General features: G+C 66.9%; 113 protein-coding genes and 1 pseudogene (1 of these 114 running past the window's edge). 73 read left to right on the top strand and 41 right to left on the bottom strand.

Annotated elements, in window-relative coordinates:
* The 8 genes from ILP92_RS15340 to ILP92_RS15305 form a co-directional block, all read left to right on the top strand.
* Nucleotides 1-750, top strand: the 3' portion of a protein-coding gene (locus ILP92_RS15340) for a M16 family metallopeptidase (protein WP_198917292.1). The gene continues 636 nt to the left of window position 1, outside the view; the window shows 750 of its 1386 coding nt (coding positions 637-1386); the start codon falls outside the window, past its left edge; it ends in the stop codon at nt 748-750.
* The gene (locus ILP92_RS15335; protein ID WP_198917291.1) at nt 747-2054 is read left to right on the top strand and encodes a M16 family metallopeptidase; all 1308 of its coding nucleotides are present in this window, start codon (nt 747-749) and stop codon (nt 2052-2054) included. Before ILP92_RS15340 ends, ILP92_RS15335 begins: the two co-directional genes overlap by 4 nt.
* 71 nt (nt 2055-2125) lie before the next feature.
* Nucleotides 2126-3943 (top strand): DNA mismatch repair endonuclease MutL, encoded by a 1818-nt coding sequence (mutL, locus tag ILP92_RS15330; protein WP_198917290.1) that lies wholly within the window; start codon nt 2126-2128, stop codon nt 3941-3943.
* A complete protein-coding gene (locus tag ILP92_RS15325) occupies nt 3940-5160 on the top strand; it encodes a DNA recombination protein RmuC (RefSeq protein WP_198917289.1) in 1221 nt (406 codons plus the stop codon). The genes mutL and ILP92_RS15325 overlap by 4 nt, the downstream gene beginning before the upstream one ends.
* Nucleotides 5161-5283: 123 nt before the next feature.
* Nucleotides 5284-6579: an NAD(P)/FAD-dependent oxidoreductase gene (locus ILP92_RS15320; RefSeq protein WP_198917288.1), complete on the top strand. Its 1296-nt coding sequence runs from the start codon at nt 5284-5286 to the stop codon at nt 6577-6579.
* Nucleotides 6576-7334 carry a DUF1365 domain-containing protein gene (locus ILP92_RS15315; protein ID WP_198917287.1) on the top strand — a complete coding sequence of 253 codons (759 nt, stop codon included), beginning with the start codon at nt 6576-6578 and terminating at the stop codon, nt 7332-7334. Before ILP92_RS15320 ends, ILP92_RS15315 begins: the two co-directional genes overlap by 4 nt.
* A 137-nt stretch (nt 7335-7471) precedes the next feature.
* Nucleotides 7472-8035, top strand: coding sequence for a DUF3833 family protein (locus ILP92_RS15310; RefSeq protein ID WP_198917286.1), 564 nt, complete (start codon nt 7472-7474; stop codon nt 8033-8035).
* On the top strand, nt 8032-8763 hold the full coding sequence (locus ILP92_RS15305) for an SDR family NAD(P)-dependent oxidoreductase (protein WP_198917285.1): 732 nt from the start codon (nt 8032-8034) through the stop codon (nt 8761-8763). The genes ILP92_RS15310 and ILP92_RS15305 overlap by 4 nt, the downstream gene beginning before the upstream one ends.
* Nucleotides 8764-8767: 4 nt before the next feature.
* Here the strand turns inward: ILP92_RS15305 and ILP92_RS15300 are convergent, their stop codons facing one another.
* The 3 genes from ILP92_RS15300 to ILP92_RS15290 are packed head-to-tail and all read right to left on the bottom strand — an operon-like array spanning nt 8768 to nt 11654.
* The gene (locus tag ILP92_RS15300) at nt 8768-9907 is read right to left on the bottom strand and encodes a saccharopine dehydrogenase family protein (protein WP_198917284.1); all 1140 of its coding nucleotides are present in this window, start codon (nt 9905-9907) and stop codon (nt 8768-8770) included.
* A gap of 43 nt (nt 9908-9950) precedes the next feature.
* Nucleotides 9951-11000, bottom strand: coding sequence for a saccharopine dehydrogenase (locus ILP92_RS15295; RefSeq protein ID WP_198917283.1), 1050 nt, complete (start codon nt 10998-11000; stop codon nt 9951-9953).
* Nucleotides 11001-11012: 12 nt separating this feature from the next.
* On the bottom strand, nt 11013-11654 hold the full coding sequence (locus ILP92_RS15290) for a histidine phosphatase family protein (RefSeq protein ID WP_198917282.1): 642 nt from the start codon (nt 11652-11654) through the stop codon (nt 11013-11015).
* Between the two features lie 140 nt (nt 11655-11794).
* Between ILP92_RS15290 and fdhF the strand changes: the two genes are divergently transcribed.
* From fdhF to ILP92_RS15220, 14 genes are all read left to right on the top strand, one after another.
* Nucleotides 11795-14569 (top strand): formate dehydrogenase subunit alpha, encoded by a 2775-nt coding sequence (gene fdhF, locus ILP92_RS15285; protein ID WP_198917281.1) that lies wholly within the window; start codon nt 11795-11797, stop codon nt 14567-14569.
* 261 nt (nt 14570-14830) lie between these two features.
* Entirely contained in the window at nt 14831-15739 is a 909-nt protein-coding gene (locus tag ILP92_RS15280; protein WP_198917280.1) for a DUF481 domain-containing protein, read from the top strand.
* A 180-nt stretch (nt 15740-15919) separates the two neighbouring features.
* Entirely contained in the window at nt 15920-17878 is a 1959-nt protein-coding gene (locus ILP92_RS15275; RefSeq protein ID WP_198917279.1) for an AMP-binding protein, read from the top strand.
* Nucleotides 17879-17933: 55 nt separating this feature from the next.
* Nucleotides 17934-18752, top strand: a complete 819-nt coding sequence (locus ILP92_RS15270) for an ABC transporter ATP-binding protein (protein WP_198917278.1) — start codon at nt 17934-17936, stop codon at nt 18750-18752.
* Nucleotides 18753-18812: 60 nt separating this feature from the next.
* Nucleotides 18813-19217, top strand: a complete 405-nt coding sequence (locus ILP92_RS15265) for a hypothetical protein (protein ID WP_198917277.1) — start codon at nt 18813-18815, stop codon at nt 19215-19217.
* A gap of 96 nt (nt 19218-19313) precedes the next feature.
* Nucleotides 19314-20300 carry a branched-chain amino acid ABC transporter permease gene (locus ILP92_RS15260; RefSeq protein WP_198917276.1) on the top strand — a complete coding sequence of 329 codons (987 nt, stop codon included), beginning with the start codon at nt 19314-19316 and terminating at the stop codon, nt 20298-20300.
* Between the two features lie 201 nt (nt 20301-20501).
* Nucleotides 20502-21578, top strand: coding sequence for a branched-chain amino acid ABC transporter permease (locus tag ILP92_RS15255; RefSeq protein WP_198917275.1), 1077 nt, complete (start codon nt 20502-20504; stop codon nt 21576-21578).
* A 78-nt stretch (nt 21579-21656) separates the two neighbouring features.
* Nucleotides 21657-22940 (top strand): ABC transporter substrate-binding protein, encoded by a 1284-nt coding sequence (locus ILP92_RS15250; protein WP_198917274.1) that lies wholly within the window; start codon nt 21657-21659, stop codon nt 22938-22940.
* 69 nt (nt 22941-23009) lie between these two features.
* Entirely contained in the window at nt 23010-23855 is an 846-nt protein-coding gene (locus ILP92_RS15245; RefSeq protein WP_198917322.1) for an ABC transporter ATP-binding protein, read from the top strand.
* Nucleotides 23856-23990: 135 nt separating this feature from the next.
* Nucleotides 23991-25202, top strand: a complete 1212-nt coding sequence (locus ILP92_RS15240; protein ID WP_198917273.1) for a phenylacetate--CoA ligase family protein — start codon at nt 23991-23993, stop codon at nt 25200-25202.
* A 5-nt stretch (nt 25203-25207) separates the two neighbouring features.
* A complete protein-coding gene (locus tag ILP92_RS15235) occupies nt 25208-26857 on the top strand; it encodes a peptidoglycan-binding domain-containing protein (RefSeq protein WP_198917272.1) in 1650 nt (549 codons plus the stop codon).
* Nucleotides 26854-27348, top strand: a complete 495-nt coding sequence (locus ILP92_RS15230; protein ID WP_198917271.1) for a DUF6173 family protein — start codon at nt 26854-26856, stop codon at nt 27346-27348. Before ILP92_RS15235 ends, ILP92_RS15230 begins: the two co-directional genes overlap by 4 nt.
* Nucleotides 27349-27404: 56 nt before the next feature.
* Nucleotides 27405-27539, top strand: a complete 135-nt coding sequence (locus ILP92_RS15225; protein WP_198917270.1) for an aa3-type cytochrome c oxidase subunit IV — start codon at nt 27405-27407, stop codon at nt 27537-27539.
* A 28-nt stretch (nt 27540-27567) separates the two neighbouring features.
* Nucleotides 27568-28158 carry a hypothetical protein gene (locus ILP92_RS15220; RefSeq protein ID WP_235971473.1) on the top strand — a complete coding sequence of 197 codons (591 nt, stop codon included), beginning with the start codon at nt 27568-27570 and terminating at the stop codon, nt 28156-28158.
* A gap of 7 nt (nt 28159-28165) precedes the next feature.
* Here the strand turns inward: ILP92_RS15220 and ILP92_RS15215 are convergent, their stop codons facing one another.
* Both ILP92_RS15215 and ILP92_RS15210 read right to left on the bottom strand, forming a co-directional pair.
* Nucleotides 28166-28489, bottom strand: coding sequence for an AzlD domain-containing protein (locus ILP92_RS15215; RefSeq protein WP_198917268.1), 324 nt, complete (start codon nt 28487-28489; stop codon nt 28166-28168).
* Nucleotides 28486-29193: an AzlC family ABC transporter permease gene (locus ILP92_RS15210; protein ID WP_198917267.1), complete on the bottom strand. Its 708-nt coding sequence runs from the start codon at nt 29191-29193 to the stop codon at nt 28486-28488. Before ILP92_RS15210 ends, ILP92_RS15215 begins: the two co-directional genes overlap by 4 nt.
* Before the next feature lie 60 nt (nt 29194-29253).
* Between ILP92_RS15210 and fdhD the strand changes: the two genes are divergently transcribed.
* The 5 genes from fdhD to ILP92_RS15185 all read left to right on the top strand — a co-directional run bounded on the left by fdhD (nt 29254) and on the right by ILP92_RS15185 (nt 33715).
* Complete coding sequence (fdhD, locus tag ILP92_RS15205; protein WP_235971471.1) at nt 29254-30093, top strand: formate dehydrogenase accessory sulfurtransferase FdhD; 840 nt, start codon at nt 29254-29256, stop codon at nt 30091-30093.
* Nucleotides 30094-30184: 91 nt separating this feature from the next.
* Nucleotides 30185-30787, top strand: coding sequence for a molybdenum cofactor guanylyltransferase MobA (gene mobA, locus ILP92_RS15200; protein WP_198917265.1), 603 nt, complete (start codon nt 30185-30187; stop codon nt 30785-30787).
* On the top strand, nt 30784-31278 hold the full coding sequence (gene mobB, locus ILP92_RS15195; RefSeq protein ID WP_198917264.1) for a molybdopterin-guanine dinucleotide biosynthesis protein B: 495 nt from the start codon (nt 30784-30786) through the stop codon (nt 31276-31278). Before mobA ends, mobB begins: the two co-directional genes overlap by 4 nt.
* Nucleotides 31275-33389: a molybdopterin-binding protein gene (locus ILP92_RS15190; protein WP_198917263.1), complete on the top strand. Its 2115-nt coding sequence runs from the start codon at nt 31275-31277 to the stop codon at nt 33387-33389. Before mobB ends, ILP92_RS15190 begins: the two co-directional genes overlap by 4 nt.
* A 131-nt stretch (nt 33390-33520) precedes the next feature.
* On the top strand, nt 33521-33715 hold the full coding sequence (locus tag ILP92_RS15185) for a hypothetical protein (RefSeq protein ID WP_198917262.1): 195 nt from the start codon (nt 33521-33523) through the stop codon (nt 33713-33715).
* Between the two features lie 10 nt (nt 33716-33725).
* Here ILP92_RS15185 and ILP92_RS15180 read toward each other — a convergent pair whose 3' ends face one another.
* The gene (locus ILP92_RS15180; RefSeq protein ID WP_198917261.1) at nt 33726-34595 is read right to left on the bottom strand and encodes a branched-chain amino acid aminotransferase; all 870 of its coding nucleotides are present in this window, start codon (nt 34593-34595) and stop codon (nt 33726-33728) included.
* A gap of 150 nt (nt 34596-34745) precedes the next feature.
* Between ILP92_RS15180 and ILP92_RS15175 the strand changes: the two genes are divergently transcribed.
* From ILP92_RS15175 to dxs, 6 genes are all read left to right on the top strand, one after another.
* A complete protein-coding gene (locus tag ILP92_RS15175; protein ID WP_198917260.1) occupies nt 34746-35246 on the top strand; it encodes a MarR family winged helix-turn-helix transcriptional regulator in 501 nt (166 codons plus the stop codon).
* Nucleotides 35246-35956 (top strand): response regulator, encoded by a 711-nt coding sequence (locus ILP92_RS15170; protein WP_198917321.1) that lies wholly within the window; start codon nt 35246-35248, stop codon nt 35954-35956. The genes ILP92_RS15175 and ILP92_RS15170 overlap by 1 nt, the downstream gene beginning before the upstream one ends.
* A 68-nt stretch (nt 35957-36024) precedes the next feature.
* Entirely contained in the window at nt 36025-36948 is a 924-nt protein-coding gene (locus tag ILP92_RS15165) for a histone deacetylase family protein (RefSeq protein ID WP_438361559.1), read from the top strand.
* Nucleotides 36945-37190, top strand: a complete 246-nt coding sequence (locus tag ILP92_RS15160; protein ID WP_198917258.1) for an exodeoxyribonuclease VII small subunit — start codon at nt 36945-36947, stop codon at nt 37188-37190. Before ILP92_RS15165 ends, ILP92_RS15160 begins: the two co-directional genes overlap by 4 nt.
* The gene (locus tag ILP92_RS15155; protein ID WP_198917257.1) at nt 37187-38047 is read left to right on the top strand and encodes a polyprenyl synthetase family protein; all 861 of its coding nucleotides are present in this window, start codon (nt 37187-37189) and stop codon (nt 38045-38047) included. Before ILP92_RS15160 ends, ILP92_RS15155 begins: the two co-directional genes overlap by 4 nt.
* A 141-nt stretch (nt 38048-38188) precedes the next feature.
* Entirely contained in the window at nt 38189-40111 is a 1923-nt protein-coding gene (dxs, locus tag ILP92_RS15150; protein ID WP_214650064.1) for a 1-deoxy-D-xylulose-5-phosphate synthase, read from the top strand.
* Here dxs and ILP92_RS15145 read toward each other — a convergent pair.
* The 6 genes from ILP92_RS15145 to ILP92_RS15120 form a co-directional block, all read right to left on the bottom strand.
* On the bottom strand, nt 40108-40905 hold the full coding sequence (locus tag ILP92_RS15145) for an ion transporter (RefSeq protein ID WP_198917256.1): 798 nt from the start codon (nt 40903-40905) through the stop codon (nt 40108-40110). The two genes, dxs and ILP92_RS15145, sit on opposite strands and share 4 nt — an antisense overlap.
* 39 nt (nt 40906-40944) lie before the next feature.
* Entirely contained in the window at nt 40945-42279 is a 1335-nt protein-coding gene (locus ILP92_RS15140; protein ID WP_368667904.1) for a TrkH family potassium uptake protein, read from the bottom strand.
* Entirely contained in the window at nt 42276-42935 is a 660-nt protein-coding gene (locus ILP92_RS15135) for a potassium channel family protein (protein WP_198917255.1), read from the bottom strand. The genes ILP92_RS15140 and ILP92_RS15135 overlap by 4 nt, the downstream gene beginning before the upstream one ends.
* 92 nt (nt 42936-43027) lie before the next feature.
* Nucleotides 43028-43882 carry an SDR family oxidoreductase gene (locus ILP92_RS15130; RefSeq protein ID WP_368667903.1) on the bottom strand — a complete coding sequence of 285 codons (855 nt, stop codon included), beginning with the start codon at nt 43880-43882 and terminating at the stop codon, nt 43028-43030.
* Nucleotides 43879-44298: a DUF1810 domain-containing protein gene (locus ILP92_RS15125; protein WP_198917254.1), complete on the bottom strand. Its 420-nt coding sequence runs from the start codon at nt 44296-44298 to the stop codon at nt 43879-43881. The genes ILP92_RS15130 and ILP92_RS15125 overlap by 4 nt, the downstream gene beginning before the upstream one ends.
* 41 nt (nt 44299-44339) lie before the next feature.
* On the bottom strand, nt 44340-45323 hold the full coding sequence (locus ILP92_RS15120) for a DNA topoisomerase IB (RefSeq protein WP_198917253.1): 984 nt from the start codon (nt 45321-45323) through the stop codon (nt 44340-44342).
* A gap of 103 nt (nt 45324-45426) precedes the next feature.
* Between ILP92_RS15120 and ILP92_RS15115 the strand changes: the two genes are divergently transcribed.
* The 7 genes from ILP92_RS15115 to ILP92_RS15085 all read left to right on the top strand — a co-directional run bounded on the left by ILP92_RS15115 (nt 45427) and on the right by ILP92_RS15085 (nt 51938).
* Nucleotides 45427-46908, top strand: a complete 1482-nt coding sequence (locus ILP92_RS15115) for an AMP nucleosidase (RefSeq protein WP_198917252.1) — start codon at nt 45427-45429, stop codon at nt 46906-46908.
* Complete coding sequence (locus ILP92_RS15110; RefSeq protein WP_198917251.1) at nt 46905-47768, top strand: DMT family transporter; 864 nt, start codon at nt 46905-46907, stop codon at nt 47766-47768. Before ILP92_RS15115 ends, ILP92_RS15110 begins: the two co-directional genes overlap by 4 nt.
* A 138-nt stretch (nt 47769-47906) precedes the next feature.
* Entirely contained in the window at nt 47907-48197 is a 291-nt protein-coding gene (locus tag ILP92_RS15105; protein ID WP_198917250.1) for an HU family DNA-binding protein, read from the top strand.
* Between the two features lie 136 nt (nt 48198-48333).
* Nucleotides 48334-49074: a monofunctional biosynthetic peptidoglycan transglycosylase gene (gene mtgA / locus ILP92_RS15100; protein ID WP_198917249.1), complete on the top strand. Its 741-nt coding sequence runs from the start codon at nt 48334-48336 to the stop codon at nt 49072-49074.
* A gap of 82 nt (nt 49075-49156) precedes the next feature.
* The gene (gene fzlA / locus ILP92_RS15095) at nt 49157-49822 is read left to right on the top strand and encodes an FtsZ-binding protein FzlA (protein ID WP_198917317.1); all 666 of its coding nucleotides are present in this window, start codon (nt 49157-49159) and stop codon (nt 49820-49822) included.
* Nucleotides 49822-50901, top strand: coding sequence for a tRNA epoxyqueuosine(34) reductase QueG (gene queG, locus ILP92_RS15090; RefSeq protein ID WP_198917248.1), 1080 nt, complete (start codon nt 49822-49824; stop codon nt 50899-50901). The genes fzlA and queG overlap by 1 nt, the downstream gene beginning before the upstream one ends.
* Nucleotides 50902-50930: 29 nt before the next feature.
* Complete coding sequence (locus ILP92_RS15085; RefSeq protein ID WP_198917247.1) at nt 50931-51938, top strand: App1 family protein phosphatidate phosphatase; 1008 nt, start codon at nt 50931-50933, stop codon at nt 51936-51938.
* Here the strand turns inward: ILP92_RS15085 and ILP92_RS15080 are convergent.
* Nucleotides 51935-52789, bottom strand: coding sequence for a zinc-ribbon domain-containing protein (locus ILP92_RS15080; protein ID WP_198917246.1), 855 nt, complete (start codon nt 52787-52789; stop codon nt 51935-51937). The genes ILP92_RS15085 and ILP92_RS15080 overlap by 4 nt on opposite strands.
* Before the next feature lie 151 nt (nt 52790-52940).
* Here ILP92_RS15080 and ILP92_RS15075 point away from each other — a divergent pair, with 151 nt between their 5' ends.
* From ILP92_RS15075 to ILP92_RS15060, 4 genes are all read left to right on the top strand, one after another.
* Nucleotides 52941-53618 carry a cell division ATP-binding protein FtsE gene (locus tag ILP92_RS15075; RefSeq protein WP_198917245.1) on the top strand — a complete coding sequence of 226 codons (678 nt, stop codon included), beginning with the start codon at nt 52941-52943 and terminating at the stop codon, nt 53616-53618.
* The gene (locus ILP92_RS15070) at nt 53615-54517 is read left to right on the top strand and encodes a cell division protein FtsX (protein WP_438361558.1); all 903 of its coding nucleotides are present in this window, start codon (nt 53615-53617) and stop codon (nt 54515-54517) included. Before ILP92_RS15075 ends, ILP92_RS15070 begins: the two co-directional genes overlap by 4 nt.
* Entirely contained in the window at nt 54514-55248 is a 735-nt protein-coding gene (locus tag ILP92_RS15065; protein WP_198917244.1) for a lysophospholipid acyltransferase family protein, read from the top strand. The genes ILP92_RS15070 and ILP92_RS15065 overlap by 4 nt, the downstream gene beginning before the upstream one ends.
* A 166-nt stretch (nt 55249-55414) precedes the next feature.
* Nucleotides 55415-56353: a 2-hydroxyacid dehydrogenase gene (locus tag ILP92_RS15060; RefSeq protein WP_198917243.1), complete on the top strand. Its 939-nt coding sequence runs from the start codon at nt 55415-55417 to the stop codon at nt 56351-56353.
* Here ILP92_RS15060 and ILP92_RS15055 read toward each other — a convergent pair.
* From ILP92_RS15055 to ILP92_RS15030, 6 genes are all read right to left on the bottom strand, one after another.
* Nucleotides 56350-57267: a DMT family transporter gene (locus ILP92_RS15055; RefSeq protein WP_198917242.1), complete on the bottom strand. Its 918-nt coding sequence runs from the start codon at nt 57265-57267 to the stop codon at nt 56350-56352. The two genes, ILP92_RS15060 and ILP92_RS15055, sit on opposite strands and share 4 nt — an antisense overlap.
* Entirely contained in the window at nt 57267-57992 is a 726-nt protein-coding gene (locus tag ILP92_RS15050) for an SDR family oxidoreductase (RefSeq protein WP_198917241.1), read from the bottom strand. Before ILP92_RS15050 ends, ILP92_RS15055 begins: the two co-directional genes overlap by 1 nt.
* A gap of 1 nt (nt 57993) precedes the next feature.
* Nucleotides 57994-58881: an NAD(P)-dependent oxidoreductase gene (locus ILP92_RS15045; RefSeq protein ID WP_198917240.1), complete on the bottom strand. Its 888-nt coding sequence runs from the start codon at nt 58879-58881 to the stop codon at nt 57994-57996.
* Nucleotides 58882-58893: 12 nt separating this feature from the next.
* Nucleotides 58894-60489, bottom strand: a complete 1596-nt coding sequence (locus ILP92_RS15040; RefSeq protein ID WP_198917239.1) for a TRAP transporter large permease — start codon at nt 60487-60489, stop codon at nt 58894-58896.
* Nucleotides 60489-61295, bottom strand: a complete 807-nt coding sequence (locus ILP92_RS15035) for a TRAP transporter small permease subunit (protein ID WP_198917238.1) — start codon at nt 61293-61295, stop codon at nt 60489-60491. Before ILP92_RS15035 ends, ILP92_RS15040 begins: the two co-directional genes overlap by 1 nt.
* A gap of 98 nt (nt 61296-61393) precedes the next feature.
* Nucleotides 61394-62413: a TRAP transporter substrate-binding protein gene (locus ILP92_RS15030; protein WP_198917237.1), complete on the bottom strand. Its 1020-nt coding sequence runs from the start codon at nt 62411-62413 to the stop codon at nt 61394-61396.
* Between the two features lie 202 nt (nt 62414-62615).
* Here ILP92_RS15030 and ILP92_RS15025 point away from each other — a divergent pair, with 202 nt between their 5' ends.
* Nucleotides 62616-63266, top strand: coding sequence for a GntR family transcriptional regulator (locus ILP92_RS15025; protein WP_198917236.1), 651 nt, complete (start codon nt 62616-62618; stop codon nt 63264-63266).
* Nucleotides 63267-63299: 33 nt separating this feature from the next.
* Nucleotides 63300-64142, top strand: coding sequence for a fumarylacetoacetate hydrolase family protein (locus tag ILP92_RS15020; protein ID WP_198917235.1), 843 nt, complete (start codon nt 63300-63302; stop codon nt 64140-64142).
* Nucleotides 64143-64176: 34 nt separating this feature from the next.
* On the opposite strand, the gene ILP92_RS15015 is transcribed toward ILP92_RS15020, so the two are convergent.
* The 11 genes from ILP92_RS15015 to ILP92_RS14965 all read right to left on the bottom strand — a co-directional run bounded on the left by ILP92_RS15015 (nt 64177) and on the right by ILP92_RS14965 (nt 74482).
* Entirely contained in the window at nt 64177-64716 is a 540-nt protein-coding gene (locus tag ILP92_RS15015) for a flavodoxin domain-containing protein (RefSeq protein WP_198917234.1), read from the bottom strand.
* A 72-nt stretch (nt 64717-64788) separates the two neighbouring features.
* Nucleotides 64789-65844 (bottom strand): transketolase family protein, encoded by a 1056-nt coding sequence (locus ILP92_RS15010; protein ID WP_198917233.1) that lies wholly within the window; start codon nt 65842-65844, stop codon nt 64789-64791.
* Nucleotides 65841-66680: a transketolase gene (locus ILP92_RS15005; RefSeq protein ID WP_198917232.1), complete on the bottom strand. Its 840-nt coding sequence runs from the start codon at nt 66678-66680 to the stop codon at nt 65841-65843. The genes ILP92_RS15010 and ILP92_RS15005 overlap by 4 nt, the downstream gene beginning before the upstream one ends.
* Nucleotides 66681-66736: 56 nt before the next feature.
* Nucleotides 66737-67495: a hydroxypyruvate isomerase family protein gene (locus ILP92_RS15000; protein WP_198917231.1), complete on the bottom strand. Its 759-nt coding sequence runs from the start codon at nt 67493-67495 to the stop codon at nt 66737-66739.
* Between the two features lie 106 nt (nt 67496-67601).
* Nucleotides 67602-69092, bottom strand: a complete 1491-nt coding sequence (locus ILP92_RS14995) for a UxaA family hydrolase (RefSeq protein ID WP_198917230.1) — start codon at nt 69090-69092, stop codon at nt 67602-67604.
* Complete coding sequence (gene otnC, locus ILP92_RS14990; RefSeq protein ID WP_198917229.1) at nt 69093-69737, bottom strand: 3-oxo-tetronate 4-phosphate decarboxylase; 645 nt, start codon at nt 69735-69737, stop codon at nt 69093-69095. It lies immediately after the preceding gene.
* The gene (gene otnK, locus ILP92_RS14985; protein ID WP_198917228.1) at nt 69734-70972 is read right to left on the bottom strand and encodes a 3-oxo-tetronate kinase; all 1239 of its coding nucleotides are present in this window, start codon (nt 70970-70972) and stop codon (nt 69734-69736) included. Before otnK ends, otnC begins: the two co-directional genes overlap by 4 nt.
* Nucleotides 70969-71868: an L-threonate dehydrogenase gene (gene ltnD, locus ILP92_RS14980; RefSeq protein ID WP_198917227.1), complete on the bottom strand. Its 900-nt coding sequence runs from the start codon at nt 71866-71868 to the stop codon at nt 70969-70971. The genes otnK and ltnD overlap by 4 nt, the downstream gene beginning before the upstream one ends.
* Nucleotides 71869-72006: 138 nt before the next feature.
* Nucleotides 72007-72975, bottom strand: a complete 969-nt coding sequence (gene denD / locus ILP92_RS14975; RefSeq protein ID WP_198917226.1) for a D-erythronate dehydrogenase — start codon at nt 72973-72975, stop codon at nt 72007-72009.
* Nucleotides 72972-73886: a sugar kinase gene (locus tag ILP92_RS14970; RefSeq protein WP_198917225.1), complete on the bottom strand. Its 915-nt coding sequence runs from the start codon at nt 73884-73886 to the stop codon at nt 72972-72974. Before ILP92_RS14970 ends, denD begins: the two co-directional genes overlap by 4 nt.
* The gene (locus ILP92_RS14965; protein ID WP_198917224.1) at nt 73883-74482 is read right to left on the bottom strand and encodes a LysE family translocator; all 600 of its coding nucleotides are present in this window, start codon (nt 74480-74482) and stop codon (nt 73883-73885) included. The genes ILP92_RS14970 and ILP92_RS14965 overlap by 4 nt, the downstream gene beginning before the upstream one ends.
* A 425-nt stretch (nt 74483-74907) precedes the next feature.
* On the opposite strand from ILP92_RS14965, the gene ILP92_RS14960 reads away from it, so the two are divergent.
* The 3 genes from ILP92_RS14960 to ILP92_RS14950 all read left to right on the top strand — a co-directional run bounded on the left by ILP92_RS14960 (nt 74908) and on the right by ILP92_RS14950 (nt 78216).
* Nucleotides 74908-76689, top strand: a complete 1782-nt coding sequence (locus ILP92_RS14960; protein ID WP_198917223.1) for an IlvD/Edd family dehydratase — start codon at nt 74908-74910, stop codon at nt 76687-76689.
* A gap of 10 nt (nt 76690-76699) precedes the next feature.
* Nucleotides 76700-77440 (top strand): SDR family oxidoreductase, encoded by a 741-nt coding sequence (locus tag ILP92_RS14955; RefSeq protein ID WP_198917222.1) that lies wholly within the window; start codon nt 76700-76702, stop codon nt 77438-77440.
* A gap of 191 nt (nt 77441-77631) precedes the next feature.
* On the top strand, nt 77632-78216 hold the full coding sequence (locus ILP92_RS14950; RefSeq protein WP_368667902.1) for a LysE family translocator: 585 nt from the start codon (nt 77632-77634) through the stop codon (nt 78214-78216).
* Here the strand turns inward: ILP92_RS14950 and pheT are convergent.
* A complete protein-coding gene (gene pheT, locus ILP92_RS14945) occupies nt 78213-80609 on the bottom strand; it encodes a phenylalanine--tRNA ligase subunit beta (protein WP_198917220.1) in 2397 nt (798 codons plus the stop codon). The two genes, ILP92_RS14950 and pheT, sit on opposite strands and share 4 nt — an antisense overlap.
* Before the next feature lie 202 nt (nt 80610-80811).
* On the opposite strand from pheT, the gene ILP92_RS14940 reads away from it, so the two are divergent.
* Entirely contained in the window at nt 80812-80985 is a 174-nt protein-coding gene (locus ILP92_RS14940) for a hypothetical protein (protein ID WP_198917219.1), read from the top strand.
* Here ILP92_RS14940 and ILP92_RS14935 read toward each other — a convergent pair.
* The 3 genes from ILP92_RS14935 to pheS all read right to left on the bottom strand — a co-directional run bounded on the left by ILP92_RS14935 (nt 80982) and on the right by pheS (nt 82813).
* Nucleotides 80982-81191, bottom strand: a complete 210-nt coding sequence (locus tag ILP92_RS14935) for a phenylalanyl-tRNA synthetase subunit beta (RefSeq protein ID WP_198917218.1) — start codon at nt 81189-81191, stop codon at nt 80982-80984. The genes ILP92_RS14940 and ILP92_RS14935 overlap by 4 nt on opposite strands.
* 98 nt (nt 81192-81289) lie before the next feature.
* A complete protein-coding gene (locus tag ILP92_RS14930) occupies nt 81290-81592 on the bottom strand; it encodes a hypothetical protein (protein ID WP_198917217.1) in 303 nt (100 codons plus the stop codon).
* Between the two features lie 144 nt (nt 81593-81736).
* Nucleotides 81737-82813 carry a phenylalanine--tRNA ligase subunit alpha gene (pheS, locus tag ILP92_RS14925; protein WP_198917216.1) on the bottom strand — a complete coding sequence of 359 codons (1077 nt, stop codon included), beginning with the start codon at nt 82811-82813 and terminating at the stop codon, nt 81737-81739.
* Between the two features lie 120 nt (nt 82814-82933).
* On the opposite strand from pheS, the gene ILP92_RS14920 reads away from it, so the two are divergent.
* On the top strand, nt 82934-83671 hold the full coding sequence (locus ILP92_RS14920; protein ID WP_198917215.1) for a dienelactone hydrolase family protein: 738 nt from the start codon (nt 82934-82936) through the stop codon (nt 83669-83671).
* A gap of 191 nt (nt 83672-83862) precedes the next feature.
* Entirely contained in the window at nt 83863-84132 is a 270-nt protein-coding gene (locus ILP92_RS14915) for a hypothetical protein (protein ID WP_198917214.1), read from the top strand.
* A 155-nt stretch (nt 84133-84287) separates the two neighbouring features.
* Here ILP92_RS14915 and rplT read toward each other — a convergent pair whose 3' ends face one another.
* The 4 genes from rplT to pyk all read right to left on the bottom strand — a co-directional run bounded on the left by rplT (nt 84288) and on the right by pyk (nt 86681).
* Nucleotides 84288-84653, bottom strand: a complete 366-nt coding sequence (rplT, locus tag ILP92_RS14910; RefSeq protein WP_198917213.1) for a 50S ribosomal protein L20 — start codon at nt 84651-84653, stop codon at nt 84288-84290.
* A gap of 14 nt (nt 84654-84667) precedes the next feature.
* Nucleotides 84668-84868, bottom strand: coding sequence for a 50S ribosomal protein L35 (gene rpmI / locus ILP92_RS14905; protein WP_198917212.1), 201 nt, complete (start codon nt 84866-84868; stop codon nt 84668-84670).
* Between the two features lie 117 nt (nt 84869-84985).
* On the bottom strand, nt 84986-85213 hold the full coding sequence (locus ILP92_RS14900) for a hypothetical protein (protein WP_198917211.1): 228 nt from the start codon (nt 85211-85213) through the stop codon (nt 84986-84988).
* Between the two features lie 16 nt (nt 85214-85229).
* On the bottom strand, nt 85230-86681 hold the full coding sequence (gene pyk / locus ILP92_RS14895; RefSeq protein WP_198917210.1) for a pyruvate kinase: 1452 nt from the start codon (nt 86679-86681) through the stop codon (nt 85230-85232).
* Between the two features lie 135 nt (nt 86682-86816).
* On the opposite strand from pyk, the gene ILP92_RS14890 reads away from it, so the two are divergent.
* Both ILP92_RS14890 and ILP92_RS14885 read left to right on the top strand, forming a co-directional pair.
* Nucleotides 86817-87113 (top strand): DUF1244 domain-containing protein, encoded by a 297-nt coding sequence (locus ILP92_RS14890; protein WP_198917209.1) that lies wholly within the window; start codon nt 86817-86819, stop codon nt 87111-87113.
* On the top strand, nt 87113-87703 hold the full coding sequence (locus ILP92_RS14885) for a DUF5671 domain-containing protein (RefSeq protein WP_198917208.1): 591 nt from the start codon (nt 87113-87115) through the stop codon (nt 87701-87703). The genes ILP92_RS14890 and ILP92_RS14885 overlap by 1 nt, the downstream gene beginning before the upstream one ends.
* A gap of 3 nt (nt 87704-87706) precedes the next feature.
* Here ILP92_RS14885 and ILP92_RS14880 read toward each other — a convergent pair whose 3' ends face one another.
* On the bottom strand, nt 87707-88564 hold the full coding sequence (locus ILP92_RS14880) for a D-amino-acid transaminase (protein WP_198917207.1): 858 nt from the start codon (nt 88562-88564) through the stop codon (nt 87707-87709).
* A gap of 141 nt (nt 88565-88705) precedes the next feature.
* Here ILP92_RS14880 and ILP92_RS14875 point away from each other — a divergent pair, with 141 nt between their 5' ends.
* The 3 genes from ILP92_RS14875 to ILP92_RS14865 all read left to right on the top strand — a co-directional run bounded on the left by ILP92_RS14875 (nt 88706) and on the right by ILP92_RS14865 (nt 91179).
* A complete protein-coding gene (locus ILP92_RS14875) occupies nt 88706-89662 on the top strand; it encodes an L-malyl-CoA/beta-methylmalyl-CoA lyase (protein WP_198917206.1) in 957 nt (318 codons plus the stop codon).
* Nucleotides 89663-89776: 114 nt separating this feature from the next.
* Nucleotides 89777-90739, top strand: coding sequence for an acetyl-CoA carboxylase carboxyltransferase subunit alpha (locus ILP92_RS14870; protein ID WP_198917205.1), 963 nt, complete (start codon nt 89777-89779; stop codon nt 90737-90739).
* The gene (locus tag ILP92_RS14865; RefSeq protein ID WP_198917204.1) at nt 90736-91179 is read left to right on the top strand and encodes a YtoQ family protein; all 444 of its coding nucleotides are present in this window, start codon (nt 90736-90738) and stop codon (nt 91177-91179) included. The genes ILP92_RS14870 and ILP92_RS14865 overlap by 4 nt, the downstream gene beginning before the upstream one ends.
* A gap of 107 nt (nt 91180-91286) precedes the next feature.
* Here ILP92_RS14865 and ILP92_RS14860 read toward each other — a convergent pair whose 3' ends face one another.
* A complete protein-coding gene (locus ILP92_RS14860; RefSeq protein WP_198917203.1) occupies nt 91287-91640 on the bottom strand; it encodes a nuclear transport factor 2 family protein in 354 nt (117 codons plus the stop codon).
* Nucleotides 91641-91785: 145 nt separating this feature from the next.
* Between ILP92_RS14860 and secE the strand changes: the two genes are divergently transcribed.
* From secE to nhaC, 12 genes are all read left to right on the top strand, one after another.
* Nucleotides 91786-91986: a preprotein translocase subunit SecE gene (secE, locus tag ILP92_RS14855; RefSeq protein ID WP_198917202.1), complete on the top strand. Its 201-nt coding sequence runs from the start codon at nt 91786-91788 to the stop codon at nt 91984-91986.
* A 230-nt stretch (nt 91987-92216) separates the two neighbouring features.
* Nucleotides 92217-92750, top strand: a complete 534-nt coding sequence (gene nusG, locus ILP92_RS14850; RefSeq protein WP_198917201.1) for a transcription termination/antitermination protein NusG — start codon at nt 92217-92219, stop codon at nt 92748-92750.
* 130 nt (nt 92751-92880) lie between these two features.
* The gene (gene rplK, locus ILP92_RS14845; RefSeq protein WP_198917200.1) at nt 92881-93306 is read left to right on the top strand and encodes a 50S ribosomal protein L11; all 426 of its coding nucleotides are present in this window, start codon (nt 92881-92883) and stop codon (nt 93304-93306) included.
* The gene (gene rplA, locus ILP92_RS14840; protein WP_198917199.1) at nt 93306-94007 is read left to right on the top strand and encodes a 50S ribosomal protein L1; all 702 of its coding nucleotides are present in this window, start codon (nt 93306-93308) and stop codon (nt 94005-94007) included. Before rplK ends, rplA begins: the two co-directional genes overlap by 1 nt.
* Nucleotides 94008-94215: 208 nt before the next feature.
* The gene (locus ILP92_RS14835; protein ID WP_198917198.1) at nt 94216-94602 is read left to right on the top strand and encodes a hypothetical protein; all 387 of its coding nucleotides are present in this window, start codon (nt 94216-94218) and stop codon (nt 94600-94602) included.
* Nucleotides 94602-94862, top strand: a complete 261-nt coding sequence (locus ILP92_RS14830) for a hypothetical protein (protein WP_198917197.1) — start codon at nt 94602-94604, stop codon at nt 94860-94862. Before ILP92_RS14835 ends, ILP92_RS14830 begins: the two co-directional genes overlap by 1 nt.
* A 7-nt stretch (nt 94863-94869) precedes the next feature.
* Nucleotides 94870-95574, top strand: a complete 705-nt coding sequence (locus ILP92_RS14825; RefSeq protein WP_198917196.1) for a hypothetical protein — start codon at nt 94870-94872, stop codon at nt 95572-95574.
* A 298-nt stretch (nt 95575-95872) separates the two neighbouring features.
* Nucleotides 95873-96391: a 50S ribosomal protein L10 gene (rplJ, locus tag ILP92_RS14820; RefSeq protein WP_198917195.1), complete on the top strand. Its 519-nt coding sequence runs from the start codon at nt 95873-95875 to the stop codon at nt 96389-96391.
* A gap of 61 nt (nt 96392-96452) precedes the next feature.
* Nucleotides 96453-96830 carry a 50S ribosomal protein L7/L12 gene (gene rplL, locus ILP92_RS14815; RefSeq protein ID WP_198917194.1) on the top strand — a complete coding sequence of 126 codons (378 nt, stop codon included), beginning with the start codon at nt 96453-96455 and terminating at the stop codon, nt 96828-96830.
* Between the two features lie 233 nt (nt 96831-97063).
* Nucleotides 97064-101212, top strand: a complete 4149-nt coding sequence (rpoB, locus tag ILP92_RS14810; protein ID WP_198917193.1) for a DNA-directed RNA polymerase subunit beta — start codon at nt 97064-97066, stop codon at nt 101210-101212.
* A gap of 78 nt (nt 101213-101290) precedes the next feature.
* Entirely contained in the window at nt 101291-105517 is a 4227-nt protein-coding gene (rpoC, locus tag ILP92_RS14805; protein ID WP_198917192.1) for a DNA-directed RNA polymerase subunit beta', read from the top strand.
* A 252-nt stretch (nt 105518-105769) separates the two neighbouring features.
* Nucleotides 105770-107233: a Na+/H+ antiporter NhaC gene (gene nhaC, locus ILP92_RS14800; RefSeq protein WP_198917191.1), complete on the top strand. Its 1464-nt coding sequence runs from the start codon at nt 105770-105772 to the stop codon at nt 107231-107233.
* Nucleotides 107234-107257: 24 nt separating this feature from the next.
* Here nhaC and ILP92_RS14795 read toward each other — a convergent pair whose 3' ends face one another.
* Nucleotides 107258-108439: a Hint domain-containing protein gene (locus tag ILP92_RS14795; RefSeq protein ID WP_198917190.1), complete on the bottom strand. Its 1182-nt coding sequence runs from the start codon at nt 108437-108439 to the stop codon at nt 107258-107260.
* A 375-nt stretch (nt 108440-108814) separates the two neighbouring features.
* On the opposite strand from ILP92_RS14795, the gene rpsL reads away from it, so the two are divergent.
* The 4 genes and pseudogenes from rpsL to ILP92_RS14775 all read left to right on the top strand — a co-directional run.
* Complete coding sequence (gene rpsL / locus ILP92_RS14790) at nt 108815-109186, top strand: 30S ribosomal protein S12 (RefSeq protein ID WP_076980154.1); 372 nt, start codon at nt 108815-108817, stop codon at nt 109184-109186.
* A gap of 12 nt (nt 109187-109198) precedes the next feature.
* Nucleotides 109199-109669: a 30S ribosomal protein S7 gene (rpsG, locus tag ILP92_RS14785; RefSeq protein WP_198917189.1), complete on the top strand. Its 471-nt coding sequence runs from the start codon at nt 109199-109201 to the stop codon at nt 109667-109669.
* A 57-nt stretch (nt 109670-109726) separates the two neighbouring features.
* Nucleotides 109727-111853 carry an elongation factor G gene (gene fusA / locus ILP92_RS14780; RefSeq protein WP_198917188.1) on the top strand — a complete coding sequence of 709 codons (2127 nt, stop codon included), beginning with the start codon at nt 109727-109729 and terminating at the stop codon, nt 111851-111853.
* Nucleotides 111854-111942: 89 nt separating this feature from the next.
* Nucleotides 111943-112283: pseudogene (locus tag ILP92_RS14775) on the top strand (GTP-binding protein); the annotation flags it as partial.

The following is a 112283-nucleotide window of genomic DNA, read 5'->3' as shown; positions in this document are numbered from 1 at the left end:
GGCGACGTCACCCCCGACGAGGTGCGCGCCCTGGCCGAAGAGCATTACGGCCCCGTGCCGCCCACGGAAGACCTGCCCGAGCGCACCCGCCCGCAAGAGCCGCCGCAACTGGCCGAGCGTCGCCTGACCTTCGAGGATCCGCGCGTGTCGCAGCCCTACGTGATCCGCACCTACCTGGCCCCCGAGCGTGACAGCGGCGACCAGCGCAAGGCGGCCGCGCTTTCGCTGCTGGCCGATATCCTGGGGTCGGGCCAGACCTCGGAGCTGGCGACGCGGCTGCAGTTCGGCACCAAGGAGGCGCTTTATACCTCGGCCTTCTACCGGGGCACCGCGCTTGACGACACGACCTTCGGGCTGGTGATCGTGCCCGCGCCCGGCGTGTCGCTGGAAGATGCCGAAGCCGCGCTGGACCGCGAGATCGCGGCCTTCTTCGAGGACGGCGTGGACGAGGCGCAACTGGCCCGCATCAAGCAGCAGATGAAGGCCGCCGAGATCTACGAGGCCGACAGCACGCAGTCGCTGGCCCGCCGCTACGGTGCGGCGCTTACCAGCGGGCTGACCGTGCAGGACGTGCAGGAGTGGCCCGAGATCCTGCAATCGATCACCTCGGACGAGATCATCGCCGCGGGCCGCGAGGTCTTCGACCGCCGCAACGCGGTCACCGGTTGGCTGACCACCCCGCCCGGCGCCGAGGCCGAGACCGAAACGCCCGCCGCCGCCACCCTTGCCGACCCGGAGGTGATCCAGTGATCCGCTTTGCCCTTGCCGCATTCTTCGCCCTTGCCACGTTGCCTGCGCAGGCGGCGGTCGACATCCAGGAGGTCACATCGCCCGGCGGCATCACCGCGTGGCTGGTCGAAGACCATTCCATCCCGTTCGCGGCGCTGGAAATCCGCTTCCAGGGCGGCAGCGTCCTGGACCCCGAGGGCAAGGAAGGCGTCGTCAACCTGATGATGGGTCTGCTGGAGGAAGGCGCCGCCAACATGGACGCGCAGGCCTTCGCACTGGCGCGCGAGGAACTGGCCGCCAGCTTCGGCTTCGACGCCAGCGACGACACCGTGTCGATCTCGGCGCGGTTCCTGACCGAGAACCGCGACGCGGCGGTCGAACTGCTGCGCAAGGCGCTGGTCGAGCCCAGCTTCGACCAGGTCGCCGTCGACCGGGTGCGCGACCAGGTCCTGTCCATCGTGGCGGGCAACCAGACCGACCCCGACACCATGGCCCAGCAGGCCTTCGCCGAGCGGGCCTATCCCGACCATCCCTACAGCGCGCCCAATGACGGAACGCTGGACAGCGTCCGCGGCCTGACCCGCGATGACGTGGTGGCCGCCCACCGCGCCGCGCTGGTCCGCGACCGGGTTCACGTGGGCGCGGTGGGCGACATCACCCCCGAGGCGCTTGGCGAGATCCTGGACACGCTGTTCTCCGATCTGCCGGTTTCCGAGACGCCGCTGCCCGGGCGCGCCGACTATTCCGCCGAGCCGGGGGTCACGGTGGTCGATTTCGACACGCCCCAATCGGTGATCCTGTTCGGCCATGAAGGCATCACCCGCGACGATCCGGACTTCTTCGCCGCCTATATCCTGAACGAGATCTTCGGCGGCGGCGGGTTCAATTCGCGCCTGATGGACGAGGTGCGCGTGAAGCGCGGCCTGACCTACGGCGTCGGCACCTGGTTGCAGCCGATGGATTACGGCGAGCTGGTCATGGGCCAGGCGTCTTCGGCCAATTCCAGCGCCGCCGAGACGGTACAGGTGATCCGCGATGAATGGGCGCGCGTCGCCGAAGGCGTCACGGAAGAGGAATTGCAGGCCGCCAAGACCTACCTGACCGGGGCCTATCCGCTGCGCTTCGACGGCAACGCTCGCATCGCGGGCATCCTGGTGGGGATGCAGATGGACGATCTGGGCCTCGACTACATCGAGACGCGCAACGACAAGGTGAACGCGGTGACGCTGGACGACATCCGCCGCGTGGCCGAGCGGGTGTATCGCCCCGAGGATCTGAGCTTCGTGGTCGTGGGCCAGCCCGAAGGGCTCGAAGCGACGAACTGAGCGCGGCGCGGGCGGGCCGCGCCCGCATTTCCACTGTGCGAATCGTGCGCGGGCGTGCTACCCCTTGTGGCATGACCCGCCACGACCCCCAGATACGGCCCGACCGTCCACATATCCGCCAGTTGGACGAGGGCGCAATCAACCGCATCGCCGCGGGCGAGGTGGTCGAGCGCCCGGCCTCGGCCGTGAAGGAGCTGGTGGAAAACGCGATTGATGCGGGCGCGCAGCGCATCGACATCGCCGTGGCCGATGGCGGCAAGACGCTGATCCGCGTCACCGACGATGGCTGCGGCATCCCCGGCGCGGACCTGGCGCTGGCCCTGTCGCGCCACGCCACGTCGAAGATCGACGGCACCGACCTGCTGAACATCACGTCCTTCGGCTTCCGCGGCGAGGCGCTGCCGTCCCTGGGGGCCGTGGGGCGGCTGACCATCACCAGCCGCGCCGCGGGCGATGACGCCGCGCAGATCTCCGTGTCGGGCGGTGCGCTGCAGCCGGTGAAGCCCGCCGCGTTGAGCCAGGGCACCGTCGTCGAACTGCGCGACCTCTTCTACGCGACCCCCGCGCGGCTGAAATTCCTGCGCACCGACCGGGCCGAGGGGCAGGCCATCACCGACGTCGTGAAGCGCCTTGCCATGGCCGAGCCGTTCGTCGGCTTCACGCTGCGCGACGTCTCAGGCGGCGGCGAGGGCCGCGTGACCTTCCGCGCCGACGCGGGCACCGGCGACCTGTTCGACGCGATGCGGGCGCGGCTGGCCCGCGTCCTCGGCGCCGATTTCGCCGACAACGCGCTGCTGATCGACGCCGAGCGCGAGGGGACGACGCTGACCGGCTATGCCGCACTGCCCACCTATTCGCGGGGTGCCGCGACCCAGCAATACCTGTTCGTAAATGGCCGCCCGGTGCGCGACAAGCTGCTTTACGGCGCGTTGCGCGGTGCCTACGCGGACTTCCTGAGCCGCGATCGCCACCCGGTCGCGGCCCTGTTCGTCGAATGCGACCCGACCCGCGTGGACCAGAACGTGCACCCCGCCAAGACCGAAGTGCGGTTCCGCGATCCCGGCTCGGTGCGCGGGCTGATCGTGTCGGCCCTGCGCCACGCGCTGGCCGAGGCGGGACACCGCGCCTCCACCACCGTCGGTGGGGCAACGCTGGGCGCGTTCCGTCCCGAGGCCCAGGATGCCCCCCGCGTGTACCAGATGGACCGTGCCCGGCCGACCCCGCGCCCGGCGCAGGGCTTCGCCGAAACCGCCCAGGTGTTCGCGCGGGTCGATCCGGTCGACGAGGTCGCCGATGGGGGCGACGAGGTCCATCCGTTGGGTGCCGCGCGCGGTCAGGTCCACGAGAACTACATCATCGCCCAGACCGAAACCGGCATGGTCATCGTCGACCAGCACGCGGCCCACGAGCGGCTGGTCTATGAAAAGCTGAAACGCCAGATGGCCGAAAGCGGCGTCGCCTCACAGGCGCTGCTGATCCCGGATATCGTGTCGCTGGGGGAAGACGAGGCGGCCGCGCTTCTTGAACTGGGCGACGCGCTGTCGCGTCTGGGGCTCGAGATCGAGGCGTTCGGCGGCGGCGCGGTGGCGGTGCGCGCCACGCCCGCGATCCTGGGGCCCGTCGACAGCGAGGCGATGCTGCGCGATATCCTGGACGAGCTGGAGGATCTCGGCGACAGCCTGTCGGTGCAGGCCCGGATCGAAGCGGTGCTGAGCCGCGTCGCCTGCCACGGCTCGGTCCGCTCGGGTCGGCGCATGTCGGCGCCCGAGATGAATGCCCTGCTGCGCGAGATGGAGGCCACGCCCCATTCCGGCCAGTGCAACCATGGCCGCCCGACCTACGTGGAATTGCACTTATCCGACATTGAACGACTGTTTGGACGCCGATGACCCGCAACGAGCTTGACCTGTTGCTGCAAGACCCCCTTGTGCTGTTGTCGCTGGCGGCGGCCGTCGTGCTTCTGGTGATCGTGCTGCTGGTCGTCACGCTGGTGCGCGCCGGGCGCACCGCGCGCGCGTCGGACGCGCTGACGCACGAGCTTTTGCGCCTTGGCGGCGACGTGCAGCGCCTGGGCGCGGGCCAGTCCCAACTTGCGGGAAACCTGCAGATGGTCAGCGACACCCAGGCCACCGCGCAGCTGACGGTGATCCAGACAGTCGAGACGCGGCTGAACGACGTGCAGCAGCGCATGGCCGACCGGCTGGCCGAGAACGCGACCCGCAGCAATCGCGCGCTGGCCGAGATGCAGGAGCGGATGCGCGAGACGCTGCACGGCACGTCCGAGAAGACCACCAATTCGCTGACCCAGCTGCGCGAGCGGCTGCAGGTGATCGACCGCGCGCAGGACAACATCACCAAGCTGTCGGGCGACGTGCTGAGCCTGCAGGATATCCTGTCCAACAAGCAGCGGCGCGGCATGTTCGGGGAAATCCAGCTGACCGATATCGTGTCGAAGGCGCTGCCCGCCGACAGCTACACGCTGCAGACAACGCTATCGAACGGCAAGCGCGCCGATTGCCTGGTCCACCTGCCGAACCCGCCCGGTCCGATCGTCATCGACGCCAAGTTCCCGTTCGAATCGTTCGAACAGCTGGCCGCCGCCGAGACGAAAGAGCAGATGACCCTTGCCCTGCGCGCGCTGGGCCAGGCGGTGAAGAAGCACATCCGGGACATCTCCGAGAAATACATCCTCGAGGGCGAGACGGCGGATGGCGCCATCATGTTCCTGCCGTCCGAGGCGATCTATGCCGAGCTGCACGCCCGCCTGCCCGAGGTGGTGCGCGAAGGCTTCGCCGCGCGGGTCTGGATCGTGTCGCCCACCACCTGCATGGCGACGCTGAACACCATGCGCGCGATCCTGAAGGATTCGCGGATGCGCGAACAGGCGGGCGCGATCCGGCGCGAACTGGCGCTGCTGCACGCCGACACCGAGCGGCTGGTCACCCGCGTCGGCAACCTGGACCGCCATTTCAGCCAAGCCCGCAAGGACGTGGACGATATCCTGATCTCGGGCGAAAAGGCGGGCAAACGCGCGCAGCGGCTGCATTCCTTCGACTTCGCCGAAGACGGCGAAGCGGCGCCGCGACTGCCCGTCACCGACGGATGAGCGGCGCAACAAGGTCAGCCAGATTGTCACACTCGTGCGATTTCGGTGGACGCACCGCCGAACGAAACCATTTCAGCGATCATGCCGTGTATTCGGTCGCCAAGGATCAAAACCGGACCGTTCATGCCTTTTGAAAATGCTTCCAATTCCCCCCGTCGCATCGCCGTTATCGGGGGGGGCGTGTCGGGACTTGCTGCCGCCTACCTGCTGAAGGACAGCCACCGCGTCACCCTTTACGAGGCCGAGCCGCGGCTGGGCGGACACGCGCGCACCGTGATCGCGGGCAAGCGTCGCGACCAGCCCGTCGATACCGGCTTCATCGTCTTCAACCGGGTGAACTACCCCAACCTGACGGGCCTCTTCGACGCGCTCGACGTGCCGGTCACCGAAAGCGACATGAGCTTCGGGGCCTCGATCGGCGGGGGACGGCTCGAATACGCGCTGCATTCGGTGAAGACGATCTTCGCGCAGAAGCGCAACGTGGTGAACCCGCGTTTCCTGCGCATGGTCCGCGATATCGTGCATTTCAACAAGCATGCCCGGACGACGGTACGCGAGGGCATGTCCATCGGCGAACTGCTGGGCGGGCTGGGCACCGGGTCGTGGTTTCGCGAATATTACCTGCTGCCGTTTTCCGGCGCGATCTGGTCGACGCCGACGCGCGGCATCCTGGATTTCCCGGCCAAATCGCTGGTGCAGTTCTTCGAAAACCACGCACTGCTGGACTACGAGGGCCAGCACCAATGGTACACGGTCAAGGGCGGGTCGGTCGAATACGTGCGCCGCGTCCAGGCGGCGCTGGCCCATGCGGGTGTCGAGCTGCGTACCGGCGCACCGGTCGCGGCGGTCCGGCGCGATGGCGGCACGGTGCAGGTGGAAACCCGGGCCGACGCGCCCGAGATCTTCGACGAGGTGATCTTCGCCACCCATTCCGACGTCACCCTGTCGTTGCTGGCCGATCCGTCCGAGCAAGAGCGCCGCGCGCTGGGCGCAGTCCGCTACCAGCCCAACCACGCCGTGCTGCACGCGGATACCAGCGTCATGCCGCGCCGGAAATCCTGTTGGGCCAGCTGGGTCTATTCCGAGCCCGAGGACGGCCCCACCGACCGGATCGGCCTGAGCTACTGGATGAATTCGCTGCAGCCGATCCCCAAGGACGATCCGATGTTCGTCACGCTGAACGGCTCGCAGCCGCTGGACCCCAGGCTGATCTACGACGAGGTCAGTTTCGCGCACCCGGTCTATGACCTGGGCGCGGTGCAGGCCCAGCAGGATATCCGGCGCTTCAACGGCGCGCAGTCCACGTGGTTCTGCGGCGCGTGGATGCGCAACGGCTTCCACGAGGACGGGTTCGCCACCGCGCGCGACGTGGTCGAAGCCATCGCGGCGCGGGACTCGGCGCCGCTCGCGGCGCAGTGAGCCGGGTGGACCATATCGCGGGCCGGACCTTCCACGGTCGGCACGGTGCGGTCCGCAACGCCTTCACCTACGGCATCGACTACGTGCTGCTCGACGCCGAGGGCGCGGTGGAGGCGCCGCGTTTCTTCGCCCGCAACGGTCGCGGCCTGATGGGGATCGACGATTCCGATCACGGCGGGCCGCCCGGCGCCGGGCGTGGCGCGGCCTGGGTGCGCGCGGTTCTCGAGGCGCACCAGATCGGCCATGTCGCCCATCGGATCGAGCTTCTGGCCCAGCCATCGGTGCTGGGCCACGTCTTCAACCCGGTGTCCTTCTGGCTGATCCGCGACGATGCGGACGCCCTGCGCGCCGTCATCGCCGAGGTGACCAACACCTTCGGCGACCGCCATTGCTACCTGTGCCGCCATCCCGATCTGCGGACGATCCGGCCCCGCGATATCTTGCGGTCCGAGAAAATCTTTCACGTCTCGCCGTTCCAGGATGTGGAGGGCGGCTACAGTTTCAGGTTCGACATCGGGCCAGACGAGATCTCCGTCGTCATCGACTACCGGACATCGGACGACGAGGGCGTGATCGCCACCCTGCGCGGGACGCGCAAGCCCTTGTCCAACATCGGAATCGTGGCGGCCTGCCTGCGTCGGCCCCTGGGGTCGCGCCGCGTCCTGGGACTGATCCACTGGCAGGCGCTGAAGCTCTGGTGGAAGGGCGCCCGATACCGGTCGCGCCCACGCCCCCCGGACCACGAAATTAGCTGAAAAAGCGCGTTGCGATGCCGCAGCGACGGGACGCGGCGGAACAAAGTCCTACCTGAGCCGCTGACGGCGAGAACGCCACCGGGTTTCGCCAGCCCGGGCCGGATGCCACCGGAAATCCCGAGTGAAGAGAGTTTGCCATGGATATTTTCATCTACATATCTGTCCTGACCTCGGCCCTGCTTTGCGCCGTGATCGTCCGGGTGCGCATCCTGTCTTTCGCGGGACAGAAGGTGCAGGATTACGAAGGCCTGGGTCCGGTGTTCGACCTGCCGACCCACCTGGACGGCGCCCTGATCTGCGACGGCGTGATCTTCGGGCCCACGGGACGCGTCACGTCGCGGTTCAACGCGCGCATGATCGGCACGTGGGAGGGCGATACCGGCACCCTGCACGAGGAATTCACCTATGACAGCGGCGCCCAGCAGACCCGGGCATGGCATCTGGAAGTGAAGGGTCCGAACCGCTTCGTGGCCCGCGCGGACGACGTGATCGGCATCGGGGTCGGGCGCAACGCGGGACCGGCGGTGCGGCTGTCTTACCGCATCGTGCTGCCCCAGGATTCGGGCGGACACAAGCTGGACGTGATCGACTGGATGTATCTCGACACCGGCGGCAACATCATCAACCGGTCCCAGTTCTTCAAATACGGCTTCAAGGTTGCCGAGCTGATCGCCACCATTCGCAAGGACACTTCTGAATGAGAGACTGGGAACACAAGCGCTACTGGATCGTCGGCGCGTCCGAGGGGTTGGGCCGCGAAGTCGCGCGCAGGATCAGCGCGCTCGGGGCGCATGTGATCCTGAGCGCCCGCAGCGCCGACCGGCTGCACGAACTGGCGGGCGAGCTGACGGGTCCGGCCACGGTGGTCACCTGCGACGTGTCGGATGACGACGACGTGGCGCGCGCGGCGCAAGAGGCCGGGCAGGTCGATGGCGTCGTCTATCTGGCGGGGGTCTACTGGCCGCAATCCGCGCAGGAATGGAATGCCGAACAGGTCACCGCCATGCTGGACATCAACCTGACCGGCGCGGGGCGGATCCTGGGCCAGGTCGTGCCGCAGATGGTCGAGCGGGGTGCGGGCCACGTCGTGCTGACCGGGTCGCTGTCGGGATTTCGCGGTCTGCCGAGCTCGATCGGCTACGGCGCGGCGAAGGCGGGCCTGATGGCGCTGGCCGAGTCGATGTATGCCGATCTGCGCCGCACGGGCGTCGACGTGCAACTGGTGAACCCGGGCTTCATCGAGACGCGGCTGACCGACAAGAACAACTTCAAGATGCCGATGATCATGACGCCCGAGGCTGCCGCCCGCGAATTCGTCGACCACCTGAACGGCGACAGCTTCGCCAAGAACTTCCCGCGCAGCTTCGGCGCGCTGTTCCGGCTGTCGAACTTCCTGCCCGACTGGCTGTATTACCGGATCGTCGGCTGACGGCTCAGGCGTGATCGACGATGGCCAGGTGCTGCGCCAGGTCGTCGATCTTCGCCAGGAATCGGTCCACCAGCGCCGGTCCGCTCGGTGCTGCGTGCACGCCGGGCGCCATGTCGCCCGCCAGGACCGCCTCGACCGCCATCGAGACGGGCACCGACACCAGCCGCGCCATGGCGGTGCTGTCGGCGTCGCCCCAGGCATCCATCACGTATGTCTTGTGCCAGACCGTGCGGCCGTCCCGCTCGGCCCGCAGATCGACGCACAGCACGACGCGGTCCGGCTCGCCGGGATCGTAGGCGTTGCTGGCCCAGAACTGGTCCGACATCTCCGCCAGCCGCTGGTCGCCCGCGGCCCCCGTGAGCGTTTCGACCTCGGCGAAGACGTCCGCCCAGGCGTCGGCCCAGCCGTCCAGCCGCAAGGTTCCGCGCACGAAGGTCTGCACGTTCCAGCCTTCATCGAAGCCGTATTCGGCCAGGAAGGGCAGGCTGTCGCGGTTGGGATAGACCTCAAACGTCTCGGGCGCGGGCAGGGGCGCGGTGTAGCTGGAAATGGCGTCCCAGGGGCGCGCCACGTCGAAGGGACGTCCGTCGCGGATCGATCGCGACGGCGATCGCAGCGCCTTCAGCACGCCCAAGGGCGACCAGCTGAACTTGTAGCGGAACGGGTTGGGGACCTTCGGGATGCCGCCGCAATAGCTGAGGAAATGCAGCGCGTTGTCGGGGTCGAAGGCCTGCGAGGCGCGGTAATCGGCCATGAGCCTGTGCGCCATCAGGTGGTCGATCCCGGGATCGAGACCGATTTCGTTGACCAATGCGACGCCCGCCGCCCGGGCGCGGTCGTCCAGCGCACGCATGTCGGGGGCGATGTAGCTGGAGCTGACGAAATGCGCGCCCGCGTCGATGGCAAGCTCGGCCAGCGGCACGTGCCAGTCACCCGGCAGCATCGACACGACCACGTCGCCCGCGCCCACGGCGTCACGCAGCGCGCCGGTGTCGAAGCTCCGGATGTCGTCCGTCAGATCGCCCACCGCCGCGACCGCCTTGTCGCGCGAACGGTTCCAGACGGTCACGTCGTGGCCCGCGTCGATCAGGCGGCGCAGGCCGGGGATGGCCGACAGGCCGGTTCCGCACCAATGGATCGTCATCGCGTGTATCTCCTGTTGCGTCAGGTATTTGTGGAAAGATGAACTAGGGACGGTGCGCCAGGAATGTCTGGCGGGCGCGCTCCCACACCCCTTCGTCGATCCGGGGCAGGGTGCGCAGGTGGGGCAGAAGCTGGGCGGCGAAATCGGTGGAGGATTCCACCGGCAGCATCGACGGCAGGTTGTCGATGGCCATCACGTCCAGCGGCGGGCTGTCATGGACCCGCAGCGTGGGCGCGTCCCAGGTCGTCGTGCGGTCATAGACCTTCACCGGCGAGAAATCCGAAGTCGGATCGCAGGCGATATCGCCGATCACCGTCAGGCGGCGCGGCTGGGTGGGCGTGTCGGCGGGCACGAAGACCGGCGCGCCGGGCTGCGCGAGGATGCAGTTCAGAAAGACGTGGTGCATAAGCACTTCCGGGAACGGGCCGCCATGGGCGGTTTCCGCCAGGTCCCAGCGGGTGATCGGCGCACCGACGGCGGTGCAGAGATCCGCCGCACCGGCCCCGACGCGGCCCTTCGCGCCGATGACCAGCACCGTGGGCCAGGCGGCCGTCGCCCCCTTCAGCAGGGTGGCCAGATCGCCCGTCAGCGCGGTGGCCGACGGGTAGCTGTGCACCGGCGGACAGGTCTGCCCCCGGGCCTGCGCGGCCCACGCCATCAGCGATACCGCCGCACCCGCGAAGCCCGCCCAGTAGCCGAAGGCCGCGACGCGGCGGCCGGTGTCGTCCACCAGGTATTCCAGGTCGTAAAGCGTGCCGCCGCCCACCGCGAACCGCTTCAGTAGCCGCTGCCCGTCGGCCTGGCCCTTATAGGCGTGGCCGAACAGGATGTGCCGGTGGGACAGCGGGGTGCCGTCGTCGGGCAGTTCCTTCAGCCCGAAGATGATGGCGTCCGCGGGAGCCGTGGGCCACGCGCCTTCGGGCGCGATCTCGGCCCCCGCCGCGCGGTAGGCGTCGATGGGAATGGCGCGGGTGCGGCTGTCTTCCACGGTCACGCGGAAGCCGTCTGCCAGCAGGGTCGCCACACCATCGGGCATGATGCCGACCCGGTCTTCGTTGGCGCGCGGCTCGGCGCGGACCCACAGATGTGTCATGGTGGGGGCCTTTCAGTAATGCGTCAGCGCGTGGGCGCGGTCGTCGCGGTCCAGGTGCGGCGTGGCGTTGAAGCCCGCCATCAGCATCTGCCCGCGCCGTATGTGGAAGCGGTGGATCGACGTGTTGCGGATCGGCAGAAGCACCTGTGACAGCCGGGTGGGGTCCAGGTCCAGCACGTGGCGCAGCGCCATGCCGATCACGCCGCCCGAGGTGATGCAGAGCGTGCGGCGGCCTTCTTCGGACGCGTCGAGCAGAACCGAGGTGATCCGCGCCTCGAAGGTGGCGAAGGACAGGTTGCCCTGGATTTCCGCAGCGTGCCACGCGCGCATCACCTGCGGCACGTGGTCGGGAAAGCCGTCGGCGTCGGGCATCGGCACGCCGTGGGTGTTTTCCAGCGCGCGGCCCAGGTTGAAGTAATCCATCTCGTTCAGGCGTTCGTCGATCGTGGCCTCGATCCCCATGCCCGCCGCCGTTTCGCGGTGGCGGCGCAGCGAGCCCGACAGCACCGCGTCGAACCGTTCGCCCCGGTCGCGCAGCCAGTCGCCCAGCCAGCGCGACTGCTGGTGGCCCAGATCGCTCAGCCGGTCGTAGTCGTCTTCGTTGTCGGCGTGCGAATTGGCCTGCCCGTGGCGGACCAGGACGATTTCACCCATGGCGGTTCCTTCTTGGCGTGATTGCGGCCTAGCCGGTTTCGATGCGTGGCGCAAACAATGCCGTGTCCGTCGTATTCGGGGGCATGACAGGGCCGCGCTTTCGTCTAGTTTGGGGGGTGATGATGCAAGGGAAGCCCACCATGCCGGACAAGGTCACATTGAAGCTGGACGGCAAGGACGTCACCGCCGAGGCGGGCGAGACGATCTGGCAGGTCGCCAAACGCGAGGGCACGACCCTGCCGCATCTGTGTTTCAAGGACTGGCCGGGCTACCGCCCCGATGGCAATTGCCGGTCCTGCATGGTCGCGGTCGAGGGCGAAAAGGGCCTTGTCGCGTCCTGTCGCCGCGATGTCGAGGACGGCATGCAGATCACCACCCAGGGTGCGCGCGAGACCAAGGCGCGCCGGATGGTAATGGAGCTTTTGCTGGCCGACCAGCCCGAGGTGGCCCATGACGCATCGTCGCATCTGCGCGACATGGCGGCGATGGAAGAGGTAACCGACAGCCGCTTCCCCAAGCTCGAAAAAGAGCGGATCCCGCTGCTCGATGACAGCCACATCGCCATGCGCGTGAACCTGGACGCCTGCATCCAGTGCGGGCTGTGCGTGCGCGCCTGCCGCGAAGTGCAGGTCAACGACGTGATCGGCATGGCCGGGCGCGGGCACGACGCCTTCCCGGTCTTCGACATGGACGACCCCATGGGCGACAGCACGTGCGTGGCCTGCGGGGAATGCGTGCAGGCCTGTCCTACCGGCGCGCTGATGCCCGCCACGGTTCTGGACGACCAGCAGCATGGCGACAGCGCCGATTACGATGCCGAGGTGAAGTCGATCTGCCCGTTCTGCGGCGTCGGCTGCCAGGTGTCGATGAAGGTCAAGGACAACAAGATCAAGTACGTGGACGGGATCAACGGTCCCGCCAACGAAGGGCGGCTGTGCGTCAAGGGCCGCTTCGGCTTCGACTACATCCACCATCCGCACCGGCTGACCAAGCCGCTGATCCGCCGCGACGACGCGCCCGACAAGGGGCTGAACGTGGACCCGGCCAATCCGTGGACCCATTTCCGCGAAGCCACCTGGGACGAGGCGCTGGAAAAGGCCGCGCACGGGCTGGTGGATCTGCGCAGCTATTACGGCGGCAAATCCGTCGCGGGCTTCGGCAGCGCCAAGTGCACCAACGAAGAGGCCTACCTGTTCCAGAAGCTGATCCGCCAGGGCTTCGGCCACAACAACGTGGATCACTGCACGCGGCTCTGCCATGCCAGCTCGGTCGCGGCGCTGATGGAAAACGTGGGCTCGGGCGCGGTGACGGCGGGCTTCAACGAGATCGAGAATGCGGAAGTCGCCATCGTCATCGGTGCGAACCCGACCGAAAACCACCCCGTCGCGGCCACCTATTTTAAGCAGTTCGCCAAGGATGGCGGCCAGCTGATCGTCATCGACCCGCGCGCCCAGACGCTGCGCCGCTATGCCAGCCACATGCTGCAATTCCGGCCTGGCACCGACGTGGCCCTGCTGAACGCGATCATGAACGTGATCGTGGAAGAAAAGCTGTACGACCGGCAGTATATCGAGGGCTTCACCGAAGGCTTTTTCGAGTTCCGCGACCATATCCGCGCCTTCACGCCCGAGCGCATGTCCGAGATCTGCGGCATCGACCCCGACACGATCCGCGACGTGGCGCGCACCTATGCGGGTGCTGCGCGCGCGATGATCTTCTGGGGGATGGGGATCTCGCAGCATATCCACGGGACGGACAATGCGCGCTGCCTGATCTCGCTGGCGCTGCTCTGCGGCCAAATCGGGCGACCGGGCACGGGCCTGCATCCGCTGCGGGGGCAGAACAACGTGCAGGGCGCCAGCGATGCGGGGCTGATCCCGCATGTCATGCCCAATTACCAAAGCGTCACGGACCCCGAAGTGCGCGCGCTCTTCCGCCACATCTGGGGCGGGACCGAGATCGACGCCACACCCGGAATGACGGTGGTCGAGATCATCGACGCCATCTATCGCGGCGAAATCCGCGGCATGTACATCCTGGGTGAAAACCCCGCCATGTCGGACCCCGATGTCGAGCACGCGCGCAAGGCGCTGGCGCAGCTCGATCACCTGGTGGTGCAGGACATCTTCCTGACCGAAACGGCGAATTTCGCCGATGTCATCCTGCCCGCCGCCGCGTTCCCGGAAAAGAACGGCACCGTCACCAACACCAACCGGCAGGTGCAGATGGGCCGCAAGGCGATCTCGCCGCCGGGCGACGCGCGGCCGGACTGGGAATTGCTGGTCGAGCTGGCCAACCGCATCGGGCTGGACTGGGATTACGACGGGCCGCGCAGCGTCTTCGACGAGATGAAGATGTCCATGCGCAACCTGCACCACATCACCTGGAACCGCGTCGAGAACGAAGGCTCGGTCACCTATCCGGCGAATTCCAAGGATGATCCCGGCCAGTCGGTGATGTTCGGCGACGGCTTCCCGCGCCGCGCGGGCCGGGCGAAGTTCACCCCCGCCCGCGTGACACCCCCGGCCGAGGCGCCGAACGACGAATACCCGATGATCCTGATCACCGGGCGGCAGCTGGAGCACTGGCATACCGGGGCGATGACCCGGCGCTCGGCGGTGCTGGACGATATCGAGCCCGAGGCGAACTGCTCGCTTCACCCGGCGACGCTGCGCAAGATGGGCGTGGCCCCCGGTGGGCATGTCCGCCTGTCGACCCGCCGCGGCAGCGTCGAGATCATGGCCCGCGCCGACCGCTCGGTCGCCGAGGATTGCGTGTTCCTGCCCTTCGCCTTCGTCGAAGCGGCGGCGAACGTGCTGACGAATCCGACGCTCGATCCCTGGGGCAAGATCCCCGAGTTCAAGTACTCGGCCGTGCGCGTGGATCCGGCCGAGACGTCGCTCGCGGCCGAATAGATGCGCGTCGCAGGCCGCGCCTTTCCATGTGCGCCTGCACGTCGTTCAAGGGGCTCGGGAATTTTTTACGGGCCCGTCGGTAAAAAATTGCCGATTGTTCCGAAAACAAGGGGATTTCGTAGGGTAAACCCCTTGGTTGTTGCGAAAATACCGTGGCTTTGAATTCACGTCGATGGCCGGGTGAACTTACCGATCAGACATGTATTTGACCGTCCAGAAGGCGGGACGATCCCGCTGCTCAGATATCAAGGACACGCGCACATGACTACACGCAACATCTTCGTCTCTGCCGCTGTCGCTGCCCTGATCGCAGGCGCCGCGCAAGCTCAGACCAACACGTTCAACAACACCGGCCTGATCGGTGACAGTGCCGTGGCCAACGCCAACGAAGACCTGGCCGACGACATCCAGGAAGATTTCGAGCGTCAGACCTTCCGCATCGGCAACGAAGGCCGCCCGCAAGGCTTCACCGGCTCGATGGCGCTGCGCGCCACCGCGGGCACCGGCGACAGCAACGACGACGACGACGAAACCGTCGACCTGGGCCTTGGCGCCAATTTCGGCTACGTCGCCGGTCCCAACGGCTACGACCTGGGCCTGTACTACACGTATTCGTCCGACAACGGCGACACGACCGAGGACAACCTGCTCTACAACTTCCAGTACTCGCGCGACTTCAATCCGAACCTCTACGGCTACGCGCTTCTGCAGGGTAGCTATGACGGTCGCACCGACGACGACGACGATGTGAACAACACGGTCGAGCGCGAGAACGACGTATTCCTGGGCTTCGGCGCGGGCTACCGCATCTACAACACGCCCGACATCCAGTGGTCGGTGCAGGCCGGTCCGGGCTACCGTTTCCAGAGCTTCCGTGAAATCGGCAACGTGGTCGGCGACCTGGATGGCGACGAAAGCGAATTCGCAATCTCGCTGTCGTCGGATTACCTGAACCGCATCAACGACAACATGTTCATTTCGAACGACACCGACATCATCACGTCGGATTCGGACACGGTGCTTTACAACGACCTGGGTCTGAACGTGTCGATGACCGATACGCTGGCGCTGCGCACCTCGATCCAGTCCGAGTATCACACCGATCCGGCCATCGGCGACAAGTCGACCGAGCACCAGTTCGGCGTCTCGCTGGTCTATAACTTCAACTGATCGTCGCCTTCGGGCGAGACGGAAACAGGGGGCGGCACCGAGGGTGCCGCCCCTTTGCGTTTGTCGGGCAATGGCCGCACCTGTCCGAACGTCTTGGGTGGCCCGCTATTGATTCCTGTCGAAATGCTGTCAGGCTGATCCCCATACGAGCCGCGCAAAGCGGCCAGGGAGGACCACATCTTGAGCGAGACGCCCGTCTCCATCCCCGCGCTGCTGGCGCGGAACGCGGATCGCATCGGCGACAGGCCCGCCAATCGCGAAAAGGAATACGGGATCTGGCAAAGCTGGACCTGGGCAGAAGTCGCGGAAGAAGTCGAAGCGCTGGCGCTGGGCCTGCTGGATTTGGGGCTTGCAGTCGGCGACCGGGTGGTGATCTCGGGGCGCAATCGGCCGGCGCTCTACTGGGCGATGGTGGCGGTGCAACGCTGCGGCGCGGTGCCGGTGCCGATCTACCAGGACGCCGCGGTGGACGAGATCGCCTATCAGCTCGACCATTGCGGCGCGGTCATGGCCGTGGTGGGCGACCAGGAACAGGTCGACAAGCTGCTGGATGCCGCGGGCGACGCCGCGCCGCTGCGCCAGATGATCTATCTGGATCCGCGCGGCTTGCGCAAATACGACCACGCGAAGCTGACTTCGTTCGAGGACGTGCAGAAGGCGGGCCGCGACGCGCGCGACCGGCTGCTGCCCGAGCTGGACAAGCGTACCGAGGCGCTGAGCTTGGATGACATCTGCGTCATGCTCTACACCTCGGGAACGACGGGGCGGCCCAAGGGCGTCATCCTGAGCAACCGCAACATCATCGAGACCTCGAAAGCGTCCTGCGAGTTCGATCACCTGACCGAAGCCGAGGACGTTCTGGCCTACCTGCCCATGGCGTGGGTGGGCGATTTCATCTTCTCGATCGGGCAGGCCTATTGGGCGGGCTTCTGCGTCAACTGCCCCGAAAGCCCCGACACGATGCAGGTCGATCTGCGCGAGATCGGCCCGACCTATTACTTCGCCCCGCCCCGCGTCTTCGAGACGCAGCTGACCAACGTGATGATCCGGATGGAGGACGCGACGCGCATCAAGAAGGCGCTGTTCGACTACTTCATGGACCATGCCCAGCGCGTCGGCCCCGACATCCTGGACGGCAAGCCCGTGAGCACCTGGGACAAGCTGAAATACCGGGTGGGCGAGCTGGTGATCTATGGCCCCCTGAAGAACACGCTGGGGTTCAGCCGCATCCGCGTGGGCTATACCGCGGGCGAGGCGATCGGCCCCGAGATCTTCGACTTCTATCGCGGCCTCGGCATCAACCTGAAGCAGCTTTACGGGCAGACCGAGGCGTCGGTCTTCATCACCCAGCAGCCCGACAACGAGGTGCGGTCCGACACCGTGGGCGTGGCGTCGCCGGGGGTCGAGATCCGCATCGACGACAAGGGCGAGGTCTTCTACCGCTCGCCCGGCGTGTTCGCGGAATACTACAAGAACCCCGAAAGCACCGCCGACACCAAGGATGCCGACGGCTGGGTCGCCACCGGCGACGCGGGCTTCTTCGAGGAAGGCACCGGTCATTTACGCATCATCGACCGCGCCAAGGACGTGGGCAAGCTGGCGGGCGGCGGGATGTTCGCGCCCAAATACGTCGAGAACAAGCTGAAGTTCTTCCCCAACATACTGGAAGCCGTCGTCTTCGGCGCGGGGCGCGAGACCTGCGTCGCGTTCCTGAACATCGACCTGAACGCGGTGGGCAACTGGGCCGAGCGCAACAATATCGGCTACGGCTCGTACCAGGAGCTGTCGCAGCATCCCCGCGTGCTCGAGATGATGCGCGACCATGTGGCCGAGGTGAACGAAAGCATCGCCCAGGACGACATGCTGTCGGGCTGCCAGGTCCACCGCTTCGTGGTGCTGCACAAGCAGCTGGACGCCGACGATGGCGAGCTCACGCGCACCCAGAAGGTCCGCCGCGCGGTGATCGGCGAGAAGTTCGCCGACATCCTGGACGCTTTGTATGGCGGCAAGGACGAGATCTATACCGAGACGGAAGTCACCTACGAGGACGGCCGCAAGGGCCAGATCAAGGCGACGCTGAAGATCCAGGACGCGCAGGTGTTCCCGGTGGGCGGCCAGGTGCAGGAGGCGGCGGAATGACGGATCGACGCTCGGCTTCGCCATCGCCCCACCCGCCATCCCGCGAGGTCGCGCCATGAAAGACACCGCCGACAGCCACGTCACCGAGGACGGCCGCACCATCGGGGGCACGCTTCTGGATCTCAGGGGCATCACGCTGCGCTTCGGGGGGGTCGAGGCGATCAAGAACATCTCGTTCGACATCCGCCAGGGCGAGATCCGCGCCATCATCGGGCCGAACGGGGCGGGCAAGTCGTCGATGCTCAACGTCATCTCGGGGTTCTACAACCCGCAGGAAGGCGAGGTCTGGTTCCGCGGCGAAAAGCGCCCCGCCATGAAGCCATTCCAGGTCGCGCGCTCGGGTGTCGCGCGCACGTTCCAGAACATCGCGCTCTTCGACGGGATGAGCGTGCTCGACAACATCATGACGGGTCGGCTGAACGACATGCACGCGGGCCTGGTCGCCCAGATGATCTGGAAGGGCAAGGCCGAGCGCGAAGAGGTCGAGAACCGCGCCCGCGTCGAGCGGATCATCGACTTCCTGGAAATCCAGCACATCCGCAAGACGCCCGTGGGCCGCCTGCCTTACGGTCTGAAAAAGCGCGTGGAGCTCGCCCGCGCGCTGGCCGCCGAGCCGGACCTTTTGCTGCTGGACGAGCCGATGGCCGGCATGAACGTCGAGGAGAAGGAGGACATGAGCCGCTATATCCTGGACGTCAACGACGAGATGGGCACCACCATCGCCCTGATCGAGCACGACATGGGCGTGGTCATGGACATCTCGGACCGGGTGGTGGTGATGGATTACGGCCGCAAGATCGGCGACGGCACGCCCGACGAGGTGCGCAACAACCCGCAGGTGATCGACGCCTACCTGGGGGTCGCCCATGATTGACCGGACCGTATCCGCGCCCTGCCGCGTTCGCCTCGTATCACCCTTTAGGAAGGATACGAGATGACGGACCTGACATGGCAGAAGAAGACCCTGGCCGAAGCCCTGGGCGATGACCGGGGCCTGCCCGACTGGGCGGGGCAGATGGTGGCGAAGTTCCGCCCCGAGGACCTGGACGAGCTGCGCCAGAACGAACGCGAGGCGGTGCTGGGTGCGCTTGGCCGCGTCGCCCGGCAATCGCGGGACGCGCGGCAGACCGATTTCCATTCCGACGATGCCAACCGGCCCGCATGGGTCGAAGGCGATATCGACTGGGGCCTGCGGGCCGCCCGCGCCGCATTGGAGGCACAGCCCGCGGGCGAGCGATCCGAGAAGGCGAACGAACTGCTGGGCGCATGCACATGCCCGTCGGCGACGGGGCCCAACCCGGGCCGCGATGCCTCGACCCCCGGGACGCAGCACGAATAGACGAACGGCCGGGAAGGGGCGCGCCCAGCCCCTTCTTCGATTCCAGACTGAGCCCGAAGCGATACCGGGCAGGGGCGGCACGAAAGGGACCACGCGATGCCAGACCAGTTGCTTTTCGCCATCGAGGTGACGCTGAACGGACTGATGGCCGGCGTACTCTACGCGCTGGTGGCGCTGGGCTTCGTGCTGATCTTCAAGGCTTCCGGGATCTTCAACTATGCCCAAGGGGTCATGGCGCTGTTCGCCGCGCTGACGCTGGTGGGGATCATGGAAGGGCAGGTGCCGTTCGAGCACCTGATCAACGCCACCTTCGGCACCGAGATCCACGGCTTCGGCTGGGAGGTGCCCGCGCTGCTGGCGATCCTGCTGACCATGGTGACCATGGTGCTGTTCGCCTGGCTGGTGAACTGGCTGGTGCTGCGCCACCTGGTGGGCCAGGAGCCGATCATCCTGTTCATGGCGACCATCGGCCTGGCCTATTTCCTGGAAGGCTTCGGCGACATGATGTGGGGGTCGGACATCAAGGCGCTCGACGTGGGACTGCCGCAGGGCATCAACAGCTGGATCGACGAGACCACGCTCGACCTGTTCGGTTACGGCTTCTTCATCGACAACCTGGACATCGCCGCGACGATCATCGCCGCGATCCTGGTGGCCGTGCTGGTCGCGTTTTCGCAATACACCAAGCAGGGCCGCGCGCTGCGGGCGGTGGCCGACGACCACCAGGCCGCGCTGAGCGTGGGAATCTCGCTCAACTTCATCTGGGTGCTGACCTGGTCCATCGCGGGCTTCGTGGCGCTGGTGGCGGGCATCATGTGGGGCACCAAGTCGGGGGTGCAGTTTTCGCTGAGCCTGATCGCGCTGAAGGCGCTGCCGGTGCTGATGCTGGGCGGCTTCACCTCGATCCCCGGCGCCATCGTGGGCGGGCTGATCATCGGGGTGGGCGAGAAGCTGTTCGAGTTCCTCGTGGGCCCGCTGGTCGGGGGTGCTACCGAGAACTGGTTCGCCTACGTGCTGGCGCTGATTTTCCTGGTGTTCCGCCCGCAGGGCCTGTTCGGGGAGCGGATCATTGAACGTGTGTGAGGACCGGACCGGCGCAGCCGGCGATCCGTCCAGTGGACGGATCGAGGTACGAACGGGCGGAGCCCTGAAGGCTGTGTCGGCGGTGGGCGCGAGGGGGCTCTGCCCCCGCCGCTGCGCGGCCCCCCGGGATATTTCCAAAAAGATGAAGACAGGGTGGGTGCTGACCGACAGCGCCCGCGAGACCGACAGGGAGGCCGCGTGATGCTTTACCGCGAAGCGGGCGATTTCAAGACGACCTATACCGGCGACAGCCAGACCTTTCCGATCCGGCTGGACCGCTGGGGGTATTACCTGATCCTGGCGGTCGCGGCGCTTCTGGTGCCGCTTATCATCAACGATTACTGGCTGAACGCGGTGATGCTGCCGCTTCTGATCTATGCCATCGCGGCGCTGGGGCTGAACATCCTGACGGGCTATTGCGGGCAGGTGTCGCTGGGCACGGGCGGGTTCATGGCGGTGGGCGCCTATGCCTGCTACAAGCTGATGACCGCGTTTCCCGACATCAACATCGCCATCCACATCGTGATCTCGGGCTTCATCACCGCGGCCGTGGGGATGCTGTTCGGCCTGCCATCCTTGCGGATCAAGGGCTTCTACCTGGCCGTGGCGACGCTGGCCGCGCAATTCTTCCTGGTCTGGCTCTTCAACCGGGTGCCGTGGTTCTACAACTACTCGGCCTCGGGCCAGATCAGCGCGCCAGAACGCACGCTCATGGGCTTTCGCATCACCGGGCCGGAAACGCAGGCCTGGGCGGTCTATCTGTTCTGCCTGGTCTTCGTGGTGGCCAGCGCCTGGATCTGCCGCAATCTCACGCGCGGGTCCATGGGGCGCAAGTGGATGGCGATCCGCGACATGGACATCGCCGCCGAGATCATCGGCGTGAACCCGCTGCGCGCGAAGCTCAGCGCCTTTGGCATCTCGTCGTTTTTCGTCGGCATCTCGGGCGCGCTGTTTTTCGCCGTCTACCTGGGCGCGGTCGAGGTGGGCGAGGTCTTCGGGATCAACAAGTCCTTCCTGGTGCTGTTCATGGTCATCATCGGGGGGCTGGGCTCGATCCTGGGCAGCTTTTTGGGCGCGGCCTTCATGGTGCTGATGCCGGTGCTGCTGAAGAACGTGCTGGTGGGCGGGCTGGGCTGGCCCACGGACCTGGCGGCGCATCTCGAGTTCATGATCGTCGGCGGATTGATCGTGTTCTTCCTGATCGTCGAGCCGCATGGCCTGGCGCAGCTCTGGCGCATCACCAAGGAGAAGTTGAGATTGTGGCCCTTCCCGCACTAGGGTCGGGCATGGAAAGACGCCCCCGAAAGGGCGCATCGGAGAAGTGTCCTCAATCAGGGGACCTAGGGAGGAAGACCAATGAAGAAGATCCTGACGACCCTGGCGCTGGGCGCCACGCTGGCCGCGGGCCCCGCGCTGGCCGAGCTGACATTCCCGTCGCTCAGCTACCGCACCGGGCCCTATGCCGCCAACGGCATTCCCTTCGCGGATGGCTACGCCGACTATTTCGCCATGCTGAACGCGCGTGACGGCGGCATCGGCGGCGAGCGGGTCAACCTGATCGAGTGCGAGACCGGTTACAACACCGAGAAGGGCGTCGAGTGCTACGAGGCGACGAAGGGCGAGGGCGCGCTGCTCTACCAGCCGCTGTCGACCGGCATCACCTACCAGCTGATCCCGCGCGTCAGCGCCGACGGCATCCCGATGCACACGCTGGGCTACGGCCGCACGAGCGCGTCGAACGGCAAGGTGTTCCCGTGGGTCTTCAACTACCCCGCCACCTACTGGGACGGCGCGTCGGTGGCCATCAAGTACCTGCTGGACGAGAACGGCGGGTCGCTCGAGGGCAAGAAGATCGCGCTGGTCTATCACAACTCGGCCTACGGCAAGGAGCCGATCCGCACCCTGTCCGAGCTGGCCACCGAACACGGCTTCGAGCTGATCGAGCTGCCCGTCGACCATCCCGGCCAGGAGCAGAAGTCGCAATGGCTGCAGATCCGGCGCGAGCGTCCCGACAACGTGCTCATGTGGGGCTGGGGCGTGATGAACCAGGTCGCCGTGCAGGAGGCCGCCAACATCCGCTATCCCATGGACCAGTTCATCGGCATCTGGTGGTCGGGTTCGGAAAACGACGTTAAACCCGCGGGCGACGGCGCCGACGGCTACAAGGCGCTGAACTTCCACGCCGTGGGGTCGGATTTCGAACTTTATGACGACCTGGAGGAACACGTCTGGTCGCAGGGCAATGCCGCAGGCGCGGGCGATCAGGGCGGCACGGTGCTTTACAACCGCGGCCTTTATGCGGCGATGATCGCCGCCGAGGCCGCGCGCAAGGCGCAGGAAATCCACGGCGTCAGCGCCATCACGCCCGCGCAGATGCGCGACGGGCTGGAGCAGCTGGAGATGACCGAGGAGAGCATGGCCGAGCTGGGGCTGGCGGGCTTCGGTCCCACCTTCAGCGCGTCCTGCGAGAACCACGGCGGGTCCGGCAAGGCCGCGATCAACCAGTGGAACGCCGGTGAGGGCCGCTGGGAGGTGCTGACCGACTACATCCAGTCCGACCAGGAGCTGATCGCGCGCCTGGTGGAAGAGGATTCCATGGCCTACGCCCAGGAAAACAACATCGAGCTGGCCTGCCAGTGACGTGACCCGGGCCCGGGCGGCGCGTCGCCCAGGCCTTTTTTCGCCAGACAGGGGATGCCCGCGATGACCATGACCGACGCCGCGACCACGCCTGCGGACAGTGCCGGGACCGAGGACGCGCTTCTGGACGTGCGCAACATCGAGGTCATCTACAACTCGGTCATCCTGGTGCTGAAAGGCGTCAGCCTGAGCGTGCCCAAGGGCGGGATCACGGCACTTCTTGGGGGCAACGGCGCCGGGAAGACGACCACGCTGAAGGCCATCTCGAACCTGCTGAAATCCGAGCGCGGCGAGGTCACGAAGGGGCAGATCCTCTATCGCGGGGAACGGGTGCAGGATCTGCTGCCCTCGGACCTGGTCCGGCGCGGCGTCATCCAGGTGATGGAAGGGCGCCACTGCTTCGAGCATCTGACCATCGAGGAGAACCTGATGACCGGCGCCTATACCCGCGGCGATGGGCGCGCCCGGGTCGAAGAGGACCTGGAGCTGGTCTATACCTATTTTCCCCGGCTGAAGGAGCGGCGGAAGTCCCAGGCCGGGTATACCTCGGGCGGCGAGCAGCAGATGTGCGCCATCGGCCGCGCGCTGATGAGCCGCCCCGAGACGATCCTGCTGGACGAGCCGTCGATGGGCCTTGCCCCGCAGCTGGTCGAAGAGATCTTCGGCATCGTGAAGGATCTGAACGAGCGCGAGGGCGTGAGCTTCCTTCTGGCCGAGCAGAACACCAACGTCGCGCTGCGCTTCGCCCGTCGCGGCTATATCCTGGAATCGGGGCGCGTGGTGATGGATGGCAAGGCCAGCGACCTGCGCGAGAACCCGGACGTGAAGGAATTCTACCTGGGCATGTCGGACGAGGGGCGCAAGTCGTTCCGCGACACGCGCTCGTACCGGCGCCGCAAGCGCTGGCTGGCTTGACGGCGGAAGCGAGGGGCACTGCCCCTCGCGCTCCCCGAGGTATTTCGGGAAAGATGAAGGGGGCAGGGGCGCGCGTTATCGTATAACGGGCCTGCGTCTTTGCCTGTCGGGGGCCCGGGCCCATATGGAGGATTCATGATGGACGAGCTTGAAACCCGCAGCGCCGAGCGGCGCGCGGCCGACCTGGCAAGGGCGCTGCCCGAGCAGGTGGCGCGCGCGCAGGCGCTGGACGGAAACGGCGCGCTGCGCGGGCACAGCCCCCGCGGCGTGACGGACCGCGCCGCGCTCGCAGCGTTGCCGGTGCTGCGGAAGTCCGACCTGGTGGCGGCGCAGACCGACGCGCCGCCCTTCGGGGGCTACGCGGGGCCATTATCGGGCTTCAGCCACGTGTTCCAGTCGCCTGGACCGATCTACGAGCCCGGCCGGATCGACGGTGACTGGTTCCGGCTGGGCCGATTCCTGCGCGCCTGCGGCATCGGCGCGGGCGATGTGGTGCAGAACTGCTTCGGCTACCACCTGACGCCCGCGGGGATGATGTTCGAGTCCGGCGCGCGGGCCGTCGGCGCCACCGTGCTGCCCGCGGGCACCGGACAGACCGAACTGCAGGCGCGCGCGGCCGCGCAGCTGGGGGTCACGGCCTATGCGGGCACGCCCGATTACCTGAAGGTGATCCTGGAGAAGGCGGACGAATTGGGGCTGGCGCTGGGCATCACCCGCGCGGCCGTATCGGGCGGGGCGCTGTTCCCGTCCTTGCGCGAATCCTACGCGGAGCGCGGCATCGCCTGCCTGCAATGCTACGCCACCGCCGACCTGGGCAACATCGCCTACGAATCCGAGGCCATGGAGGGCCTGATCGTCGACGAGGGCGTGATCGTCGAGATCGTGACCCCCGGCACCGGCGATCCGGTTCCCGACGGCGAGGTGGGCGAGGTGATCGTCACCACGCTCAACCCCGACTACCCGCTGATCCGCTTCGCCACGGGCGATCTGTCCGCGGTGTTGCCAGGGCCGTCCCCGTGTGGGCGGACCAACATGCGCATCAAGGGCTGGATGGGCCGCGCCGACCAGACCGCCAAGATCAAGGGCATGTTCGTCCGACCCGAACAGGTGGCCGACCTGATCGCGCGTCACGCGGACGTGCAGCGCGCCCGGGTCACGGTGACCCGCGACGGCGATGCCGATGCGATGTCCGTGGCGCTTGAAACCGACGCCACGGACCCCCACGCCTATGATGCCAGCATCCGCGAGACGTTGAAGCTGCGCGGCACCGTCACGCTGGTGGCGCCTGGATCGCTGCCCCGCGACGGTATCGTCATCGAAGACAAACGCGACTACGAAAAAGGATAATTCCCATGCACCTGGCCCGCCTGACCGCCCTGATTTGCCTGCTCGCCCCCGCCGCCTGGGCCGAGGACGCGGCGCTTGTCGTCGGCAATGCGCGTTACGCCGAGCTTGCCAACCTGCGGCAGGGCGATGCGGTCGTCCGCGCCGCCCGCGCGCTGGAAGAGGCCGGTGTCGACGCCCAGGTGCTGCGCAACGCCGAACGCGACGAGATCGGCGTCGCCCTGCGGCAGCTGGAACAGCAAAGCCGCAGCGCCGACGGGCTTCTGGTGGTGCTGTCGGGGCGGTTCGTCCACTCGGATGCCGAGACCTGGTTCCTGCCGGTGGACGCGGAAGGCGCGTCGCTGGTGGACGCCACGCTCAGCGCCATTCCCCTGTCGACGGTCATGAGCCTGATGACCAACGCGCCCACGCGCGCGGTGCTGCTGCTGGGCACCGACCTGGCCAAGCGCGATCCTGTGGGCAACGGTCTGAGCAGCGGCCTGGGCGCGCTGGAAATCCCCCAGGGCGTCACCGTCATCCGCGCCGGAACCCGCGCGGCGGGCGCGATCCTGTCTGACACGCTGGCCAAGCCCGGAGCGTCGATCCGCGAACGGGTCAGCGGGGACAACAATGCCAGCGTCGCGGGCTTCGTCACGCCCGATCTGGCCTTCCTGTCGGACGAGGCCGCGCGCGATGCGGTCGAGCCCGCCGTCCCTCAAGACGACGGCGAGTCCGCCGAACGCCAGCTTTGGACGCGGATGCGCGACCGCGACAGCGTGGACAGCTACACGCTTTACCTCGACAGCTATCCCGACGGGCTGTTCGCCGACGAGGCGGCCGAGCGGCTTGACGCGCTGCGCGACGAGCCCTTCGCCGACGAACGCCGCGCCGAAGAGGCGCTGGCGCTTGACCAGGCCGCGCGGCAGGCGATCCAGCGCGACCTGGTGCTTCTGGGCTACGACACGCGCGGAATCGACGGGGTGTTCGGACCCGGCACGCGCGGCGCGATCGAAGGCTGGCAGGGCGCCAATGACCGGGACCGGACGGGCTATCTGACGCGGCCCATGATCCAGGATATCGAAGAGCAGGCCCGCCGCCGCGCCGCCTTGCTGGAAGAAGAAGAACGCGCCCGCAAGGCCGAGCGCGCCCGTGCCGAAGACGCCCTCTGGGACGAAACCGGACGGGGCCGCGATGTCGACGGGCTCGGGCGGTTCCTGGACCGGTTCCCCGATGGAAGATACGCGGCCGAAGCCCGCGAACGGCTGTCCGAGCTGCGCGGTGAAGACGCCCTGGCGCGCGACACGCAGGCCTGGAACCAGGCCGAGCAAGCCAACTCGATCGCGGCCTATGACGATTACCTGCGGCAATTCCCGCAGGGACGCTTTTCGGCAGCGGCCCGCGACCGGATCGCGGCCCTGCGCCAGGACAGCAGCGAAAACGACGCGGCCCGCCAGGCGGAGGACCAGCTTGGCCTGAACCAGATCACCCGTCGCGCCGTCGAGCAGCGCCTGGCCGCCGAAGGCTACGACACCGGGCCCGTGGACGGCACGTTCGACGGCCAGACCCGGCAGGCGATCCGGCGGTATCAGCAAAGCGCGCAATTGCCCGCCACGGGATATCTGAACCAGATCACCGTGGTGCGCCTGCTGGCCGACAGCGTGCGGCGCGTCCTGCAATGAGCGCCGATCGGATCGAGACCGCCGCCGAAGCGATGGAGGCCGAGGCCCTGCCGCACGCCCATGTCGTCCACACCGATCCGGATGCGAAAAGCACCGAGGATGAGCCCCTGCCCAAAAGCGTGACGGCCAAGCCGCAGAAGGCCAAGAGCCCGGCCGAATGGGCGTATCAGCGCATGGTTCTTTACATCAAGAACTTCGAAGAGCAGCTGGACGACCAGCACGAGATCGCGATGGCGTTCGCGGGCGATGCGTCCGGTGTCATGCGGATCGAAGGGATGGGCTATTTCGACCCGGACATCATCACCTTTTACGGCACCGACCCCACGGGCGCGCGCACGCAGCTGGTCCAGCATGTCAGCCAGTTGTCGGTGATGTTGCGCGCGCTGCCGAAAGGCGTCGCCAAAGAGGCCCCGCGCCGGATCGGATTTCGGCTGGTGGACGATCTGGACGCGCAGATCACGGTGCGCTCCGAACCGCAGAAGGGGTCATGACAGGGCCCGCGGAATCGTCTATGACGCGCTCGGACTGACACGAAGGGACAGGCAAGATGGCCAAGCATTCTCATGGCTCCATGGATATCAAGACCCAGGAAAAGACGTTTCAGAGCTTCATCACCTGGGTGACGCGCACCACGATCGTCATCATCGTGGCCCTGATCCTGCTTGCGCTGATCAACGGCTGAGTTCCCCATGCGTGTTCTGATTACGATTATGTCGCTCGTTCTGCTCGCGGCCTGCAGCGGCGCGGACGATTTCAATCCCGCCCCCATGGTCGAGGTGCAGCGCCGCGCCTACGTCCACGAAGCGCCTGCGTCGATCTCGCTCTACACCATCATCAGCAACGAAAACGGCGAAGGCGCCCATACCGCGCTGCTGATCAACGGATCGCAACGGGTGCTGTGGGATCCGGCCGGATCGTTCCGCCACCCGTTCGTGCCCGAGCGCGGCGACCTGCATTACGGGATCACGGAAGATATCCGAAAAGCCTATATCGACTACCACGTGCGCGACACGCACCACATGATCGTGCAGGAAACCACGATCAGCCCGGCCGTGGCCAACGCCCTGATCGCCGAAGCGGCTGCCAACGGTTCGGCCAATCGCGCGACCTGCGCCAATTCGACCAGCCGCATCCTGCGCGAGGCGGGACTGGACGTGTCGCGGACGTGGTTTCCGAAATCGCTCATGCGGGATTTCGGCGCCCTGCCGGGGGTGAGCACCCGCAAGATCGACGAAAGCAACGTCGATACCAGCCACAACGTCAATTTCGGCGACTCGCCGACACCCATCCCGGTGTACTGACGGCCGCTCAGCCGAGCAGCCACAGAAACGTGTACAGGCTGGCCGCGCCCGCGCCGATGGCGGCCAGCATGTTGCGCGTCGCCAGCCCCACGCCAAGCGTGATCGCCGCCGCCAGTCCGCGGGCCGGATCGAACGCGCCGCCGGTGGCCGCGGGCGTCAGCACCAGCGGCGCGACGATGCCCGGGAAGATCGCGACCGCCGTGTAGCGCAGCAGCTTCAGCACCAGCGCGGGCATCGGGCGCGATCCGATGAGACCCAGGAAGGAAAAGCGGATCAGGTAGGTCCCGGCGCCCAGGGCGACGATGACGATCCAGACGGTCGCATCGCTCATGCCGCGCGCTCCTGCCAGGTTTCGATCGCCGCGCCCGCGGCCATGGCCGCCATGGCGGCCAGAAGCAGGCCGACGCCCGCGGGAAGGCCCGCGAAGGCCAGGCTCAGGACGATGCTCACGAAGGCCGCGCCCAGATGCGCGAGCGTGCGCAGCATCGGTCCCAGCATCGCGATGAAGGTCAGCGGCAGCGCGAAATCCAGCGCCCAGGCCTCGGGCACGCCCGATCCCAGCAGCGCGCCCGCCAGTGTGGACACGTACCAGAGCGGCACGATCGGCGTCGCCACCCCGAAGAACAGCGCCAGCTTGGCGTCGAGCGGCATCCCGTCGCGCGGCTCGTAGGCCGCGGTCGCTGCCGCGTAGGTCTGATCGACCATCAGGTAGGACACGCAGGCCCGCTTCCACAGGGGGGCCTGCCCCAGGTGCGGGACCAGTGCCGCCGAATACATCGCCATGCGCAGGTTCACCGCCAGCGCCGTCAGCACCACGAGCCAGGTCTGCGCGCCCTCGCCCATCAGCGACAGCGCGGTGAACTGCGCCGCCCCCGCGATGACCAGCGCCGAGAAGCCCATCGTCGCCCACAGGTCCAGCCCCGCCTCGGTGGCGACGACGCCGAACAGCATTCCGAAGGGCACGATCACCAGCGTGAAGGGCAGGCCCAGCAGAACGCCCTCGCGGAATGCGGATTTCTGGGTGGAGCCTGCCATGGCAACGTCCTAACCTGTCACGAACGCAACACGCTTGGCCCAGCCCCCATGGAAGATCAAATGCATTCTGGTGATGACGGTTATCTCATCGCGCCCGACCCCGCGCGCCCGGGCCTGACCCGCGCGGTGACGGGCGTGGATCACGACGGCCAACGCCAGGAAATCGCCGTCGTCGAAGAGCGGCCACTGACGATCTATCTCAACGGCCAGGAAATCGTCACCGCCATGACCATCGGCGACTATCCCGATTACCTGGCGCTGGGCTTCCTGCGCAACCAAGGCATGCTGCGCGACGGCGAGACGGTGACGGGCGTCGATTACGACGACGATCTGCAGGTGGTCGTGGTGCGCACCGACAGCCCCACCAGCCACGAGGAGAAGCTGAAGAAAAAGACCCGCACCAGCGGCTGCGCCGTGGGCACGGTGTTCGGCGACATGATGGAAGGGCTCGAAGGGCTGACGCTGCCCGCCGCCGAAGTGCGCACCAGCTGGCTTTACGCGCTGGCCGACCGGATTAACCGCACGCCGTCGCTCTATCTGGAAGCGGGTGCGATCCACGGCACGGTCCTGTGTCACCGCGACCGCCCGCTGGTCTACATGGAGGACGTGGGCCGCCACAACGCCGTCGACAAGGTGGCGGGATGGATGCTGAAGCACGGGGCCGAGCCGTCGGACAAGATCCTTTACACGACGGGGCGGCTGACGTCGGAGATGGTCATCAAATGCGCCCATATGGGTATCCCGGTCCTGGCCTCGCGCTCGGGCTTCACCGCCTGGGGCGTCGAGATCGCGCAGCAGGTGGGGCTGACCCTGATCGGCCGGATGCGCGGGCGGCGGTTCATGTGCCTTGCGGGCGAGGACCGGCTGATCCGGGATGCCGACCCCAAGGCGGCGACGTGATCCTATCGGCTGATCCCCGGGGGCGATTTTTCGCAGGAAAAATCGTGGAAATTTTCGGTGAAAATTTCGCCCGGCTTCCGCGGTGGATGCCATGAAGGCCCCGCTGGGCGTGATCTTGGCCGGCGGGCAGGCCACCCGCATGGGCGGCGGCGACAAGGGGCTGTTTTCGCTGGGCGACCGGACCATCCTGGACGAGGTGATCGCCCGGCTGGCGCCGCAGGTGGCGGGGATCGCGCTGAACGCGAATGGCGATCCCGCGCGCTTCGCGGATCTGGGCCTGCCGGTCCTTCCCGACAGTGTCGACGGCTTCGCGGGGCCGCTTGCGGGCGTGTTGGCCGGGCTCGACTGGGCGGCGGGGCAGGGGGCCGACCAAATCGTCACCGTCGCCGCCGACACGCCGTTCTTTCCCTGCGACCTGGTCCCGCGCCTGCAACTGGCGGCCGAGGACGCGCCCATAGCACTGGCCGCCACCCGCGATGGCGACCGCGTCCACCGCCACCCGACCTTCGGCCTCTGGCCCGTGGCGCTGCGCGACGACCTGCGCGCGGCGCTGGGCGCTGGGACGCGCAAGGTCGTCATCTGGACCGACCGCCACGGCTGCGCGCAGGCGCTGTTTCCCACGGACGCGGGCGATCCGTTCTTCAACGTCAACACGCCCGAGGACCTGGCCCGCGCGCGGGACATGGCGCGATGAAGCTTTACGGCGTGACCGGCTGGAAGAACGCTGGCAAGACCGGCCTGATGGAGCGTCTGGTGGCCGAGTTCACGGCACGCGGGCTGGCGGTCTCGACCCTGAAACACGCCCATCACAGCTTCGACGTGGACCATCCCGGCCGCGACAGCCACCGGCACCGCGTGGCCGGCGCGCGGCAGGTGCTGCTGTCGTCGGGCACCCGCTGGGCGCTCATGTCCGAGCTGCGGGGCACGCCCGAGCCGCTGCTGGCCGACCTGTTGGCCCGGCTGGACCCGGTGGACCTGGTGCTGGTCGAAGGCTGGAAGCGCGATACCCACCCCAAGGTCGAAGCCTGGCGCCCCGAGCCCGGTAACCCGCTGATCGCGCCGAATGACCCCACCATCCGCGCGGTCGCGGCGGGCGGGCCCGTCACCCTGTCTGACCGCCCGGTCTTCGCGCTGGACGACACGGCTGCCATCGCCGATTTCATCGCGTCCGAGGTCGGGTTGTGAGCGGCTTCGACACCATCATCGTGGCGGATTGGTCGGCGGCCCAGGGTGTGCGCAAGGCGGAGCGGGACGCGATCTGGATCGGCGTCAGCCGCGGAACGGTCTCCGAGCCGCCCGTCCACATGCCCACCCGCCTGGAGGCCGAAGCCTGGCTGGCCGACCGCATCGCGTCCGAGGTGGCGCAAGGCCGCCGGGTCATGGCCGCGTTCGACTTCCCCTTCGGCTATCCGGCGGGCTTCGCGCGGGCCGTGACCGGCGCCGACGACACGCTGGCCCTGTGGGACTGGCTGGCCGCGCGGATCACCGACGACGCGCGCGGCCGCAACAACCGGTTCGACGTGGCCTCGGAATTGAACCGCCTCTTCGGCGGCACCGGCCCCTTTTGGGGCAAGCCGCGCGAGGAGGCGCATCCCGACATCCCCTATCGCGGGAACGACCGGACCGGACACGGCATGGCCGAGAAGCGCGCCTGCGATCTGGTGGCCAAAGCGGCCTCGTCGGTCTGGCAGCTGGCCTTCCCGCCCACGGTCGGCAGCCAGGCGCTGATGGGGCTTCCCATGCTGTCGCGGCTGCGGCGGCTGGAGGGCGTGGCGGTCTGGCCGTTCCAGGACTGGCACGACGCGCCCGCCGTGCTGACCGAGATCTGGCCGGGCCTGATAGAAGGCGCGGTTCCCAAGGGCGGTGTCCGCGACCGCCACCAGGTGCGCCTGCTGGCCCACGCGCTGGCGGCCCTTCCGGACGACGAACTGCGCGCCATGATGGAAGTCGAGGCGCCCGAGGAAGGCTGGATCCTTGGCGCCGAGCACCGCGCGCGCCTGACCGCGCTCGCCGCGACCGCGCCGCCCGAGACTGACGCCCCGCCGCTTGCCCCGCCGCCCCTGTCGAACGACTGCTTCGCGCTGCCGCCCGGGGTCGCGTGGCAGCCGGTGGACGACGCGCTGGCGCTGCTGCGAGAGCGGCTGAAACCCGTGACCGGCTCCGAGACGGTGCCGACCGGAGACGCCGACGGCCGCATCCTGTCCGAAGACGCCATCGCCCGGCGCGCCAACCCGCCCGCCGCGAACACGGCGGTCGACGGCTTCGGCTTCGCCCATGCCGCGTCGGTGCCGGGCGCGAATGTGCTGCCGCTGGTGGCGGGACGCGCGGCGGCGGGCGCGGCCTATCCCCACGCGGTGCCGCCGGGCCACGCGATCCGCATCCTGACCGGCGCGCTGTTGCCCGAGGGCGTCGACACGGTCGTCCTGGAAGAGGACACGCGCAGCGATGGCGTCTCGGTCGCGTTCAACGGACCCGTCAAGCCGGGCGCCAACACCCGCAAAGCGGGCGAGGACGTGCAGGCCGGGGCGGTCGCCCTGACCGCGGGCCACCGGCTGCGCCCGCCCGACCTTGCGCTGCTGTCGGCCGTCGGTCTGGCGCAAGTCGCGGTGCAGCGCCGCCTGCGCGTGGGGGTGCTGTCCACCGGCGACGAGCTGGCCGCCCCGGGCAGCACCGAGGATCCTGGACGGACCTTCGATGCCAACCGCCCGATGCTGCTGGCCATGGCGGCGCGCTGGGGCCACGCGGCGGTGGACCTGGGCCATGTCCCGGACGACCGCGACGCGCTGCGGGCGCGGCTGGACGGGGCCGAGGTGGATGTGATCCTGACCTCGGGCGGCGCGTCGGCGGGCGACGAGGACCACGTGTCGGCCCTGCTGCGCGAGACCGGCAGCCTGACTGCCTGGCGGATCGCGCTGAAGCCGGGTCGTCCGCTGGCGCTGGGCGTGTGGAACGGGGTGCCGGTCTTCGGCCTGCCCGGCAACCCCGTCGCGGCCTTCGTCTGCGCGCTGATCTTCGCGCGTCCGGCGCTGTCGACGCTTGCGGGCAGCGGGTGGGTCGCGCCGATGGCGATGCAGCTTCCCGCCGCGTTCGAGAAGCGCAAGAAGCCGGGACGGCGCGAGTATCTGCGCGCGCGGATCGGGCCGGAGGGAGTCGAGGTGTTCGGCTCGGAAGGCTCGGGGCGGATCTCGGGGCTCAGCTGGGCCGACGGGCTGGTCGAACTGCCCGACGGGGCGGTCGTGGTGGCGCGGGGCGACCCGGTGCGGTTCCTGCCCTATGCGGGGTTCGGGCTGGGCTGACGGGCAGGGGGCGCCACCGCGCGCCGAAAAGCGCGCGCCATGGGCACGACGGGACGCGGCAGGTGAAATCCGCGCGCATCCGTGTTACAACCAGTGACCTGAACCCAGACCAGCCAAAAGGAGTGTTCGTCGTGTCACGTCATATCCTGGACCACGTTGGCCCCAAGCAATCGCCCCGCGCGGTCCGCAGTTTCCTGAAGATCCGCACGTCCGAGGCGCGCGGCGGCATCAGCCGCCTGATCGCCACGCTGGACCGCAAGCAGAAGCTGCGCACCGGCGCGCAGCTTCCCGCGTTCCTGAAGATCAAGCGCGGCCACCGCAGCTAGGCGCTTCGGGCTAGCTGCGCACCAGTTTTTCGTAGCTTTCGGCCACGTCGCGGGTCAGCGCGCCCACTTCGAAGCGGTAGTCGCCGATCTGGCCCACAGGGGTCACTTCGGCGGCGGTGCCGGTCAGCCAGCACTGCTCGAACCCTTCCAGCTCTTCGGGCATGATGTGGCGCTCGTGGACGGGGACGCCCTTGTCGCGCAGCATTCCCAGCACCGTCTGCCGGGTCAGCCCGTTCAGGAAGCAATCGGGCGTGGGGGTGTGCACCTCGCCGTCCTTGACGAAGAAAATGTTGGCCCCCGTCGCCTCGGCCACGTATCCGCGGTAGTCCAGCATCATCGCGTCCGAGCAGCCCTTCGCCTCGGCCGCGTGCTTTGACATGGTGCAGATCATGTAGAGCCCGGCGGCCTTGGCCTCGCAGGGGATCGTCTCGGGAGACGGGCGCTTCCACTTGGCGAGGTCGAGCTTCGCGCCCTTCATCTTGGCGTCACCGTAGTAATTGCCCCATTCCCAGGCCGCCACCGCCATGCGGACCGGGTTGCGGGCCGAGGCGACGCCCATGTCGGGCCCCGCGCCGCGCCACGCGATCGCGCGCACGTAGGCGTCGGTCAGGTTGTTGGCCTTCAGCGTCGCCTCTTTCGCGGCTTCGATTTCGTCCACCGAATAGGGGATTTCGAAGTCGATCAGGTTTGCCGAACGCCGCAGCCGTTCAGAGTGATCGCGCGAGCGGAAGATCTTGCCGTTGTAGCAACGCTCGCCCTCGAAGACCGAACTTGCGTAATGCAGCGCGTGGGTCAGGATGTGGACCTTGGCATCGCGCCATTCGACCAGCTGGCCGTCCATCCAGATCTTGCCGTCGCGGTCGTCATAGCCCCCGGTCATCGCGTGTCTCCCACCTGATTTGCCGATGTTGCGTGTTAATGTCCGTTTCGGACATAATGTTTCGTATTTTCCGAGTCTCGGCTAACAGTCGTGACTTGGAATGTCAACAAGGCTGACGTAATATGCCAAGGGGACAGCAGGGGACCGACCATGGACAACACGCGCGGCAGCGGCGAAAGCCTGTTATTCCTGACCGATGCCCATTTGCGGCGCGGGATCGAGGCGATGTTCTTCGCCTATCGCGGGTTCACCGCCGATCCCGACCGGATCCTGGCCGATCACGGCTATGGCCGCGCCCATCACCGCGCGGTCCATTTCATCAACCGCACGCCGGGCACGACGGTCAACAACCTGCTGGCCATCCTGGGCGTGACCAAGCAATCGCTGAACCGCGTGCTGCGCACCCTGATCGAGGACGGGCTGGTCGAAAGCCGCGTGGGCCGACGCGACAAGCGCGAACGGCACCTGTTTCTGACCGACAAGGGCGCAGCACTTGAATCCGAGCTGAGCGAGGCGCAGCGCGCACGGATGCGCGCCGCCTTCCGGGACGCAGGACCGCAAGCCGTTGCGGGGTTTCGCGCCGTGCTGGAGGCGATGATGGATCCCGAGCAGAAACACCAATTCGATGCCGTGCAGGAGGTGTCCGAATGATCCTCGATCCCGACGCCCACCTGCTGATCGTCGACGACGACGAGCGGATCCGCACGCTTTTGTGCAAGTTCCTGGCGCGCAACGGCTTTTATGTCTCGGGCGCGCGCGACGCGGCCCATGCGCGCCGCTTGCTCGAGGGTCTGGATTTCGACCTGATGGTGCTCGACGTGATGATGCCGGGCGAGAACGGCGTGGCGCTGACCCGCGATTTGCGCAAGACCCGCGACATGCCGATCCTGCTGCTCACCGCCAAGGGCGGCACGTCGGACCGGATCGACGGTCTGGAAGCGGGGGCGGACGATTACCTGGCCAAGCCCTTCGAGCCGAAGGAATTGCTGCTCAGGATCAACGCCATCCTGCGCCGCGTTCCGCATGAAGCCGCCGAGGACACGCGGCCGAAGGTGCTGCAACTGGGCCCGATCCGCTACGACATCGCGCGCGGCGAGCTTTGGCACGGGGACGAGATGATTCGCCTGACCTCGACCGAGGGGCAGCTGATGCGCATCTTCGCGGGCCAGGTCGGCGACACGGTCAGCCGCGCGCAGCTGATCGAGGATTTGGGCCGCACCGGTCCCGACGGCGAAAGCGCGCAGGACCGGGCCGTGGATGTGCAGATCACCCGGCTGCGCCGCAAGATCGAGGCCGACCCGAAACAGCCGCGCTATTTGCAGACCGTGCGCGGCGCGGGCTACGTTCTGATGAGCGACTAGCGAAGGCCGGGGGTTTCACACCCCCGGACCCCCCGTGAGGTATTTCCGGAAAGATGAAGGAGGGGCGTTTGCTCTATTATTCCACCGACGCGGGCCTGGCGCATGTCACGCCGCCGGGCCACCCCGAGCAGGTGGCGCGGCTGGAAGCGATCCGCGCCGCGCTGGCCGGTCTGGAAGGGCTCGATCGCCGCGAAGCGCCGGTCTGCGACGATTCCGACGTACTGCTGTGCCATCCGCAAGCCTACCTGTCGAAGGTGCGCGCCGCCGAGCCCGCCGAGGGCTGGGTGCAGCTCGATGCCGACACCCACATGACGCACGGCTCGGTGGAAGCCGCCCTGCGCGGCGTGGGCGGCTGCGTCGCCGCGGTGGACGCGGTGCTGTACGGCGACGCGCGCGCGGCCTTCGTGGGCTGCCGCCCGCCCGGCCACCACGCGGAACGCAGCACTGCCATGGGGTTCTGCCTGTTCGGCAATGTCGCCATCGCCGCGCGCCACGCGCTGGAGCGGCGCGGCCTGTCCCGCGTCGCCGTCGTCGATTTCGACGTGCATCACGGCAACGGCACGCAGGATCTGCTGTGGGACGAGGCGCGCGCGCTGTTCGTCAGCTCGCACCAGTCGCCGCTGTATCCCGGCACGGGTGCGCCGTCCGAGCGGGGCGCGCACGGCCAGATCGTCAACCTGCCCTTGGCGCCCTTCAGCGATGGCAGCGCCATGCGCGCGATTTACGAGGACCGCGTGTTTCCGAAGCTGCTGGACTGGGCGCCCGAGCTGATCCTGGTCTCGGCCGGGTTCGACGCCCACACCGACGATCCGCTGGCGCAGCTGGATTGGCAGACGGAAGATTTCGCCTGGCTCACGGGGCGGCTGGCCGACGTGGCGGACGCGGTTTGTGGCGGGCGCATCGTCTCGACTTTGGAGGGCGGATATGATCTGGACGCGCTGGGTGCGTCGGTGGCCGCCCATGTCACAACCCTGATGGAGCGCGACCCATGAGCGACGAGACCCCGGTGGAAAAGCTGTCCTTCGAGCAGGCCATGGCCGAGCTGGAACAGGTGGTCGCCAAGCTCGATTCGGGCGATGTGCCGCTGGACCAGTCCATCGCGCTTTACCAGCGTGGCGCGGCGCTGAAGAAAGCCTGCGCCGATAAGCTGGCCGAGGCCGAGGAAAAGGTCGCCCAGATCACGCTGGACGCCGAGGGCCAGCCCACCGGGACCGAGCCGCTCGACACGCAGTGACCTTTCCCGATCGCCTGAAGGACGCGGCCGTCCACGTGCAGGCGCGGCTGGACCGCGCCGTCACCGGCACCCAGCCGGTGCACGACGCCATGCGCCACGCGCTGTCGGGCGGCAAGCGGTTGCGCGGCTTCCTGGTGATCGAGGGCGCGCGGTTGCACGGCGTTTCGGACGCCATCACCGCCGCGGCGGCGATCGAGGCGCTGCACGCCTACAGCCTGGTGCATGACGACCTGCCCGCGATGGACGACGACGACCTGCGCCGGGGCCAGCCGACCGTCCACGTGAAATGGGACGACGCCACCGCGATCCTGGCGGGCGACGCGCTGCAGACCCTGTGCTTCCAGCTGCTCGCCGGTGACGACTGCCACCCCGACGCCGCAACCCGCGTGACCCTGATCGCGGAGATGGCCCTGGCGGCGGGCGCGCAGGGCATGGTGCTGGGGCAGGCGCTGGACATCGCCGCCGAATCGGCCGCCGTGCCGCTGGACCTGGACGCGATCACCCGGCTGCAGGCGGGCAAGACCGGCGCGCTCATGCGCTGGTCGGGCCGCGCGGGCGCGATCCTGGGCGGCGCCGATCCCGCGCCGCTGACCGCCTATGCCGACGCGCTGGGCCGCGCGTTCCAGATCGCCGACGACCTGCTCGACGTGGAAGGCGACGCGGGCACCACCGGCAAGGCCGTCGGCAAGGATGCCCGCGCGGGCAAGGCCACGTTCGTGTCGATCCTGGGGGCGGACGGGGCGCGCGCGCGGGCCCGCGAACTGGTCGACAGCGCCTGCGATGCATTGTCGCCCTATGGCCCGGCGGCCGATCCGCTGCGCGATTGCGCCCGCTTCGTCATCGCGCGCGACCGCTGATCCCGACGCCGCGGGGCGGTCTTCATCCGGCCGGAAAGATCCCGGTCCGCGATACCCTTGATCCAGCCGACATTCCCGTGATGTCCCTTTGCCACGCACCGCGAGCCGCGCTAGGTAGGGGCGTCTAGAAAAGGTTACATCATGGCCAAGCCCAGCACGCCCACGCTCGACCGCGTTCAAAGCCCCGCCGATTTGCGCACCATGAGCGATGCCGATCTTCGCCGTGTCGCCGACGAGCTTCGGGCCGAGACGATCGACGCCGTCAGCCACACCGGCGGCCACCTGGGCGCGGGCCTTGGCGTGGTCGAGCTGACCGTCGCCATCCACGCGATCTTCGACACCCCGCGCGACCGGCTTGTCTGGGACGTGTCGCACCAGTGCTATCCGCACAAGATACTGACCGGCCGCCGTGACCGCATCCGCACCCTGCGCCAGAAGGACGGGCTGAGCGGGTTCACCAAGCGCTCGGAATCGCCCTATGACCCGTTCGGCGCGGCCCATAGCTCGACCTCGATCAGCGCGGCGCTGGGCTTTTCGGTGGCGCGCGACCTGGGCGGCGCGCCCGACCCGGCGCTGGGCGACGCCATCGCGGTGATCGGCGACGGCGCCATGAGTGCGGGCCAGGCCTACGAGGCGCTCAACAACGCGGGTCATCTGAAAAAGCGGCTGTTCGTGATCCTGAACGACAACGAGATGTCCATCGCGCCGCCCGTCGGCGCCATGTCGTCCTACCTGTCGCGGCTTTACGCGGGCGATCCGTTCCAGCAATTCGCGGCGGCGGCGAAGGGGGCGGTGTCGATGCTGCCCCAGCCGTTCCAGGAAGGCGCGCGTCGCGCCCGGGACCTGCTGAAGCATTCGGTCGTCGGCGGCACGCTGTTCGAAGAGCTCGGGTTTTCCTATCTCGGGCCCATCGACGGACACGATCTGGACCAGCTGCTGCCGGTCCTGCGGACCGTGCGGGCCCGCGCGGATGGTCCGGTGCTAATCCACGTGGTCACCAAGAAGGGCAAGGGCTACGCGCCCGCCGAGAACGCCCTCGACAAGGGGCACGGCGTCGGGAAGTTCGACGTCATCACCGGCGCGCAGCAGAAGGCGAAATCCAACGCGCCGTCCTATACCAGCGTGTTCGCCAAGTCGCTTCTGGAAGAAGCCGCGCGCGACGATCGCGTCTGCGCCGTGACCGCCGCCATGCCCGACGGCACTGGCCTGAACCTGTTCGCCGAGCGCTACCCGTCGCGCACCTTCGACGTGGGCATCGCCGAGCAGCACGGCGTCACCTTCTCGGGCGGGCTGGCGGCGGGCGGCATGAAGCCCTTCTGCGCGATCTATTCGACCTTCCTGCAGCGTGGCTATGACCAGGTGGTGCACGACATCGCGCTGCAACGCCTGCCCGTGCGGTTCGCCATCGATCGCGCGGGGCTGGTGGGGGCCGACGGCGCGACCCATGCGGGCGCCTTCGACATTGCGTATCTTGCCAACCTGCCCGGCTTCACCGTCATGGCCGCCGCGGACGAGGCGGAACTGAAACACATGGTCGCCACCGCCGTCGCCCATGACGAAGGGCCCATCGCCTTTCGCTTTCCGCGCGGCGAGGGCACCGGCGTCGAGATGCCCGAGCGCGGGCAGGTGCTGGAAATCGGCAAGGGCCGCATGATCCGCGAAGGCAAGGGCGTGGCCCTGCTGAACTTCGGCGCGCGCCTGAAAGAGATCGAAGAGGCGGTCGAAAACCTGTCGGCGCGGGGCATCACGCCCACCGTCGCGGATGCCCGCTTCGCCAAGCCGCTGGACCGAGAGCTGATCCTGCGGCTCGCCGCCGAGCACGATGCGCTGATCACCATCGAGGAAGGCAGCATCGGCGGTTTCGGCAGCCACGTGGCGCAGCTTCTGGCGGATGAAGGCGTGTTCGACGCGGGGCTGATCTTCCGGTCCATGGTCCTGCCCGACATCTTCATCGACCAAGCCAGCCCGAGGGACATGTACGAGGTCGCCGGCCTGAACGCGGAAGACATCGAGGCCAAGGTGCTGTCGGTGATGGGCGTCGAAAGCCTGGGCAAGCGGGCCTAGTCGCGCCGCTCCAGCCGGCGCTCGATCTCCCGCAGCCGTAGGAGCACCTCGTCGCGGAACACGTCCGTGGCGGCGTTCGTCTCTTCGGCGTGGGCGTCCTGCATCGAGTTCACGATCAGGCCCACCAGCAGGTTCACCACCGCGAAGGTCGTGACCATGATGAACGGCACGAAGAAGGCCCAGGCATAGGGATAGACGTCCATGACCGGGCGCACGATGCCCATGGACCACGATTCCAGCGTCATGATCTGGAAGAGCGAATAGGCGCTGCGCCCCAGGTCGCCGAACCATTCGGGGAAGGCCGCGCCGAACAGCTTCGTCGCCATGACCGCGCCGATATAGAAGATCAGCGCCATCAGCAGGAACACGCTGCCCATCCCCGGCAATGCCGTCACGAAGCCCTCGACCACCCGGCGCAGGCGCGGCGCGGCCGAGATGACGCGCAGCACCCGCAGGATCCTGAGCGCCCGCAGCACCGACAGGCCCTGTCCCGCCGGGAAGAGCGCGATGCCGACGATGGCCGCGTCGAACACGTTCCAGCCGGACCGGAAGAAGGCCAGCCGATAGGCGACCAGCTTGGCCGCGATCTCGGCCACGAAGATCGCAAGGCACGCGGTGTCGAGCGCCACGATCAGCGGCCCGGCGGCGGCCATGATGCGAGGCGATGTCTCGAGCCCCAAAAGCACCGCGTTGAACAGGATCACCGCGATGATGGCATCGCGGGTGCGCGGACGCTCGAGGAAGTCCTGAAGCCGTGTGCGCGGCGCCGCCGTGTCTGTCTGAAGGCTGGTCATGGGGCGACATATGGGCCGGGCCGCACCGCGCGGCAAGGCTCAGCCCAGGTAGATCTCGCCGGCCGGGTATTTCACCCGCGGCACCGCGCGCGTCGCCAGGAAGAAGCCCAGCGCCAGCGGACCCACCCGGCCCGCGAACATGAGCACCATGATGACGGCGCGGCCCCAGCCATCCAGCTCGAGCGTCGCGCCCATGGACAGGCCCACGGTGCCGAAGGCTGATGCGACCTCGAAGACCAGCGGCAGGAAGTCGATGTCGTTGGTGATGGTCAGGGCGAAGAGCACGCCGAACATCAGGATGGCGCTGACCGTCACCAGGGCCAGCACCTTCAGCACCTCGTCGGTGCCCAGCGAGCGGCCGAAGGCGGTCAGCTGGCGGCGGCGGCGGAAGAAGGCGACCACGCCCAGCAGCAGCACGATGGCCGTCGTCACCTTGATCCCGCCCGCGGTCGACGCAGGGCCGCCGCCCACCACCATCAGCCCGATGGTCATCAGCGCGGTGCTGTCGCGCATGGCGGTGGTGTCGATGGTGTTGAACCCGGCGGTGCGCGGCGTCACGGCCTGGAACCAGCTTGCCAGCACCCGCTCGTGGACCGAGCCGAAACCGCCCAGCGTGGCGGGGTTGGTCCATTCCAGCAGGCCGAACAGCAGCCAGCTGCCCGCGATCAGCACCGCCGTGCCGCTGAGCATCAGCTTGGAATGCAGCGACAGGGGCGACCACTCGCGCTTGCGCAGCAGCTCCGAGATCACGACGAACCCCAGCCCCGATATGATGAACATCAGCGTGATCGCCACGTTCACCGACACATCTCCCGCGTAGCCCATGAGCGAATCGGGAAAGGTCGAGAATCCTGCGTTGTTGAAGGCCGACACCGAATGGAAGATCGCGTGCCATATGCCCATGGCCCAGCCCTCGCGCGGGACCAGGTCGAAGGCCAGCACGACGGCGCCCGCCGCCTCGACCACGATCGCGACGCTGAAGATCAGCCGCACCAGCGGACCCAGCCCGCTGATCGAGGTCTGGTTGACCTCTTCGCGCAGCACCATCCGCGACGGCATCCCGACGGGAAGGCCCAGCGCCGACAGCAGCAGCACCGCGAAGGCCATCAGCCCCAATCCGCCCAGCTGGATCAGCAGCGCCAGCACCACCTGACCGAAGATCGTGAAGGCCGACCCGGTATCGACCACGATCAGCCCAGTCACCGTCACCGCCGAGACCGACGTGAACAGCGCGTCGTCGAAGCCGACCCCGCCGTGATGCGAGATCGGCAGCCACAGAACCACCGCGCCCAGGCTGATGAAGATCGCGTAAAGCGCCGTCAGAAGGCCCGGCGGCGGCAGCGATTTCAGCCAGCGCCGCAGTCCGGTCTTCACAGGCTCGACGTGAAGGCGCGCAGGTCGGCCCTTCGTCCCAGAAGCATGATCCGGTCTTCCTGCTCGAGCGTGATGTCGTCGCCGTCGCGGCCCAGGAAATCGGTGCCGCGCATGACGCCGACGCAGCGCAGATCGAACTTGCCCAGCTTCAGAGCGGCCAGCTTGCGGCCGTTCAGCTCCTCGGGCGCGGTCAGGTTGACGACGTAATAGCCGTTGCCCAGCCGCACGAAGTCGCGCACCAGCGGGTTGTGCAGCATTTGCGCCACCTGCACGCCCACGTCGACCTCGGGGTGGATGACGCGGCTGACGCCCAGTCGCGACAGGATGCGGTGATGGGTCTTCGACGTGGCCTTGGCCCAGATGTCCTCGACGCCGATCAGCTTGAGGTTCATGGTCGCCAGCACGCTGGCTTCCAGCGAACTGCCCATGGCGATCAGCGCGGTGGTGCAGTCTTCGAGCCCGGCGTCGCGCAGCGCTTCCTCGTCGCGCGCGTCGAGGATCAGCGCCTGGTCCAGCGTTTCGGCCAGGCCTGCGACCTTGGTTTCGTCGCGGTCGATGCCGATCACGTAATTGTCGAAGCGGGCCAGTTCCTTGGCGACCGTCGCGCCGAAATTGCCCAGACCGATGACGGCGAAGGTGCCGTGCGTGTTGCTCATACTCGTGCCGTTCGCGAAAGGGCGGACGGATCGCCAGCCGCCATGCAGGTACCTATGGTCTGCGCCCGCCGTTTCCAGCGGGCCGGTCGGGATTATTCGCGCGCCAGCAGGTCCGCCAGCCCGCTGCGGTAGTCGGGAAAGCGCAGCCTGACACCCAGCTCGTCCTTCAGCAGGTCGTTCCGCACGCGCTTGCTTTCGGCATAGAAGCTGCGCGCCATGGGCGACATCTCGGCGGTCTCGAAATCCACCTTCGGCGGGCGCGGCACGCCCAGCAGGTCGGCGGCGTGGGCCAGCACGTCCTCGGGCGGGGCGGGGTCGTCGTCGCAGACGTTGTAGATGGCACCGGGATGGGGCCGGTCGATCGACGCCGCGAGCACCTGGGCGATGTCCTCGACATGGATGCGGCTGAACACCTGGCCCTGCTTGACGATGCGCCGGGCAGTGCCGTTGCGCACCTTCTCGAAGGGACCGCGGCCGGGGCCGTAGATGCCCGCCAGGCGGAAGATATGCAGCGGCAGTCCGGTGTCGCGCGCCAGCGCCTGCCACGCGGCCTCGGCCCGGACCCGCGCCGCGCCGCGCCGCGTGGACGGGGTCAGCGGCGTCGCCTCGTCCACCCAGCCGCCGTCATGGTCGCCATAGACGCCGGTGGTCGACAGATAGCCCACCCAGAGCAGCCGGGGCGCGGCCTGCGCGATCTGCGGGCCCACCGCCTGCAAGACCGGGTCGCCACCCTCGTCCGGGCCCGCCGAGATCAGCAGATGCGTCGCGCGCGCCAGCTCGGGGCCGATGTCGCTGCCGGGAAAGATCAGCGGGGTCACGCCCGTCTCGGCGATCTCGCGCGCCTTGTCGTGCGAGCGCGTCGTGCCCGTCACCCGCCACCCCTCGGCCAGCAGCAGCGGCGCCAGCGCGCGGGCCGAATAGCCGTGGCCGAAGGACAAAAGGTTCACAACAGCGCCTCGGTCCGCGGGCAGGGGCCGTCGAAATAGGCGTCCAGCGCGCGCTGGAAGATGATCGGGGCATCCGGCACGCGGGCGAACAGCGTGGCCGAGCTGCGCAGCTTGGCCGCGTCGATCTTGCCGAAGATGTCCACCGGATCGGCCCGGGGGTGATGCGCCAGAAGCGTGTCGAACATCTCGACCAGCCGCAGACCCAGAACGGGATGCGCCAGGTAACGCGTGGCCTCGTCCAGGTCCGCGATGCCGTAATACTCGGCGCGAAGCGAGCGCCCGAGCCCGCGTAGCTGCGGGAAGATGAACCACATCCAGTGCGAGGTCTTGCGCCCGCGCGTCACCTCGTCCTTCGCCTGGGCGTAGGTGGCGTCCTGCGCGGCTATGAAACGGTCCAGACCGCCTGCGTCATCCATGGGGGCAAGCCTATCACCGGCGCTGTCGGGGGAAAGCGCAATCAACGCTTCAGCAATTCCAGCACCGCGCGTTCGGGGATGCGCAGGCCGCGCCGTTCGGGGGCGCGATCGGCGAATTGGGCACGCTCGGACAGGGGCGCGTCCTTCAGGGCGATCACGTCGGGGTGGATGTAGCTGTTGCGCGCGATGGTGGCGGTGTTGCCCAGGGTCTTTGCCGCGGCCTCCGCCATCGCCTTGATGGTCAGATCCTCGTCGGACAGCGCCACGTCCATCGCCGCCACCGTGCCGTTCCACGTGCGGAAGGTCTTGGCGGTGAAGGCGTCGTCACCGGTGACTTCCGCCAGCAGGTCGTTCACCTGGCTCGACGACACCTCGTGCGCGGCGCCGTCGTCGTCCATCCAGGTCACCAGCGTCGCCCCCGGCAGATCGTCGAGCTGGTGCAGCACCTGCGCCAGCCGCTTGTCGCGCAGCTTGCGGGTGATCTTCTTGCCGCCCTTGCCCTTGTAGTTCAGCTCCAGCGCGTCGGGGCTGAGGGCCACGTGCCGCGGGCGCAGGGTCGTCGCACCGTAGGTGCCGTTTTCCTCGGCGTAGTCGCGGTTGCCCACGCGCAAGCTCAGCCGGTCGATCATCGCCAGCACCGCCGCGGTGGCCAGGGCACGGTCGCCCGCCTCGCCGCGCAGGTCGCGGCTGATGCGGCGGCGGATCGACGGCAGCGCGTCACCGAACGCGGCCAGGTCGTCGTATTTCTGCCGCGCGCGGAAGGCGGTCCAGTCTTCGTGATAGCGGTATTGCTTGCGGTCCCGCTCGTCGCGCCCCGTGGCCTGCAGGTGGCCGTCCGGGCGCGGGCTCATCCACACGTGCTGGTAGGCGGGGGGAACGGCCATCGCGTCCAGCCGCTTGCGCTCGGCCCGGTCGTCGATGCGGGTGCCGTCGGGCGCGGTATAGGACCAGCCGCGGCCCGCCCGCTTGCGGGTGATGCCGGGATGGGTATCGGGATAATAGACGAGGTTCGGGGCGGCGAGCATGACAGCCCGGAAACGCGGGTGCTGCGACCGGGGTTCCGCTGCGTTGTCTTGTGAGCGTCATACCTTTTCGCTAAGCCCGCGTCATCGCCTTGGAGCCTGCGCCATGACCCATCCGCAAAGCCTGCCCATCGTCAGCCCCGAGGCGCATCAGCACCAGTCGTTCCGCGATCCCGACCAGGCCGTGGCCCGCCTGCGCGAGCTTTACGCGCAATCCACCGCTTTCTTGTGCGAGAAGTTCGTCGAGACGCTGAAGGGCGGCATGCCCACGACGCGGTTCCGGGCCTTCTATCCCGAGATCCGGCTGACCACGACCAGCTTCGCCACGACCGACAGCCGCCTGAGCTTCGGGCACGTGGCCGAGCCCGGCATCTATTCGACGACGATCACCCGGCCCGACCTGTTCGCGGCCTATCTTGAACAGCAGCTGCGCTTCTTGCTGGACAACCAGAAAGTCCCGGTCACGATCGGCCCGTCCGACACGCCCATGCCCGTCCATTTCGCGGTGGCGAGCGATCCCGACCTGACCGTGCCGCAGGATGGCGTGATGGATTTCACGCTGCGCGACGTGTTCGACGTGCCCGATCTGGGCATCACCCACGATGCCATCGTCAACGGCCAGGGCTTCAAGTTCGAAGACGGCTCGCGCCCGCTGGCGCCGTTCACGGCGCAGCGCGTCGATTATTCGCTGGCCCGCCTGTCGCATTATACCGCGACGGACGCGGATCACTTCCAGAATCACGTCCTGTTCACCAACTACCAGTTCTACATCGAAGAGTTCGAGGCCTATGCCCGCTCTGCGCTGCGCGATCCCGACAGCGGCTATACCGCCTTCGTGGGGCCCGGGAACGTGGTCATCACGGACCCCGACGCGCCCATGCAGCCGCCCGCCAAGCTGCCGCAGATGCCCACCTATCACCTGATCCGCGACGGCGGGACGGGCATCACGATGGTCAATATCGGCATTGGCCCGTCCAACGCGAAGACCGCCACCGACCATATCGCCGTGCTGCGGCCCCATGCGTGGCTGATGGTGGGCCATTGCGCGGGGCTGCGCAATTCGCAGCGGCTGGGCGACTTCGTGCTGGCCCATGCCTATCTGCGCGAGGATCACGTGCTGGACGACGACCTGCCGGTCTGGGTGCCGATCCCGGCGCTGGCCGAAGTGCAGATCGCGCTGGAAGACGCGGTCGAGCAGATCACCGAGCTGGAAGGCTACGAGCTGAAGCGCATCATGCGCACGGGCACGGTGGCCACGATCGACAATCGCAACTGGGAGCTGCGAGAGAATTCGGGCCCCGTGCAGCGGCTCAGCCAATCGCGCGCGGTGGCGCTGGACATGGAAAGTGCCACCATCGCCGCCAACGGCTTTCGCTTCCGGGTGCCCTACGGCACGCTTCTTTGCGTCAGCGACAAGCCGCTCCACGGCGAGTTGAAACTGCCCGGCATGGCGTCGGATTTCTACAAGACGCAAGTGGCGCGCCACCTGCTGATCGGCGTGCGCGCCATGGAGATCATCCGCGAGATGCCGCTGGCCCGCATCCATTCGCGCAAGCTGCGCAGCTTCGAGGAAACCGCGTTCCTGTGAGCACGCCCGCGTCCCGCCAGAACCTGGTCGCCGCGGCGATCATGGTGGCGGGGATGTCGCTCATCCCGGTGGGCGACGCGTTCAACAAGGCCGCCGCGCTGTCGTCCAGCCACGGCGCGGTGACGCTGGCCTGGTGGCGCTTCGTGGTCGGCACGGGCTTGGTGCTGCCGCTGGCGCTGGGCTTCGCGCGCAGCTGGCAGCCATCGCGCGCGTTCCTGATCGCGGTGGGCCTGCGCGGCGTGCTGATCGCGGGCGGGATCAGCTGCATCACCCAGGCGCTGACGACGGTGCCGCTGGCCGACGCGTTCGGCGCCTTCTTCATCGCGCCCTTCGTGTCGCTTGCGCTGGCGCGCCTGGTGCTGGGCGAGGATGTGCGCCGCGTCGACTGGGCCGCCGTGGCGCTGGGCTTCGCGGGCGTGCTGCTGGTCGTGCGGCCGGGCTTCGGCATGGAGCCGGGGATCGGCTGGGCGCTGCTGGCGGGCTGTTTTTACGGCAGCTACATCACCACCACGCGGGCGACGGCGCAGACCGGGCAGCCGCTGTCGCAATTGGGCGGACAGCTGCTGGTGGGCCTTGTGGTGCTGGCGCCGCTGGCCCTGTTCGATCCGGTGCCGGTCTGGCCGCAGGTGCCGGGCCTGCTGTTCGGATCGGGCTTTGCGTCGGGGGCGGGCAACCTTCTGGCGATCATCGCGCTGGGACTGGGCTCGACCGCGCTTCTGGCGCCCCTGATCTACAGCCAATTGGCCGTGGCGGCGGCCCTGAGCATCTGGATTTTCGGCACGCCGATTCCGCTGATGGCGGCCTTCGGGATGGTCCTGATCGTGCTGGCGGGGCTCAGTCGGGTGGTTTCGCGCCGATAAGCCAAGGAAAAAAGGGGTTCTGCGGCTTTTTTCGTCTAGTTTGTCTTGACCTGCTGTCCACTAGGCGTTGTGGTATGTCCCAAGGATGGTGCGACAGGCGTGCCATGCTGCCAAGAAGCCTATCGAGGAGACAGAACAATGGCGACGAAACCGATGACCAAGACGCAGCTGGTTGCTGCACTGGCCGAAAAGATGGACAGCGACAAGAAGGGCGCCGCCGAAGCCCTGGACGCGATCACCAGCGTCATCACCGAAGAAGTGTCCGGCGGCGGTGCCGTCACCCTGCCCGGCGTCGGCAAGATCTACTGCCGCGAGCGGCCCGAGCGCATGGTGCGCAACCCCGCCACCGGCGAGCAGATCAAGAAGGACGCCGACAAGGTGGTGAAGATGACCATCGCCAAGGCGCTGAAGGACAGCGTCAACGGCTGATTCAAGAATGCGAGGGGCGCTGCCCCTCGCGCTCCCCGAGGTATTTCGGGAAAGATGAAGGGGCGGGCCGTTGGGCGCGCCCTTTTTCACGTGTCCCCGCTTGACGGACTGCCCGGGCCGGGGCCAAAGGAGCGCCATGGCACCGAAGGCGAAGACGAAGGGAAAGTCCCGCAAGGCACCGCAGGCGGCGTCGCGATGGGGGCGCCCGCGGCCCATCCGCTGGCTTGCGCGCTGGACCGCGCGGGGGCTGCTGGCGGCGGTGGCGATCCTGCTGCTGGCGGTGGCGTGCTTCGCCGTCTTCGATCCGCCCTCGACCCCCTACATGCGCGCCGAGGCGCGGCGGCTGGGCCAGGTCGACCACGAATGGGTGCCGCTGGCGCAGATGGCGCCGATCATGGCGCGCGCGGCGGTGGCGGCCGAGGACGCGAATTTCTGCACCCATTGGGGCTTCGACATCACCGCCATCCGCGACGCGATCACCGACGGCGGCGCGCGCGGGGCGTCGACGATCAGCCAGCAGGTCGTCAAGAACGTCTATCTCTGGCAGGGGCGTTCATGGCTGCGCAAGGCGCTGGAGGCCGTCATCACCCCCGTGGTCGAGATGGTCTGGTCGAAACGGCGGATCCTGGAAGTGTATCTGAACGTGGCCGAGTTCGGTGAAGGCGTCTTCGGGGTGGACGCGGCCGCCTATCGCTATTTCCGCGTCACCCCGGCCGAGCTGACGGCGACGCAGGCGACGCGGCTGGCGGCGATCCTGCCCGCGCCCAAGGACCGATCGGCGTCGAACCCGTCGGCCTTCGTCCAGCGCCGTGCGCGCGCGATCCGTGACGGGGCGGCCACCATCGACGCCGACGGGCGGGCGGATTGCTTCCAATAGCGGACGGCCCACTCACCGACCCTTGATGCGTGACCCCAGACGCGGCATTGAAGGAATGTTTTCCAGCCAGAAGGCCTGCGCCATGTACCGCCTGTTCCACGTTCCGCTGTCGCCTTTCTGCCGCAAGGTTCGGTTGGTCCTGGCCGAGAAGAAGCTCGAGGTGGAACTGGTCGAGGAGCGCTACTGGGAAAAGGACAGCGACTTCATGCGGCGCAACCCGGCCGGCAAGGTCCCGGTGCTGAAGACCGATCTGGGTCACATGAGCGAATCCACCGCGATCTGCGAATACCTGGAAGAGATCCACCCCGAGATCCCGCTGATGCCCAGCCTGCCCGAGCACCGCTACGAGGTGCGCCGCCTGGTGGGGTGGTTCGACGACAAGTTTTTCAACGAGGTGACGTCGAAGCTGCTCTACGAGCGGGTCAACAAGAAGATGATGGGGCAGGGCTATCCCGAGAGCGGCGCGGTGAAATCCGGCGCACGGGCCATCAAGTTCCACCTGGACTACATGGCGTGGCTGCTGGATCAGCGGCGCTGGCTGGCAGGCGACCAGATGACCCTTGCCGATTTCGCGGCCGCGGCGCACCTGTCGTCGCTGGATTACATCTCGGACGTGGATTGGCGCCGGTCCGAGACGGTCAAGGACTGGTACGCCAAGATCAAGTCGCGTCCCGCCTTCCGCTCGATCCTGGCCGACCAAGTGCCGGGCTTTCCGCCGCCCGCGCATTACTCCGACCTGGATTTCTGATGGCGGGCCGCCCGCAGAGGTATTTGAAGACCAGTGATGAGGGGGGCGCGGCGCTGAAGGCGGCGCTGGAGCGCTTTGCGATCGAGGCCGGTTTCGTGAAGATGGGCGTCTGCCGTCCCGATGCGATCCCCGACGCGGCGGAGAGGCTGCGCGCTTTCGTGGAGGCCGACCACCACGGACAGATGGGCTGGATGGCCGAGCGGATGGCGTGGCGCGGCGATCCCACCGCGCTGTGGCCCGAGGCGCGATCGGTGGTGATGCTGGCCGAAAGCTATACCCCCGCGCATGATCCGCTGGACGATGTGGGGCTGAAGGACCGGGGCGCGGTCAGCGTCTATGCCCAGGGGCGCGATTACCACGATGTCGTCAAGAAGCGGCTGAAGCGGGTCGGGCGCTGGTTGCTGGACCGGGCGGGCGCGGGCGCAGAGATCAAGGTGTTCGTGGATACAGCGCCCGTGATGGAGAAGCCGCTGGCCCAGGCCGCGGGGCTGGGCTGGCAGGGCAAGCACACCAACCTGCTGGGCCGCGACCTGGGCAACTGGGTGTTCCTGGGCGCGATCTTTACGACCATTGCGCTGCCGCCCGACGCGCCCGAGGCCGAGCATTGCGGATCGTGTCGCAAGTGCCTGGACGTCTGCCCCACCGACGCCTTCCCCGCGCCGTTCCGGCTGGATGCGCGGCGCTGCATTTCCTACCTGACCATCGAGCATCGCGGCCCGGTGGACCTGGACCTGCGCGCGGGGCTCGGCAACCGGATCTACGGCTGCGACGATTGCCTGGCCGTCTGCCCCTGGAACAAGTTCGCCACCGCCGCGCGCGACATGCGCCTGGCTACGCAGCCCGGCCGGCGGGCGCCCGAGCTGGCCGCGCTGGCCCGCCTGGACGATGCGGGGTTCCGCGCGATGTTCGCGGGCTCGCCCATCAAGCGCATCGGGCGCGACCGGCTGGTGCGCAACGTGTGCTACGCCATCGGCAATTCCGGGCTGCCCGAGTTGGCGAAACATGTGGCCCCGCTGACACAGGACGGGGATCCTGCGGTTGCCGACGCGGCGCGCTGGGCTAGGCTGCGACTGGCCTGAAGCTGACCGGGGGGATTTCAGTGGCGCAGTTGGGATTACTGCACAGAACGGCCATCCGTGCCGAGCGCTGGTTCGACCGTGTGCGGCCGCGCAAGCGGCCCGAGCGTCCCGTTCTCGATGCCTATCGCGGCTACGCCCAGCCCGGCGGTGTGGTGCTGCGCGGGCGGGTCCTGGCGAGCCTGAGGCGCACCACGCCCGATCCGGGCCAGAGCCGCTGGCAGAACATGCGCGAAATGCTGTCGCTGTTCCTGACCGACGAGGTCGCCCATGTCGACGTCACAGCCCCCGGCCACGACATCACCGTGCAAAGCGACGAAGAAGGCTACATCACGGTGGAAGTGCCCGTCGCGGATCCCAAGCCCGGCTGGTACGATGTCGCGCTCGAGATCGCGGGCGATCCGGACAGCCGCAAGATCTTCCGCGCCATGATCCCGTCGCCCGACGCGCGGCTGGGTGTGGTGTCGGATATCGACGACACGATGATGCATACCGGCGCCTATTCGCTGGCGCGCAACCTCTGGACGACCTTCACCGGCTCGGCCACGTCGCGGCGGGTGTTCCCGGATTCCATCGTGCTGATGGACCACCTGTCCAATCACGGGCGCAACCCGATCTTCTTCGTCAGCTCGAGCCCGTGGAACCTGCACGCGTTCCTCGAGCGCGTGTTCGACCGGGCGGGCCTTGCCGCGGGGCCGATGTTCCTGCGGGACCTCGGGATCAGCGAGACGCAGTTCATCTCGGGCACCCATGGCGATCACAAGGGCAGCGCCATCGACCGAATCCTGAACGCGAACCCGGATCTGCCCTTCATCCTGATCGGCGATACCGGCCAGCACGATGCCGAGGTCTATCTGGAGGCGTGCCACCGCCACGGCGGGCGCATCCCCGCGGTGATCCTGCGCGAGCCGGGGCCCGGCCCGGACGATGCGAGTCGCGCGGCCATGGCGGCGATCCGCAGGCTGGGGGTCATCGTGGCGCATGGGTCGGATTTCGGCCACGTGGCCGAAGAGCTGCGCAAGGCGGGCGTGACGCTCTAGTTGTCCGTCGCGCCGATGATCGCTTCCGAGGCCGAGATCAGCCAGCCGTCCAGCGTTGCGCGGAAGGTGTTCACGGCCTCCACGTAGCTGGCCAGCGTCGGCTCAAGAGTGGGGATCGCGTCAGCGATTTGGGGCGCCAGCAGATAGACCGCCATGACGATGGCGGTCAGGGCCAGCACCACCGAGAAGCCGATGCGAAAGCCGCTGCCCGATGGGGGCAGGGGCGCGCGGTCGTCGTCGTAATCGTCCGCGGGATCGGCGCCTTTCTGGCGCTCGGACGTGGCGGTCAGGGTCGAGTTGATCTGGTCGATATCGGGCAGAAGATCGCCCCGCGACGAGGCGGCGATGGCCGCCGCACTGCGCGCGGCGTCGGGGTCGGGGCGCGACACCTTGGCCCGGCTTTGCGCCGGGACTTCGTCCGGCGGCGGGCTTTCGCTGGGCGCCGGTGCCTGGGGTGCGGCCGCGCCTTTATCGGTCTTTTCGCCTTCGGGGAAACGGTCTGGCAGGTCCTGCAGGCCCTTGGGCTCGGAGCTTTCTTCCGGGGTCAGACCCAACTCGGTCTGCTCTGCGACGGGGGCCTGGGCGGCGGCGCGGCGCTGCGCGGCCTCGCGCTCGGCCTCTTCGCGCAGGATCTGCTTGGTCTTGGCGTCGAGCTCGCGGCGGGGCGGGCGCTTGTCCAGGCTCTCGCCCGCGGTCGCACCGGCGTCGTCGGCCGACGCGGTCAGCGCCTCGGCGTGATCCTCGTACCAGGTATGCCCGCAGTTCGAGCATTGTACGTCGCGACCACCCTCCGGGATCAACGAGTCGTCGATCTCGTATTGCGCTGCGCAATTCGGGCAAATAAGCCGCATTCGTATTTCCTGTCCCGCTCCAGCCTTTTCGGCTTTCTCTACCCTCGCCCGAATTGTTAACTGTTCGCTGTCACTTTTCAAACACTTTGCGGCGGAACGGCCCGCTATGCCATGGGGCGTGACGTCAATGGCGCAATCGGAGGGGTCCCCCGTGATCGAGTTGTCGCAGGTGAGCTATGGCTATGATGGCCGGGCTCTGCTGAACGATCTGAGCCTGACGCTGTCGCCGGGATCCTTTCATTTCCTGACCGGACCTTCCGGGGCGGGCAAGACGACCCTGTTGAAATTGTGCTATCTTGAGCTGGCCCCGACCCAAGGGCGGGTCACCGCGTTCGGCAAGCCTGCCGACCAGTTGGGCCGCGACGGAATAGCGCAGGTCAGGCGGCGCGTGGGCGTGGTGCACCAGGATTGCGGCTTCCTGGACCACCTGCCGCTGATCGAGAACCTGACGCTGCCGCTGGCGGCATCGGGCCAGGACACGGCCGAGTTCGCCGAGGATCTGCGCGCGTTGCTGGCCTGGGTCGGGCTGGAACAGCGCGCCACGGCGCTGCCGCCCGAGCTGTCGGGCGGCGAGCGCCAGCGCGCGGCACTTGCCCGCGCGCTGATCCTGTCGCCGGACGTGATCCTGGCGGACGAGCCGACAGGCAACGTGGACTGGGAGATGTCGCTCAGGCTGCTGTCGCTACTGGTCGAGCTGAACAAGATGGGCAAGGCGGTGCTGATCGCCACCCATGATCTGAACCTGATCCGGCAGGCCAAGTCGCAAGTCGCCGCCCGCGTGCTGCGCCTGCGCGGCGGCCAGCTGGATGTGGCGGGGGCCGATCTGTGACCCGTCTGCGACAGCTTGCGTCTTTGCTGAAGGGCGATCCCAGCGCCGACCGGATCGTGCCCCCAACGGGGTTCACCGCGCAGCTGACCGTGTTCACCGCCGCCGCCATGGCCTTCCTGGGCGTCTTCGCGCTGGCGCTGTCGCTGGCCACCGCGCGGCTGGCAGATCGCTGGGGGCAGGCGCTGGCGCAAAGCTCGACCATCCGCATCTCGGCCCCGGCCGACCAGCGCCAGGCCCAGACCGACGCGGTGCTGCGCATCCTGTCCGAAACGCCCGGCGTCGCCTCGTCGCGCGCCCTGAGCGACGCGGAACAGCGCGCGCTTCTCGCGCCGTGGTTCGGCCCAGAATTGCCGGTCGAAACCCTGCCGATCCCGCAACTGGTCGAGGTGATCGAGGAAGGGCGTGGCTACGATGCCGAGGGCCTGCGCCTGCGCCTGCAGGCCGAAGCGCCCGGCGCGGTCGTCGACGACCATACCCGCTGGCGCCGTCCGCTGATCCGCGCCGCCGAGCGGCTGAACCTGCTGGCCCTGGGCGCCTTGACGCTGATCGTCCTGACCATGGCGGCGATGATCACGCTGGCCGCCAGCACGGCGCTTGCCGCCAATAGGCAGGTGATGACGGTGCTGCGTCTGGTGGGCGCGCGCGATATCTTCATCGCCCGCGCCTTTGTGCGCCGCTTCACGCTGCGCGCGTCCATGGGGGCGGCCATCGGCACCGCGCTGGCGGTGCTGTTCATCGCGCTGATGCCGCGCGCCGACGCCGCCGGAGGGTTCCTGACCGACCTTGCCTTTTCGGGGGCGGGCTGGCTGCTGCCCTTGCTGATCGTCCCGCTAGCTGCTTTCATCGCCTTCTGGGCCACGCGCCACGCCGCCTTGCGCGCGTTGAAGGAGATCCCATGAAACCGCTGCAATTCGTCCGGTCGCTGGCCTTCAACACCCAGATGTACATCGCCATGGCCGTCATCGGCATCGGCTATCTGCCCTATGCCGCGATCCATCCGCAGGGCGCCCGCAAGGCCTGCAAGGCCTATTGCCGCTGGGTGATCTGGACCGCGTCCTGGATGGTCGGTCTGAAATCCGAAGTGCGCGGTCCGGTGCCCACCGACCAGGTCATGGTCGCCGCCAAGCACCAGTCGTTCCTGGACATCATCCTGATCTTCAACGCCGTGCCGCGCGGCAAATTCATCATGAAACGCGAATTGATGTATGCCCCGATCCTGGGCTTCTACGCCTACCGGATCGGCTGCGTCTTCGTGAACCGCGGCAAGCGCGGCAAGGCCATCGGCAAGATGGTCAGGGACGTGAAGTCAGGCTCCGCCAAGCCCGGCCAGCTGTGCATCTATCCGCAAGGCACGCGCATCGCGCCCGGCGTGGCCGCGCCCTACAAGATCGGGACCCACGTGCTTTACGACCAGCTGGAACAGCCCTGCGTGCCGGTGGCCTGCAACGTGGGCGTATTCTGGGAAAAGCGCGGCGTGATGCGCCATCCCGGCACCGCGATCGTCGAATTCCTTGACCCGATCCGGCCGGGACTGAGCCGCACCGACTTCATGAAACGGCTCGAAGACGCCATCGAGCAGCGCTCGAACGCGCTGAACGAAGAAGCCGGGTTCAAACGGATCGAGGCCTGAGCCCCACGGGAAAGGTCGCGGCCCGGGTCTCTTCGGGTTGACGCGATAGCGCACCCGCAGCGCACGGCGCCCCCCCGGGCCCGGATGGCGCGTTTTGGCATACCATCCAACCGCTTGCCCGGTTACGCTGCTCTCGACCGCAGGACTCTTTGCAGGAGCAGACCCCATGACCAAGACCCTTGCCATCGGCGGCTACATGAAGATCGACGAACAGGCGTTGCGCACCGATCTGGACGCCGTGATGGCGTCTTCGCTGGACAGCGCGCTGGCCCTGGACGACGCCGAACGCGATCAGATCTCGGCCATCGCCTATATGGGCCACGCCGCGTTCGGACCCGAGCAGATGGACGCCTTCCCGAACCTCGGCCTGATCGCCAATTTCGGCGTGGGCTATGACGCGATCGACGTGGCGGCCGCAACCGCGCGCGACATCGCAGTGACGAACACGCCCGACGTGCTGAACGACGACGTGGCCGACCTGGCGGTGGCGATGCTGCTCATGCAGGGGCGGCGGATGCGGCAGGGCGACGCCCATGTGCGCTCGGGCGCGTGGGCCGAAGGCGAAAGCTTTCCGCTGAACCGCAAGATGAGCGGCGGCAAGGCGGGTATCCTCGGGCTGGGCCGCATCGGCCACGAGATCGCCGAACGGCTGGAGGCGTTCAAGATGGACGTGCATTACTGGTCGCGCTCGGAAAAGGACACGCCGGGTTGGGATTACCACGCCGATCCGGTCGACCTGGCGCGGGCGGTGGATTTTCTTGTGGTGTCGCTGGTGGGCGGCCCCGAGACCGAGAACATGGTCGATGCCCGTATCTTGGAGGCGCTGGGCGAGAACGGCGTTCTGATCAACATCTCGCGCGGCTCGACGGTGGACGAGGGCGCGCTGCTCGACGCGCTGGAAGCGGGCAAGCTGGCGGGCGCGGGCCTGGACGTGTTCGAGGGCGAGCCGAAGGTGAACCCGCGCTTCCACGCGCTCGACAATGTGGTTCTGCAACCCCACCAGGGATCGGGGACGGTGGCGACGCGGGCCGCGATGGGCCAGCTTCAGCGCGACAACATCGCGGCGTTCCTGGCCGGGCGCGATCTGCTGACGCGGGTGAACTAGACGCGGCGTCGGCCCCGGCTTTCACGGCGCCAGATATATAGCCCCGCAGCGATGATGATCAGCCCGCCCGCGAGGGTCCAGATGGTCGGATAGACCCCGAAGACGACGATCGACGCGATGGCTGCCAGGACGATCTGGATATAGATCATGGGCGCCAGGATCGACGCATCGGCCAGCCGGTGGGCGTAGGTGGCGCAGATATGGCTGGTGCCGCCGAACAGACCGATCAGCACCAGAACGGCATATCCCGCGGGGCTGTCCGGCCAGGTCCAGACCGACCACACGAACGGGGTCAGCACCAGTGTCGCCAGCCCCGACGCCCAGATCTGCGCCGTGGCGTTGCTTTCGATGCCTGCCAGCATCCGCGTCAGGATGAAATAGAGCGACGCCAGCATCATGGCGAGCAGGTTCAGAAGCATCGCCGGGTGAAACTCGGCGCCCCAGGGCTGCATCACCACCAGCACGCCCAGGAACCCCACGCAGACGGCGACCAGCCGGTGGATGCCCACCCGCTCGCCCAGGATCGGGATCGCCAGCAGCGTCACCGCGATGGGCCCCGAGAACATGATCGTCGTCGTGACGGTCAGCGGCAGGTATTGCAGGGCGGTGAAGTTGCACACCGTGCTGCCCATCAGGAACATGGCGCGCAGCGCCTGCCGCTTCGGCGCGTTCGACCGGACCGCATCCCAGCCCTCGCGCGGCAGGAACAGCAGAAGCGATTGCAGGAAATGAACGGCATAGCGGGCAAAGACCGCCTGGATCGCCGGGATGCCCGCCAGCACCAGCCACTTGGCCGATGTGTCGATGCAGGTAAAGCCAAGCACGGCCAGCGCCATCATGGCGATGCCCAAGCCCAGCCGGTCTTCTCGGGCCGCCACTTCGTGGTGAAGCGGCGGCTGGTGAACGCTTGGCATCAGCCCACGGACCACCCGCCGTCGATCACGTGGGCGTGGCCGGTGGTGAAGGCGCTTTCGTCCGAGCCCAGGTAGATCGCCAGTTTCGCGATTTCCTCGGGCGTGCCGACGCGGCCCATGGGCTGGCGGGCGATGAACTGCTTTTGCGCCGCCTCGTAATCGCCGCTGTCGTGCCAGCGCTGGTGCAGCGACGGGCTGTCCACGGTGCCGGGACAGATGCAGTTGCAGCGCACGCCGGTGGTCACGTAATCCAGCGCCACGGATTTCGTCATGGCGATCACCGCGGCCTTGGTGGTGGCATAGACGAAGCGGTTGGGCGCCGCGATGATCGAGCTGGCCACGCTCGAGATGTTGATGATCGACCCGCCGCCGCGCGCGACCATGCCCGGCAGGGCGGCCTGCATCCCGTGGAACTGGGTGCGGCAGTTCAGGGTCAGCGCGAACTCCCACTGGTCGTCGGTGCAGTCCGCGATGGTGCCGTGGTGCACGAAGCCCGCGCAGTTGACCAGGATGTCGGGTGCTGCGTCCACTATGGCCGCCTGCAGCGCCGCCTTGTCGGTGGCGTCCAGCGCGAAGGCCTGGGCCGTGCCGATATCCGCCAGAAGATCGCCGTTCAGGTCGGTGGCGACCACATGCGCCCCTTCCGCGGCCATGCCGGTGGCGATGGCCCGGCCGATGCCTTGCCCCGCCGCGGTGACGAAGGCGCGTTTGCCCTGCAGCCTCATGTCATGCATCCCCAAGGTTGCGGGTCATCCAGTCGACCATTTCCGGCACGTTCAGGTCGCCCGAGCCGCTGTCGCGCGCGGCGCGCAGCGTGGCATCGGCGCAATCGGCCATGCGCGACGTGACGCCGAAGTTGCGGGTCATCTCCTTGTAATAGCCCACGTCCTTGGCCGCGTTTTCCACCGAGAAGGCCAGGTCGATCTGCCCGTCCGTGGCGTAGTTCTTGATGAAATCCATCATGCCCGAATGGTTCGGTCCCGCCGCCATCACGTCATAGACCATCTGGCGCGGCACGCCCACGGTGTCCGAGACGGCGAAGACCTCCGCCATGGCCATGGCGGTGGTCATGGCGAAGAAATTGTTCATCAGCTTGATCTTGTGTCCGTTGCCAAGCGCGCCCAGGTGGAAGACGTTTTCGCCCAGGCAGTCGAGCGTGGGCTTGGCGCGCGCGTAGGCGTCCTTGTCGCCCGCGCACATGATGTTCAGCAAACCGTCCACCGCGTGGGCGGGCGTGCGGCCCAGCGGCGCGTCCAGATACGCGGCCCCCTTGGCGGCAAGATCCTTGCCGATGCGCTCGGTCGAGCTGGGCAGGGACGTGCCGAAATCTATCAAGATCTGGCCGTCCTTCGCGCCCGCCAGCACGCCCTCTTCGCCATAGACGCGGGATTCGACATGATCCGATGTGCCCATGCAGAACATCACGATGTCCGACGCCTGCGCCAGTTCGCGGGCCGATGCCGCCTCGGAGCCGCCGCGCGACAGGGCTTCGTCGATGCCGGTGCGGTCGCGGTGGCCCAGCACCATCACGGAATATCCGGCCTTCTGCAGGCATTCGACCATGGCGCGCCCCATGAGGCCGAGGCCGATGAAGCCGATGGTTGGTTTGGTCATGTCGGGGTCTCCTTACAGGAACAGCGTGACGATGGGCGGCCAGATCAGCAACACCGACAGCGCACAGAGCTGCAGTGCGATGAAGGGCAGGAAGCCCTTGAAGATGTCCGTGAGCTCGATTTCGGGCGGCGCCACGGATTTGAGGTAGAACGCCGCCGGGCCGAAGGGCGGCGACAGGAAGCTGACCTGCATGTTCATGCAGAACACCACGCCGAACCAGATCGGGATGTAGCGCGCGTCGATGGACGCCAGGAACCCGATCTCTTCGGGCGGCAGCTTCACCACGATGGGCAGGAACACCGGCATGATCAGCAGCACGATCCCGATCCAGTCCATGAACATGCCCATGATCAGGAAGACGAACATCATGATCAGGATCACGCCCATGGTCGGCACGTCCGCCCCGATGATCAGGTTGGCCACGTAGGTTGGCCCGCCCGCCAGTGTGTAGGCCGCGGCCAGGGCGGCCGCGCCGATGGTGACCCAGATGATCGTGCCGGTGGATTTCAGCGTTCGCATCAGGCTGTCCCAGACGATCATGAACGACATCTCGCGACGGAAGAGGCCGATCACGAACACCGCGATCACGCCCATGCCCGCGGCCTCGGTGATGCCGGTGATGCCGCCGTAGATGCTGCCCAGGACCACGCCGATCACCACGATGGGCGCGATCAGGCCCTTGCCCATGTGCCAGCCCTTCGATGTCCGTTCGCGCCCGACCACCAAGTAGATCGTGGCCAGCGCGATCAGGAAGGCGCCGATGAGGTACGGAAAGTCCGACACCATGCCCAGCAGGATCGGATCCTGCCCGACCCGTACGGCATTGGCGCCCGTGACGGTGAAGAACACCGCCCGCAGGATCAGCACGCCCAGGATCCAGCAGGCCATGCGCGCCAGGAAGCCCAAGAACATCAGCCCCTTTTCGCGGCCCTCGGGATCGTCGGGGTCGGCGGGCGGCAGCGGCGCCAGTGACGGGGTGATGCGGGTGCGCACCACGATGTAGATCAGGAAGAACGACGCCAGCATGAAGCCTGGCAGGAACGACGCGGTGAACAGCGCCTTGATCGAGGTTTCGGTCACCAGGCCATAGAAGATCAGCACGATCGAGGGCGGGATCATGGTCCCCAGCGAGCCCGACGCGCAGATCGTGCCGATGGCCAGGTTCTGGTCGTAGCCCAGCCGCAGCATCTGCGGCAGCGCGATCAGGCCCAGCAGCACGACCTCGCCGCCGATGATGCCCGACATGGCGGCCATGATGACGGCCATGATCGACGTGACCACCGCCAGCCCGCCGCGGGTGCGCGACAGCCAGACGTTCAGCGACGAATACATGTCACGCGCGATGCCGCAGCGTTCCAGCAAGGCGGCCATGAAGATGAAAAGCGGGATCGAGATCAGCACGTAGTTCGTCATCTGCCGGTACACCGCCTGCGCCAGCACCGATAGCGGTCCCCGCCCGAAGGTGCCGAACAGCAGGTCCACGTCGAACTTCAGGATCAGCGTCACCACCGCCAGGAAGGCCGAGGCAAAGCCCAGCGGCATCCCGATGGCCAGCAGCGCGAACATCGCCAGCAGGATGATCAGGCTGAGCGTGCCGATATCGACCATTACTTGTTCTCCAGGCTGCGGCGGATGATTTCGATCTCGGTATCGTCGATGGCATCGGGGCTGTCATAGACGTTTTCCTTCGACCAGTCGGCGATCAGGTTCGACACCGCCTGGATCGCGACCAGCACCATTGACAGCAGCAGCACCGGCTTGATGATGCCGGGGATGGGCGGATCCCAGGCGGTGCCGAAGGTCTCCATCCGCAGGAAGCGGTTCTCGGCGTCGGTGTAGCCGCCCCAGACCAGCGCGAAGACGAAGCCGACGATGAAGAGCACCGACAGGCTGTCCGAGAGCTTCCGCATCCAGCGCGGCATCCGGTCGTAGATCACCGGGATGCGGATGTGGCACCGTTGCTGCATGGCGTATTGGCCCGACAGCAGGAACACGAAGGCCGCGATCCAGAGCGACAGTTCGTTGGCCCAGAGCGTGGGCGCCGAGAAGACGTAGCGCGACACCACCTCGTAGAACATCACGAGCACGATCAGCGCGATCGAGATCATCGCCGCGCGGCTCAGCACCAGCGACACGATGTCGAAGATGCCGTCATTGGGCGGCTCGATATCGCCGCGGAAGTCCGACAGGTAGAGCGACGCGAACAGGATCGCGCCGAACAGGCAGAACAGAGTGAGCTGCACCATCGGCCGTCCGCCGGGGCGGATCATTTCGAACATGGCGATGGCTTCCGGGTCGAGCAGCCGGTTCACGACCAGCCAGACATAGAGCAGCAGCGACGCCGCGGTGAACAGGATCATCAGCAGGCGCACCGGTTTGCGGAAACGGCCCAGCCAGACGGATTTGCCTTCCATGTCAGCCCCCTTGGAGTGGTCGATCGGAATGGGACGAAAAAGGCGGACCCCCGCAGAAGGGGCCCGCCTCAAACCGTTTCAGGCGGTCAGATCAGGCCTTATTCGCTGGAAATCAGGCCCAGGTCGGCAAGATACGCCTTGTGGCTTTCCAGAAGCGCCGAGGCCTCGGGCGACCGGGTGCCCCAGTCTTCCCACGCGACCTGCGCCGCGCGGCGGAACTCGGCGCGGTCCTCGGGCGACCAGTCATAAAGCGACACGCCCTGTTCCTTCAGCTGCGCGGCAGCTTCGGCATTGGCCTTTTCGTTGGACAGCGCGACCTGGAAGGACAGCTTCTGCCACGCGGTGTCGATGATGCGGCGGTGCTGTTCGCTGAGCCCGTCCCACACCGCCTTGTTGCAGGCCAGATGGTCCGACGGCATCGAATGGAAGCCGGGATAGGTCGCGTGCTTGACGATGTCGTAGATCCCGAGGCCCACGTTGTTGGCCAGGCCCGACGCGTCGGCGCCGTCGATGATGCCGGTTTCCAGCGCGGTGAAGATCTCGGTGAAGTCCATGACGATGGGCGACGCGCCGAGCTCTTCGAAGATTTCCGTCTCCATCCCCGGGGGCGAGCGGAACTTCCAGCCCTTCAGATCCTCGAAGCCCGCGATGGGGGTGGAGGATGACAGCGATTCCTGGCCATAGATCGACCAGCCGATCAGCTGCATGCCTTGGGCGTTGTAAAGCTCCTGCGCGGCCGCGTAGCCGTCGCCGTAGTAAAGCCAGCTATATTGCTGCCAGGGCGTGTCGTAGCCGCCCATGATGTCGCCCACGAACTGGAAGGCGGGGTTCTTGCCGGTCTGGTAGGCGCCGCCCGTGGCGTCGCAGTCCAGGATGCCGTTGATCGCGGCGTCGAAGGTTTCCACCGTGGCCACGACGGACGAGGAATAGAACATCTCGACCGCGATATCGCCGCCCGACATGGTCTGGACGTCGTCGATCCACGTGGCCAGCAGCTGGCCGGTGGGATGCTCGGTGGCATAGTGGGTCTGGATGCGCAGCGTCACTTCCTGCGCCATGGCCGATCCGGCCACCAGTGCGCCGGCCGCGGCCGTCATCATCATGGTCTTGAAATTCATGTGTCTTCCTCCCTGGGCGGCTTTTGCGCCGCCGTCGTTTGACTGGCGCTTTTCAGCGTGCGCCGTATGGATGGTATACCATCACCTCGGAACGCTAGCGAATGCCCCTACGGTAATCAACAGGTTTTGGTATACCAAAATCTTCTTGCCGCGGCGCGGCTCGGCGGTCAGCATGGCCGGGAACCCGGAAAGACCCAGCCCCATGGCCGAACATTCCCTGCCCGAGCACATCGCCGACGAGCTGCGCCGCGACATCCTGCGCGGCAAGCTGGTGCCGGGTGCCCAGATCAAGGAACGCGACAACGCGGCCGAGATGGGCGTCAGCCGCACCCCCATGCGCGAGGCGATCCGCATCCTGGCCCAGGAGGGTCTGGTGGTGCTGCGTCCCGCCCGCAGCCCGCTGGTGGCCGACCCGCCCTTCGACGAGATAGCCGACCAGGTCGTGGTGCTTCTGGCGCTGGAAAAGCTGTCGGGCGACCTGGCCTGCCAGCACGCCACGCAGGACGACATGGACCGGGTGCGGGCCGTGGCCGACCGGTTCGAAACCACGTTCTATACCGCCGACCGGCTTGCGTCGTTCGAGACCGACATGGAGTTCCACACCGCCATCGCCGCGGCGTCGCGCAACCGCGCCCTGGCCGAGACGCATCGCGCCTACCTGGCGCGGCTCTGGCGGATCCGCTACCTGACCTCGCGCCGCCGCCGCAACCGCGCGACCGTGCTGGACCAGCACGCCGCCATCCTGGACGCTTTGCTGAAGCGTGATCGGGTTGCGGTGGGCGCGGCGCTGGACACCCACCTGGGCACGCTGACCGAAGACATCCGTCAGCTGTTCATCACCGAAGAAACCTGAAGATCGCGGGCCCGTGGCCCGGAAAGGAAAGCGATGAAGCTACTGAGATTTGGACCCGCGGGCGCGGAAAAGCCGGGCCATCTGGACGACGACGGACAGGTGCGCGACCTGTCTGGCGTGGCGGACGATTTCGCGGGCGACGGCGTGTCGCTGGAAGCCCTGGACCGCATCCGCGCCACGGACCTGTCGTCGCTGCCGGTGGTGGCCGATCCGGGACGCATCGGGCCTTGCCTGGCGCGGGTGGCCAATTTCCTGTGCGTCGGCCTGAACTACACCCAGCACGCGATCGAGACCGGGGCCGAGCCGCCGAAGGAGCCGGTGCTGTTCAACAAGACGTCGTCCTGCCTGAGCGGGCCGAACGATCCGATCCGGCGTCCCAACGGCTCGCAGAGGCTGGATTGGGAGGTCGAGCTGGGCATCGTGATCGGCGCCGAGACCTGGCAGGTGTCGGAAGACGACGCGCTGGACCGGGTGGCGGGCTATTGCATCGTCAACGACGTGTCCGAGCGCGGCTTTCAGCTGGACCATGGCGGCCAGTGGACCAAGGGCAAGTCCGCGCCCACCTTCGGGCCGACGGGCCCTTGGCTCGTGACCCCGGACGAGGTGGGCGACGTGCAGAAGCTGGCGCTGTCGACCACGGTGAACGGCGAGACGATGCAAAGCTCGAACACCGACGACATGATCTTCACGGTGCGCCAGATCGTGTCCTACATGAGCCGCTTCATGAAGCTGATGCCGGGCGACCTGATCTGCACCGGCACGCCCGAAGGCGTCGGCATGGGCCGCAGCCCGCAGGTCTTCCTGAAGGACGGCGACGTAATGGAGCTTCGCATCGACAAGCTGGGCCAGCAGCGGTGCGAGGTGGTCGGGACCTGAGACCGACGCCCCCGGCAGACCGGGGGCGTCCGCTTCAGGCAGGCGTCACCGGTTCTTCCGCCATGAACGCGGCGATGTCCCGGGCCAGCTTGTCCCAGTCGGTGAACTCGACCGGCCCCTGCGACAGGTCCACGTCCTGACCGGCCAGCAGGACGTGCTGCACGATCTGGCGCTGGTAATAGTCGTAGGCGTCGCTGCGCACGGCGCCCGCCACCAGCAGCGCGCGGCCGGGCCTGAACCGGGTGCGCATCAGCATCTCGTCCAGGAAATCCTGCGCCTCGTCCATCCCGTCCGCGAACGCCGCCTTCAGGCTGACCGAGATCAGCAGGGTGGGCAGCCGCGACAGCGCGTCGCGATGGTCCGACAGCAGGCGCTCGAAATCGGGCGGGTGGCGCCGCTCGTGCACCGGGGCGGCCAGCACGACCCGGTCGATGCCGGTGAAATCCGGCGCGGCGAACTGCGCCGCGTTGCACAGGCGGACGCGATGTCCCGCCTGGCGGATCTGGGCGGCGATGCGGGCCACGATCTTGCCGGTCTGGCCCTCGAAGGTTTCGTAGATCAGAAGGTAGTGCACGCGCGGTCTCCGGTCCCTGTTCGGTCAGGGACCGGGTGTCGCCGATTCCACCGGCACCGTCCTTGCGCCAGATCAAGTGGCCGGGGCGTCCGCGAGCCATGCCTTCACGCGGGTCGTCACCGCGTCGACCGACAGCCCGTACTGGTCGTGCAGGGTCGGCAGCGCGCCCGCGTCGAGGAACTCGTCGGGCAGGGCGATCTGGCGGAAGGCGGGGGTGACGCCGCGGCGCAGCAGGCAGGCGGCGACCGCTTCGCCCAGGCCCCCGGTGATCGAGTGGTTCTCGGCGGTGACGACAAGGCGGCCGGTCTTGCCGCAGGCGGCGGCGATGGTGTCTTCGTCGAGCGGCTTGATCGTCGGGACGTGGAGGACGCCCGCGTCGATCCCGTCGGCCTTCAGTCGCTTGGCCGCGTCGAGCGTGCGCATGGTCATCAGGCCCGAGGACACGAACAGCACGTCGTTGCCGTCGTGGATCATCTGGGCGCGCGCAATGTCGAACTTGTACCCGTATTCGCCCAGAACATCGGGCACATTGCCCCGCAAAAGTCGCATATAGACAGGACCCGGGTGGTCGGCGATGGCGCGGGTGGCCTGGTCGATCTCGGTCGCGCAACAGGGATCGATCACGGTCAGGTTCGGCATTCCGCGCAGGATCGCCAAGTCCTCGGTCGCCTGGTGCGAGGGGCCGTAGCCGGTGGTCAGGCCCGGCAGGGCGCAGACGATCTTCACGGGCAGGTTTTCCTCGGCGATGGCCATGACGATGAAATCGTAGGCCCGGCGCGACGCGAACACGGCATAGGTGGTGGCGAAGGGCGTGAAGCCCTCGCGCGCCAAGCCCGCGGCGGCGGACATCAGCACCGCCTCGGCCATGCCCATCTGGTAGAAGCGGTCGGGATAGGCTTTCGCGAAGACATGCAGGTCGGTGTATTTCGACAGATCCGCCGTGAGGCCCACGATATCGTCGCGGGTCCTGGCCAGGTCCACCAGCGCGTGGCCGAATGGGGCGGTGACGGTCTCGCGGCCCTCGGCGTCCAGCGACGCGATCATGGCCGACGTGCGCGCGCCCCCGGTGGCAGGCTTCGGCCGGGCGATATGGGCGGGCGTGCGGCGGGAATTGGGACCAAGCGTCATTGCGGCCTGCTTTCGTCGAGGATGGCCAGCGCACGCGCCCATTCGTCGGGCTCGACCCGGATGAAATGGGTGATCTCGCGGTCTTCGAGAAACGGGATGCCCTTGCACATCTTTGTGTTGCAGATGATGACGCGGGGCTGCGCGGCGGCGTGGGTGCGGGCCGTGTCGAAGGCGGCTTTCACGGCGTCGATGTCGTTGCCGTCGACACTCTGGGCGTGCCAGCCGAACGCCTCCCACTTAGGCGCTTCGGGGACCTGCGCCAGTGCGTGGGTCGTGGGCCCATCGGCCTGCTGGTTGTTGAAATCGACGATGGCGATCAGGTTGTCGAGCTTCCACTGGACGGCGGACATGACAGCCTCCCAAGTCGAGCCTTCGCCCAATTCGCCGTCGCTGAGCATGTTGTAGACGAAGGCGGGGTTGCGTTTCCGCTTCAGCCCCAGCGCTATGCCGACCGAGATGCCGAGCCCGTGGCCCAGGGAGCCGCCGGTGATCTCCATGCCCGGCGTGTAGGCGGCCATGCCCGACATGGGCAGGCGGCTGTCATCCATGCCGTAGGTCCCGATCTCGTCCTCGGGCAGGATTCCGGCTTCGATCAGGGCGGCGTAGAGGGCGATGGCGTAGTGGCCGATGGAAAGGCAGAAGCGGTCGCGGCCTTCCCAGCCGGGGTCGTCTGCGCGGTAATCCATTGCGTGGAAATAGCTGACCGCCAGCACGTCCGCGATGCCCAGCGCCTGGCCGATATAGCCCTGTCCCTGTACCTCGCCCATCCGCAGCGCGTTGCGCCGGATCGCCCAGGCGCGCTGGGCAAGGCTGACATTGGGGATGGCGTTGGGCATGGGCGGTCTCCGGCGGGGCAGTTCAGCACGGTGCGGGCGGGGTTGGCAAGATCCGCTCAGGCGCGCGCAGCGGCGAGCCAGCCGAGCGTGTCGTCGGTGGGGCGCGGGTCCTTGTATTCGGCGCCGAGCGGGGTCTGCCAGCCGAGCGCGTCGAGATGGGCGAAGATGTGGGGGTAGTGGATCTCGCCATGGTCTGGGGCGCCGCGATCGGGCACGGCGGCGATCTGGATGTGACCGATCAGGGGCAGCAGGTCGGTCAGGCGGTGGGTCAGGTCGCCCTGCATCAGCTGGATATGGTAGCAGTCGAACATGAGTTTCAGGTTGGGCCGGGCGACGGCGTCGATGACGGCCTTCCCTTGGGTGGCGGTGTTGAGAAAATATCCCGGCGCGTCGTAGCGGTTCAGCGGCTCGATCAGCAGGCCGGTCTCGCCCGCCTTGCTGCAGGCGTAGCCGAGATTGGCGACGAAGGTCTCGTGCGCATCGGGGCCTTCGGCAAAGCCGGCCATCACATGCACGTTTCGCGCGCCGATCCGGGCGGCGTAGTACAGCGCTTGGTCGATGGCGGCGCGGGCGTCTTCTTCGCGTCCGGGCAGCGCGGACAGGCCGTTTTCGCCCCGGTCGGTATCGCCCCGATCCGTGTTGAGGCCCAAGCACGGCAGGCCGGTCGCGTCCAGCGCGGCGCGGATCTCGGCGGCGTCGGTGTCATAGGGCCAGTGCAGCTCCACGGCATCGAACCCCGCCTTGTGCGCGGCGTGGATGCGGTCGAGATAGGGGCGGTCGGACCAGAGAAACCCGAGATTGGCCGAGAATTTCATGGCTCTGCCTTTCTGACGTCGCGCAACAGGCGCGGCGCGCGCCGCCGGGCCGACGCTGCGCCGGGATATTTGGAAGAACAAAGATGGAGGGGCGGGGCGCTTCGGGTCACATCACGGCACCGATCTGCCAGGGGACGAATTCGTGGTCGCCGAGGCCCTGCGCCTCGGATTTCGTCGCCTCGCCCGAGGCCACGCGCAGCCACATGGCGTAGATCTCGCGCCCCACCTCTTCGACGCTGCGGCCGTCCGACAGGATCGCGCCCGCGTTCACGTCCATGTCGTCGCTGAGGCGGCGATACATCTCGGTATTGGTGGCGACCTTCATCGACGGCGACGGCTTGGCGCCGAAGGCCGAGCCGCGGCCGGTGGTGAAGCAGACCAGGTTGCAGCCCGACGCGATCTGGCCCGTCACGCTCGCGGGGTCGTAGCCGGGGCTGTCCATGAAGGTGAAGCCCTTGGCCGTCACCGGCTCGGCGTATTTGTAGACCCCGGTGAGCGGCGTGGTGCCGCCCTTGGCCGCAGCGCCCAGCGACTTTTCGAGGATCGTGGTCAGCCCGCCCTTCTTGTTGCCGGGCGACGGGTTGTTGTCCATCGAGCCGCCGTTGCGGGCGGTGTAATCCTCCCACCAGCGGATGCGGTCGAGCAGCCTTTCGCCGGTGGCGCGGTCGATGGCGCGCGCGGTCAGCAGGTGCTCGGCGCCGTAGATCTCGGGCGTTTCGGCCAGCACGCCGGTGCCGCCCTGGGCCACCAGCAGGTCGCAGGCATGGCCCACGGCGGGGTTGGCGGTGATGCCCGACCACGCGTCCGAGCCGCCGCATTGCAGCGCCACCATCAGTTCCGAGGCCGGGCATTCCTCGCGCCGGGCCTGATTGACCAGCGGCAGCATGGCGTCGATCTTGGCAATCCCAAGCTCCACCGTCTTGCGCAGCCCGCCCACGTCCTGGATGTTCATGTGCTGGAACAGCGGCCCCGGCGTCAGGCCGTAGGCTTCGATCAGCCAGTCGATCTGCATCGTCTCGCAGCCCAGCCCCGCCATCAGCACGCCGCCCACGTTGGGATTGCGCGCGTAGCCCCACATGACGCGCTGCAGCGCCTCGAACCCCTCGCCCGAGCCCGCCATTCCGCAGCCGGTGCCGTGGGCGAAGGCGGTGACACCGTCCACGTTGGGAAAGGCGGCCAGCCGGTGCGGGGTGAAATGCTCGGCGATCTTGTGGGCGGCGGTGGCCGAGCAGTTCACGGACGTGATGACGGCGATGTGGTTGCGCGTGCCGACCCGGCCCGAGGCGCGGCGGTAGCCCATGAAGGTGTCGCGCGTCTGCGCGGGCGGCGCGGGGCGCAGGTTGGTGGCGAAGGTGTAGTCGGTGTCCACCGCGCGGAACGCCAGGTTGTGGGTGTGGACATGGGCGCCCGCGGGGATGTCTTCGGCCGCGTATCCGATGATCTGCGCGTATTTGCGGACCGGCGCGCCCGCGGCGATCGGCTCGGCCGCCATCTTGTGTCCGCGCGGGATCGGGGTGGTCGCGCCGTCCTCGCCCACCTGCAGCGCGCGGATGGCGGTGACGACGTTATCGTGCTCGGACAGCCGGACGGTCAGCATCTACCAATCCACGTCGAATTTGGTGACGACCTGCGCGATCTGGTCGTCGGACAGCGGCTTGACCGGCAGGCCGCGGGTGAGCAGGGCCAGCTTGGCGGTGGCTTCCAGCTCTTCGATGGCGTTGCAGGCGGCGTCGGCGTCCTTGCCCGCCACCACGGGGCCGTGATGGGCCAGCATCACCGCGCTGCGCTTGCCCGCCAGACCGCGCACGGCGTCGCCCATGGCCGGATCGCCAGGCAGGAAGACGGGCAGCAGTTTCACGCGGCCAAGCTGCATGATGGCGTAGGGCGTGAGCGGCGGGATGAAGGTGTCTTCGTCGGCATCCGTCAGCATCGACAGGGCGACGGAATGGGTCGAATGCAGGTGCACGACCGCGCCGGTGCCCGCGCGGGTGTCGTAGAAGGCGGTGTGCAGCGGCATTTCCTTCGTCGGCCGGTCGCCGTCGATATGCTGGCCTCGGTCGTCGAATTTCGACAGCCGTGCGGGGTCGAGGCGGCCGAAGCTGGAGCCGGTGGGCGACACCAGCAGACCGCCATCGGGCGCGCGGGCCGAGATGTTGCCGGTCGAGCCATGGGTGAGGCCCCGGTCATAGAGCGAGCGGGCCAGCGCGCAGAGCTGGTCGCGGAGCTTCGCCTCGTCGCTCATAGGGTGGCCAGGGCGCGGGCGAAGAAGTCTTCGCTGCCGAAATTGCCGGATTTCAGGGTGATGGCGATGGGGTGGCCGTCGGAGGTGGCGAAGCACCACGGCACGCCCGGCGCGATCTCGGGTCCGATCGCCAGCCGCTCGACCCCCAGCGCCTGCGTCACTGCACCCGAGGTCTCGCCGCCGGCCACCACGAAGCGGCGCGCTCCGTCGGCCCGGGCGGCGCGGGCGCATTCGGCCAGCGCGTCCTCGACCAGCTCGCCCGCATGGGCGGTGCCGAGCTCGGCTTGCGCCGCGCGCACCTCGTCCGGCTCGGCGGTGGCGTAGATCAGGGGGGCGACGGCCAGATCCTGATCGCCCAGCCAATCCAGCGCGTCCTCGGGCCCGTCCTGGGCCAGCGCCAGCGGATCGAGTTTGTATTTCGGCGCGCGATACGCGGCGACCTGCTTGCGCGTCATGGCCGAGCACGATCCCGACAGCACCACGGCGGCATCCGCGGGCGGCGCGGGCAGCGCGGCGTCGGCCTGGTCGTCGATCAGCCCGTCGGTGCGGTAGAGCGCGGGCAGGGGCATCGCCACGGCGCTGCCGCCGGTCATCAGGGGCATGTCGCGGCACGCCCGCGCGATGGTGATCAGATCCTCGTCGGCCACCGCGTCGACGACCACGTGGGGCGGTGCGACGGCCAGCGCCTCGCGGATCGCCTGCGCGCCGCGCGCCACGGTCAGCCGGTCAACCAGTCCCACGTCGCCCTGCACTTGCGGGCCCAGAAGCCGCATCAGGTTGCTGTCGTGCATCGGCGTCAGCGGATGGTCCTTCATGGTGCTTTCGGCCAGCAATTGGCGGCCCACGAACAGGTGGCCCATGAAGATCGCGCGGCCGTTTTCGGGAAAGGCCGGGCAATAGACCGTCTGGCGGGTGCCCAGGGCGTCCATCAGCGCCTCGGCCACGGGGCCGATATTGCCTTCGTCGGTGGAATCGAAGGTCGAGCAGTATTTCCAGAAGAACCGTTTCGCGCCCGCCGCCTTCAGCCAGTCCAGCGCCGAAAGCGCCTGCGTCACCGCGTCCTCGACCGGGGTGGTGCGGATCTTCAGGGCGATGACCTCGAACGGGGCGGTGTCGCCGGGGGCCGCGTCGGGCACACCGATGCGCATGTTGACCCGGACGCCCGCGCGGGCCAGCAACCCGGCCAGATCCGTCGCGCCGGTGAAATCATCGGCGATGCAGCCCAATACGGTCATTCGGCGCCGGGCAGCGTCAGGCCGGCGTTGCGGGCATAGACCTTCACCAGCGCCGCGTCATCCTCGCGCCCCAGTCCAGACCCCTGTGCGGCCAGCCATTGCTGAAGCGCCGCCGCGGTCACGGGGGCCCCGAACTTCGCGGAATGCGCCACGTCCAGGCAAATCCCGAGGTCCTTGGGCCAGATATCCACCGCCGACAGGGGGCTGTAATCGCCATCGACCACGTGGCCCACGCGGTTCTCGAGCACCCAGGACGTGCCCGCGCATTGGGGGATGATCTCGGCGAATTTTTCGGGTGTCACGCCTTGGGTCATTCCGAAGGTCAGCGCCTCGGCCATGCCCGCCAGGTTGATGCCCACCAGCATCTGGTTGATCGCCTTCATGGCCGAGCCGGGGCCCGCGCTGTCGCCCAGCCCGTAGACCTGCGACGCCATCGCATCCAGGCAGGGGCGGGCCTTGGCGAACGCCTCGGGCGCGCCGGACGCCAGGACCGACAGCTCGCCCCTTGCGCTGCGCTGGGGGCCGCCCGAGATCGGCGCGTCGATGTAAAGAAGGCCCGCATCCGTGCAACGCGCTTCCATGGATCGCGCGAAATCGGGGGCGACGGTGGCGCAGGACATGACCACGGTGCCGGGCGCCAGATGCGCGACGATGCCGCCGTCGCCGAACAGCACGGCTTCGGTCTGGGCGGCGTTGATGACGACCGAGATGACCACATCGCACCCGCCTGCGACTTCGGCCAGGGTGCCCGGCGCGCCGCCGTCCTTCTGCAGCCGCGCCACCGCGTCCGCGTTGATGTCGAAGCCGTGGACCACGTGACCCGCGCGCAGCAGCGACGACGCCACGCCGTATCCCATGGATCCCAGGCCGATGACGGCGGCGGTTTGTCTGGTCATGCAAGGCCCCTTCCCGCGACGCGCGCTTGAACATGGTATACCAAATGAATTGCCGCTGGCCTACCGGAAATCAAGCGATCCCGCTCAGGCAGGCCCAGTGGCGGTCGGCGATCCCACGGCCCGACACGGCCCATGGGGTCAGCCCGTCGGCCTGTCATCTTCCAGGTAGTAGCGCACGTTGTCTTCGAAGCTCTCGTCGGCCTCGAGTCCCAGGGCCAGCGCCTTGTCGGCGTGTATGTCGAAGCGCCAGCCGTTCACGATGCTCTGGATCTGAGGGTCGTCTTCCCAGCGGATCAGCTTCGCGGGCTCGGGCCCTGCCACCGCGGTCATCGCATCGATCATCTGGCGGATCGACCAGGTCCGTCCCGGCATCTGCATGACGTGGTTCCGGCCAAGATCGGCGCGGTCGATCTCGGCCACTTTCACCAGGTTCTGCACGCATTTCCGCAGGCTCAGGTAGTAGTGCAGGAAATCCGCACCCACCGGGCAGACGGCCTGTTGGCCACCTAGCGGCTCGCGGATGATCGACGACATGAAGGACGACGCGGCGCGGTTCGGCTTGCCGGGCCGCACGCTGACGGTGGGCAGCCGAACGCCCCGCCCGTCGACGTAGCCCTTGCGCGAGAAGTCGTTCAGCAAGACCTCGCCCGCCGCCTTCTGAGCACCGTAGGAGGTCTGGGGATTCAGGAAGGTCTGACCGGTGATCGGGTCGTCCACCTCGCCGCCATAGACGGCGATGGACGATGTGAAGACGACGACGGGTTGCGTTCCCAGGGTGCGGCAACGCTCGAGCACGTTCCAGGTGCCGAAGAGGTTGATGGCGTAGCCGGTGGCGAAATCCTCTTCCGCGTGGGCCGAGACGATGGCGGCCAGCAGGTACACCACATCGGTGTCCTCGGTCAGGCAGGCGGCGATGCTGGCCTGGTCGGTGATGTCGCAATGGGTGTAGTCGACGGTGACGCTCTTCGCGTCGATCCGGGGCGGGTCGCTGACATCGGCAAGCGTGATGCGGTCGATCTCCGCGCCGCGCAGGGTGCCACGCTCGGCCAGCGACGCGCCCAGCCGGTTGCCGACGACACCGCCGCCGCCGATGATCAGGACATTCATGGGGACTCTCCTTCGAAGATCTGCGGGACCAGGGCGCCGGGATGCTGGATGACCTGCGCCGACAGTGCCATGGCGCGGCGCACGGCGTCTTCCAGCGGCGTCCCGGTTGCAAGACCGGCCAGAACGCCCGCCGCGAAGCTGTCGCCCGCGGCGGTGGTGTCGGTGGGGGTGACGGGCTGCGGGTCGAGGGTCTGCGTGCCGGTATCGTCGGACCAAAGGGTGACGGGCGCGGCACCGTTCTTCACCACCACCACGCGCGCGCCGCCGTCGCGGTACCGGGCGATGGTGTCGGACGGTGTGGGGTCGCCGAAGAGCGTCGTCTCCTCGTCGAAGGAGGGCAGCACCAGGTCGGCCGCGCCCGCGCCAAGGGTCAGGCCCGCTTTCATGGCGGCCGCGTCTTCCCACAGGCGCGGGCGCAGGTTGGTGTCGAAGGACACGAAGCTGCCCGCCTCGCGCGCCCGGCGCAGGGTCTGGCATAGGGTGGCGCGGTGGGGCGGCGGCAGGATCGCCAGCGTGATGCCCGACAGGTGGATATGGGCGCGATCCTTCAGCAGGGCGTCCAGCCATCCGGTGTCGTCGGCCAGCAGGCGCGCCGCAGAATGGCTGCGCCAATAGGAAAAGCTGCGCTCGCCATCCTTGGTCGAGATCATGTAAAGCCCGACGCTGCGATCGGGGATGCGGCGCAGGTGCGGCGTGATCCCCTGGTCCGCCATGAAACCGGCCATTTCGTCCGACACCGCATCGGTGCCGATGCAGCTGCCATAGCTCACGTCCCAGGCGGGCGGCAGCAGCTTGCGGGCGTACCAGGCGGTGTTGAACGTGTCGCCCGCGAAGCCGCGGCGATAGGTGTCGGGGCCGGTCTGAGCGAGCTCGACCATGCATTCGCCCAGGCAAAGCAGCGACCCGCTCATGCTTGGCGCGCCCCCGCCGCGATGGCCAGCGCCACGACCGCCACCATGGACGCGGCCATGGCGTAATTGATGCGGCGCTGGGTGCGCTCGGGCAGGTCCAGCCGGTGCAGCGCCGCGCCCGCGAAGAGCCACGCCAGGTGCAGGGGAACCCAGATCAGCGCGACGATGACGAGCTTGCTGAGAGTCTCGAACAGGAAGTTCTCGGCGGCGAAGGGAAAGCCCGCGAAAAGCGTGGTGTTGACGGCATAGGCCTTGGGATTGATCGCCTGCAGCAGGATGCCCGCGCCGATGCCCGGTGCGGTGGCGGCGTGGATGAAGGCGATGCGGCTTCCGGCCGTCGCGATGCGGTACGCCAGATAGAGCAGGTAGCCGACCGACGCGATCATCAGGAGCGTTCGGATCACCGGAACCGACAGCACGATGGCGCCCACCCCCGTGATGACCGCCAGCGCCACCAGGTTGGTGCCGATGAAGAGGCCCGTCACGTAGCGCAGGCCCGCGTTGAAGCCGTAACCCGAGCCCACCCCCGCGGTGGACAGCACGCCCGGTCCGGGGGTGACGATCAGGAAGAACACGGCGGCGGCGAAGGTCAGCATGGGGCGGTGCCTTGGTTCGTGCTGGCCATGCTGCCCCCCTGCCGCTTTGGTATACCATTTCCAGAAAAGCGCCATCCCGGTGCAGTGTCAACATGGGGGCCGAGATGCTTCGGCGAAGATCGGTTGCGGCACGGTTGCGGGAGATTGCCCGCGGGCCGAGGGTGCAGCACTCCGAAGCGGCGTGGTGCGGGTGGCCTGCGCTGCGCCGGGATATTTGTGAGAACAAAGATGGGGCAGGGAGCGCGGTAGGTGGCCGCGCGCTGTCGACTTACGTGGCGGCGGGCGACGGGTCGGCGCACCCGCGGTTTTCTTTGCCTCTGGGCCGACGCTGTCCAGGTTGAGCGGGTATTCCCTTGCAATTTGGTATACCAGATCCGAGGATTGTCGCAGCGGCCGACGCGATGCGGCCCGAAGGAGGATCCGCCATGGCCGACACCCGCGCCAACAAGCAATTTCGCAGCCAGGAATGGTTCGACAATCCCAACAACCCGGGGATGACCGCGCTGTACCTCGAGCGCTACCAGAACCAGACCCACACCCGCGCCGAGCTGCAATCGGGCAAGCCGATCATCGGCATCGCCCAGACCGGCAGCGACCTGGCGCCCTGCAACAAGATCCACGTGTTCCTGGTGGACCGGATCAAGGCCGGGATCCGCGACGCGGGCGGCATCCCGATGGAATTCCCGGTGCATCCCATCCAAGAGACCGGCAAGCGGCCCACCGCCGCGCTGGATCGCAACCTGCAATACCTGGGGCTGGTCGAGGTGCTGCACGGCTATCCCATCGACGCCGTGGTGCTGACCACCGGTTGCGACAAGACCACGCCCGCCATGCTGATGGGGGCGGCCACCATGGACCTGCCCGCGATCACGCTGAACGGCGGGCCGATGCTGGACGGCTGGTGGAAGGGCAAGCGCGTGGGCTCGGGCGGGGTGATCTGGGAAGGGCGGCGGCTGCTGGCCGAGGGCAAGATCGACTACGACGAGTTCATGGACCGCGCCTGCGCCAGCGCCCCGTCGCTGGGCCATTGCAACACCATGGGCACGGCCAGCACCATGAACGCCATGGCCGAGGCGCTGGGCATGTCGCTGACCGGCTGCAGCGCCATCCCCGCGCCGTTCCGCGAGCGGATGGAGATGGCCTACGAGACCGGCAAGCGGATCGTCGCCATGGCCTACGAGGACCTGAAGCCGTCGGACATCCTGACGCGCGAGGCGTTCGAGAACGCGATCGTCGTGAACTCGGCCATCGGCGGATCCACCAACGCGCCGCCGCACCTGCAGGCCATCGCCCGGCACGCGGGTGTGGATCTGCACGTGAAGGACTGGCAGAATGTGGGCTACGACGTGCCGCTGATGCTGAACATGCAGCCCGCGGGCGCCTACCTGGGCGAATCGTTCCACCGCGCGGGCGGGGTTCCGGCGGTGATGGCGGAACTCGCCAAGGCCGGGCGCATTCACGAAGGGTGCATGACGGTGACCGGCAAGACCATGGGCGAGAACATCACGGGGCGCGACAGCGTCGATCACGACGTGATCACGACCTACGACGCGCCGCTGCGGCCCAATGCGGGGTTCGTGGTGCTGTCGGGCAACCTGTTCGACAACGCGCTGATGAAGACCAGCGTCATCAGCCAGGATTTCCGCGACCGCTACCTGGACACGCCGGGCAGCGAAGGCCTCTACGAGGCGCGCGCGGTCGTCTTCGAGGGCCCCGAGGATTACCACGACCGGATCAACGACGCGTCGCTGAAGATCGACGACCAGACGATCCTGTTCATCCGCAACGTGGGCTGCGTGGGCTACCCGGGATCGGCCGAGGTGGTGAACATGCAGCCGCCCGACCACATCCTGAAGGGCGGCAACATGCACCTGCCCACGGTGGGCGACGGGCGGCAATCGGGCACGTCCGAGAGCCCGTCGATCCTGAACGCGTCGCCCGAGGCGGTGGTGGGCGGCGGGCTGGCCTTCCTGCGGACCGGCGACCGGGTGCGGCTGGATCTGAACAAGGCCCGGCTGGACGCCCTGGTGGACGAGGAAGAGTGGAAAGAGCGGCAATCCGAATGGAAGGCGCCCAAGCTGGAACACCAGACGCCGTGGGAAGAGATCTACCGCACCCATGTGGGCCAGCTGGGCGATGGCGGCTGCCTGGAACTGGCCACGGCCTATCAGCGCATCCGGCACCAGCTGCCGCGCGACAATCACTGAGGGGAATGAAATGAGCCAGACCATCCTGATCACCGGGGCGTCCAGCGGCATCGGACGCGTCACCGCGCGGCTGTTCCTGCAAGAAGGCTGGCGCGTGGCGCTGGTGGGGCGGCGGAAACCGGCGCTGGAAGAGACGGCGGAGGGGTTCGAGGACAGCACCCTGATCCTGCCCTGCGACGTGACGAACGAGGATGCGGTGACGCAGGCCTTCGTGACAGTGGCCGAGGAATGGGGGCGGCTCGACGCGCTGTTCAACAACGCGGGCATGAACGTGGGCGCGGGCACGCTGGACGAGATCAGCGTGGCGGACTTCCGGGCGCTGAGCGAGACCAACATCACCGGCATGTTCATCTGCGCGCGGGCGGCCTTCGGGCTGATGCGCAGGCAGGATCCCATGGGTGGGCGGATCATCAACAACGGATCGATCTCGGCCCACGTGCCGCGGCCCGGATCCGCGCCCTACACCATGAGCAAGCACGCGGTCACGGGGCTGACGCGGACGGTGTCGCTGGACGGGCGGCCCTTCAACATCGCCTGCGGGCAGATCGATATCGGCAACGCGCTGACGGACATGGCCGAGGCGATGACCAAGGGCGTGCCGCAGGCCGACGGCTCGGTGGCGGTCGAGCCGGTGATGGATGCGGACCACGTGGCCACATCGGTGCTGCACATGGCGACGCTGCCGCTGGAGGCCAACGTGCAGTTCATGACCGTGATGGCGAGCGCCATGCCCTATATCGGGCGCGGCTAGGGCGACCCGCGCCGGGGGCTGCCTTCCCGCGGCCCATCCAGCTTTGAGCGATGGCGCCGAGCGGGGCGATCCTGGTCAGGTATTTTTGGAAAGATGAAGCCGGGGCAGGTCCGGATTGCGCAGCTTCCGGGTCGCGAGCCGTGGGCGTGGGCTGTCATGCTGACACCATCCGAGACCGGAGGTGCCCCGCCGTGGCCGAGACAATTGCCGCCCTGATCGTGTTCCTGTTCCCGCTGGCCTACAGCCCAGGCCCGGGCAACCTGTTCTTCGCCGCCAGCGGCGCGCGCTTCGGCTTCCGCGCCACGGTGCCCGCCAATCTGGGCTATCACCTGGCCACCTTCGGGCTGACGTTGGCGCTGGGACACTCGGCGCTGGCCGCGATGGATCGGTTCGACCGCGCCTTCGAGCTGATGCGCTGGGCGGGCGCGATCTACGTGCTTTGGCTGGCGATCGGGCTGATGCGGGCCGGGTCCGGGGCCGAAGCGCAGGTGGCGCGACCGGCGGGGGCTATCGACGGCGCGCTGCTGCTGGTGCTGAACCCGAAGGCCTATGTCATCATCGGGCTGATGTTCAGCCAGTTCCTGGCGCGTGACGGCGCCAGCTTGGCGCTGATCGCGACGGTGTTCACGCTGAACAACCTGCTGGCCTTCGTGCTGTGGATCGCCGCGGGCGACCGGCTGGCGGCCCTGTTCCGGACGCCCCGCAGCGCGCGCTGGCTGAACGCGGGGTTCGGCCTGGCGCTGGCGGGGGTCGCGCTATGGATGCTGGCGGGCTAGCCGCGCAGGGTGCCGCCGGTGGCCTTTTCGACCTTCGCGACGACGGCCTTCGAGATCGCGTCGATCTGGGCGTCCTTCAGCGTCTCGCCTTGCGGCTGCAGGCGCACTGTGATGGCCAAGGATTTCTTGCCCTCGCCCAGGCTGCCGCCGATGAACTGGTCGAAGACGCGGACCTCGTCGATCAGGGTCTTGTCGGCGCCCTGCGCGGCGTTGACCAGGGACGCGGCCTCGACCCGTTCGTCGACGACGAAGGCGAAGTCGCGCTCGACGGCCTGCAGGTCCGACAGCTCCAGCGCGGGACGGGCGGCGTCGCGGTTGCGGGGCTGGGGGATCTCGTCCGGGAAGATCGTGAAGGCGACCGCGTTCGTCTTGATCCCCAGCGCGCGCAGCACCTTCGGATGCAGCTCGCCGAAGATGGCGAGCGTCTTCTTGGGGCCAAGGCAGATGCGGCCATGGCGACCGGGATGCCACCACGCGTCGCCGTCCCGCAGCATCTGGGTCTTGGCGGGCGCGACCAGGGCCGCAAGCACGGCTTCGGCGTCGGCCTTGGCGTCGAAGGGATCGAACGCGCGCGCCGCGCCGTGCACGTCCTTGGGGCCGGTGCGCCCGGTCAGAATGCCGCTGATCTGGGTGGATTGCTCGCCCGGCTCGCCGCCGTGGAAGACCGCGCCCACCTCGAACAGGGCAAGGTCGGTCTGGCCGCGCTTGTGGTTGCGGGCGGCGGCCTGCAGCAGCCCCGGCAGAAGCGACGGGCGCAGGTGGCTCATCTCGGACGAGATGGGGTTGTCGAGCATGGTCGCATCGGTGCCGCCGCCGAACAGCGCGGCGCTGGCGCGGTCGATGAAGGAATAGGTGACCGCCTCGGCGTAGCCCAGGGCGGCGCTGGTGCGGCGGGCGATCTGCTCGGATTTCTGGGCCTGGGTCAGGATCGGGGCGGGAACGCCCGCCTGGCCGCGCGGCATGGGGCGGGGGGCGAGCCGGGTCAGCGACGCGACGCGCGCGACTTCCTCGACCAGGTCGGCGGGGCCCTGGATGTCGCGGCGCCAGCTGGGCACATGGGCCATGTCGCCGTCCAGCGTGAAGCCCAGCGCGTCCAGCGTCGCGCGCTGGGTTTCGGGCGCGATCTCCATGCCCACGAGCGATTGCACGCGGGTGGTGTCGAGCTTGTAGGCCCGCGGATCCAGCGGGGCTTCGCCGGCCTCGACCACCTCGGACGCCTCGCCGCCGCAGAGATCCAGGATCATCTGGGTCGCGAGGTCCAGGCCGGGGCGGGTGAAGGCGGGATCGACGCCGCGCTCGAAACGGTAGCGGGCATCCGAGTTGATCTTCAGCGCCCGGCCGGTTCGGGCGATCGTGATCGGGTTCCACCACGCGGATTCGAGGAAGACATCTTTCGTCTGCTCCGAGACGCCCGAGGGCGCGCCGCCCATGATGCCCGCGATGGATTCGACGCCCGCATCGTCGGAAATGGCGATCATGCCGGGCAGGAAGGTATAGCTCCGCTCGTCCAGGGCTTCGAGAGTCTCGCCACCCGATGCGCAGTGGACGCGTAAGTTGCCGCGGACCCTGGCGGCGTCGAAGACGTGCAGCGGGCGGGCCATGTCGAAGGTGAAGAAGTTGGTGATGTCCACCAGCGCCGAGATGGGGCGCAGGCCGATGGCCTTCAGCCGTGCCTGCAGCCAGTCGGGCGACGGGCCGTTGGTGACGCCACGGATCAGGCGGCCGGTGAAATGCGGCGCGTGTTCCAGCGCGTCGGCGTCGATGGTGACGGCGATGGGGCAGGGAAACGTGCCCGCCACGCTGGCCTCGGGTTCGGGCTTCAGCGTGCCCAGGCCGCGCGCCGCCAGGTCGCGGGCGATGCCGCGCACGCCCAGGGCATCCTGGCGGTTGGGGGTGATGGCGATCTCGATCACGGGGTCGATCTTTTCTGGGTCGTTCTGGGCCAGCCAGTCGATGAAGCGCTGGCCGACCTCGCCCGACGGCAGCTCGATGATGCCGTCATGGGCGTCCGACAGCTCCATCTCGCGCTCGGAGGCCATCATGCCGTGGGACTCGACGCCGCGGATCTTGCCGACCTGGATCGTGGTGTCGATGCCGGGCACGTAGTTGCCGGGTTTGGCGACGACCACGGTGATGCCCGCGCGGGCATTGGGCGCGCCGCAGATGATCTGTTGCAGGCCCTCGTCCGTGCGTACCTGGCAGACCTGCAAGCGGTCGGCATCGGGGTGCTTCTCGGCCGTCTCGACATAGCCCAGCGTGAAGTCGGACAGGCGCGCTGCGGGGTCGGTGACCTCTTCGACCTCGAGACCCAGATCGGTCAGCGTCTCGGCGATCTGGGCGACGTCGGCGTCGGTGTCCAGGTGGTCACGAAGCCAGGAAAGGGTGAATTTCATTGCGCGCATCCCGCATGGGTTTGGTTGCCGGTGGCCTAGCCCAAGCGCGCGGGATTGAAAAGTGGCGGTTCGGGGGCGGTCGTCGCCCTATTGCGGGCCAGATTCACCGTTAATGGTGAACTTGGTTTTGGGGGCCCAATCGTGCCGATTTCCCCAAGGGATCGGCCCCGTGAGGTGCAATATGGAACTAAGAGGACCAATTTTGCTCGTGTTTGCCGCCAGCCTGGTGCTGTCGCCGCTGGTGATCTCGGACTCGCTCAGCGGGCCCAAGATCCGGCTGTCCGGCGGGTGGGGCGGCGATTGTTCGGTTTTCGCCGTGAACGCGGTGGGCGGCAAGTCGGGCTGCCGCAGCGTCAGCTGGGGCGGAAGCCGCTAATCCTGCGGATCGCGGTCGGGCGCGTGGGCGCGCGCCCATTTCGACACCGCAAGCGCGGGCAACAGGATCACGGCCCATCCCAGCGAGTTGAGCAGCGTCAGTTTCACCTTCGAGTCCAGTGGCCAGTCGCTCAGCCACAGCGCAACTGTCCCACCAAGGACAAGCAGCACGGTGCAAGCGACGAAAACAGCCTTCACAATCCACATATCGTCTACCTAGTCATGCGCGCGCCGTAAGGTATGCGGCGGAATGGACCAGGTGCCGCGCAAATCGTCGCGGGCCATGCGGGCCGGGACGTTTCGGCTCAGCGGATCCGGTAGCGTATGCCGTTCATCGCCGCACGATATTCGGCGTGCATCAGCGCGGTGATCTGACCGTCATCCGTCAGGTCATCGACGGAATCCTCATCCTCCGTCAATCGCGTGACGTTCAGTGCCATTAGAATAACATGCAACAGGACGATCGGATAAAGCGCCTCCAGACAGCCGTAGGCGATGAACAGGACGTTCGAGCCTAGCGCGAAAAGCCGCATGATGTCCTGGCGTCGAGCGTAAAAGGCCAACACGACCATCAGGCCTGCCGAAAGGCCAATAAAATTGACGAACATACTGAAATACCTCCGAAAATTGGAAGTCTTTTGAATAAAAATGCGTTAGTGACGAAAATAATTCGAACGTCGGAATAATCCGAAGATCTCACCTGGACGGCAGGAAAGCAAGGCTTCACGATTTCGTGAAGGGCAGCGGCCTGTCTAGACCCCGCCCCTGAGCGTCGGCACCTGCAGCGCCGAGAAGCCGTAATGGCGCAGCCAGCGCAGGTCGGAATCGAAGAAGGCGCGCAGGTCGGGAATGCCGTATTTCAGCATGGCGATCCGGTCGATGCCCATGCCGAACGCGAAGCCCTGCCACTTGTCGGGGTCGATCCCGCCCGCCTGCATGACCTTGGGATGCACCATGCCCGAGCCCAGCACTTCCAGCCAGCCGTCGCCTTCGCCCACCTTCACCATGCCGCCTTCGAAGCTGCACTGGATGTCGACCTCGGCCGACGGCTCGGTGAAGGGGAAATGCGACGCGCGGAACCGGGTCTTCACGGCGCGCCCGAAATAGGCGGTGAAGAATTCCTCGAGCACCCATTTCAGGTTGGCCATGGACAGGTCCTTGTCGATGGCAAGCCCTTCGACCTGGTGGAACATGGGCGTGTGGGTCTGATCGTAGTCCGCACGATAGACGCGGCCCGGGCAGATCACCCGCAGCGGTGCGCCATGCGCTTCCATCGAGCGGATCTGAACGGGGCTCGTCTGGGTGCGCAGCACGTGGGGCGGGCGATCGTCGCCCGGGGCGCGGTGCATGTAGAACGTGTCCATTTCCTCGCGCGCGGGATGGTAGTCGGGAATGTTCAGCGCGTCGAAATTGTACCAGGCCGTTTCGACCTGCGGACCCTCGGCCATGGCGAAGCCCATATCGGCGAAGATGGTCGTGCATTCCTCCCAGACCTGGCTGATCGGGTGGATCGAACCGTGGGCCGGCCCGCCCGCGCCGCCGCGCCCCGGCAGCGTCACGTCCAACCATTCGTCGGCCAGCCGCACATCCAGCGCCGCGTCTTCCAGCGCGACCTTCTTGGCGGCGATGGCCGACGTGATTTCGTCCTTCAGCGCGTTCAGGCGCGGGCCTTCGACCTGGCGTTCCTCGGGCGTCATCTTGCCCAGGGCCCGCATGGCCAGGCTGACCTCGCCCTTCTTGCCGATGGCGGCCAGCCGCACGTCTTCCAGCGCGGCCTCGTCGCGGGCGGCGTTGATGCGGGTCAGGTAGGTTTCGCGCAGATCGGTCATGGGGGCATCCGGGGAAGGCAGGGTTCGCGCGGTGCTACAATCAGTGGCGCGCGCGCGCAAGGCATGGGCCTTGCGGAAGGATGCGCTAGCTTCTCTGCAAGCAATAACCGGAGAATGACGATGAAGACATGGATGACCCTGACCTGCGGCGCGCTGGCCCTGGCCGCGCCCGCCCTGGCCGAAGACGTCGCCTATGACGTGAACGGCGAAAGCTTCACCGGCTACATGGCCAAGGCCGAAGACCCGAAGGGCATGGTGCTGATCGTGCACGATTGGGACGGGATGACGGATTACGAACGCCAGCGCGCCGACATGCTGGCGGGCATGGGCTACGACGCCTTCGCGCTGGACATGTTCGGCAACGAGACCCCGACCGAGACCGTCGATCACCGCCGCGCGGCCACCGGCGCGCTCTACGAGGATCGCGACCGGATGCGGATGCTGATCGAGGCGGGGCTTGAGCAGGCGCGGGCCAACGGCTCGGACACGCCGCTGGTGGTCATCGGCTACTGCTTCGGCGGGGCCGTGACGCTCGAGATGGCGCGCTCGAACATGGCCGACGCGGCGGTGGGCTACGCCACCTTCCACGGCGGGTTGGGCACGCCCGAGGGCCAGAGCTGGGACGGAAACGAGCCGCCCATCTTGGTGGCCCACGGTGCCGCCGACACGTCGATCACCATGGACGACGTGGCGCAGTTCACCAACACGCTGAACGAGGCCGGCAACACCTTCACGGTCGAGGTCTATTCCGGCGCACCGCACGCCTTCACGGTGTTCGGCTCGGACCGCTACCAGGAGCGCGCGGATACCGAAAGCTGGGAAGCGTTCTCGGACTTCCTGAGCGACCGGACCGGGTAACCGTCGGACGGGTCCGCTCACCGCACGTTGGCATGACATGAAAAAGGCCGTCTCGATCGAGACGGCCTTCGTCGTATGGCGCTGCGAAAAGACGGACTTCTCGCGACTCGTAGGGATATCACCCCAGACGTGCTAGACTGGTCGCGGCCATCGCAACCACATTGCATGGCGCGAAAAAGGGGGGATTCAGCATGACATCGGCAGTCGTAACCCACGCGGTGGGGAACATGGACACCTGGTTGGCCGGAGGAGACGTGCGGACCAAGACGTTTTCCGGCTTCTGTTCGGGACACCGCATTTTCAGGCATTCCGACCAGGACCGGGTCTCGATCGTCTTCGAAGACGTGGACCTGGACAAGATGAAGACCATTCTCGCCACGCCCGAAGCCACGGCGAGCAAGGCACAGCACACGGTGATCGAGCCGATCGAACTTTATATCGAGGTCGAAGGCGGCGCCTGAGCTTCGGAATACGGCCGGGATCTCGTGCACCGCTCCGGATCCCCGCGGACATCTGGTTGCCGCTACGTCCCGGCGGTGTGGGTGCACGCGGCAGAACGCGAAAAGGGCCGCCCGATACCGGACGGCCCCTTGAGGACTAAACTTCAGTCGAAGCCTCAGGCGGGCAGGGCGCCCTTCGCCTGGTCCACGATGGCCGAGAATGCCTCGGGCTCGTGGACGGCCAGGTCTGCCAGCACCTTGCGGTCGACCTCGATGCCAGCCAGCGACAGGCCGTTGATGAAGCGCGAATAGGTCATCGTCTCGTCGTTCAGGCGAACGGCGGCGTTGATCCGCTGGATCCACAGGGCGCGGAAGTTGCGCTTGCGGTTCTTGCGGTCGCGCGTGGCGTATTGGTTGGCCTTGTCGACGGCCTGGGTGGCGGTCTTGAAGGTGTTCTTGCGACGACCGTAATAGCCTTTGGCGGCCTTGACGATCTTCTTGTGACGGGCGTGGGTAACGGTCCCACCTTTAACGCGTGCCATGGGTCAGGACCTCCTTATCGGGCGTAGGGCATGAAGCCCTTGATGATCTTCTGATCGGGTTCGCTCAGAACGGTCGTGCCGCGGGCGTCGCGGATGAACTTCTTCGAACGCTTGATCATGCCGTGCCGCTTGCCGGCCTGGCCACCCATCACCTTGCCGGTGGCGGTCACCTTGAAGCGCTTCTTTGCGCTCGATTTCGTCTTCATCTTTGGCATTTCCGTCTCCTGTCTTCGTTGAGCGGTCATAAAGGGCGCGACTCGGCATGCCATACCGGCCGGTCGTCCCATCGGAGCGCGCCGTATAGAAGCCGCGCGCCGGGTTGGCAAGTGGGTCTAGTTCAGCACCCGGCCCACGATCTCGAGCACGATCATCGGCACGTCGGTCGGTGCGTAGCCGCCCGGTGCCCGCGCGCTGGCCCACCAGATCATCCCGCCGCCCAGCACCGTCAGCGCGATCGCGGAGCCGGGCCTGCGCTTGTCGGCCAGTGCCGCCAAAAGCGAGATGACCGCGAGCAGGACGAAGAAGATGCCCGCGATCAGCGCGTAATCGGGATCGATCATGAGGCCCGCCCCGACGCTATTCTGGGGGCGTGTCGTTGGGATAGATCAGCCGTTCGTCGCAGGGCGCCACCCGCAGGATGTTCGTGGTGCCGGACTGGCCGAAGGGCACGCCGGCGGTGACGACGATCTGGTCGTTCTCGTTGGCAAAGCCTTCGCTGCGCGCGGCGCGGGCGGCGTTGATCACGGCCTCCTTGAAGCGCCCGACCTCGCCGGTCTGGACGCAGTGCATGCCCCAGGTCAGGCAGAGCCGCCGCGCGGTGCCCACCATGGGCGTGAGCGCGATGATCGGCACCACCGGACGCTCGCGCGCCACCAGCGATGCCGTCGTGCCCGATTGCGAGAAGCAACAGATAGCCACGATGTTCGTCGTCTCGGCGATCTCGCGGGCGGCCGACACGATGGCGTCGGCGACCGTCTGCTTGTCGCCGCCGCGGCTGGCGTTGATGACCTCGCGGTAGGTGGGATCGCTTTCGACCTCGATGGCGACGTTGTCCATGGTCTGGACGGCTTCGATCGGGTAGCTGCCCGCCGCCGATTCCGCCGACAGCATCACCGCGTCGGCGCCTTCGTAGATCGCGGCCGCCACGTCCGACACCTCGGCCCGGGTGGGCATGGGCGAATCGATCATCGACTCCAGCATCTGGGTCGCCACGATCACCGGCTTGGCCTTGGCGCGACACATGCGGATCAGGCGCTTCTGGATGGGCGGCACGTTCTGCACGGGCAACTCGACCCCCAGGTCGCCGCGCGCCACCATGATGCCGTCCGACACATCCAGGATCTCGGCGAAGTTCTTCACCGCGCCGGGCTTTTCGATCTTCGACAGGATCGCCGCGCGGCCGCGCGCCAGCTCGCGCGCCTCTTCCACGTCGCGGGGGCGCTGCACGAAGGACAGCGCCAGCCAGTCTACGCCCAGCCCGCAAACGAATTCCAGGTCCTTGCGGTCCTTGTCGGACAGCGCGGCCAGCGGCAACTCCAGGTCCGGCACGTTCACGCCCTTGCGGTTGGAAATGGTGCCGCCCACGGTCACCACGCAATTGGCGAAGTCGGCGCCGTGGTCCTTGATCTTCAGGCGGATCTTGCCGTCGTTCACGAGCAACGTGGCGCCTTCTTCCATGACGTCGAAGATTTCCTTGTGCGGCAGCTGCACGCGCGTGGCGTCGCCGGGCGCATCGTCGAGATCGAGCCGGAAATCCTGGCCTTCGGTGATCTCTTCGCTGCCGTTCTTGAAGACGCCCACGCGCAGTTTCGGACCCTGCAGGTCGGCCAGGATCGCGATGGGGCGGCCGGTGTCCTTTTCGATCTGCCGGATGATGCGGTGCCGCTCGGCGATGTCGGCATGTTCCCCGTGGCTCATGTTCAGGCGGAACACGTCCGCGCCGGTCTCGAACAGGGCGCGGATGGTGTCGTAATCGTCCGAGGCGGGGCCGAGCGTGGCGACGATCTTGATCTTTCGCAGGCGTCTCATGGGCGGACATCTCCGTTAGCGTCTGACAGATTTTCCCGGTTATGGACGGTTTGACCGAAGGTCGCAACACGCGGGCGCTTGAAGCCGACGCTCCGATGCCCCACGTGGAAGCATGACCGCAAAAAGGAGAAAAGAATGGACCAGCAGACCCGTATCGAGCTTGAAGCCGCCGCCTTCCGCCGCCTTCGTCAGCATTTGAGCGATCGCACGGACGTGCAGAATATCGACCTGATGAACCTGGCGGGCTTCTGCCGCAACTGTCTTGCGCGCTGGTACCAGGAAGAAGCCGAGAAGCGCGACGTGAAGATGAGCCAGGCCGAGGCGCGCGAGGCGTTTTACGGAATGCCCTACGATGTCTGGCGCGACATGTACCAGACCGAGGCAGACGACGACCAGAAAGCCGCTTTCGCGAAGGCCGATCAGGGGCACTGATGGCGCGCACCGGTGCGCTGGACCGCTTCGTTCGCAAGGCCCTGACGCACGGGGCCAGGCGGGACGAGATCGCGGCCGCGCTGGCCGATGCGGGCTGGCGCGACCGCGACGTGCGCCGTGCGCTCGACGCCTACGTGGACCGGGATTTCGTCGTCCCGGTGCCGCGACCGCAGCCTTTCGTGTCGGCGCGCGATGCGTTCCTGTATGGGCTGACATTCGTGGCGCTGGTGATCTGCGTGGTCAATCTGGCCTCGGCGCTGTTCGAGTTGGCCGAATGGGCGCTGCGCGACGATGCGCGGCTCAGGCTCAACTGGGACCTGGCGGCGCTGGCGGTCTTCGCGCCGGTTTTCGCGCTGCTCGATCGTCGGACGCGCGGCGACGAGCGCGACAGTCCCATGCGCAAGATCTTCGCCTACGGCGCGCTGTTCGTCGCGGCCTTGGTGCTGCTCGGCGACCTGGTTGCGGCGCTGGCGCTGGCCTTGTCCGGTGGATTGGGCCTGGAGGTCGCGGTGAAGTGCCTGGTGGTCGCGGTGATCTCGGGCGCGGTATTCGCCTATTACCGGCGCAGCCTGGCGGACGAGGTCGCCTGAGCGTCAGATCGCGGCCTTGCGGGATTCGTCCAGGTAGATCTCGCGCAGCCGCGCCGCGACGGGGCCGGGACGGCCGGTGCCGATGGGCGCGCCATCCAGCTCCACCACCGGCATGACGAAGGTGCTGGCCGAGGTGATGAACGCCTCGTCCGCCTCAGCCGCCTCGTCCAGCGTGAACGCGCGCTCTTCCACCTGCATCTGCGCTTCGCGCGCGAAGCGCAGAACGGCGGCGCGGGTGATGCCATGCAGGATCTCGTTGCCCAGGTGGCGCGTGACGATGGTGTTGCCCTTCACGATATAGGCGTTGTTGGACGTGCCTTCGGTGACGTGGCCGTCCTCGGTCATCCAGGCGTCGTGCGCGCCCGCCGCCTTGGCCATCATCTTACCCATGGACGGATATAGAAGCTGCACCGTCTTGATGTCGCGACGGCCCCAGCGTTCGTCGGGGATCGAGATGATCTTCATCCCCTCTTTCGCCATCGGGCTCTCGGCCAGGCCGGGCTTGGACTGGGTGAACAGCACGACGCTTTGCGGCGTGTCCGGATCGGGATAGGCGAAATCGCGATCCGCCGCGCCGCGGGTGATCTGCAGATAGACCAGCCCGTCGTCGATCCCGTTATCCGCGACCAGCTTGCGGTGGATGGCCAGCAACTCGTCGCGCGACAGGGGCATCCCCATGCCGAGTTCTTTCAGCGAGCGTTCCAGCCGCACCGTGTGGCCGTCGAAATCCAGGATCTTGCCGCCCAGCACCGATGTCACCTCGTAGACGCCATCGGCGAACAGGAAGCCCCGGTCGAAGACCGAGATCTTGGCGTCCTCTTCGGGCAGGTAATCGCCGTTGACATAGACCGTTCTGGACATGGGCACGCTCCTTGGATGGTGGATCTGCAATCGGGCAGGTTCTGCGGGCTGTCAAGCGGCGCGCTTTTCGCGGTTGCAGCATTCCGCGCAATAATCTAACCCCTGCGGCAACCCACCCGACACATAATTGCGAGGCCGCCCATGTCCTTCCGTATCCAACCGCAGCCGCCAGCTCGTCCCAACCGCTGCCAGCTGTTCGGCCCCGGCTCGCGCCCCGCGATCTTCGAGAAGATGGCGAAATCCGACGCGGACGTGATCAACCTGGACCTGGAAGACAGCGTGTCGCCAGACGACAAGGACGCGGCGCGCCGCAACATCATCCAGGCGATCGGCGATATCGACTGGGGCGACAAGCACCTGAGCGTCCGGATCAACGGGCTCGACACGCCCTATTGGTACCGCGACATCGTCGACGTGCTGGAACAGGCGGGCGACCGGATCGACCAGTTCATGATCCCCAAGGTCGGCAACGCGGCCGACATCTACGCGGTCGACGCGCTGGTGAGCGGGGTCGAGGCGGCCAAGGGGCGCCGCAAGCCCGTGGCGCTGGAGGTCATCATCGAAACGGCCGCCGGAATTGCCCACGTGGAAGAAATCGCGGCGGCCAGCCCGCGCCTGCAGGCCATGAGCCTGGGGGCCGCGGATTTCGCGGCGTCCATGGGCATGGCCACCACCGGCATCGGCGGCACGCAGGAAAATTACTACATGTACCGCGAGGGCCAGAAATACTGGTCCGACCCGTGGCATTGGGCGCAGACGGCGATCGTCGCGGCCTGCCGCACCCATGGCGTGCTGCCGGTGGACGGACCCTTCGGCGATTTCAGCGACGACGAAGGCTTCCGCGCGCAGGCCCTGCGCTCGGCCACGCTGGGCATGGTGGGCAAATGGGCGATCCACCCCAAGCAGGTGGCGCTCTGCAACGAGGTGTTCACGCCCTCCGACGCGGCGGTGGCCGAGGCGCGCGAGATCCTGGAAGCGATGGAAGAGGCCAAGCGCACCGGCCAGGGGGCCGCGGTCTACAAGGGGCGGCTGGTCGATCTGGCGTCGATCCGGCAGGCCGAGGTGATCGTGAAACAGTCCGAGATGATCGCGGGCTGACATGCGGAAGCGATTTCCTCGAGGAAATCGTCACGGACTTCTCGAGAAGTCCGTCCCCCCGCGCTTGACCAGCGGCCCGCGCCGCTCCAAGTGAAGGGCAAGGAGTGCGCTGAAATGACCCATTACCTGGATTTCGAGAAATCCCTGGCCGACATCGAAGGCAAGGCCGAAGAGCTGCGCGCCATGTCCCGGCAGGAAGACGGCGCGGACATGGAAGACCAGGCGCGCGCGCTCGACCAGAAGGCCGGGACGCTGCTGGACGATCTTTACAAGAACCTGACCCCCTGGCGGAAATGCCAGGTCGCGCGGCATCCGGGGCGGCCCCATTGCATCGACTACATCGACGCGCTCTTCACCGAATACACACCGCTTGCCGGGGACCGCAATTTCGCCGACGACCACGCGGTGATGGGCGGGCTCGCGCGGCTCGACGGTCGCGCCGTGATGATCCTGGGCCACGAGAAGGGCCACGACACCAAGTCGCGGCTGGAGCGGAATTTCGGCATGGCCCGCCCCGAAGGCTACCGCAAGGCGATCCGGCTGATGGAGATGGCGGACCGGTTCGGTCTGCCCGTGGTGTCGCTGATCGACACGCCCGGCGCCTATCCCGGCAAGGGCGCGGAAGAGCGCGGCCAGAGCGAGGCGATCGCCCGGTCCACCCAGGCCTGCCTTGGCCTGGGCGTGCCCCTGGTCTCCGTGGTGATCGGCGAGGGCGGATCGGGCGGCGCGGTGGCCTTCGCCACGGCCAACCGCGTGGCGATGCTGGAACATTCGGTCTATTCGGTGATCTCGCCCGAGGGCTGCGCGTCGATCCTGTGGAAGGATTCCGAAAAGATGCGCGAAGCGGCCGAAGCGCTGCGCCTGACGGCGCAGGATCTGCACAAGCTGGGCGTCATCGACCGCATCATTCCCGAGCCGCGCGGCGGTGCGCAGCGCGATCCACGAATGGCGATGGACGCGGTGGGCAAGTCCATCGGCCAAATGCTCGACGAGCTGTCGGGGCTGGACCGGGACGGGCTGAAGCGGGACCGGCGACGCAAATTCGTCAATATCGGCAACAAGGGGCTGGCGGCATGAAGGTTTATCTGAGCGGCGAAATCCACACCGATTGGCGCGAGCGGATCATCGCGGGGGCCGAGCACTTGGGCGTCACCTTCAGCGCGCCCGTGACCGACCACGCCGCCAGCGACGATTGCGGGGTGAAGATCCTGGGGGCCGAAGACAAGAAATTCTGGCACGATCGCAAGGGCGCTTCGCTCAACGGGATCCGCACCCGCCTGGGGATCGAGCGGGCCGACGTCGTGGTGGTGCGCTTCGGCGACCAGTACAAGCAGTGGAACGCGGCCTTCGACGCGGGCTACGCCGCGGCCCTGGGCAAATCGCTGATCATCCTGCACGGGCCCGACCACGCCCATGCGCTGAAAGAGGTGGACGCCGCCGCCAACGCGGTGGCCGAAACGCCCGAGCAGGTGGTGGATTGCCTGCGCTACGTGCTGACGGGCAAGCTGCCTGGGTAGCTCTGCCGGTTCCGGGCGCCATGAGGTTTCGAAGAACAGTGATGCCGGGGAAGTCGTCCCTGGCATCACCATTCCCAAAAACTACGCGATAGACTGGCCTCGGCAGCTCAGCGCGGCCGTGACAGTTTCGCGGTGATCTGCCAGCCCGCATCGTCGAAACGCACCATGTGCAGGAACGTATCGACCGTGGCACCGAAAAGGTTGCGTTCCTCGATGCGCGCCCCGCCCGAGCCCTTGGCGGCCGAAACCGCAACGATTCGCGCCTCGTAGGTCGAATAGACCTCGTTCTGAGCCAGGTGGTCGAAGAAGGGATAGATGCTGCCGACCAGGCTGCGCCCGCCGAGCGTGCCCGAAAAGGCGGCGTTCTCGTGAAAGAGCGCGCGCATCTGCGACAGGTCCCGCCGGGCAGTGGCGTCGATATAGCGGGCCAGCAGCGCGCGGATCTCGTCTTCTGTGGTCACTGACCGGCCCCTTTTTTCGTCGTGGCGCACGGCGTCACTTTTCCGCGCGATGGCGGCGCTGGCAAGCACCCCGGCGATCGGGCGCTTGATTTGGCGGATCGAAGCCCGTATCTGCCACCCAACCCAATGCTCCAAGGACGTTTCCATGGCCAGCCGCACCAACCCGTTCCAGTTTCTTCAGCAAACCCGCGCCGAGATCGCCAAGGTCGTCTGGCCGACGCGGCGCGAAGTGCTGCTGACCACGGTGATGGTGTTCATCATGGCGTCGCTGACGGCGGTGTTCTTCTTCTTCGTGGACTTCGTCATCCGCCAGGGGCTTCAGGCCCTGCTGGGCGCCGTCGGCTGAAGCGGCCCTGCGTCCGCCGCCCATTGCGGGCATCGGTCCCGCTGTGAAAGCGTGCCGCGGGGCAGGGGCTCGGGGGCACCGGTTTTCCCGCAGCACTCAGGGTTGCAAAGCGGCCCCGCGCCCGCTAGACGAACGCTCGATTCCCCCGATGAATGGCGTGCTTCTTTTCGAACGGCACGCCGCTTTTTTGTCGGGGCCCCGCGCAACACACGATCAAGGCGAACATTCTGATGGCAAAGCGATGGTATTCGGTCAGCGTCCTGTCGAACTTCGAAAAGAAGATCGCCGAGCAGATCCGCACCGAGGTCGCCGAGAAGGGCCTTGAGAACGAGATCGACGAGGTCTTGGTCCCCACCGAAGAGGTGATCGAGATCCGCCGCGGCAAGAAAGTGCCGACCGAGCGGCGCTTCATGCCCGGCTACGTCCTGGTGCACATGGAAATGAGCGATCACGGCTATCACCTGATCAGCCAGATCAACCGCGTCACGGGCTTTCTGGGACCGCAAGGCCGCCCCATGCCCATGCGCGACGCCGAGGTCGAGGCCATCCTGGGCCGCGTCCAGGAAGGCGAAGACAGCCCGCGGATCGAGATCAGCTTCGAGACGGGCGAGAAGGTGAAGGTCATCGACGGCCCGTTCGAAGGCTTCGACGGGATGGTCGAAGACGTGGACGACGACAACCAGACCCTGAAGGTCGCGGTGTCGATCTTCGGCCGGGCCACCCCGGTCGAGCTGGAATACACTCAGGTCAGCAAAGAGATCTGAGCAGGTCGGGGCAACCCGATCGTTTCGACGTGGGAGGCCGCGCTTGCGCGTCCGAACCACGGCAAAGGGCTCCGCGAGGGGCCATCTGTAGGGCGGGGAAATCCCCGCCGCGAACCACAAGGAGGCCATCATGGCCAAGAAAAAGGTCGGCAGCATGAAGCTGCAAGTGCCCGCCGGACAAGCGAACCCGTCGCCCCCGGTCGGCCCCGCGCTGGGTCAGCGCGGCATCAACATCATGGAATTCTGCAAGGCGTTCAACGCCAAGACGCAGGACATGGAGCAAGGCGCGCCGTGCCCCACCGTGATCACCTACTACCAGGACAAGTCCTTCACGATGGATATCAAGACGCCGCCCGCGTCCTACTATCTGAAGAAGGCCGCCAAGGTGAAATCCGGCGCCAAGACGCCGTCGAAGGAAACCGTCGGCACCGTGACCATCAAGCAGGTGCGGGAAATCGCCGAAGCCAAGATGAAGGATCTCAACGCGACCAGCATCGAAGGCGCGATGAAGATCATCGTCGGCTCGGCCACGTCCATGGGAATCGAGGTGAAGTAATGGCCAAGCTGACCAAGAAGCAAAAGGCGCAGAAGGAAGCCTTCGCGGGCAAGGAAAACCTGAGCGTCCACGAAGCCGTCGCGCTGGTGAAGTCCAACGCCACCGCCAAGTTCGACGAGACCATCGAGATCTCGATGAACCTGGGCGTCGATCCGCGCCACGCCGACCAGATGGTCCGCGGCACCGTCACGTTGCCCGCGGGCACCGGCAAGACCGTGCGCGTCGCCGTCTTCGCCCGCGGCCCCAAGGCCGAGGAAGCGCAGGCAGCCGGTGCCGATATCGTCGGCGCCGAGGATCTGATGGAGCAGGTGCAGGCCGGCAAGATCGACTTCGACCGCTGCATCGCCACGCCCGACATGATGCCCATCGTCGGTCGCCTGGGCAAGATCCTGGGCCCGCGCAACCTGATGCCGAACCCCAAGGTCGGCACGGTGACCATGGACGTCAAGGAAGCGGTGGAAGCCGCCAAGGGCGGTCAGGTCCAGTTCAAGGCCGAAAAGGCCGGCGTGGTCCATGCAGGCATCGGCAAGGCGTCCTTCGACGAAAAGGCGCTGGCCCAGAACGTGCTGGCCTTCGTCGACGCGGTGTCGAAAGCCAAGCCCTCGGGCGCCAAGGGCACCTACATGAAGCAGGTGGCCCTGAGCTCGACCATGGGCCCGGGCGTGACCGTGGACGTGGTGTCGGCGACCGGCAACGACTGACGGTCACCGCTACTTTAGCGACACCGATTCTTTGAAGGCGCGCCGGTCCCCCGGCGCGCCTTTTTCCATGTGATGCGGACGCCCGGAATCGGGTCGGCGGAGATCCCTACAATGCGGGACATATCTCAATTGAACGATCGCCAAAATCAGGCCACATTCCGGCGCCACAAGACCAGCGGAAGAAAACAGACGGAAAGATTGGAATACCATGCTGCGCAGAAACTTCTTGAAAGCGTTCCTGGCCGTTCAGGGCGCTGCGATCACCGGCGTCATGATGGCGCGCCCCGCATTCGCAAGCGGCGCATCCGGGGCCTCGGGAGCGTCCGAAGCCTCCGAGGCATCGGAAGCGTCCGAAGCATCGGAAGCGTCCGAAGCCTCCGAAGCGTCGGAAGCGTCCGAGGCATCTGAAGCCTCCGAAGCCTCCGAAGCGTCTGAAGCGTCTGAAGCCTCCTCGCCCAGCGCGCCCGAGCAGGCGCAGCGCGGCCGGTCGGCGTCAGGTCGGAGCGTCGCGCAAGTCCAGCGGGATCTGCGCTCGGACGGGCTTCAACCCGTGCGCGGCCAGGACCTGGCAAACATGCTGCGGGAATTCAACTGATGCGGGCAAAAGTCGCCCTGCTGATCGCGGCACTCGCTCTGTCCGCCTGCGTCAACACGACCGCGCAGACCGGAGCGGATCCGATCCTGTCGCGCGCGCTCAGCACCCAGCCGGACGGCTATCGGGGGGTGCTGCCGCAAACGGGGCAGCGCTTCACCATCGTGTCGAGCCTGGCGTCGGAAACGCGGTTGTGCCGCGTCGTCTCGATCGGTCGGTCGGCCGAGTCCTACTGCAAGACGCGGGGCGGTCCCTGGCGGTGACGCCCCCGTGACGGATGTCGACACCTGCGAGTCGTTCACCCTGGCCGCGCCCGGCCTCGGGGTCGAGATCCCGCTGGACGTGCCAAGGGCGTGCCGGGCCTTGCTGTCCGTCACGCTTGCGGGCTGGGACATCGTCCCGGCCCGCACGGGCATCACGCCGCAAATCGTGATCCGGCGGGATGGCGGCTACGCGCTGCAATCGCCCCATTACACCCCCGCGCGGGCCCATTCCGACCTGGTGTCGACGCTGAATGAATTGCTGATCGCGATCGCGTTCGGCGTATCCCATGCCCGCCCCGACGATCACCTTCTGCACGCGGCGGCCTATCGGCTGGACGGGCGCAACGTGGTGCTGACGGGCGGCAAGAAGGCCGGGAAATCGGTGCGCACGGTGGACATGGCTGCGCGGGGGGCGCTGATCTACGGCGATGACCTGCTGCTGTGGTCGCCCGCCCGGCTCTGCTTCGTCGCGCTGGGCCTGTCGCCGCGATTGCGCCGCCCGGTCGATCCCGCCACGGTGGCGCGGTTCGGACCCGACGGGTTCCTGGCCGGGCACGCGACCTGCTACCTGTCGGTGAACGCCTTCGATCTTGCCCCCGCCGGGCGGTCGTTTTCCGCCGACCGGATCGAAGTGCTGTCGCCGGGCGGGCAAACCCGTCCCGTCCGCTTCTGGAACGTCCGGCGCGAATTGGCGCGGCGCAAGATCCGGTAGCAGCCCGGCGCATCGCCGCCCCCGGACCGGGCCCGGACGCGACGCCCCCTTGCCCCCATGGGCCGATCCGGCTAGGGACACCGCTTGAGGTCGTGTGCGATTCGCATGGGGCTTCATTCGTCCGAGACGGTGGGTGCTTGCGAGCGTAAATCCTGCCCGAGACGGGAAGAGACATTTTTTGATCGGCCCCGGTGACGGGTCCGGTTTGGGGATGTGACGACCCGTTCGGACCGCATGGTCGGGCCGCGAGGCTCGGCTGAACGAGCCGGGGGTTGCCCCCCAAACTTGGAGTGAAACTGTGGATAGAGCCCAGAAAGAGAAAGTGGTCGAGGAACTCGGCCAGATCTTCGAAAGCTCTGGCGTCGTCGTGGTCTCCCACTACGCGGGCCTCACGGTTGCCGAGATGCAGGACCTGCGCGCGCGTATGCGTGAAGCGGGCGGGTCCGTACGTGTTGCCAAGAACAAGCTTGCCAAGATTGCCCTGGATGGGAAGGCGAACGCGTCGCTTTCCGATCTGCTGACGGGCATGACTGTCTTGTCCTATTCCGAGGATCCCGTGGCTGCGGCCAAGGTTGCCGAGGATTACGCCAAGGAGAACTCGAAATTCGAGATTCTCGGCGGCGCCATGGGCGGGAAATCATTGGACCGTGCCGGTGTGGCAGCGGTTGCGAAGTTGCCCAGCCGCGAGGAGCTCATCGCTTCCATCGTGGGCTGCATCGTCGCACCTGCAAGCAACATCGCGGGGGCCGTTGGCGCGCCTGCTTCGAACATCGCGAGCATCCTGTCGACCATCGAGGAGCGGGCCGAAGCGGCCTGAGACCCGGCCGGATCTTGTATCCGGAACGCTGGAACACATCTTTAACGAACGGAACTGAACAATGGCTGATCTGAAGAAACTTGCCGAAGAGATCGTGGGTCTGACCCTGCTCGAGGCACAAGAACTGAAAACCATCCTGAAGGACGAGTACGGCATCGAGCCCGCCGCGGGCGGCGCCGTGATGATGGCCGGTCCCGCCGAAGGTGGCGCTGCCGCCGCCGAAGAGCAGACCGAGTTCGACGTGATCCTGAAGAGCGCAGGCGCTCAGAAGATCAACGTGATCAAGGAAGTCCGCGCCCTGACCGGCCTGGGCCTGAAGGAAGCGAAAGAGCTGGTCGAAGCCGGCGGCAAGGCCGTCAAGGAAGGCGTCGAGAAAGCCGAAGCCGAAGAGATCAAGGGCAAGCTGGAAGCAGCTGGCGCCGAGGTCGAACTCAAGTGATTTGCGGCGGCTTCGGCTGCCCGGAAAACTGACCTGGCTGGTCCCGTTCGCGGGGCCAGCCTTCCGCGTCTCAGAGAGGGCCACGGGCCCGCGACCCTCTCTCAGGTGCGGCAAAGGATCGGGAGGCGACCTGTGGGAGGGTCGCCAGGTATGGATCCGTTGCCCCCGTTTCGTCAGGGCGCGCGACCTCTCCCCAAGGTCGAGCGACCCGCGAAAATCAAAGGTGATACCCTATGGCGTCCAGCTATCTTGGCCAAAAAAGACTACGGAAGTATTACGGAAAGATCCGTGAAGTTCTGGAGATGCCGAACCTGATCGAGGTTCAGAAATCCAGCTACGATTTGTTCCTGAAATCCGGCGACCAGCCCGATCCCATGGACGGCGAAGGCATCAAGGGTGTCTTCCAGTCGGTCTTCCCAATCAAGGATTTCAACGAGACCGCCGTTCTGGAATTCGTCAAGTACGAGCTGGAAAAGCCCAAATACGACGTCGAGGAATGCCAGCAGCGCGACATGACCTATGCCGCGCCGCTGAAGGTGACTCTGCGCCTGATCGTGTTCGACGTGGACGAGGACACCGGCGCCAAGTCCGTCAAGGACATCAAGGAGCAGGACGTGTTCATGGGCGACATGCCCCTGATGACGCCCAACGGCACCTTCATCGTCAACGGCACCGAGCGCGTGATCGTCAGCCAAATGCACCGCTCGCCGGGCGTGTTCTTCGACCACGACAAGGGCAAGACCCATTCGTCCGGCAAGCTGCTGTTTGCCTGCCGCATCATCCCCTATCGCGGCTCGTGGCTGGACTTCGAATTCGACGCCAAGGACCTGGTCTTCGCGCGCATCGACCGCCGCCGCAAACTGCCCGTGACCACGCTGCTCTATTCGCTGGGCCTGGACCAGGAAGCGATCATGGACGCGTATTACGATACCGTCGACTTCAAGCTGAAGAAGAACAAGGGCTGGGTGACCAAGTTCTTCCCCGAGCGCGTGCGCGGCACGCGTCCCGGCTATGACCTGGTGGACGCCAAGTCCGGCGAAGTGATCGCTGAGGCGGGCAAGAAGGTCACGCCGCGCGCCGTCAAGAAGCTGATCGACGAAGGCGAAGTGACCGAGCTTCTGCTGCCCTACGACCAGATCCTGGGCCGCTTCGTCGCGCGTGATATCATCAACGAAGAAACCGGCGCGATCTATGTCGAGGCCGGCGACGAGCTGACGCAGGAAGTCGACAAGGAAGGCAACGTCACCGGCGGCACCCTGCACGACCTGATCGAGGCGGGCATCACCGATATCCCGGTGCTCGACATCGACAACGTCACGGTCGGCCCGTACATGCGCAACACCATGGCCGCGGACAAGAACCTGAACCGCGACACCGCACTGATGGACATCTACCGCGTCATGCGCCCCGGCGAGCCGCCCACCGTCGAGGCCGCGTCGAACCTGTTCGACACCCTGTTCTTCGACAGCGAGCGCTACGACCTCAGCGCCGTGGGCCGCGTGAAGATGAACATGCGCCTGGACCTGGACGCCGAGGACACCGTGCGCACCCTGCGCCGCGAGGACATCGTGGCCTGCATCAAGGCTCTGGTGGATCTGCGCGACGGGCGCGGCGACATCGACGACATCGACCACCTGGGCAACCGCCGGGTGCGCTCGGTCGGCGAGCTGATGGAAAACCAGTACCGCGTCGGCCTGCTGCGCATGGAGCGCGCCATCAAGGAGCGCATGTCGTCGGTCGAGATCGACACCGTCATGCCGCAGGACCTGATCAACGCCAAGCCGGCCGCGGCCGCGGTGCGCGAATTCTTCGGCTCGTCGCAGCTGTCGCAGTTCATGGACCAGACCAACCCGCTGTCGGAAGTCACCCACAAGCGCCGCCTGTCGGCCCTTGGACCGGGCGGCCTGACGCGCGAGCGCGCGGGCTTCGAGGTGCGCGACGTGCACCCGACCCACTACGGTCGCATGTGCCCGATCGAGACGCCGGAAGGCCCGAATATCGGCCTGATCAACTCGCTCGCCACGTTCGCGCGGGTGAACAAGTACGGCTTCATCGAAACCCCCTATCGCGTCGTCAAGGACGGCACGGTGACGGACGAAGTCCACTACATGTCCGCCACGGAAGAAATGCGTCACACCGTGGCGCAGGCCAACGCGTCGCTGGACGAGAACGGCAAGTTCGTCAACGAGATGGTCAACACCCGCCAGTCGGGCGACTACACGCTGGCCCCGACCGAGCACGTGGACCTGATCGACGTCAGCCCCAAGCAGCTGGTGTCGGTCGCGGCGTCGCTGATCCCGTTCCTGGAAAACGACGACGCCAACCGGGCCCTCATGGGGTCGAACATGCAGCGCCAGGCGGTTCCGCTTCTGCGGGCCGAGGCGCCGCTGGTCGGCACCGGAATCGAGGAAGTCGTGGCGCGCGATTCGGGCGCGGCCATCATGGCCAAGCGCGCGGGCATCATCGACCAGGTCGATGCGCAGCGTATCGTCGTGCGCGCGACCGAGGATCTCGAGCTCGGCGATGCGGGCGTGGATATCTACCGCCTGCGCAAGTTCCAGCGGTCGAACCAGAACACCTGCATCAACCAGCGTCCGCTGGTGAAGGTGGGCGACACCGTGGGCAAGGCAGAAGTCATCGCCGACGGCCCGTCCACCGACCTGGGCGAGCTGGCGCTGGGCAAGAACGTGGTCGTCGCGTTCATGCCGTGGAACGGCTACAACTACGAGGATTCGATCCTGATCTCCGAGCGGATCACCCGCGACGACGTCTTCACCTCGATCCATATCGAGGAATTCGAAGTCGCCGCCCGCGACACCAAGCTGGGACCGGAAGAGATCACGCGCGACATCCCGAACGTGGGCGAAGAAGCCCTGCGCAACCTGGATGAAGCCGGCATCGTCTATATCGGCGCCGAAGTGGGCCCCGCGGACATCCTGGTGGGCAAGATCACCCCCAAGGGTGAAAGCCCGATGACGCCGGAAGAAAAGCTGCTGCGCGCCATCTTCGGCGAAAAGGCGTCCGACGTGCGCGACACGTCCCTGCGCCTGCCGCCGGGCGACTACGGCACTGTCGTGGAAGTCCGCGTCTTCAACCGCCACGGCGTCGAGAAGGACGAGCGCGCGCTGCAGATCGAGCGCGAGGAAGTCGAGCGCCTGAGCCGTGACCGCGACGACGAGCTGGCGATCCTGGATCGCAACATCTACGCCCGTCTGCGCGACCTGATCATGGGCAAGAAGGCCGTGAAGGGTCCGAAGGGCGTCAAGGCCAACACCATGATCGACGAGGCCCTGCTGGACGACCAGCTGAGCCGCGGCCAGTGGTGGCAGCTGGCGCTGGAAGACGAAGACGATGCCAAGATCATGGAAGCCCTGAACGAGCAATACGAGGCGCAGAAGCGCGCGCTCGATGCCCGGTTCGAGGACAAGGTGGAAAAGGTGCGCCGCGGCGACGACCTGCCGCCGGGTGTCATGAAGATGGTCAAGGTCTTCGTCGCGGTGAAGCGCAAGCTGCAGCCGGGCGACAAGATGGCCGGCCGTCACGGCAACAAGGGTGTCATTTCCAAGGTGGTCCCGATGGAGGACATGCCGTTCCTGGAAGACGGCACCCCGGTCGACTTCGTGCTGAACCCGCTGGGCGTGCCGTCGCGCATGAACGTGGGCCAGATCCTGGAAACCCACATGGGCTGGGCCGCGCGCGGCCTGGGCCTTCAGATCGACGAGGCGCTGGACGATTACCGCCACTCGGGCGATCTGACGCCGGTGAGGGACGCGCTCAAGATCGCCTATGGCGACGATGTCTATGCCGAAGGGATCGAGGGCGTCGATGACGACCGCGTCCTGGAAATGGCGGGCAACGTGACCAACGGCGTGCCGATCGCCACGCCGGTCTTCGACGGCGCGAAAGAGGCCGACGTGAACGACAGCCTGCGGCGTGCGGGCTTCGACACATCGGGCCAGTCGCGCCTGTTCGACGGCCGCACTGGCGAAGAGTTCAGCCGCAAGGTCACGGTGGGCATCAAGTACCTGCTGAAGCTGCACCACCTGGTCGACGACAAGATCCACGCGCGCTCCACCGGGCCCTACAGCCTGGTCACCCAGCAGCCGCTGGGCGGCAAGGCGCAGTTCGGCGGACAGCGTTTCGGCGAGATGGAGGTCTGGGCGCTGGAAGCCTACGGCGCCGCCTACACCTTGCAGGAAATGCTGACGGTGAAGTCGGACGACGTGGCGGGCCGGACCAAGGTCTACGAGAGCATCGTCAAGGGCGAGGACAATTTCGAAGCGGGCGTTCCCGAGAGCTTCAACGTGCTCGTGAAGGAAGTCCGCGGCCTCGGCCTGAACATGGAACTCCTGGATGCGACGAGCGAGGAGGACGCGGAGTGATCCGCCGGGGGGCGATTTTTCGGCGAAAAATCGTTCCCGCCCTTCTTCGATGACGCACCCTGACTGTTAGGACAGATTATGAACCAGGAACTGACAACCAACCCGTTCTCGCCCCTTGCGGCGCCCAAGACCTTCGACGAGATCAAGGTGTCGCTGGCCAGCCCCGAGCGGATTCTCTCGTGGTCCTTCGGCGAGATCAAGAAGCCCGAAACCATCAACTACCGCACGTTCAAGCCCGAGCGTGACGGCCTGTTCTGCGCGCGCATCTTCGGTCCGATCAAGGATTACGAATGCCTGTGCGGCAAGTACAAGCGCATGAAGTATCGCGGCGTCGTCTGCGAAAAATGCGGCGTGGAAGTCACGCTGCAGAAGGTCCGCCGCGAGCGGATGGGCCATATCGAGCTGGCCGCGCCCTGCGCCCATATCTGGTTTCTGAAGTCGCTGCCCTCGCGCATCGGCCTGATGCTGGACATGACCCTGCGCGATCTCGAGCGGGTGCTGTATTTCGAAAACTACGTCGTGATCGAGCCCGGCCTGACCGACCTCACCTACGGCCAGATGCTGAACGAAGAAGAGTTCATGGACGCCCAGGACGTCTATGGCATGGATGCGTTCACCGCCAATATCGGGGCCGAAGCCATCCGCGAGATGCTGTCGATGATCGACCTCGACGCCGAGGCCGAGCGTCTGCGCGAAGAGCTGAAGGAAGCCACCGGCGAGCTGAAGCCCAAGAAGATCATCAAGCGTCTGAAGATCGTCGAGTCGTTCATCGAATCCGGCAACCGTCCGGAATGGATGGTGCTGACCGTCGTGCCCGTGATCCCGCCCGAGCTGCGCCCGCTGGTGCCGCTGGACGGTGGCCGTTTCGCCACGTCGGACCTGAACGATCTCTATCGCCGGGTCATCAACCGCAACAACCGCCTGAAGCGGCTGATCGAACTGCGCGCGCCCGACATCATCATCCGCAACGAAAAGCGGATGCTGCAGGAATCCGTCGACGCTCTGTTCGACAACGGCCGCCGCGGCCGCGTCATCACGGGTGCCAACAAGCGCCCGCTGAAGTCGCTGTCGGATATGCTCAAGGGCAAGCAGGGCCGCTTCCGGCAGAACCTTCTGGGCAAGCGCGTCGACTTCTCGGGCCGCTCGGTCATCGTGACCGGCCCCGAGCTGAAACTGCACCAGTGCGGGTTGCCGAAGAAGATGGCGCTCGAGCTTTTCAAGCCGTTCATCTATTCGCGTCTTGAAGCCAAGGGCCTGTCCTCGACCGTCAAGCAGGCCAAGAAGCTGGTGGAAAAGGAACGCCCCGAGGTTTGGGACATCCTGGACGAGGTGATCCGCGAGCATCCCGTGATGCTGAACCGTGCGCCGACCCTGCACCGTCTGGGCATTCAGGCGTTCGAGCCGGTGCTGATCGAAGGCAAGGCGATCCAGCTGCACCCGTTGGTCTGTTCGGCCTTCAACGCCGACTTCGACGGCGACCAGATGGCCGTGCACGTGCCGCTTTCGCTGGAAGCCCAGCTGGAAGCGCGCGTGTTGATGATGTCGACCAACAACGTGCTGTCGCCCGCCAACGGCGCGCCGATCATCGTGCCGTCGCAGGACATGATCCTTGGCCTTTACTACATCACCATGCAGCGCCATGGGATGAAGGGCGAAGGCATGGTGTTCTCGGACGTGGACGAGGTGCAGCACGCGCTCGATGCGGGCGAGGTGCACCTGCACGCGTCGATCCAGGCCCGCCTGCCGCAGATCGACGACGAAGGCAACGAGGTCATGGTGCGGTTCGAAACCACGCCCGGCCGCGTGCGTCTGGGGGCCCTTCTGCCGCTGAACGCAAAGGCGCCGTTCAGCCTGGTCAACCGTCTGCTGCGCAAGAAGGAAGTGCAGCAGGTCATCGACACCGTCTACCGCTATTGCGGCCAGAAGGAATCGGTCATCTTCTGCGACCAGATCATGACCATGGGCTTCCGCGAAGCGTTCAAGGCCGGCATCAGCTTCGGCAAGGACGACATGGTCGTGCCCGACACCAAGTGGCCGATCGTCGACGAGACGCGTGGCCAGGTGAAGGATTTCGAGCAGCAATACATGGACGGCCTGATCACCCAGGGCGAAAAGTACAACAAGGTCGTGGATGCCTGGTCGAAATGTAACGACAAGGTCACCGAAGCCATGATGTCGACGATCTCGACCCCGGGCGAAGACGAAAACGGCGCCGAGAACGAGCCGAACAGCGTCTACATGATGGCCCACTCTGGTGCCCGTGGCTCGGTCACGCAGATGAAGCAGCTGGGCGGAATGCGGGGCCTCATGGCCAAGCCGTCGGGCGAGATCATCGAGACGCCGATCATCTCGAACTTCAAGGAAGGTCTGACCGTTCTTGAATACTTCAACTCGACCCACGGCGCCCGGAAGGGCCTGTCGGACACCGCGCTCAAGACCGCCAACTCGGGCTACCTGACGCGTCGCCTGGTGGACGTGGCGCAGGACTGCATCGTTCGCATGCACGATTGCGGGACCGAGCGTGCCGTGACCGCCAAGGCCGCCGTCAACGACGGTGAAGTCGTGGCGTCCCTCGGCGAACGGGTCCTGGGTCGCGTCGCGGCCGAAGACCTGCTGCGTCCCGGCACCGACGAGGTCATGGTCGCCGAAGGCGAGCTGATCGACGAGCGCAAGGCCGACATGGTCGAGGAAAGCGGTCTGGCCGAAGCGCGCCTGCGCTCGCCCCTGACCTGCGAGGCCGAGGAAGGCGTCTGCGCCATGTGCTACGGTCGTGACCTGGCGCGCGGCACGATGGTGAACCAGGGCGAAGCCGTGGGCATCATCGCGGCGCAATCCATCGGCGAGCCGGGCACCCAGCTGACCATGCGGACCTTCCACATCGGCGGCGTTGCACAAGGTGGCCAGCAGTCGTTCCAGGAAGCCGGACAGGAAGGCGTGGCCGAATACCGCAACGCCCAGACCCTGAAGAACGAGTCCGGCCAGGTCATCGTCATGGGCCGCAACATGTCGCTCGCCATCGTGGACGAGAACGGCGTCGAGCGGGCCAGCTTCAAGCTGGGCTACGGCACCACGTTGCACGTGGAAGACGGCGCCAAGATCGCGCGCGGCGACAAGCTGTTCGAATGGGATCCCTACACCCTGCCGATCATCGCCGAAAAGGCCGGCACCGCGAAGTTCGTGGACCTGGTCACCGGTATCTCGGTGCGCGACGAGACGGACGATGCGACGGGCATGACGCAGAAGATCGTCACCGATTGGCGTTCGGTGCCCAAGGGCGGCGATCTCAAGCCCGAGATCATCATCGTCGGCGAAGATGGCGAGCCGGTCCGCAACGACGCGGGCAACCCGGTGACCTATCCCATGTCGGTCGAGGCGGTTCTGTCGATCGAGGAGGGATCCGAGGTCAAGGCAGGCGACGTGGTCGCGCGTATCCCGCGCGAAGGCGCCAAGACGAAGGACATCACCGGCGGTCTGCCGCGTGTGGCCGAGCTGTTCGAGGCCCGTCGTCCGAAGGATCACGCCATCATCGCCGAGGCGGATGGCTACGTGAAGTTCGGGCGCGACTACAAGAACAAGCGTCGCATCGCCATCGTCCCGGCCGAGGAAGACGCCGAGCCGATCGAGTACATGGTGCCCAAGGGTAAGCACATCCCGGTGCAGGAAGGCGACTTCGTGCAGAAGGGCGACTACATCATGGATGGCAACCCCGCCCCCCATGACATCCTGTCGATCCTGGGTGTGGAAGCGCTGGCCGATTACATGATCGACGAGGTGCAGGACGTGTACCGACTGCAAGGTGTGAAGATCAACGACAAGCACATCGAGGTCATCGTCCGCCAGATGCTCCAGAAGTGGGAGATCCAGGACAGCGGCGAGACCACGCTGCTGAAGGGCGAACACGTGGACAAGGCCGAGTTCGACGAGGCCAACGAGAAGGCGATCAAGAAGGGCGGCCGTCCGGCACAGGGCGAACCGATTCTGCTGGGCATCACCAAGGCGTCGCTGCAGACCCGCAGCTTCATCTCGGCGGCGTCCTTCCAGGAAACCACCCGCGTGCTGACCGAGGCATCCGTCCAGGGCAAGCGCGACAAGCTGGTGGGCCTGAAAGAGAACGTCATCGTCGGCCGCCTGATCCCGGCGGGTACCGGCGGGGCCACCCAACAGGTGCGCAAGATCGCCGCCGAGCGGGACCTGAAGGTGCTGAAGGCCGCCCAGAAGGAAGCCGAAGCCGCCGCCGCCCTGGCCGCGCCGGAAGAAGCCCCGATGGCCGACGTGGTCGAAACGCCGGAGAGCCGCGAAGAATAGTCGCTCAAAAATTGAGCAGATGCCTTGGAAACGCCCCCGCAGAGCCGGGGGCGTTTTCGCGTTTGGGGGGTCTCGGCTTGATTGTGCGGCGGATCGCTCCAGTTTTCCTGATCAAGGAAAGGTGACCGGTTAAAGGATTCCATCCGGGAACTGGGATTCGCCGCGACGCGGCTGGCCCTTATCCGCCGACGGATCTGCCATCGGGGTGCCGATTATCCCGGATCGACCGACCAACAGAACAGGGAGCACGACATGTCTAAGAAGGAATTCCGCAAACCCAGCCTGGGACTGGCGCTTGTGCCGATCGTCCTGACGCTGGGCATTCTTGCGCTACAGCTCTTTTATTTCGGCAACTTCGTGCCGCACATCCCGCTGGCCATCGGCATCGCGATCACCGGTCTGCTCGGGCTTTACCTGGGACACGATTGGGAAAGCATCGAAGAAGGGCTGTTCCACGTCATCCGCATTTCGCTGCCATCGGTGTCGGTGCTGATCGTGGTGGGCATGATCATCGGCGTCTGGATCGCCTCGGGCACCGTGCCCACGCTGATCTATTACGGTCTGCTGGTGCTGAACCCGTCGATCTTCCTGGCCGCGGGCATGATCCTGTGTTCCATCGTGTCGGTGTCGCTGGGCACCAGCTGGGGCACCGTGGGCACGGTGGGCCTTGCCCTGATGGGGATCGGCGCGGGCTTCGACGTGCCCGCCTACTGGACGGCCGGTGCCGTCGTGTCGGGGGCCTTCTTCGGCGACAAGATCTCCCCGCTGTCGGACACCACCAACCTGGCCCCGGCGGTGACGGGCACCAACGTCTTCGACCACATCAAGAACATGATGCCGACGACCGTGCCCGCCATGCTGATCGCGCTGGCGGTCTATATCGTCGCCGGCTTCACGCTGATCGCGCCCGATGGCGGATCGTTCGAGCAGATCAACGCCATCACCACCGCGCTGGACGAAACCTTCTGGATCTCGCCCTGGCTGCTGCTGCCCGCGCTGCTGGTCATCGGCCTGGCCGTGACCAAGAACCCGCCGATCCCGTCGCTCTTCGCGGGTGTGCTGGCGGGTGGCCTGATGGCGATCCTGTTCCAGCAGGAAGGCCTGAAGGCGGTCTTCGCCTACGCCAACTCGGGCTTCTCGATCGAGACCGGCGTGTCCGAGATCGACAGCCTGCTGAACCGCGGCGGCGTGCAGTCCATGATGTGGACGATCTCGCTGATCCTGCTGGCGCTGGGCTTTGGCGGGGCGCTCGAGCGGACCCGCTGCCTGGAGGCGGTGATCGACAAGATCATCGAGAACGTTAAATCCTTCGCGGGCATCCAGACCTCGGCCACGCTGACGGCGGCGGCGACCAACGTGGTCGCGGGCGATCCGTACCTGTCCATCGCGCTGCCGGGCCGGATGTATTCGCCGATCTACCGCGGCATGGGATACAGCACCCTGAACCTTGCGCGCGGGATCGAGGAAGGCGGCACGCTGATCTCGCCGCTGATCCCGTGGAACGCGGGCGGCGCCTTCGTGATCTCGGCCCTCGGCCTGGGGATCATGGGCGGCGACCTGACCAACCTGCTCTATATCCCGCTGGCCATCGCCTGCTGGATGTCGCCGGTGATCGGTATCTTCTATGCCTGGACGGGCATGTTCTCGCCCAAGGCCACCGAGGCCGAGAAGGCCAAGTGGGACGAAGACGGCGAAGAAGCGATGGCCGTCGCCTGACGCCTTGCGCATCCCGGCTGCCGCTCAGGCGGCGACCGGGGTGCGGACCGGCGCTTGCGCGAAGCGGGCGTCCAATGAGAACAGCGCCTGCGCCTCGAACTGGCGCAGGCAGGGCAGGGCGGTCTTGGCGTGCCGCAGCCCGGCGGTCATTGCCCGGCCGATTTCGCGCCAGGTCCGGGCCGCACGGCACGCGTCGATCCATCCGCTTGCGACATCCCCCAGGAACAGGCTTTCCACCGCGATCCCGTTCGCGCGCAGGATCACGTGGTCGTCGAACAGCAGGTGGACGTAGGTCACGCCGCGCCGACCGTCGGTCGGATGGCCCATGCGGGTTCCAAGCAGCCATTTCGCCGCGACCAGCACCGGCCCGCCGAACATCAGGTCGGTCCAGGCCGACTGGATGCGAACGCGGTGGCTGGGCGACAGCTCCACCGACCCCGCCCCGTCCGGGCATTCGACGCGGACCGGGCGAAGATGCGGTGCCGCGCGCAGAATCCGGCGCGACAGCCTTTGCATCCCTATGGCCCGCAGCGGGCGGGCGCGGCCGTCCTGCGCGCAGATGACCATGTCGCCGGGCGCCAGCGTGTCGGCCCGGCGCGGTCCCCGCAACGTCGCGACCAGCGCGTCGCCGGTCAGGCACAGCGTGCCGGGCGCACCGGGGTCGGGCGCGCCTTCGACCAGCGTGCCGTTCGCGTCGCGCAGGATCGACGTACCGTTCGGCGCGTTGGAACTGACGGCTTCACCGCCGCCCCGCTGCACCGCGTCGGTGGGGAAGCCATCCGGCAGGGTGGGCGCGCGCGGCGGGTCGCCGTAGCTGAGGGCGATATAGGTCGGCGGGTTTGCCGTGGTGTCCAGCAGGAACAGGGTGTCGAACTTCGTGTTCTCGCCGTCCGGCAGGAAGTTGCCGTTTCGTCCGATCCCTGCGTCATAATAGCCCGGCGGCGGGGTGCCCGCGTAATCGCCCACGATCACTGCGGTGCCGCCCGCGGCGATGCTGTCGCCCGGGCCGAAGGTATAAAGCAGGCCGTTTTTCTCCGACCAGACCTGCAAGCCGTCCAGGCTTTGGGCCTGGTCCCTGCTGTTGGTCAGCTCGACGAACTCGTCGGACTTGTCACGACGATTGTCGCCATCGATATCGATGGCGCTCGATCCCGCGTTGTCGGCCAGGATCTCGCTGAAAAAGATGCCGTTAAGCGTGTCGGCCATGGGGTCCGCCCGGACGGTTCGGATGCCGGGACGGGGTTAGATGGCATTTGTGACAAATTTATGGTTAATCGCTCGGAACGCGCCGTATCGTCCACTGCCCGTGTCGCCGGGGCGGGCCTGTTGACACCCCCCGACTCGGGCCTTATACGGCCCCAACTGCGCGACCGGGATCTTTCCCGGGCCAGTGTTTAAATTGATGGAAGTGGTCACGATCCGGGCCCTGGTTGCCCCGATCCTCTGGATACCCACCGCAAGGGGCCCCGCCCGCTGCGGTGTTTGCGTTTTGCGGACGCGCGAGGCGCTTTGACGAGATGAACCGGGATGCGCGCGTCCCAAAGACGAAACGATGTTGCAACACCGAGGAATGTAACCGGAATGCCAACGATCCAACAGCTGATCCGCAAGCCGCGGCAGCCGAAAGTCAAACGCTCCAAGTCGCTGCACCTGGAAGGTTGCCCCCAGAAGCGGGGCGTCTGCACGCGTGTCTATACCACAACGCCGAAGAAGCCGAACTCGGCCATGCGGAAGGTCGCCAAAGTGCGCCTGACCAATGGCTTCGAGGTCATCAGCTACATCCCGGGCGAATCGCACAACCTGCAGGAGCACTCGGTCGTGCTGATCCGCGGTGGTCGTGTGAAGGACCTTCCCGGCGTGCGTTACCACATTCTGCGCGGTGTTCTGGATACCCAGGGCGTCAAAGACCGCAAGCAGCGCCGTTCGAAATACGGCGCCAAGCGTCCGAAGTAAGAGGATCAACAGATGTCCCGTCGTCACGCCGCCGAAAAGCGCGAAGTCCTGCCCGACGCCAAGTATGGCGATAAGGTTTTGACCAAATTCATGAACAACCTGATGGTCGACGGCAAGAAAGCCGTTGCCGAGCGCATCGTCTACAACGCGTTCGATCGGGTCGAGGGCAAGCTGAAGAAAAGCCCCGTGGAAGTGTTCCACGAGAGCCTGGACAACATCAAGCCGTCGGTCGAAGTCCGGTCGCGCCGCGTCGGTGGTGCCACCTACCAGGTGCCCGTCGAAGTGCGCCCCGAGCGTCGGGAAGCCCTGGCGATCCGCTGGCTGATCAACGCCTGCCGCGCCCGCAACGAGAACACCATGGAAGAGCGTCTGGCCGGTGAGCTGGTCGATGCGGTCCAGGGTCGTGGCTCGGCGGTGAAGAAGCGCGAAGACACCCACAAGATGGCCGACGCCAACAAGGCGTTCAGCCACTACCGCTGGTAACTCGGGCGGGGCCTCCCCCGCCGCCAGCATTCTCGTAAAATTCCAAGGACGTATCCTATGGCCCGCGACTATCCTCTCCAGCGTTACCGCAACTTCGGCATCATGGCCCATATCGACGCAGGCAAGACCACCTGCAGCGAGCGGATCCTGTTTTACACCGGCAAGTCCCACAACATCGGCGAAGTGCACGATGGCGCGGCGACCATGGACTGGATGGAGCAGGAGCAGGAGCGGGGCATCACGATCACCTCGGCTGCCACCACGACCTTCTGGCAGCGCCAGGAAGAGCCCACCGAAGACGGCACGTCCGACACCAAGTACCGGATGAACATCATCGACACGCCCGGCCACGTGGACTTCACCATCGAAGTCGAGCGGTCGCTGGCCGTGCTCGACGGTGCCGTCTGCGTGCTCGACGCCAATGCCGGTGTCGAGCCCCAGACCGAAACGGTGTGGCGCCAGGCCGACCGCTACAAGGTGCCGCGCATCGTGTTCGTCAACAAGATGGACAAGATCGGCGCCGACTTCTTCAACTGCGTCCGCATGATCGAGGATCGCACCGGCGCCCGCGCCGTGCCCGTCGGTCTGCCCATCGGTGCCGAGAACGAGCTGGAAGGCCTGATCGACCTCGTGACCATGGAAGAATGGGTCTGGGAAGGCGAAGACCTGGGCGCGTCCTGGGTCAAGAAGCCGATCCGCGACAGCCTGAAGGCCATGGCCGACGAATGGCGCGGCAAGATGATCGAAGCCGCCGTCGAAATGGACGACGACGCCACGGAAGCGTACCTGATGGACGCGGCCGAGCCCGACGTCGACACCCTGCGCAAGCTGCTGCGCAAGGGCACCCTGTCGCTGTCCTTCGTGCCGGTTCTGGGCGGCTCGGCGTTCAAAAACAAGGGCGTCCAGCCCCTGCTGAACGCGGTCATCGACTATCTGCCGTCGCCGATGGACGTGGTCGACTACATGGGCTTCCGCCCGGGTGACGAAACCGAAACCCGCAACATTCCCCGTCGCGCGGATGACGAGATGCCGTTCGCCGGCCTGGCGTTCAAGATCATGAACGACCCGTTCGTGGGCTCGCTGACCTTCACCCGCGTCTATTCGGGCGTTCTGAACAAGGGCGACACCCTGCAGAACACGACGAAGGGCAAGAAAGAGCGCGTCGGTCGGATGATGATGATGCACTCGAACAACCGCGAGGAAATCACCGAAGCCTTCGCGGGCGACATCATCGCCCTGGCCGGTCTGAAGGACACGACGACCGGCGACACGCTGTCGGCGATCAACGACCAGGTCGTGCTGGAAACGATGACCTTCCCCGATCCCGTGATCGAAATCGCGGTCGAGCCCAAGACCAAGGCCGACCAGGAAAAGATGTCCACCGGACTTCAGCGCCTGGCCGCCGAGGATCCGTCCTTCCGCGTGGAAACGGACCTCGAGTCCGGTCAGACCATCATGAAGGGCATGGGCGAACTTCACCTGGATATCCTGGTCGACCGCCTGAAGCGCGAATTCAAGGTCGAAGCCAATATCGGTGCGCCGCAGGTGGCCTATCGCGAGACCGTGTCGCGCGAAGCCGAGATCACCTACACCCACAAGAAGCAGTCGGGTGGATCGGGTCAGTTCGCCGAGGTGAAGATGATCATCTCGCCGACAGAGCCGGGCGAAGGCTTCTCGTTCGAGTCCCGCATCGTCGGTGGTTCGGTGCCGAAGGAATACATCCCCGGCGTCGAAAAGGGCATCCACTCGGTCATGGATTCCGGTCCGCTGGCCGGCTTCCCGGTCATCGACTTCAAGGTGGCGCTGGTGGACGGCAAGTTCCACGACGTGGACTCGTCGGTGCTGGCGTTCGAAATCGCGGCCCGGATGGGCATGCGCGAAGGCATGAAGAAGGCCGGCGCCAAGCTGCTCGAGCCGATCATGAAGGTCGAGGTGGTGACGCCCGAGGAATACACCGGCAACATCATCGGTGACCTGACCTCCCGTCGCGGCCAGGTGCAGGGGCAAGAGCCCCGCGGCATCGCAATCGCCATCGACGCGTTCGTGCCGCTGGCCAACATGTTCGGCTACATCAACACGCTGCGGTCGATGTCGTCGGGCCGGGCCCAGTTTACCATGCAATTCGATCACTACGAGGCCGTTCCCCAGAACATCTCGGAAGAGATCCAAAGCAAATTCGCTTGATCGGGATGGCGGGGTGAACCCCGCCCTACCCACCCCCCGTAGGGCGGGGTCTACCCCGCCGCCCAACTGACAAAAGAAGGAGCCATCCCATGGCGAAGGCAAAGTTTGAACGCAACAAGCCGCATGTGAACATCGGCACGATCGGTCACGTGGACCACGGCACGACGACGCTGACGGCGGCGATCACCAAGTAGTTCGGGGACTTCAAGGCCTACGACCAGCTCGACGGCGCTCCGGAAGAAAAGGCCCGCGGCATCACGATCTCGACCGCCCACGTGGAATACGAGACCGAGGCCCGCCACTACGCCCACGTGGACTGCCCCGGCCACGCCGACTACGTCAAGAACATGATCACCGGTGCGGCGCAGATGGACGGCGCGATCCTGGTCGTGAACGCCGCCGACGGCCCCATGCCCCAGACGCGCGAGCA

The organism is Palleronia pontilimi (assembly GCF_016412875.1).
Lineage (GTDB): Bacteria > Pseudomonadota > Alphaproteobacteria > Rhodobacterales > Rhodobacteraceae > Palleronia > Palleronia pontilimi.
The sequence above is the reverse complement of the archived record's forward strand: the minus strand, read 5'-3'. Positions and strand labels throughout refer to the sequence as shown.

Bases quoted from the DNA above. Each gene is read 5' to 3' on its own strand.
- ILP92_RS14870 (WP_198917205.1), top strand. From the start codon at position 89,777: ATGACCCATTACCTGGATTTCGAGAAATCCCTGGCCGACATCGAAGGC.
- otnK (WP_198917228.1), bottom strand. From the start codon at position 70,972: ATGACCGTATTGGGCTGCATCGCCGATGATTTCACCGGCGCGACGGAT.
- pheS (WP_198917216.1), bottom strand. From the start codon at position 82,813: ATGACCGATCTGCGCGAAACCTACCTGACCCGCATCAACGCCGCCCGC.
- ILP92_RS14835 (WP_198917198.1), top strand. From the start codon at position 94,216: ATGCTGCGCAGAAACTTCTTGAAAGCGTTCCTGGCCGTTCAGGGCGCT.
- ILP92_RS15045 (WP_198917240.1), bottom strand. From the start codon at position 58,881: ATGACCAAACCAACCATCGGCTTCATCGGCCTCGGCCTCATGGGGCGC.
- ILP92_RS15025 (WP_198917236.1), top strand. From the start codon at position 62,616: ATGGCCGAACATTCCCTGCCCGAGCACATCGCCGACGAGCTGCGCCGC.
- mobA (WP_198917265.1), top strand. From the start codon at position 30,185: ATGAAGGCCCCGCTGGGCGTGATCTTGGCCGGCGGGCAGGCCACCCGC.
- ILP92_RS15065 (WP_198917244.1), top strand. From the start codon at position 54,514: ATGAAACCGCTGCAATTCGTCCGGTCGCTGGCCTTCAACACCCAGATG.
- ILP92_RS14900 (WP_198917211.1), bottom strand. From the start codon at position 85,213: ATGATCGATCCCGATTACGCGCTGATCGCGGGCATCTTCTTCGTCCTG.
- ILP92_RS15270 (WP_198917278.1), top strand. From the start codon at position 17,934: ATGAAAGACACCGCCGACAGCCACGTCACCGAGGACGGCCGCACCATC.
- ILP92_RS15040 (WP_198917239.1), bottom strand. From the start codon at position 60,489: ATGGTCGATATCGGCACGCTCAGCCTGATCATCCTGCTGGCGATGTTC.
- ILP92_RS15210 (WP_198917267.1), bottom strand. From the start codon at position 29,193: ATGGCAGGCTCCACCCAGAAATCCGCATTCCGCGAGGGCGTTCTGCTG.
- ILP92_RS15305 (WP_198917285.1), top strand. From the start codon at position 8,032: ATGAGAGACTGGGAACACAAGCGCTACTGGATCGTCGGCGCGTCCGAG.
- ILP92_RS15010 (WP_198917233.1), bottom strand. From the start codon at position 65,844: ATGACGCTTGGTCCCAATTCCCGCCGCACGCCCGCCCATATCGCCCGG.
- ILP92_RS14880 (WP_198917207.1), bottom strand. From the start codon at position 88,564: ATGTCCAGAACGGTCTATGTCAACGGCGATTACCTGCCCGAAGAGGAC.
- pheT (WP_198917220.1), bottom strand. From the start codon at position 80,609: ATGAAATTCACCCTTTCCTGGCTTCGTGACCACCTGGACACCGACGCC.
- ILP92_RS15000 (WP_198917231.1), bottom strand. From the start codon at position 67,495: ATGAAATTCTCGGCCAATCTCGGGTTTCTCTGGTCCGACCGCCCCTAT.
- ILP92_RS15230 (WP_198917271.1), top strand. From the start codon at position 26,854: ATGAGCGCCGATCGGATCGAGACCGCCGCCGAAGCGATGGAGGCCGAG.
- denD (WP_198917226.1), bottom strand. From the start codon at position 72,975: ATGAATGTCCTGATCATCGGCGGCGGCGGTGTCGTCGGCAACCGGCTG.
- ILP92_RS15310 (WP_198917286.1), top strand. From the start codon at position 7,472: ATGGATATTTTCATCTACATATCTGTCCTGACCTCGGCCCTGCTTTGC.
- ILP92_RS14995 (WP_198917230.1), bottom strand. From the start codon at position 69,092: ATGCTGACCGTCCGGCTGTCCGAGCACGATAACGTCGTCACCGCCATC.
- ILP92_RS14890 (WP_198917209.1), top strand. From the start codon at position 86,817: ATGGACCAGCAGACCCGTATCGAGCTTGAAGCCGCCGCCTTCCGCCGC.
- ILP92_RS14875 (WP_198917206.1), top strand. From the start codon at position 88,706: ATGTCCTTCCGTATCCAACCGCAGCCGCCAGCTCGTCCCAACCGCTGC.
- ltnD (WP_198917227.1), bottom strand. From the start codon at position 71,868: ATGACCAGACAAACCGCCGCCGTCATCGGCCTGGGATCCATGGGATAC.
- ILP92_RS14865 (WP_198917204.1), top strand. From the start codon at position 90,736: ATGAAGGTTTATCTGAGCGGCGAAATCCACACCGATTGGCGCGAGCGG.
- rpsG (WP_198917189.1), top strand. From the start codon at position 109,199: ATGTCCCGTCGTCACGCCGCCGAAAAGCGCGAAGTCCTGCCCGACGCC.
- ILP92_RS15235 (WP_198917272.1), top strand. From the start codon at position 25,208: ATGCACCTGGCCCGCCTGACCGCCCTGATTTGCCTGCTCGCCCCCGCC.
- ILP92_RS15175 (WP_198917260.1), top strand. From the start codon at position 34,746: ATGGACAACACGCGCGGCAGCGGCGAAAGCCTGTTATTCCTGACCGAT.
- ILP92_RS14915 (WP_198917214.1), top strand. From the start codon at position 83,863: ATGACATCGGCAGTCGTAACCCACGCGGTGGGGAACATGGACACCTGG.
- ILP92_RS15030 (WP_198917237.1), bottom strand. From the start codon at position 62,413: ATGAATTTCAAGACCATGATGATGACGGCCGCGGCCGGCGCACTGGTG.
- otnC (WP_198917229.1), bottom strand. From the start codon at position 69,737: ATGAGCGACGAGGCGAAGCTCCGCGACCAGCTCTGCGCGCTGGCCCGC.
- ILP92_RS15035 (WP_198917238.1), bottom strand. From the start codon at position 61,295: ATGGAAGGCAAATCCGTCTGGCTGGGCCGTTTCCGCAAACCGGTGCGC.
- ILP92_RS15180 (WP_198917261.1), bottom strand. From the start codon at position 34,595: ATGACCGGGGGCTATGACGACCGCGACGGCAAGATCTGGATGGACGGC.
- ILP92_RS15050 (WP_198917241.1), bottom strand. From the start codon at position 57,992: ATGAGGCTGCAGGGCAAACGCGCCTTCGTCACCGCGGCGGGGCAAGGC.
- ILP92_RS15220 (WP_235971473.1), top strand. From the start codon at position 27,568: ATGTCGCTCGTTCTGCTCGCGGCCTGCAGCGGCGCGGACGATTTCAAT.
- ILP92_RS15125 (WP_198917254.1), bottom strand. From the start codon at position 44,298: ATGGATGACGCAGGCGGTCTGGACCGTTTCATAGCCGCGCAGGACGCC.
- ILP92_RS15225 (WP_198917270.1), top strand. From the start codon at position 27,405: ATGGCCAAGCATTCTCATGGCTCCATGGATATCAAGACCCAGGAAAAG.
- fdhF (WP_198917281.1), top strand. From the start codon at position 11,795: ATGCCGGACAAGGTCACATTGAAGCTGGACGGCAAGGACGTCACCGCC.
- mtgA (WP_198917249.1), top strand. From the start codon at position 48,334: ATGGCACCGAAGGCGAAGACGAAGGGAAAGTCCCGCAAGGCACCGCAG.
- ILP92_RS14920 (WP_198917215.1), top strand. From the start codon at position 82,934: ATGAAGACATGGATGACCCTGACCTGCGGCGCGCTGGCCCTGGCCGCG.
- rpoB (WP_198917193.1), top strand. From the start codon at position 97,064: ATGGCGTCCAGCTATCTTGGCCAAAAAAGACTACGGAAGTATTACGGA.
- ILP92_RS15020 (WP_198917235.1), top strand. From the start codon at position 63,300: ATGAAGCTACTGAGATTTGGACCCGCGGGCGCGGAAAAGCCGGGCCAT.
- fusA (WP_198917188.1), top strand. From the start codon at position 109,727: ATGGCCCGCGACTATCCTCTCCAGCGTTACCGCAACTTCGGCATCATG.
- rpsL (WP_076980154.1), top strand. From the start codon at position 108,815: ATGCCAACGATCCAACAGCTGATCCGCAAGCCGCGGCAGCCGAAAGTC.
- fzlA (WP_198917317.1), top strand. From the start codon at position 49,157: ATGTACCGCCTGTTCCACGTTCCGCTGTCGCCTTTCTGCCGCAAGGTT.
- ILP92_RS15105 (WP_198917250.1), top strand. From the start codon at position 47,907: ATGGCGACGAAACCGATGACCAAGACGCAGCTGGTTGCTGCACTGGCC.
- ILP92_RS15060 (WP_198917243.1), top strand. From the start codon at position 55,415: ATGACCAAGACCCTTGCCATCGGCGGCTACATGAAGATCGACGAACAG.
- ILP92_RS15260 (WP_198917276.1), top strand. From the start codon at position 19,314: ATGCCAGACCAGTTGCTTTTCGCCATCGAGGTGACGCTGAACGGACTG.
- nusG (WP_198917201.1), top strand. From the start codon at position 92,217: ATGGCAAAGCGATGGTATTCGGTCAGCGTCCTGTCGAACTTCGAAAAG.
- ILP92_RS15005 (WP_198917232.1), bottom strand. From the start codon at position 66,680: ATGCCCAACGCCATCCCCAATGTCAGCCTTGCCCAGCGCGCCTGGGCG.
- ILP92_RS15135 (WP_198917255.1), bottom strand. From the start codon at position 42,935: ATGAGCAACACGCACGGCACCTTCGCCGTCATCGGTCTGGGCAATTTC.
- ILP92_RS15295 (WP_198917283.1), bottom strand. From the start codon at position 11,000: ATGACACATCTGTGGGTCCGCGCCGAGCCGCGCGCCAACGAAGACCGG.
- mobB (WP_198917264.1), top strand. From the start codon at position 30,784: ATGAAGCTTTACGGCGTGACCGGCTGGAAGAACGCTGGCAAGACCGGC.
- mutL (WP_198917290.1), top strand. From the start codon at position 2,126: ATGACCCGCCACGACCCCCAGATACGGCCCGACCGTCCACATATCCGC.
- ILP92_RS15245 (WP_198917322.1), top strand. From the start codon at position 23,010: ATGACCGACGCCGCGACCACGCCTGCGGACAGTGCCGGGACCGAGGAC.
- dxs (WP_214650064.1), top strand. From the start codon at position 38,189: ATGGCCAAGCCCAGCACGCCCACGCTCGACCGCGTTCAAAGCCCCGCC.
- ILP92_RS14830 (WP_198917197.1), top strand. From the start codon at position 94,602: ATGCGGGCAAAAGTCGCCCTGCTGATCGCGGCACTCGCTCTGTCCGCC.
- ILP92_RS14965 (WP_198917224.1), bottom strand. From the start codon at position 74,482: ATGCTGACCTTCGCCGCCGCCGTGTTCTTCCTGATCGTCACCCCCGGA.
- queG (WP_198917248.1), top strand. From the start codon at position 49,822: ATGGCGGGCCGCCCGCAGAGGTATTTGAAGACCAGTGATGAGGGGGGC.
- ILP92_RS15080 (WP_198917246.1), bottom strand. From the start codon at position 52,789: ATGCGGCTTATTTGCCCGAATTGCGCAGCGCAATACGAGATCGACGAC.
- ILP92_RS14960 (WP_198917223.1), top strand. From the start codon at position 74,908: ATGGCCGACACCCGCGCCAACAAGCAATTTCGCAGCCAGGAATGGTTC.
- rpmI (WP_198917212.1), bottom strand. From the start codon at position 84,868: ATGCCAAAGATGAAGACGAAATCGAGCGCAAAGAAGCGCTTCAAGGTG.
- rplL (WP_198917194.1), top strand. From the start codon at position 96,453: ATGGCTGATCTGAAGAAACTTGCCGAAGAGATCGTGGGTCTGACCCTG.
- pyk (WP_198917210.1), bottom strand. From the start codon at position 86,681: ATGAGACGCCTGCGAAAGATCAAGATCGTCGCCACGCTCGGCCCCGCC.
- ILP92_RS14970 (WP_198917225.1), bottom strand. From the start codon at position 73,886: ATGAGCGGGTCGCTGCTTTGCCTGGGCGAATGCATGGTCGAGCTCGCT.
- ILP92_RS15300 (WP_198917284.1), bottom strand. From the start codon at position 9,907: ATGACGATCCATTGGTGCGGAACCGGCCTGTCGGCCATCCCCGGCCTG.
- ILP92_RS15280 (WP_198917280.1), top strand. From the start codon at position 14,831: ATGACTACACGCAACATCTTCGTCTCTGCCGCTGTCGCTGCCCTGATC.
- ILP92_RS15160 (WP_198917258.1), top strand. From the start codon at position 36,945: ATGAGCGACGAGACCCCGGTGGAAAAGCTGTCCTTCGAGCAGGCCATG.
- ILP92_RS15145 (WP_198917256.1), bottom strand. From the start codon at position 40,905: ATGACCAGCCTTCAGACAGACACGGCGGCGCCGCGCACACGGCTTCAG.
- rplA (WP_198917199.1), top strand. From the start codon at position 93,306: ATGGCCAAGCTGACCAAGAAGCAAAAGGCGCAGAAGGAAGCCTTCGCG.
- ILP92_RS15215 (WP_198917268.1), bottom strand. From the start codon at position 28,489: ATGAGCGATGCGACCGTCTGGATCGTCATCGTCGCCCTGGGCGCCGGG.
- rplK (WP_198917200.1), top strand. From the start codon at position 92,881: ATGGCCAAGAAAAAGGTCGGCAGCATGAAGCTGCAAGTGCCCGCCGGA.
- ILP92_RS15055 (WP_198917242.1), bottom strand. From the start codon at position 57,267: ATGCCAAGCGTTCACCAGCCGCCGCTTCACCACGAAGTGGCGGCCCGA.
- ILP92_RS14795 (WP_198917190.1), bottom strand. From the start codon at position 108,439: ATGGCCGACACGCTTAACGGCATCTTTTTCAGCGAGATCCTGGCCGAC.
- ILP92_RS15115 (WP_198917252.1), top strand. From the start codon at position 45,427: ATGACCCATCCGCAAAGCCTGCCCATCGTCAGCCCCGAGGCGCATCAG.
- ILP92_RS15255 (WP_198917275.1), top strand. From the start codon at position 20,502: ATGCTTTACCGCGAAGCGGGCGATTTCAAGACGACCTATACCGGCGAC.
- secE (WP_198917202.1), top strand. From the start codon at position 91,786: ATGGCCAGCCGCACCAACCCGTTCCAGTTTCTTCAGCAAACCCGCGCC.
- ILP92_RS15320 (WP_198917288.1), top strand. From the start codon at position 5,284: ATGCCTTTTGAAAATGCTTCCAATTCCCCCCGTCGCATCGCCGTTATC.
- fdhD (WP_235971471.1), top strand. From the start codon at position 29,254: ATGCATTCTGGTGATGACGGTTATCTCATCGCGCCCGACCCCGCGCGC.
- ILP92_RS15240 (WP_198917273.1), top strand. From the start codon at position 23,991: ATGATGGACGAGCTTGAAACCCGCAGCGCCGAGCGGCGCGCGGCCGAC.
- ILP92_RS15120 (WP_198917253.1), bottom strand. From the start codon at position 45,323: ATGCTCGCCGCCCCGAACCTCGTCTATTATCCCGATACCCATCCCGGC.
- ILP92_RS15290 (WP_198917282.1), bottom strand. From the start codon at position 11,654: ATGGGTGAAATCGTCCTGGTCCGCCACGGGCAGGCCAATTCGCACGCC.
- ILP92_RS15325 (WP_198917289.1), top strand. From the start codon at position 3,940: ATGACCCGCAACGAGCTTGACCTGTTGCTGCAAGACCCCCTTGTGCTG.
- ILP92_RS15265 (WP_198917277.1), top strand. From the start codon at position 18,813: ATGACGGACCTGACATGGCAGAAGAAGACCCTGGCCGAAGCCCTGGGC.
- rpoC (WP_198917192.1), top strand. From the start codon at position 101,291: ATGAACCAGGAACTGACAACCAACCCGTTCTCGCCCCTTGCGGCGCCC.
- rplT (WP_198917213.1), bottom strand. From the start codon at position 84,653: ATGGCACGCGTTAAAGGTGGGACCGTTACCCACGCCCGTCACAAGAAG.
- ILP92_RS14955 (WP_198917222.1), top strand. From the start codon at position 76,700: ATGAGCCAGACCATCCTGATCACCGGGGCGTCCAGCGGCATCGGACGC.
- ILP92_RS14885 (WP_198917208.1), top strand. From the start codon at position 87,113: ATGGCGCGCACCGGTGCGCTGGACCGCTTCGTTCGCAAGGCCCTGACG.
- ILP92_RS14930 (WP_198917217.1), bottom strand. From the start codon at position 81,592: ATGTTCGTCAATTTTATTGGCCTTTCGGCAGGCCTGATGGTCGTGTTG.
- ILP92_RS14935 (WP_198917218.1), bottom strand. From the start codon at position 81,191: ATGTGGATTGTGAAGGCTGTTTTCGTCGCTTGCACCGTGCTGCTTGTC.
- ILP92_RS15250 (WP_198917274.1), top strand. From the start codon at position 21,657: ATGAAGAAGATCCTGACGACCCTGGCGCTGGGCGCCACGCTGGCCGCG.
- nhaC (WP_198917191.1), top strand. From the start codon at position 105,770: ATGTCTAAGAAGGAATTCCGCAAACCCAGCCTGGGACTGGCGCTTGTG.